Origin of the sequence: Halanaerobium saccharolyticum (genome assembly GCF_003053565.1) — a bacterium.
In the GTDB taxonomy this organism is placed as follows: Bacteria; Bacillota; Halanaerobiia; order Halanaerobiales; family Halanaerobiaceae; genus Halanaerobium; species Halanaerobium saccharolyticum_B.
The window spans coordinates 16369-110023 of the sequence record NZ_QAXS01000007.1 but is presented as its reverse complement, the minus strand read 5'-3'; the positions used below and the strand labels follow the sequence as shown (position 1 = coordinate 110023).

105 protein-coding genes, 1 tRNA gene and 1 other annotated feature are annotated in these 93655 nt (G+C 37.0%); of the genes, 3 read left to right on the top strand and 103 right to left on the bottom strand.

Annotated features, from left to right (window positions below):
• Positions 1 to 123: 123 nt before the first annotated feature.
• From recJ to C8C76_RS04710, 7 genes are all read right to left on the bottom strand, one after another.
• Positions 124 to 2427 carry a single-stranded-DNA-specific exonuclease RecJ gene (recJ, locus tag C8C76_RS04740; protein ID WP_108139125.1) on the bottom strand — a complete coding sequence of 768 codons (2304 nt, stop codon included), beginning with the start codon at positions 2425 to 2427 and terminating at the stop codon, positions 124 to 126.
• A gap of 11 nt (positions 2428 to 2438) precedes the next feature.
• Positions 2439 to 3017: a hypothetical protein gene (locus C8C76_RS04735; RefSeq protein WP_108139131.1), complete on the bottom strand. Its 579-nt coding sequence runs from the start codon at positions 3015 to 3017 to the stop codon at positions 2439 to 2441.
• A 92-nt stretch (positions 3018 to 3109) separates the two neighbouring features.
• The gene (locus C8C76_RS04730) at positions 3110 to 3907 is read right to left on the bottom strand and encodes a PD-(D/E)XK nuclease family protein (RefSeq protein ID WP_108139123.1); all 798 of its coding nucleotides are present in this window, start codon (positions 3905 to 3907) and stop codon (positions 3110 to 3112) included.
• Entirely contained in the window at positions 3908 to 6130 is a 2223-nt protein-coding gene (locus tag C8C76_RS04725) for an ATP-dependent helicase (protein ID WP_108139121.1), read from the bottom strand. It lies immediately after the preceding gene.
• 2 nt (positions 6131 to 6132) lie between these two features.
• Positions 6133 to 8112: a UvrD-helicase domain-containing protein gene (locus C8C76_RS04720; RefSeq protein WP_108139119.1), complete on the bottom strand. Its 1980-nt coding sequence runs from the start codon at positions 8110 to 8112 to the stop codon at positions 6133 to 6135.
• A 99-nt stretch (positions 8113 to 8211) separates the two neighbouring features.
• Positions 8212 to 8700 (bottom strand): DUF456 domain-containing protein, encoded by a 489-nt coding sequence (locus C8C76_RS04715; protein ID WP_258222419.1) that lies wholly within the window; start codon positions 8698 to 8700, stop codon positions 8212 to 8214.
• Between the two features lie 246 nt (positions 8701 to 8946).
• Positions 8947 to 9408 (bottom strand): redoxin domain-containing protein, encoded by a 462-nt coding sequence (locus C8C76_RS04710; protein WP_108139115.1) that lies wholly within the window; start codon positions 9406 to 9408, stop codon positions 8947 to 8949.
• A gap of 159 nt (positions 9409 to 9567) precedes the next feature.
• Here C8C76_RS04710 and C8C76_RS04705 point away from each other — a divergent pair.
• Positions 9568 to 9644: transfer RNA gene (locus C8C76_RS04705), tRNA-Pro, on the top strand.
• A 111-nt stretch (positions 9645 to 9755) separates the two neighbouring features.
• On the opposite strand, the gene C8C76_RS04700 is transcribed toward C8C76_RS04705, so the two are convergent.
• The 40 genes from C8C76_RS04700 to cdaA all read right to left on the bottom strand — a co-directional run bounded on the left by C8C76_RS04700 (position 9756) and on the right by cdaA (position 51815).
• Positions 9756 to 11159, bottom strand: a complete 1404-nt coding sequence (locus C8C76_RS04700) for an NAD(P)/FAD-dependent oxidoreductase (RefSeq protein WP_108139113.1) — start codon at positions 11157 to 11159, stop codon at positions 9756 to 9758.
• A 201-nt stretch (positions 11160 to 11360) separates the two neighbouring features.
• Positions 11361 to 11663 carry a YerC/YecD family TrpR-related protein gene (locus tag C8C76_RS04695; RefSeq protein WP_108139111.1) on the bottom strand — a complete coding sequence of 101 codons (303 nt, stop codon included), beginning with the start codon at positions 11661 to 11663 and terminating at the stop codon, positions 11361 to 11363.
• Positions 11664 to 11692: 29 nt separating this feature from the next.
• On the bottom strand, positions 11693 to 13231 hold the full coding sequence (gene guaA, locus C8C76_RS04690) for a glutamine-hydrolyzing GMP synthase (RefSeq protein ID WP_108139109.1): 1539 nt from the start codon (positions 13229 to 13231) through the stop codon (positions 11693 to 11695).
• Positions 13232 to 13422: 191 nt separating this feature from the next.
• Positions 13423 to 16047, bottom strand: a complete 2625-nt coding sequence (gene ppdK, locus C8C76_RS04685) for a pyruvate, phosphate dikinase (RefSeq protein ID WP_181248146.1) — start codon at positions 16045 to 16047, stop codon at positions 13423 to 13425.
• Positions 16048 to 16061: 14 nt separating this feature from the next.
• On the bottom strand, positions 16062 to 16871 hold the full coding sequence (locus tag C8C76_RS04680; protein ID WP_108139105.1) for a pyruvate, water dikinase regulatory protein: 810 nt from the start codon (positions 16869 to 16871) through the stop codon (positions 16062 to 16064).
• A 403-nt stretch (positions 16872 to 17274) separates the two neighbouring features.
• A complete protein-coding gene (gene groL, locus C8C76_RS04675) occupies positions 17275 to 18942 on the bottom strand; it encodes a chaperonin GroEL (RefSeq protein ID WP_108139103.1) in 1668 nt (555 codons plus the stop codon).
• Positions 18943 to 19060: 118 nt separating this feature from the next.
• The gene (locus C8C76_RS04670) at positions 19061 to 19354 is read right to left on the bottom strand and encodes a co-chaperone GroES (protein WP_108139101.1); all 294 of its coding nucleotides are present in this window, start codon (positions 19352 to 19354) and stop codon (positions 19061 to 19063) included.
• Positions 19355 to 19589: 235 nt separating this feature from the next.
• Complete coding sequence (locus tag C8C76_RS04665; RefSeq protein ID WP_108139099.1) at positions 19590 to 20936, bottom strand: DUF512 domain-containing protein; 1347 nt, start codon at positions 20934 to 20936, stop codon at positions 19590 to 19592.
• A gap of 8 nt (positions 20937 to 20944) precedes the next feature.
• Complete coding sequence (gene tsaD / locus C8C76_RS04660) at positions 20945 to 21982, bottom strand: tRNA (adenosine(37)-N6)-threonylcarbamoyltransferase complex transferase subunit TsaD (protein WP_258222418.1); 1038 nt, start codon at positions 21980 to 21982, stop codon at positions 20945 to 20947.
• Positions 21983 to 21998: 16 nt separating this feature from the next.
• Entirely contained in the window at positions 21999 to 22712 is a 714-nt protein-coding gene (gene tsaB, locus C8C76_RS04655) for a tRNA (adenosine(37)-N6)-threonylcarbamoyltransferase complex dimerization subunit type 1 TsaB (RefSeq protein ID WP_108139098.1), read from the bottom strand.
• On the bottom strand, positions 22706 to 23176 hold the full coding sequence (gene tsaE, locus C8C76_RS04650) for a tRNA (adenosine(37)-N6)-threonylcarbamoyltransferase complex ATPase subunit type 1 TsaE (RefSeq protein ID WP_108139096.1): 471 nt from the start codon (positions 23174 to 23176) through the stop codon (positions 22706 to 22708). Before tsaE ends, tsaB begins: the two co-directional genes overlap by 7 nt.
• Positions 23177 to 23980, bottom strand: coding sequence for a pyrroline-5-carboxylate reductase (gene proC / locus C8C76_RS04645; protein WP_108139094.1), 804 nt, complete (start codon positions 23978 to 23980; stop codon positions 23177 to 23179).
• A gap of 19 nt (positions 23981 to 23999) precedes the next feature.
• A complete protein-coding gene (locus tag C8C76_RS04640) occupies positions 24000 to 25256 on the bottom strand; it encodes a glutamate-5-semialdehyde dehydrogenase (protein ID WP_108139092.1) in 1257 nt (418 codons plus the stop codon).
• Positions 25246 to 26382, bottom strand: a complete 1137-nt coding sequence (gene proB / locus C8C76_RS04635) for a glutamate 5-kinase (RefSeq protein WP_108139090.1) — start codon at positions 26380 to 26382, stop codon at positions 25246 to 25248. The genes C8C76_RS04640 and proB overlap by 11 nt, the downstream gene beginning before the upstream one ends.
• 144 nt (positions 26383 to 26526) lie before the next feature.
• The gene (locus tag C8C76_RS04630) at positions 26527 to 27006 is read right to left on the bottom strand and encodes a PTS sugar transporter subunit IIA (protein WP_108139088.1); all 480 of its coding nucleotides are present in this window, start codon (positions 27004 to 27006) and stop codon (positions 26527 to 26529) included.
• Between the two features lie 76 nt (positions 27007 to 27082).
• Entirely contained in the window at positions 27083 to 28504 is a 1422-nt protein-coding gene (locus C8C76_RS04625; protein ID WP_108139086.1) for a PTS transporter subunit EIIC, read from the bottom strand.
• A gap of 213 nt (positions 28505 to 28717) precedes the next feature.
• The gene (gene glcT / locus C8C76_RS04620) at positions 28718 to 29575 is read right to left on the bottom strand and encodes a glucose PTS transporter transcription antiterminator GlcT (RefSeq protein ID WP_108139084.1); all 858 of its coding nucleotides are present in this window, start codon (positions 29573 to 29575) and stop codon (positions 28718 to 28720) included.
• A gap of 276 nt (positions 29576 to 29851) precedes the next feature.
• Positions 29852 to 30757 (bottom strand): DUF7916 family protein, encoded by a 906-nt coding sequence (locus C8C76_RS04615; protein WP_108139082.1) that lies wholly within the window; start codon positions 30755 to 30757, stop codon positions 29852 to 29854.
• Positions 30758 to 30841: 84 nt separating this feature from the next.
• Positions 30842 to 32236, bottom strand: coding sequence for an N-acetylglucosamine-specific PTS transporter subunit IIBC (gene nagE / locus C8C76_RS04610; RefSeq protein WP_375135250.1), 1395 nt, complete (start codon positions 32234 to 32236; stop codon positions 30842 to 30844).
• Positions 32237 to 32577: 341 nt separating this feature from the next.
• Complete coding sequence (locus C8C76_RS04605) at positions 32578 to 34299, bottom strand: NADH-dependent [FeFe] hydrogenase, group A6 (protein ID WP_108139078.1); 1722 nt, start codon at positions 34297 to 34299, stop codon at positions 32578 to 32580.
• Positions 34300 to 34323: 24 nt separating this feature from the next.
• Positions 34324 to 36126, bottom strand: coding sequence for an NADH-quinone oxidoreductase subunit NuoF (gene nuoF, locus C8C76_RS04600; protein WP_108139076.1), 1803 nt, complete (start codon positions 36124 to 36126; stop codon positions 34324 to 34326).
• Positions 36127 to 36149: 23 nt separating this feature from the next.
• On the bottom strand, positions 36150 to 36512 hold the full coding sequence (locus tag C8C76_RS04595; RefSeq protein ID WP_108139074.1) for a (2Fe-2S) ferredoxin domain-containing protein: 363 nt from the start codon (positions 36510 to 36512) through the stop codon (positions 36150 to 36152).
• The gene (locus C8C76_RS04590) at positions 36512 to 37069 is read right to left on the bottom strand and encodes an ATP-binding protein (RefSeq protein WP_108139072.1); all 558 of its coding nucleotides are present in this window, start codon (positions 37067 to 37069) and stop codon (positions 36512 to 36514) included. The genes C8C76_RS04595 and C8C76_RS04590 overlap by 1 nt, the downstream gene beginning before the upstream one ends.
• A gap of 1 nt (position 37070) precedes the next feature.
• Positions 37071 to 37553 carry an NADH-quinone oxidoreductase subunit NuoE gene (nuoE, locus tag C8C76_RS04585; RefSeq protein ID WP_108139070.1) on the bottom strand — a complete coding sequence of 161 codons (483 nt, stop codon included), beginning with the start codon at positions 37551 to 37553 and terminating at the stop codon, positions 37071 to 37073.
• A 22-nt stretch (positions 37554 to 37575) separates the two neighbouring features.
• Positions 37576 to 38310: a PHP domain-containing protein gene (locus tag C8C76_RS04580; protein ID WP_108139068.1), complete on the bottom strand. Its 735-nt coding sequence runs from the start codon at positions 38308 to 38310 to the stop codon at positions 37576 to 37578.
• Positions 38311 to 38640: a DRTGG domain-containing protein gene (locus tag C8C76_RS04575; RefSeq protein ID WP_108139066.1), complete on the bottom strand. Its 330-nt coding sequence runs from the start codon at positions 38638 to 38640 to the stop codon at positions 38311 to 38313. It lies immediately after the preceding gene.
• Positions 38630 to 39967 (bottom strand): [Fe-Fe] hydrogenase large subunit C-terminal domain-containing protein, encoded by a 1338-nt coding sequence (locus C8C76_RS04570; RefSeq protein WP_108139064.1) that lies wholly within the window; start codon positions 39965 to 39967, stop codon positions 38630 to 38632. The genes C8C76_RS04575 and C8C76_RS04570 overlap by 11 nt, the downstream gene beginning before the upstream one ends.
• A 29-nt stretch (positions 39968 to 39996) precedes the next feature.
• On the bottom strand, positions 39997 to 40425 hold the full coding sequence (locus tag C8C76_RS04565; protein WP_243733873.1) for an ATP-binding protein: 429 nt from the start codon (positions 40423 to 40425) through the stop codon (positions 39997 to 39999).
• A 22-nt stretch (positions 40426 to 40447) separates the two neighbouring features.
• A complete protein-coding gene (locus C8C76_RS04560) occupies positions 40448 to 40822 on the bottom strand; it encodes a hypothetical protein (RefSeq protein ID WP_108139060.1) in 375 nt (124 codons plus the stop codon).
• A 178-nt stretch (positions 40823 to 41000) separates the two neighbouring features.
• Entirely contained in the window at positions 41001 to 41351 is a 351-nt protein-coding gene (locus C8C76_RS04555; RefSeq protein ID WP_108139058.1) for a type II toxin-antitoxin system PemK/MazF family toxin, read from the bottom strand.
• Positions 41332 to 41637, bottom strand: coding sequence for a CopG family transcriptional regulator (locus tag C8C76_RS04550; RefSeq protein WP_243733887.1), 306 nt, complete (start codon positions 41635 to 41637; stop codon positions 41332 to 41334). The genes C8C76_RS04555 and C8C76_RS04550 overlap by 20 nt, the downstream gene beginning before the upstream one ends.
• A 96-nt stretch (positions 41638 to 41733) precedes the next feature.
• Positions 41734 to 41880: a hypothetical protein gene (locus tag C8C76_RS15080; RefSeq protein WP_166637079.1), complete on the bottom strand. Its 147-nt coding sequence runs from the start codon at positions 41878 to 41880 to the stop codon at positions 41734 to 41736.
• A 200-nt stretch (positions 41881 to 42080) separates the two neighbouring features.
• Positions 42081 to 44330: an IGHMBP2 family helicase gene (locus tag C8C76_RS04545; protein WP_108139054.1), complete on the bottom strand. Its 2250-nt coding sequence runs from the start codon at positions 44328 to 44330 to the stop codon at positions 42081 to 42083.
• Positions 44331 to 44346: 16 nt separating this feature from the next.
• Entirely contained in the window at positions 44347 to 44889 is a 543-nt protein-coding gene (gene dcd, locus C8C76_RS04540) for a dCTP deaminase (protein WP_108139052.1), read from the bottom strand.
• Between the two features lie 67 nt (positions 44890 to 44956).
• On the bottom strand, positions 44957 to 46519 hold the full coding sequence (locus tag C8C76_RS04535) for an NAD(P)H-hydrate dehydratase (RefSeq protein WP_108139050.1): 1563 nt from the start codon (positions 46517 to 46519) through the stop codon (positions 44957 to 44959).
• Positions 46520 to 46900 carry a holo-ACP synthase gene (gene acpS, locus C8C76_RS04530; protein ID WP_108139048.1) on the bottom strand — a complete coding sequence of 127 codons (381 nt, stop codon included), beginning with the start codon at positions 46898 to 46900 and terminating at the stop codon, positions 46520 to 46522.
• 154 nt (positions 46901 to 47054) lie between these two features.
• On the bottom strand, positions 47055 to 48887 hold the full coding sequence (glmS, locus tag C8C76_RS04525) for a glutamine--fructose-6-phosphate transaminase (isomerizing) (protein ID WP_108139046.1): 1833 nt from the start codon (positions 48885 to 48887) through the stop codon (positions 47055 to 47057).
• 323 nt (positions 48888 to 49210) lie between these two features.
• Positions 49211 to 50563: a phosphoglucosamine mutase gene (glmM, locus tag C8C76_RS04520; protein WP_108139044.1), complete on the bottom strand. Its 1353-nt coding sequence runs from the start codon at positions 50561 to 50563 to the stop codon at positions 49211 to 49213.
• A gap of 76 nt (positions 50564 to 50639) precedes the next feature.
• Complete coding sequence (locus C8C76_RS04515; RefSeq protein WP_108139042.1) at positions 50640 to 51029, bottom strand: hypothetical protein; 390 nt, start codon at positions 51027 to 51029, stop codon at positions 50640 to 50642.
• Positions 51030 to 51815, bottom strand: a complete 786-nt coding sequence (cdaA, locus tag C8C76_RS04510) for a diadenylate cyclase CdaA (protein ID WP_243733872.1) — start codon at positions 51813 to 51815, stop codon at positions 51030 to 51032.
• Positions 51816 to 51940: 125 nt separating this feature from the next.
• Here cdaA and C8C76_RS04505 point away from each other — a divergent pair, with 125 nt between their 5' ends.
• Positions 51941 to 52666 carry a hypothetical protein gene (locus tag C8C76_RS04505; RefSeq protein ID WP_108139038.1) on the top strand — a complete coding sequence of 242 codons (726 nt, stop codon included), beginning with the start codon at positions 51941 to 51943 and terminating at the stop codon, positions 52664 to 52666.
• A 66-nt stretch (positions 52667 to 52732) separates the two neighbouring features.
• Here C8C76_RS04505 and C8C76_RS15075 read toward each other — a convergent pair whose 3' ends face one another.
• From C8C76_RS15075 to amrB, 4 genes are all read right to left on the bottom strand, one after another.
• The gene (locus tag C8C76_RS15075) at positions 52733 to 52894 is read right to left on the bottom strand and encodes a hypothetical protein (protein ID WP_166637078.1); all 162 of its coding nucleotides are present in this window, start codon (positions 52892 to 52894) and stop codon (positions 52733 to 52735) included.
• Positions 52895 to 53093: 199 nt separating this feature from the next.
• Positions 53094 to 54083, bottom strand: coding sequence for an AmmeMemoRadiSam system radical SAM enzyme (amrS, locus tag C8C76_RS04500; protein WP_108139127.1), 990 nt, complete (start codon positions 54081 to 54083; stop codon positions 53094 to 53096).
• Positions 54076 to 54603 carry an AmmeMemoRadiSam system protein A gene (gene amrA, locus C8C76_RS04495; RefSeq protein ID WP_108139036.1) on the bottom strand — a complete coding sequence of 176 codons (528 nt, stop codon included), beginning with the start codon at positions 54601 to 54603 and terminating at the stop codon, positions 54076 to 54078. Before amrA ends, amrS begins: the two co-directional genes overlap by 8 nt.
• 34 nt (positions 54604 to 54637) lie before the next feature.
• Complete coding sequence (gene amrB / locus C8C76_RS04490) at positions 54638 to 55474, bottom strand: AmmeMemoRadiSam system protein B (protein WP_258222417.1); 837 nt, start codon at positions 55472 to 55474, stop codon at positions 54638 to 54640.
• 290 nt (positions 55475 to 55764) lie between these two features.
• Here amrB and C8C76_RS04485 point away from each other — a divergent pair, with 290 nt between their 5' ends.
• On the top strand, positions 55765 to 57000 hold the full coding sequence (locus C8C76_RS04485) for a transposase (protein WP_308812579.1): 1236 nt from the start codon (positions 55765 to 55767) through the stop codon (positions 56998 to 57000).
• A gap of 532 nt (positions 57001 to 57532) precedes the next feature.
• On the opposite strand, the gene rpsI is transcribed toward C8C76_RS04485, so the two are convergent.
• The 52 genes from rpsI to tuf (C8C76_RS04225) all read right to left on the bottom strand — a co-directional run bounded on the left by rpsI (position 57533) and on the right by tuf (C8C76_RS04225) (position 93652).
• Positions 57533 to 57928 (bottom strand): 30S ribosomal protein S9, encoded by a 396-nt coding sequence (gene rpsI / locus C8C76_RS04480; protein ID WP_073159789.1) that lies wholly within the window; start codon positions 57926 to 57928, stop codon positions 57533 to 57535.
• Between the two features lie 23 nt (positions 57929 to 57951).
• On the bottom strand, positions 57952 to 58380 hold the full coding sequence (gene rplM, locus C8C76_RS04475; RefSeq protein WP_108139030.1) for a 50S ribosomal protein L13: 429 nt from the start codon (positions 58378 to 58380) through the stop codon (positions 57952 to 57954).
• A 133-nt stretch (positions 58381 to 58513) separates the two neighbouring features.
• Positions 58514 to 59260: a tRNA pseudouridine(38-40) synthase TruA gene (truA, locus tag C8C76_RS04470; RefSeq protein ID WP_108139028.1), complete on the bottom strand. Its 747-nt coding sequence runs from the start codon at positions 59258 to 59260 to the stop codon at positions 58514 to 58516.
• A gap of 10 nt (positions 59261 to 59270) precedes the next feature.
• Positions 59271 to 60062: an energy-coupling factor transporter transmembrane component T family protein gene (locus C8C76_RS04465; protein WP_108139026.1), complete on the bottom strand. Its 792-nt coding sequence runs from the start codon at positions 60060 to 60062 to the stop codon at positions 59271 to 59273.
• Position 60063: 1 nt separating this feature from the next.
• The gene (locus C8C76_RS04460; protein WP_108139024.1) at positions 60064 to 60912 is read right to left on the bottom strand and encodes an energy-coupling factor transporter ATPase; all 849 of its coding nucleotides are present in this window, start codon (positions 60910 to 60912) and stop codon (positions 60064 to 60066) included.
• On the bottom strand, positions 60906 to 61727 hold the full coding sequence (locus tag C8C76_RS04455) for an energy-coupling factor transporter ATPase (protein WP_108139022.1): 822 nt from the start codon (positions 61725 to 61727) through the stop codon (positions 60906 to 60908). The genes C8C76_RS04460 and C8C76_RS04455 overlap by 7 nt, the downstream gene beginning before the upstream one ends.
• A gap of 20 nt (positions 61728 to 61747) precedes the next feature.
• Positions 61748 to 62089, bottom strand: a complete 342-nt coding sequence (rplQ, locus tag C8C76_RS04450; RefSeq protein WP_108139020.1) for a 50S ribosomal protein L17 — start codon at positions 62087 to 62089, stop codon at positions 61748 to 61750.
• Positions 62090 to 62102: 13 nt separating this feature from the next.
• Positions 62103 to 63050 (bottom strand): DNA-directed RNA polymerase subunit alpha, encoded by a 948-nt coding sequence (locus C8C76_RS04445; protein WP_108139018.1) that lies wholly within the window; start codon positions 63048 to 63050, stop codon positions 62103 to 62105.
• A 52-nt stretch (positions 63051 to 63102) separates the two neighbouring features.
• Positions 63103 to 63729, bottom strand: a complete 627-nt coding sequence (gene rpsD, locus C8C76_RS04440) for a 30S ribosomal protein S4 (protein ID WP_108139016.1) — start codon at positions 63727 to 63729, stop codon at positions 63103 to 63105.
• Positions 63730 to 63757: 28 nt separating this feature from the next.
• On the bottom strand, positions 63758 to 64156 hold the full coding sequence (gene rpsK, locus C8C76_RS04435) for a 30S ribosomal protein S11 (protein WP_108139014.1): 399 nt from the start codon (positions 64154 to 64156) through the stop codon (positions 63758 to 63760).
• Positions 64157 to 64172: 16 nt separating this feature from the next.
• Positions 64173 to 64553 (bottom strand): 30S ribosomal protein S13, encoded by a 381-nt coding sequence (gene rpsM / locus C8C76_RS04430; protein WP_108139012.1) that lies wholly within the window; start codon positions 64551 to 64553, stop codon positions 64173 to 64175.
• A gap of 20 nt (positions 64554 to 64573) precedes the next feature.
• Complete coding sequence (rpmJ, locus tag C8C76_RS04425; protein ID WP_005487032.1) at positions 64574 to 64687, bottom strand: 50S ribosomal protein L36; 114 nt, start codon at positions 64685 to 64687, stop codon at positions 64574 to 64576.
• A 23-nt stretch (positions 64688 to 64710) separates the two neighbouring features.
• Entirely contained in the window at positions 64711 to 64935 is a 225-nt protein-coding gene (gene infA / locus C8C76_RS04420) for a translation initiation factor IF-1 (RefSeq protein ID WP_005487029.1), read from the bottom strand.
• A 3-nt stretch (positions 64936 to 64938) separates the two neighbouring features.
• Complete coding sequence (locus C8C76_RS04415; RefSeq protein WP_108139010.1) at positions 64939 to 65229, bottom strand: KOW domain-containing RNA-binding protein; 291 nt, start codon at positions 65227 to 65229, stop codon at positions 64939 to 64941.
• An 82-nt stretch (positions 65230 to 65311) separates the two neighbouring features.
• A complete protein-coding gene (gene map, locus C8C76_RS04410; RefSeq protein WP_108139008.1) occupies positions 65312 to 66061 on the bottom strand; it encodes a type I methionyl aminopeptidase in 750 nt (249 codons plus the stop codon).
• Positions 66061 to 66711: an adenylate kinase gene (locus tag C8C76_RS04405; RefSeq protein WP_108139006.1), complete on the bottom strand. Its 651-nt coding sequence runs from the start codon at positions 66709 to 66711 to the stop codon at positions 66061 to 66063. The genes map and C8C76_RS04405 overlap by 1 nt, the downstream gene beginning before the upstream one ends.
• 15 nt (positions 66712 to 66726) lie before the next feature.
• The gene (gene secY / locus C8C76_RS04400; protein ID WP_108139004.1) at positions 66727 to 67995 is read right to left on the bottom strand and encodes a preprotein translocase subunit SecY; all 1269 of its coding nucleotides are present in this window, start codon (positions 67993 to 67995) and stop codon (positions 66727 to 66729) included.
• A 1-nt stretch (position 67996) separates the two neighbouring features.
• Entirely contained in the window at positions 67997 to 68440 is a 444-nt protein-coding gene (rplO, locus tag C8C76_RS04395; protein ID WP_108139002.1) for a 50S ribosomal protein L15, read from the bottom strand.
• Between the two features lie 19 nt (positions 68441 to 68459).
• Positions 68460 to 68960, bottom strand: coding sequence for a 30S ribosomal protein S5 (gene rpsE / locus C8C76_RS04390; RefSeq protein ID WP_108139001.1), 501 nt, complete (start codon positions 68958 to 68960; stop codon positions 68460 to 68462).
• 16 nt (positions 68961 to 68976) lie between these two features.
• Positions 68977 to 69333, bottom strand: coding sequence for a 50S ribosomal protein L18 (gene rplR / locus C8C76_RS04385; RefSeq protein WP_108138999.1), 357 nt, complete (start codon positions 69331 to 69333; stop codon positions 68977 to 68979).
• 18 nt (positions 69334 to 69351) lie between these two features.
• Positions 69352 to 69885, bottom strand: coding sequence for a 50S ribosomal protein L6 (gene rplF / locus C8C76_RS04380; RefSeq protein WP_108138997.1), 534 nt, complete (start codon positions 69883 to 69885; stop codon positions 69352 to 69354).
• A gap of 96 nt (positions 69886 to 69981) precedes the next feature.
• Complete coding sequence (gene rpsH / locus C8C76_RS04375; protein ID WP_108138995.1) at positions 69982 to 70380, bottom strand: 30S ribosomal protein S8; 399 nt, start codon at positions 70378 to 70380, stop codon at positions 69982 to 69984.
• A 20-nt stretch (positions 70381 to 70400) separates the two neighbouring features.
• Entirely contained in the window at positions 70401 to 70586 is a 186-nt protein-coding gene (locus tag C8C76_RS04370; protein ID WP_005487017.1) for a type Z 30S ribosomal protein S14, read from the bottom strand.
• Between the two features lie 28 nt (positions 70587 to 70614).
• Positions 70615 to 71154 carry a 50S ribosomal protein L5 gene (gene rplE, locus C8C76_RS04365; protein ID WP_108138994.1) on the bottom strand — a complete coding sequence of 180 codons (540 nt, stop codon included), beginning with the start codon at positions 71152 to 71154 and terminating at the stop codon, positions 70615 to 70617.
• Positions 71155 to 71176: 22 nt separating this feature from the next.
• Positions 71177 to 71491, bottom strand: coding sequence for a 50S ribosomal protein L24 (gene rplX, locus C8C76_RS04360; RefSeq protein ID WP_108138992.1), 315 nt, complete (start codon positions 71489 to 71491; stop codon positions 71177 to 71179).
• Between the two features lie 15 nt (positions 71492 to 71506).
• Entirely contained in the window at positions 71507 to 71875 is a 369-nt protein-coding gene (rplN, locus tag C8C76_RS04355; RefSeq protein ID WP_076544736.1) for a 50S ribosomal protein L14, read from the bottom strand.
• A gap of 29 nt (positions 71876 to 71904) precedes the next feature.
• Positions 71905 to 72159 (bottom strand): 30S ribosomal protein S17, encoded by a 255-nt coding sequence (gene rpsQ / locus C8C76_RS04350; RefSeq protein WP_108138990.1) that lies wholly within the window; start codon positions 72157 to 72159, stop codon positions 71905 to 71907.
• Between the two features lie 24 nt (positions 72160 to 72183).
• On the bottom strand, positions 72184 to 72387 hold the full coding sequence (gene rpmC, locus C8C76_RS04345; protein ID WP_108138988.1) for a 50S ribosomal protein L29: 204 nt from the start codon (positions 72385 to 72387) through the stop codon (positions 72184 to 72186).
• Complete coding sequence (gene rplP, locus C8C76_RS04340; RefSeq protein WP_005487011.1) at positions 72377 to 72811, bottom strand: 50S ribosomal protein L16; 435 nt, start codon at positions 72809 to 72811, stop codon at positions 72377 to 72379. The genes rpmC and rplP overlap by 11 nt, the downstream gene beginning before the upstream one ends.
• A gap of 29 nt (positions 72812 to 72840) precedes the next feature.
• Entirely contained in the window at positions 72841 to 73485 is a 645-nt protein-coding gene (gene rpsC / locus C8C76_RS04335) for a 30S ribosomal protein S3 (protein WP_108138986.1), read from the bottom strand.
• A 3-nt stretch (positions 73486 to 73488) separates the two neighbouring features.
• Positions 73489 to 73830 carry a 50S ribosomal protein L22 gene (gene rplV, locus C8C76_RS04330; protein WP_076544732.1) on the bottom strand — a complete coding sequence of 114 codons (342 nt, stop codon included), beginning with the start codon at positions 73828 to 73830 and terminating at the stop codon, positions 73489 to 73491.
• Positions 73831 to 73864: 34 nt separating this feature from the next.
• Positions 73865 to 74149 carry a 30S ribosomal protein S19 gene (gene rpsS, locus C8C76_RS04325; RefSeq protein WP_076544731.1) on the bottom strand — a complete coding sequence of 95 codons (285 nt, stop codon included), beginning with the start codon at positions 74147 to 74149 and terminating at the stop codon, positions 73865 to 73867.
• A gap of 18 nt (positions 74150 to 74167) precedes the next feature.
• Positions 74168 to 75004, bottom strand: a complete 837-nt coding sequence (rplB, locus tag C8C76_RS04320; RefSeq protein ID WP_108138984.1) for a 50S ribosomal protein L2 — start codon at positions 75002 to 75004, stop codon at positions 74168 to 74170.
• A 28-nt stretch (positions 75005 to 75032) separates the two neighbouring features.
• Entirely contained in the window at positions 75033 to 75323 is a 291-nt protein-coding gene (gene rplW, locus C8C76_RS04315; protein ID WP_108138982.1) for a 50S ribosomal protein L23, read from the bottom strand.
• Positions 75320 to 75949, bottom strand: coding sequence for a 50S ribosomal protein L4 (gene rplD, locus C8C76_RS04310; protein WP_108138980.1), 630 nt, complete (start codon positions 75947 to 75949; stop codon positions 75320 to 75322). Before rplD ends, rplW begins: the two co-directional genes overlap by 4 nt.
• 25 nt (positions 75950 to 75974) lie before the next feature.
• Positions 75975 to 76595 carry a 50S ribosomal protein L3 gene (gene rplC / locus C8C76_RS04305; RefSeq protein ID WP_108138978.1) on the bottom strand — a complete coding sequence of 207 codons (621 nt, stop codon included), beginning with the start codon at positions 76593 to 76595 and terminating at the stop codon, positions 75975 to 75977.
• 22 nt (positions 76596 to 76617) lie between these two features.
• A complete protein-coding gene (gene rpsJ / locus C8C76_RS04300; RefSeq protein WP_014553831.1) occupies positions 76618 to 76929 on the bottom strand; it encodes a 30S ribosomal protein S10 in 312 nt (103 codons plus the stop codon).
• Between the two features lie 85 nt (positions 76930 to 77014).
• The gene (gene tuf, locus C8C76_RS04295; protein WP_108138956.1) at positions 77015 to 78208 is read right to left on the bottom strand and encodes an elongation factor Tu; all 1194 of its coding nucleotides are present in this window, start codon (positions 78206 to 78208) and stop codon (positions 77015 to 77017) included.
• 25 nt (positions 78209 to 78233) lie between these two features.
• The gene (gene fusA, locus C8C76_RS04290; protein ID WP_108138976.1) at positions 78234 to 80300 is read right to left on the bottom strand and encodes an elongation factor G; all 2067 of its coding nucleotides are present in this window, start codon (positions 80298 to 80300) and stop codon (positions 78234 to 78236) included.
• Between the two features lie 48 nt (positions 80301 to 80348).
• Entirely contained in the window at positions 80349 to 80816 is a 468-nt protein-coding gene (gene rpsG / locus C8C76_RS04285) for a 30S ribosomal protein S7 (RefSeq protein ID WP_108138974.1), read from the bottom strand.
• A 14-nt stretch (positions 80817 to 80830) separates the two neighbouring features.
• Complete coding sequence (gene rpsL / locus C8C76_RS04280; RefSeq protein WP_005488205.1) at positions 80831 to 81202, bottom strand: 30S ribosomal protein S12; 372 nt, start codon at positions 81200 to 81202, stop codon at positions 80831 to 80833.
• Between the two features lie 20 nt (positions 81203 to 81222).
• Positions 81223 to 81465: a ribosomal L7Ae/L30e/S12e/Gadd45 family protein gene (locus C8C76_RS04275; protein ID WP_108138972.1), complete on the bottom strand. Its 243-nt coding sequence runs from the start codon at positions 81463 to 81465 to the stop codon at positions 81223 to 81225.
• A 222-nt stretch (positions 81466 to 81687) separates the two neighbouring features.
• Positions 81688 to 85167: a DNA-directed RNA polymerase subunit beta' gene (gene rpoC / locus C8C76_RS04270; protein WP_108138970.1), complete on the bottom strand. Its 3480-nt coding sequence runs from the start codon at positions 85165 to 85167 to the stop codon at positions 81688 to 81690.
• Positions 85168 to 85193: 26 nt separating this feature from the next.
• Positions 85194 to 88448 (bottom strand): DNA-directed RNA polymerase subunit beta, encoded by a 3255-nt coding sequence (gene rpoB / locus C8C76_RS04265; RefSeq protein WP_108138968.1) that lies wholly within the window; start codon positions 88446 to 88448, stop codon positions 85194 to 85196.
• Positions 88449 to 88811: 363 nt separating this feature from the next.
• Positions 88812 to 89183: a 50S ribosomal protein L7/L12 gene (gene rplL / locus C8C76_RS04260; protein WP_108138966.1), complete on the bottom strand. Its 372-nt coding sequence runs from the start codon at positions 89181 to 89183 to the stop codon at positions 88812 to 88814.
• A 24-nt stretch (positions 89184 to 89207) separates the two neighbouring features.
• Positions 89208 to 89723 carry a 50S ribosomal protein L10 gene (gene rplJ, locus C8C76_RS04255; protein WP_108138964.1) on the bottom strand — a complete coding sequence of 172 codons (516 nt, stop codon included), beginning with the start codon at positions 89721 to 89723 and terminating at the stop codon, positions 89208 to 89210.
• A 41-nt stretch (positions 89724 to 89764) separates the two neighbouring features.
• Positions 89765 to 89895, bottom strand: a sequence feature (ribosomal protein L10 leader region).
• Between the two features lie 42 nt (positions 89896 to 89937).
• Positions 89938 to 90642 (bottom strand): 50S ribosomal protein L1, encoded by a 705-nt coding sequence (rplA, locus tag C8C76_RS04250; RefSeq protein WP_108138962.1) that lies wholly within the window; start codon positions 90640 to 90642, stop codon positions 89938 to 89940.
• 108 nt (positions 90643 to 90750) lie between these two features.
• Positions 90751 to 91173, bottom strand: a complete 423-nt coding sequence (rplK, locus tag C8C76_RS04245; RefSeq protein WP_076546200.1) for a 50S ribosomal protein L11 — start codon at positions 91171 to 91173, stop codon at positions 90751 to 90753.
• A gap of 47 nt (positions 91174 to 91220) precedes the next feature.
• The gene (gene nusG / locus C8C76_RS04240; RefSeq protein ID WP_108138960.1) at positions 91221 to 91790 is read right to left on the bottom strand and encodes a transcription termination/antitermination protein NusG; all 570 of its coding nucleotides are present in this window, start codon (positions 91788 to 91790) and stop codon (positions 91221 to 91223) included.
• Between the two features lie 36 nt (positions 91791 to 91826).
• Positions 91827 to 92030 carry a preprotein translocase subunit SecE gene (gene secE / locus C8C76_RS04235; RefSeq protein WP_108138958.1) on the bottom strand — a complete coding sequence of 68 codons (204 nt, stop codon included), beginning with the start codon at positions 92028 to 92030 and terminating at the stop codon, positions 91827 to 91829.
• Between the two features lie 36 nt (positions 92031 to 92066).
• Positions 92067 to 92216, bottom strand: coding sequence for a 50S ribosomal protein L33 (rpmG, locus tag C8C76_RS04230; RefSeq protein ID WP_014553844.1), 150 nt, complete (start codon positions 92214 to 92216; stop codon positions 92067 to 92069).
• Between the two features lie 242 nt (positions 92217 to 92458).
• Positions 92459 to 93652 carry an elongation factor Tu gene (tuf, locus tag C8C76_RS04225; RefSeq protein WP_108138956.1) on the bottom strand — a complete coding sequence of 398 codons (1194 nt, stop codon included), beginning with the start codon at positions 93650 to 93652 and terminating at the stop codon, positions 92459 to 92461.
• Positions 93653 to 93655: the final 3 nt, after the last annotated feature.

Sequence of the window (93655 nt, the reverse complement as noted above, 5' to 3'; positions counted from 1 at the left end):
AAAGGATAAGGTAGTGACTGAATATTCTGTAGATAGTATATGTTCTCAATAACTTAAATTTGACAATGCTTAAATATTTTTATGCAATGCTAGTGATATCAAATACTTAACTTAGTTAGAATACTATTCATTTCGACTCAGTGCATTATTTAGCAGCCCTTCTATCTTATCTATATCTTTATTTTTAATAAATCTTCTAAAAGCAGAACTCTCTTTTAAAAGCTTTTTTAGACTGCTGCTGCTCAAATTCGACCTGCCTCGATCTTTAGTTCCACCTTTTGTGATCAAAAGCTCCTGATAAGATATATATTCATAACTGAGCATCGCCTCAGCCCGCAAAAACTCCAGAGCCCTCTTGACAGTTATTTCTTCAGCCCCCAGGGCCAGCGCTGCCTCTTCAAGCTTAAAAATACCATTTTCCTGCTGCAGACTGTATTTAATCAGCGATAATAATCTATTAATAAAAGTATTTACAGTTAGAGTCTGCTCTTCATTATTAATCAGAAACAATTTTTTAGCGGCTGTTAAAAGCAAAATTTCTTTTAAGTGAGCAAGAGAAGGTGGAATGCTCACTAAAACTAAATTTTCTGCCTCCCGATAATAGTTTCGATTAATAAGAGGATAAAGATTATATTCTTTTAAACCTTCGGCAAAATAGACAGTGTCTGCTGCCCCTGCTTCCAGCTCCGAAATATCTTTCTGCCGCCAGTCTATTACTTTAAGCTGTTTTTTAATATCCTGCTTACTTTTAACTTTTCTGCTTATTTCTTTCAGAGGAGCCAGAGCTTTTATTTCCAGCTGCAGGCTCCTGTTGCCCTGATAAATATTTTCTGTTAATCTGCAGGCACACTGCTGACGATAGTTATTTTCTATTTCTCCCGCCCACCACCAGAGAGCTGTTATTTTATTATTTTCTGAACCTAAAACCAGCCTTTTATGCCGGCCGGCAGAAATTTCACGGCTGCTTAAAATATCCCCTTCCAGATAAAAAAGTGGTTCCGGATTAGCCTCACCAAAGGGGGCAAAAAGGCGCAGCCCCTGGTAAAATTCTTCTGTAAGCTCAGCCAGTTCAAGGTTTAAATCTGCTTCAATTTCCAATTCTGAATCAATTTCTTCTAATTCCTGATCGATTAAGCGCTGCAGCCTCAATTTGAATTTTTCCAGCCTGTCTTTTTTGAGTGAAAACCCTGCCGCAGCTGCATGACCTCCGTGTTTTTCTAAAAGATCAGAGCACTCAGCAATTAAATTATTAATATTTATACCTTCAATTGAGCGGGCCGAACCTGTTATCAGCTCACTCTGCTGGTTAGAAGTCATCAAAACAGCGGGGACCTGATAGTTTTCTGTTATTCTGCCGGCAGCAATCCCGATAACACCCTGATGCCAGTTAGAATCATAACTTACTACAGCTTTTCGCTGCTCTGGCTCCATTTCTTTTTCTAGCTCTAAATAAATTCTCTGACTGATTTCCTTACGGTGCTGGTTAATCTGATTTAATTCGGCCGCCAGACCGGCTGCCTGACTTTTATCCTCTGCCAGTAATAATTTTAAACCTTTTTCTGCACTGTCAATTCTACCGGCAGAATTTAATAAAGGCCCAATTTGAAAGCCCAGTGTTTTTTCATTTATCTCCAGCGGGTTAATATCCAGTTCATTATAGAGTGCCTTCAGTCCAATTCTTTTAGTGTTTTGGAGTTCTTTTAAACCAGTTTTAAATAAATAACGGTTTTCTCCTTTAAGCGGCACAACATCAGCAATAATTGCCAGCAGTAATAAATCTAAAAATTCTCGTTCCTCTCCCTTTTTTCCTGCCTTACTGAATACTGCTTTAATCAAAAAATAGGCCATTCCGGCTCCCGGCAGCCAGTATCCCTGATGGTCTTGAGGCAGTAGACGGGGAGAGATCACATAATCAGCTGGTGGTAGCTGATCCGGCAGATCATGGTGGTCAGTAACTACAAAATCCATGCCGGCTTCTTTAGCAAATTTGACCTCATCATAATTGCTGATTCCACAGTCACAGCTAATCACCAGATCAATTTCTTCCTGATAGGATGCCAGCACCTCCTGATTAAGGCCGTAGCCCTCTTTAAAACGATCAGGGATGTGATAGCTAATCTGATCACTCAAACGGCTTAAGGCACCCACTAAGATAGAGGTAGAGCTTATTCCATCCACATCGTAGTCCCCATAGATTAAAATTCGGCTTCCTTTTTGAATATGTTCTAAAATAAAATCCACAATTTCCATTATCTGCGGAAAATCTTCTACTTCAAGTGGGGAATATGTCTCCGGCTCAATAAACTGAGTCAATTTTGCTTTAGAATCCAGCCCCCGCTTTTGAGCAAGCAGAGCAAGTTCTCTGCTGCCGATATAATCCACTAATTCTTTTTTGGGTTCAAACTCTGCTGCTTTTTTTATTCTCATAGCTGTCCCTCTTATTTTCTGTATTTAAAAACAATATCTGAATCAAGATAGCGATAATATCTTTTCTTTTTATCTTTTAGCTCCCGGCTGCCAAAAAAGAAAATTGAAAAGGCCTCCCAGAGAAAGACCCAGCCTCCAACAAATAAACCTTCCATTAATAAGGAAATTAAAAGCGATAGATCCTGACTTTCCGGAATTAAATAGGCGGTGATTAAAAATAAAATTCCCATTCCAATATAAGTAGCGGTTTTTTTATGATTATGCTTCAAATCCTGATCAATAAAAAATTGTCTCATTCTAAAATTATTCTTAATAGTAGCTCTGGAGTCTGCCTCCATTTTTTCATCTTTTTTGCTCTCCGGCAGATAAAAGCAGAGCTCCACCTTATCTTTTAAAGGCAGCTCATAGCTTGCCCTCTCTAAAAAATGACTTAACTCCGGATCAAGTTCTCTGCGGTCAAGGGCTGAGCCATCCCAGCTGTTAAATAAATCATCATATTGATCCAGATTAAGCTCAATCAAATAGGCATTATTATGCTGATTGGTGTGGTAAATATAGCGCAGCTGATAATCTTCCTTAGTTTCAAACATAGTTTGAGAATAAATTTTTAAATTTATTCTGCCAAAACTCACCTCATTTTATATATTAACTAATATTTTTAGCCCCAACTCCAGAAATATTATTAAAACTCAATTTCCTCTACTGCCTCCCAGTCAAGATTTAAATCTAAGTCTTCCTCTATTAATTCTTTACTCTCAGTTTTTTCTCCCCGACAGATTGGCCTGTACTCACAGAATCTGCACTTATTTAAATCAGCTGTCAGTGGAAATTCTACCTCAGCTAAAATTTCAGTGATCAACTCCTGAAAATATTTTTTATCGGCCTGAAAATCATCCTGATTATATTTTATCTGCAGACTCTGATCTGGATAACGGGGATTCCAGTAAATAAGTTCAGGCATTTGTTCAAGCTCATAATCAGCCGCAAAATAATCATAGCCTGCTTCAAATAAAAGGTATAAATAAAAGCGGCTCTGCATCGAGTTTTCAATATCTTTTTGATAAAGGCTCTTTTTATCTGTTTTCCAGTCATAGATTATAAATTTATTTTCTGAGCTGTCGTATTTTAAAAGATCATATTTGGCCAGTAATTTTAAGTTATCTTCTTTAAACCTCAGTTCCTGTTCTGCTGAAACCACATTTTCAGCTGCAGAAAATTTTTTTAATCTATTGAGCCAGGACTGAAGCAGAGGATTCGAGTTGAGCACTGTTTCTCCAAGAGTCTGGCTGTAATATCTTTCTGCCAGCAGGTGAAACTGCCGTCCCTGTTTTAAATCATTTTTTACTTCTTCGTTCATTCCCCATTCAGCCGGCCAGTAAAGACCATCCAGGTATCGGTAACGAAAACGACGCCGGCAGTTATTAAAGATAGCCAGGGCAGACTGAGAAAAATAAAGCTCTTTTAGATTATTAACTGCCATTTATTTAACCTCCTCAGTCTGAGCCTCAGTTTGAAATTTTTCTTTCTTTTCTGCAATGAATTTTTCTAAAGAAGTGAAAACAAAAGCTGGATCCTTATCCCATTTTCCTTTTTTCTGATGAGTGCTTAAAAATAAGTTTTTACGAGCTCTGGTAATGCCCACATAGAGGAGTCTAACTCTTTCGGCTATTAACTCCTGCCTGGCCTTATGATCGGCATTACGTTCTTTTTTTTCATTCAAAATATATTCTAATTCTGCTCTGGCTGAAGCTTTTGGATTTTTTATTTCTTCGTTTAAATAAAATTTCTCTCCCATGAAATAATCATCATTGTCATGCTGAAAATGACTTGAGGTTAAACTGCCGATGAAAACTGTATCCCATTCCATTCCCTTTGCTTTATGCAGAGTGGAAAGTGTTACCTGATCGGGTTTGGCCTCAAAACCTTCCATTTCAGTCAGGGTATCTGCAAACTGCTTGATTCTATCTCTAATCTCCGGCAGCTCTGCCGTTAATTGATCAAGCCTCCAGGCAGGATTTTCATTTAAAAGTCTGCCAAATTCTAGAGCCAGATTTTGGGCCAGAGCCAGCTTTTTACCGGTCAGCTCTATTCTCTCTGCCAGAAATAAAACAAGTTCATCTGGGGGCAGCTCCATTGAAGCTTCCAGCCAGCCCTGAACCTGAATTAAACTTTTAAAAAATTCATCAAAACTATCTTTTTTTCTAAATTCTAAGTCAAAATTATCTCTATTTAAACCCGAAAGTGGAAAAATTATTTCCTGGTTTTCTTTTTCGGTCAGAGTTTCTTCTAAAAGCTGATTTAATTCTTCATTTTCTCTGCCAAAAACTTCAGCAAAGAGAAGTTTTAAATTATCTGCCGCAGCCGGTGAGGTTAGAAATTTTAAGATAACCTCCAGCTCCGTTAAAAATGCATCACTGGAACTGCTGCCGGCAAGCTGAAATTCTCCACCCAGCCTGTTAATTTCAGCTGCAATTTCCTCAAGCTGCCAGCCGGTAGGCATCAGCACTGCTGCAGTCTCTTTGTTGTTTTCTCTCGCTTTGCGCAGAGCCTGACGGGCAATAAACTTCTTTTCTGTTTTCCAGTCATTAAAAGCTCTACTGCCAATTCTGTATCCTTCCGGTTCTGGATTTGGTGCCGGGTCATCAGCATTAGTTGGCTGGATATACTTCTTTTCTAAAGGCTCAACTTCTCTTTCGGAAAATTCTTCCTGGCTCCAGTCAACCAGATAATTTGCCAGATCAATAATATCCTGACTGCTGCGGCTGGAAACAGCCATTGTTTCTACCTCAACATCTTCCCGTTTACAGTAACTGCGGAAAATATCAGGATCTGAAAGAGTAAAGGTACCTGTAATTGCCTGGTTACTGTCTCCAACTCGAACCAGGTTATTATTTTCACCTGCCAGAAGGTAAAGCATTTCCTCCTGAGCCTGATTTGAATCCTGAGCCTCATCTTCAAATACATAGGCATACTGAGCAGATATTCTTTCGGTAAATTCTGGATCTTCTTTGAGCAGTTTTAAGCTCTGCTGAACCAGATCATCAAAATCCAGTAAGCCAGCCTGGGCCATCCGAAATTCATATTCCGCAAAAATTTCTGCGGCTGGAGTTAAAATATTAGCTGACTTTAAATTTGAATACTTAACCATATTTTTAAGCTCTTCCCCCTCCAGCAGCTTCAGCTTAAAATAAGAGATCATTGAAGCTGCATAGGCGGGAAAATCGTCTTCTTTCCATTTTTTTAAATATTTATCAAATTGATAGCTATTTTTCTCTAAATTAAAAAACTGCTGCAGGAGCTCTCCATTTTCCGCCGCCCATTTGCGGCTTAAATCTTTTATCCAGCGGTAGCGCCTGCCGGCTTCAATTAATTCAAAATCCTGATTAATTAGGCGGGCTTCTGGCTTTTCCTTAATAATTCCCAGGGCAAGTGAGTGCAGTGTTTTGACACTGTAACCGCGACTCCGGGGCAGCCCTTTTTCAGCTAAAAAATCTCCAATTCTTTTGCGAAAATTTGCTACTGCAGAATTCATATAGGTTACAATTAATATCTTTTGATCGTTATTTAACTCAGAGGCAATCAGCTCTGCCGCCAGATGAGCAAGAACTGTTGTCTTACCTGCTCCTGGAACTGCAGGAACTGCAAGCTGGCCCCCTCGATATTCTAAAACTTCTTTCTGTCCCGGTCTTGGTTTAAAATCCATCCTTACTCTCCTCTCACATCAAGCCAGCGGTAAAGTGGTCCTTCCTGTTCTTTACCACTGCTGTTTAGAAAACTATCTGCTATATAAATTCCTTTTTTAACTTTATAAATTAAACTGATTAAAAAATCACTGAGCTGATTCAAACGAATTTCTTGATCAAGACGGTCATCCCATTTATTTGTCTGCTGCCACTGCTCGGTATAAATATAGGGGTTTACTAATTCTTTGGCAATACTCTGCATCCAGTCACTGCTTGAAATATCAAGCAAAAACAAATAATCAACTCCGGCAAGCTCCGGTGAGAATAAAAATTTATAAGGTGAAGCTAAAATTACTCCTGCCTCTTTTTCCTGACCCTTAAATAGAGTTTCAGCAGCCAGAGTACCTTCATAAATCATGTTAATATAGCGCTCACTTAAATCATCTTTTTCTTGATGAAAATTTTCCACTGCCTGATGAAAACGAGCAACTGATTCGATCATCTGACGGCAGGCAAAAATATCTTCCTGTGAGGGATCTAAAGGAGCTAAAACTTCGCTGAAAACTAACTGAAAAAAGACTTCAATTTCCAGTTCTTCTTCCTTTTTATCCTGCAGCCAGTCTTTTAAATAATCATATTTTTCTGCAGCCTGAAAGTTTATTTTATCTCTTAACCCGGAATCATCAAGGTCAATTAATTTCATCCCGGAAGCTGCAATCTCTTCTGCCAGAATATATGAGCGCAGGGGATCAAGTTCTAAAAGTAGGGACAGTGCCTGCTGTAGAGAAGATACTCCAACAATATTGGTCCTCTCACAGTGAAATAAATATAAAATCAGCAGGGCTCGGGCAAATGGGATATCAATTAAACGTTTGGAGCGGTTAAAGTTACTCAATTGATAGCCATTTTTTTCTAAAATCTGCTGCAGGCTGAAGCTCAATACCTTATCAATTTTAGGAGAAATAACTGCTATTTGATCAGCTTTAACTCCCTTTTTTAACAGAGAAATAATTTTTTTACCGACTTTAATCAACATTTCCCCTCTTAACTCACTGTCAATTTCTTCTAATAAAAGTGGTGACTGAACTAAATTTGATTTTCTTTCCTGAACAACAGCCTTTATTTCCTGAGCCAGCTCACTGCTGGCTGCGGCTGCCGTATAATTTTTATTGATCTCAACTATTTCTGCCTCGGAATTAAAAAAACGCTTTTTGGCTGCAGCCGGGTTACCGCCAAAAAAGCGGTTAAATCCTCCACTTTCATTAAAAGTGAAAATTCCGTTAATCCCAGCTCCAGTCAGTGATTTTATTAATTCCTGTCCGGCAGGAACCATTTTCTCTAAATCATCTACCAAAAGATAATCATATTTTTCATTTAAATTAAAAAGATAATCCTGATCGGCCAGTAAATATCTATTAAACAGACTTACCGCTGCAGAATAGTCAAACAAGCGGTAATTAAGAGAGAAATCTCTAAAAGTCTTCATTATTTCTATTGACTGCTCTGCATATTCTCTGCGCTCTTCATCCTGCTGAGTCCAGCCCAGCAACCTCTGTTTGAGCTCTTTAAAATCAAGCATATTGAAGGCAGCTAGATTCAAATTATCAATCAACTGAACTGCAATCTGAACCGGCCTGGCCCTGATACTGCGAAAATAGGCTCTATTTTTCCTGTACTTTGCCACATAATTACTCATTAAAAAGTGAGATGTTTCAATATTCATAAATGTTGGCTCTATCAGCTGATTGCTGCCGCTGTATTTTCTTTCTACAGCAGGCCAGTTTTTATTTAACTGCTGATTAACAAAGCCAAAATAGGTATATATATTTAAATTCCCCATTAACTTTAAATCCAGTTCTTCTCTAAACTGACTGACAGAACGAGCTGAATTTAAAAATAGAAGTATTTTTTCGCTGCCCAGTTCAGCTGCCAGCTGCTGATACTCAGTTTTTAATTTTGAAGTTTTACCACTGCCCGTATTGCCGCTGTAAATTTTATACATCAGCCAGTCTCCTCAATTTAAAATTATTAAAAATTTAATATTATCTTCTTTAACAAACATAGAGCTGATTTTTAGACATTAAAAAAATAGAAATTCTTATTAGTAAATTTCAATAAAAAACCAGATCATCAAAAAAAGCTGCATCCCTAACCTGGAAGCTGTGCTGGCCACAAAAGCAAAGATACTGCTTAAAGCAAGTTTAAAGGAATTCTTTTTATTTCTGCTCTGCCAGTATTCAGCGATAAATATTAAAAGAAAAGGGCCAATTATAAATCCCAGAGGTCCCAAAAATATTGTACCAACTACCATTCCAATAACAGCTGCCGCAATCGTTCTATTGCTTCCACCCTGTTTTTTAATAAAATAAGCGTTGGCGAGATAATCTGCCAGAAAAATAATAACTGTAATTAAAACTGCTCCGGTCCAAAAATAAGGAGAATAGCTGACATCTGTCTTTATTATTCTGTATAAAATAACTGCAGCCCAGAAAAAAACAGAATCAGGCAGCACCGGCAAAAAGATTGCCGCAATTTCCAGGGCAAATAATATTAAAAGCATAATCAATAAAAAAATCTCCAATTTGATCACTCCCCATTCAGTAATATTGATTTATAAATAACACAGACAAAAATAATTTTAAAACTAATAAAATAAATCCTAGGCTAAATTTTATTATAACATAAATATCTTAAAGCAAGCAAAAAACCCTGTTATCTAAACAGGGTTTTAAACTCTTAATTTCTTTTTTAGAATAAATTAGTTGTGAACTTTTTACTCTATTTTGCTGAACAGCAGTTGATCTAAATCATTTTCTCAGTTATATTTCATTAATAACTAAGCGTTATCAGAAACAGCTTTTAAAACTTCATCAATATCAGGTAATTCTGGGATATCATATTCTTTAGCCCAGAGAATCTCTCCCTGATCATTAACTAAAATATTAACTCTACCTGAAATTCCTTTTTCCTCAATGAATATTCCAAGTTTGGAAGCAAAGTCACCATGAGGCCAGAAATCAGATACTAGTCTTAAATTTTCAAGTCCAATATTTTCTGCCCAGGCTCTTTTTGAAGGAACAGGGTCAACACTAATCCCCAGTGGAACAGTATTATTTTCCTCAAACTGATCATAATTTTCTTCTAAAGCCTGCATCTGGTTGCGGCAGACACTTGTCCAGGCAAGTGGATGAAAAGAAAGCAGTACATTTTTACCTTCAAATTTTTCTAAACTAACTTCTTCTTCCTGATGATCACTTAACTTAAATTCTGGAATTCTTTCGCCTTTTTTTAATTTCATTTCCAAATACCTCCTGTTAAAATATATTTAAACCCGAGTTATTAACTTGTGTTTATTGTAACTCTATTGAAAGTTAATATCAAGTGAAAATTTAACAATTTCCATAATTATTTGCTTTTGCATTTATAAAAATTATGGTATAATAATTTATAATCTTAACTGGCTGTGGCGCAGCTTGGTAGCGCGCTTCGTTCGGGACGAAGAGGTCCGGGGTTCAAATCCCCGCAGCCAGACCATTTTTTAGATAATTATTGATATATAAACTAAAAGGCAGTAAAACACATCCCAAACGAGTGTATTTACTGCCTTAATTTTTATTATTCGATCACTATAAAAGTTTTCGCTATTTAATTGTCTTTTTCTAACTTATTCATGATCGAGCGAGCTATTACAAGTCCAGAAACAGAAGCCTGCATCAATCCTCTTGTTATTCCTGCTCCATCTCCACCAAAGAATAAATTTTTAACCTTACTTTCCAGATTTTCGTTAACTTCCAGTCTGGAAGAATAAAATTTAACTTCTACTCCATAAAGCAGAGTATCACGTCCGTAAATCCCTGGAGTAATTTTATCAAGAGCTTTTAACATTTCAATAATACCTGTCAGGTGTCTGTGGGGCAGAACCAGAGACAAGTCCCCGGGAGTTGCATCTTTTAAAGTCGGTTCTGTCACAGAGCGCTTTAATCTTTCTTCAGTGGTTCTTCTACCTTCGAGCAGGTCACCCAGTCTCTGGACAAGAACACCACCAGCAAGCATATTAGCAAGTTTAGCAATACTCTTACCATATTTAATTGGCTCATGGAAGGGCTCTGTAAAAGTTTTGCTTACCAAAAGAGCAAAGTTAGTATTATGAGTTTTTATATCAGAATGACTGTGGCCGTTGACTGTGATTAAACCCTGGTTGTTCTCACTAACAACCTCACCATAGGGAGACATACAGAAAGTTCTCACCTTATCTTCAAAAGTTGGGGTATGATATATCAATTTAGATTCATATAGATTATCAGTCATATATTCAGTTACTGCAGCCGGACATTCAACTCGAACTCCAATATCAACCGGATTAATTGCTGTCCTAATATCAAGTTTTTTAGCCTCATTAGTTAACCACTCTGCATTTTCCCTGCCTGCAGCAGCCATTACAAAATCAGCTGTGATTTTTTCTCCTGCTTCAGTCTTTACAGCTTTAATCTGATCTGCTTCGACTATAAACTTCTTAACATTAACACCAAATCTGATTTCTACTCCCTTTTCTTCTAAATAGTCCTGCATATTCTGCAGAACAACCTGACTGTATCCTGTTCCTAAGTGGCGCAAACTGGCAGGAATAAAATTGAGCTCAGCTCGAACAGCCTTCTTTCTAATTTCATCCTGCTTGTCTTCAGCCACTCCAAAAATACGATCAGGTGCTCCAAATTCCATATAAATATCATCTGCATAAGCAATATTATCAATTAGTTCCTGTCTTCCTATGTAATTTTCTAAATTCCCACCAATGTCAGGAGATAGAGAAAGTTTACCATCACTATAGGCTCCGGCGCCTCCCCAGCCTGAAACTATAGCACAGCTCGGACAGTTAACACAGCCTATACCAGGATTTTCCTTCATGGGGCAGACCCTTTTTTCTAGATCAGTACCCTTTTCTAAAATTAGAATATCTAGTTCTGCTTCTTTTTTCACAAATTCCATCGCAGTAAATATTCCAGTCGGTCCAGCTCCAATGATGATTACATCATAATCTCTTTTACTCATTAATTATTAAACCTCCAGGTTTTTAAAATAAAGTCTAAATATTATTTTTTAGACAAACCAATACTATAGTTTCTAGACTGAAGCTCAGATTCCTGCATTTTATTTAAATTATTTTAAATCTTTTTTAGTAGCACAAAAAAAATCGACCCAATCATTCAGGTCGATTATTAAAAAATATTTTATTGAATATTTTTTAGAAAATTATTCTGCTTCTTCTTTTTCTTCCAGACGGGCTAGAATCAGATTATAGCCGTCCTCCCCATATTCCAGGGAGCGTTTAACTCGACTAATTGTTGCTGTGCTTACACCTGTCTCAGCCACTATATGATCATATGTATAACCTTCTTTAAGCATTCTGGCTACTTCCAACCTCTGACCTAAAGCCTTTATCTCTCCAATAGTAGCTATATCCTGAAAGAAATTATAGCATTCTTCTTTGCTTTCAAGCATCAAAATTGCTTCAAATAGCTGCTCAGTAAATTTATCCTTTATATTTCTGGACAAAGTTTACACCTCTCTTCTGAATATGGATCTTACTCCCATTCTATTGTACCAGGTGGTTTTGAAGTAATATCAAAAACTACTCTGTTAACTTCTTCCACCTGATTAACTATTCTATTCGAAATTGACTGCAGCACCTCATAGGGCAGACGAGCCCAGTCAGCTGTCATCGCATCATCACTATTTACTGCTCTTAAAATGATCGGATAACCATAAGTTCTCTCATCTCCCATGACTCCCACACTTCTTAAGTCAGGTAAAACTGCAAATGACTGCCAGATATCTCGATAAAGACCGGCTTCTTTGATTTCTTCCTGGACTATAGCATCAGCATTTCTTAAAATCTCCAGTTTATCCCAGTCGACATCACCAATTATTCTGATTGCAAGTCCCGGACCAGGAAAAGGCTGTCTCCAGACAATTTCTTCTGGTAAACCCAGCACCTCTCCAATTTTTCTAACTTCATCTTTAAAAAGGAAGTGTAGAGGCTCAACCAGATCAAGATTCATCTCCTCAGGCAGTCCCCCAACATTGTGATGACTTTTGATAGTAGCCGCTTTATCAGTGCCTCCACTTTCTATAACATCAGAGTAAATTGTACCCTGAACTAAGTAGCGGACATCTTCTAATTTTTCTGCTTCTTCGTCAAAAACCTGGATAAACTCATCACCGATAATTTTCCTTTTTCGCTCAGGATCTTTGACTCCTGCCAGTCTATCTAAAAATCTTTTTTTAGCATCGACATAAACCAGAGGGATATTAAACTCTTCCCCAAAGGTTCTTTTTACCTGCTCAGCTTCACCTTTACGGAGCAGCCCGTGATCAACGAAAATACAGGTCAACTGGTCTCCAATGGCTTTATGTACAATAGCAGAAGCAACTGCAGAATCAACCCCACCAGACAGACCACAGATCACCTTGCCCTTACCAACCTGTTTTCTAATTCTTTCTACTTCCTCATTAATATAATCTGCCATATTCCAGTTCGCTCTGACATCTACAATTCTAAATAAAAAATTATGAAGTATAGTTTTTCCCTGAATTGTATGATTAACTTCTGGATGAAACTGAACTCCATAAAAATTTCTCTCAAAGTCAGCCATTGCTGCTGTAGCTGTTAATTCAGTTCTAGCAATGATTTCGAAACCTGTCGGTACTTCTTTGACATGATCACCGTGACTCATCCAGACCTGAGAATGGTTTTCTAATTCTTTAAACAGTTTTTTATCAGTATAAATTTCTAAATCTGCCTTACCATATTCACCATGTTCAGCTTTTTCTACATGACCGCCTTCTAAAAGCTGTGCCATCAACTGCATTCCATAACAAATACCTAAAATTGGAATCCCGAGTTCAAATACACCCTGATCTACCCCTGGAGCACCAGGTGCTGTTACACTATCAGGTCCACCTGAAAAAATTATAGCTGCCGGATCAATTTTTTTGATTTCTTCCAGCTCAATATTATGCCCTCTAATTACAGAATATACATTAAATTCTCTTACTCTTCTTGCAATCAGCTGACTGTACTGGCCGCCAAAATCAAGAATCAATATCTTATCGTAATCCATCTAATTCCCCTTCCGCTTTTATTTACTAAAGTATACAGTGGATTTAAGGCCTTTGTCAAGGAATAAGTCGCTTAGATAAATATTTTTTAAATTCAAATATTAAAACTCCCTCCTGTTAAAGAAACTCAACAGAAGGGAGTATTTCTCATCTCATATCTTTCTTTAAAAATTATAAGATAAGATATTAGCTGTTAATCATTTTTTAATGCGGCCTGAGCTGCAGCCAGACGAGCAATTGGTACTCGATATGGTGAACAGGAAACATAATTGAGTCCAGTTCTATGGCAGAATTCGATAGAAGAAGGTTCTCCACCGTGCTCACCACAAATTCCTAATTTTAGATCTGGTTTTGCTTTGCGTCCAAGCTCTGCTGCAGTTTCAACTAACTGACCTACGCCCTCCTGGTCTAAGACCTGGAAGGGATCTTTAGCAAATATCTCCTGATCTAAATACTTAGTGATAAACTTACCAGCATCATCACGAGAGAAACCGTAAGTCATCTGAGTTAAATCATTGGTACCAAAGGAGAAGAAATCAGCATGAGCTGCAACTTTATCTGCAGTTAAAGCAGCTCTAGGAATCTCAATCATTGTACCAACACTATAATTTACTTTAACACTTGAATTTTCCAGAAGCTCTTCTGCAACTTCTACAGCATCCTCTCTTAGGATTTCTAACTCTTTTGCTGTACCAATAAGGGGAATCATAATATCAGCTTTGACATCATAACCCTCTTCTTCTTTAACTTCTATAGCTGCAGAAATAATTGCCTTAACCTGCATCTTATAAATTTCAGGATAGGTAATACCCAGACGGCAGCCTCGGTGTCCAAGCATTGGGTTCATTTCTTCTAATTCACTAATTATTCTTTTTAACTCATCAACTGGTATACTAAGCTGATCAGCAAGGTTTTTAATATCTCTGTCATTTTGAGGCAGGAATTCGTGTAAAGGTGGATCCAGAAGTCTTACTGTTACAGTTTTATCCTGCATAACTTTAAAGATTCCTTTAAAGTCATCTTTCTGATAGGGGAATAATTTATCTAAAGCTTTTTTACGTTTTTTCTTGCTGTCAGCTACAATCATTTCTCTAACAGAAATAATTCTTTCACTATCAAAGAACATATGCTCTGTACGACAGAGACCGATACCTTCTGCTCCAAAGTCAACTGCAACTTCAGCATCATGCGGTGTATCAGCGTTAGTATAAACTCCCATCTTACGATATTCATCTGACCATTCCATCAGCATTCTAAAGTTATCTGTTAAATTAGCATCTGTAGTTTCTACAACACCAGCGTAAACCTCACCAGTACTACCATTTAAAGAAATATAATCTCCTTCATTAAAGACGCGATCATCAACAAAAAACTGTCGGGAGCCTTCGTCAACCTGGATATCTCCAGCACCGGCAACACAGCATTTACCCATTCCACGGGCTACAACAGCAGCGTGTGAGGTCATACCACCACGGGAAGTTAAAATACCATTAGCCTTAACCATACCTTCAATATCTTCAGGTGAAGTTTCTTTACGAACTAAAATTACATCTTCACCATCAGCAGCAGCTTCAACTGCATCTTCTGAGTTGAAGTAAACTTTACCTGTAGCTGCTCCAGGAGAAGCTGCTAGACCCTTCGCCAGCAGATCAGCCTTTTCTAATTCTTCTTCTTTGAAGTTAGGGTGTAATAATTGACTGATATCTTCAGGATCGATTCGCATAACAGCAGTTTCTTTATCAATTAAGCCCTCTTCTTCCATATCAACAGCAATATTTACAGCTGCATCTGCAGTTCTTTTTCCAGTTCTGGTCTGCAGTAAGAAGAGATCTCCTTCCTGAATAGTAAACTCAATATCCTGCATATCATGATAGTGCTGCTCTAAGGTTTCAGTTACTTCTATAAACTCATCGTAAACCTCAGGCATTAAATTATTTAATTCACTGATATCTTTTGGAGTTCTAATACCAGCAACAACATCTTCACCCTGAGCATTGAGTAAGAACTCACCAAAAACCTTGTTTTCACCAGTAGCAGGATTGCGGGTAAAGGCAACACCTGTACCAGAATTTTCACCTATGTTACCAAAAACCATAGTCTGAACATTTACTGCAGTACCTAAGTCATGTGGAATATCATTGTGATTTCTGTAAGAAATAGCTCGATTATTATCCCAGGAACTAAATACAGCTTTTACAGCCATCAATAGTTGTTCTTCTGGTTTTTGTGGAAATTCTATGTCTTTTCTATTTTTAATCAAAGCTTTAAAATCTTTGATTATATCTTTAAGATCGTCAACAGTTAAATCAGTATCATTATCATAGTTTTTCTTCTCTTTTTTTCTTTCTAAATAATTATCAAATTCATAGCCTGGGATTCCAAGTACAACATTACCAAACATCTGAATTAGACGTCTATAGCTGTCATAGGCAAAACGCGGATTGGAAGTCTTTTTAGCAAGACCTTCAACACTTTTATCATTTAGACCAAGATTCAAAATAGTGTCCATCATACCAGGCATTGAAATTACAGCACCAGATCTAACAGATACTAAGAGAGGATCATCTACATCACCAAAATCTTTGCCTATTTTCTTTTCTAAATTCTCTAAATGTTTAAAAATACTTTCTTTTAAACTATCTTCTAGTTTTTCACCAATCTCAATATAGTGAATACAGGCTTCTGTAGTGATTGTAAATCCAGGGGGCACAGGTAATCCAATTTTGCTCATTTCAGCAAGATTGGCTCCCTTACCACCTAACAGTGACTTCATTTCTTTTTTTCCTTCTTCAAAGTCATATACATATTTCTTCAACAAAACCCCTCCTTTTGTTAGTTAAGATCATTTATGATATCAATGACTAAATTTGCCGCTTCTTCGACAGCTTTTTTAGTCATATCAATTACTGGACAGCCAACTTTTCTCATTATTCTTTCGGCATATTCCAGTTCCTCATATATCTTTTCTATTGATACATAATCAACACTATTATCAAGCCCTAAAACTCTGATTCTTTCCCTTCTTATTTCTATTAAATCTGAAGGGTCAATCATCAGGCCAATTATTTTTCTGCGTGGAACTTCAAATAATTCATCTGGTACTTTTGATCCTTTAACCAGTGGAATATTAACTACTTTGTAATTTTTATGAGCAAGATACATACTTAATGGAGTTTTCGAAGATCGTGAAACACCAATCAAGACAATATCTGCTTTCAAAATACCACGGGGATCCTTGCCGTCATCATATTTAACAGCAAACTCCACTGCTTCAACCCTTTTAAAGTAGTCTTCATCTAGTTTACGAATAACACCAGATTCCCTTACAGGCTCCTGTCCTAAAAAATCAGTAAATGTATCTAAACAGGGGGCCATAACATCAATATAAGGGACTCCTATTTCTTCGCATTTCTGGCGAAGGTATTCGGATATTTCCTTATTGACAATAGTATAGACAAAAATTGAATTTTCGGAATTTAAACCTTCTATAATATTATCAATTTTTGTTTTACTTTCTACATAGGGATATTTTTTTATTTCATAATCCGAGTCTTTATACTGTTCTGCAGAAGCCCGAGCAACCTGTTCTGCAGTATCTCCCACTGAATCAGATAATACATAGACTAAGAAATTTTTTATCATATTATCACCTTATCCTACAGAGCTTTTTTGTAAGTTATATTTATCTGTCTTTTTTTTATATATCACCACCTGTATTTTATTTCTATTTTTTGCAAAATAAACCTTTACTTTTCGCAAAAAATTATGAAAATTTAAAATAAAGTATTTTAACTGGATATTTTAACAGCAGTATTATTATGAATAGATATTATTTTATTACAGCAGATATTATTAAAATAAAACTTTAATTTAAACTTTCATAGCTAAATAGTTTTCTCTTATAATATTTATTCTCTATTAATTAAAAAAATCCTTTTTTATAAGAAGAAAATTTGATTAAAAATAAATTAAAAAAGATGCACCTCCCTGAGCAGAGAGATGCATCATTAAGATTAAAAACTATAGTGCTGAGTGGTTATCGGGCTTACATCATACCGCCCATTCCACCCATTCCGCCCATGCCGCCCATTCCTCCGGGCATGCCACCAGGCATTCCGCCACCATTTCCATCATCGTCATCGTCACTGTTATCAGCAACTAGACATTCAGTGGTTAAGAGCATGGAAGCAGCACTAGCTGCATTTTGTAGAGCAGAGCGGGTTACTTTAGCTGGATCAATGATACCAGCCTGAATCATATTAACATATTCGCCTTTCATAGCGTCAAAACCGATTCCTTCATCCTTTTCCTTAACTCTTTCTACAACTACAGATCCTTCGTGACCTGCATTATTAGCAATCTGCTTGATTGGAGCTTCTAGAGCTTTACGTACAATATCAACTCCAGTACCTTCGTCTCCTTCTAAGTTTAAGCTGTCAAGAGAAGCCATTACCTTGAGGTAGGTTGTACCTCCACCAGCAACTAAACCTTCTTCTACAGCTGCTCTGGTAGCAGATAATGCATCCTCAATTCTGTGCTGCTTTTCTTTTAGCTCGGTTTCTGTTGCTGCACCAACCTGAATTACTGCAACACCACCGGCTAATTTTGCTAATCTTTCCTGTAATTTTTCTCTATCAAAATCAGAAGTTGTTGTCTCAATCTGCTTTCTTAATTGAGAAATTCTGTCCTGAATTTTTTCTTTATCTCCATTACCTTCAACGATAGTTGTATCATCTTTAGTAATTGTTACTTTATGTGCCTGACCAAGATCATTAATGCTTGCATTTTCAAGCTTTAAGCCAAGATCTTCAGTAATTAGAGTACCACCTGTTAGAACGGCAATATCTTCTAACATTGCTTTGCGGCGGTCACCAAATCCAGGTGCTTTAACAGCTACACAGTTAAAGGTTCCCCGAATTTTATTTACTACTAGAGTAGCTAATGCTTCACCCTCAACTTCTTCAGAAATAATCATTAAGCTTTTACCTGACTGAGCAACCTGCTCTAATAAAGGTAAAATATCCTGAATACTTGAAATCTTTTTATCAGTAATTAAGATATATGGATCTTCTAAAGATGCTTCCATTGTATCAGTATCAGTTACCATGTATGGAGATAGATATCCGCGATCAAACTGCATACCTTCTACAACATCTAAGGAAGTTCCCATACTCTTGGATTCTTCAACAGAGATAACTCCGTCCTGACCTACTTTTTCCATTGCTTCTGCAATTAAGTTACCAATTTCGTCATCATTACCGGCAGAAATTGAAGCAATCTGTGATACAGCTTCTTTTCCTTCTACTGGTCTGGCAACTGAAGCAATTTCATCAGTTAATTTTTCTACTGCTTTTTGAATACCTCTTTTGATCAGCATTGGATTTGCACCAGCAGCTACATTTTTAAATCCTTCTTTTAACATAGCTTCTGCTAATACTGTTGCAGTTGTTGTACCATCACCGGCAACATCATTAGTTTTAGTTGCTACCTCTTTAACTGCCTGGGCGCCCATATTTTCGTAGCGATCTTTGAGTTCTATTTCCTTGGCAATACTAACACCATCATTAGTGATAGTAGGAGAGCCAAAGCTCTTTTCTAAAAGTACATTACGTCCTTTTGGTCCGAGTGTTACTTTGACTGCATTTGCTAAACGAGAAACTCCTGTTTCTAACTTGCGGCGTGCATCTTCGCCGAATTTTAACTGTTTTGGCATCTAAATCCCTCCTGTATAATTAAACTGAGTTATTTTTATTAAAAATAAGTAAGAACTGTAAAATAGAAGTTAACTTTTAAAAATCAAAGTAAATTAATTTATATTGATTCTATCTTATTTAGTCAATTACTGCTAAAACATCATCAATTGATAAAATAATAAGTTCTTCAGAATCAATTTCTACTTTGGTTCCAGCATATTTGTCAAAGACTACTGTATCTCCTACAGCTACTTCTGCTTCTCCGCCTTCTGGAGCAATATTTCTACCTACAGCAATAATTTCAGCCTGCTGTGGTTTTTCGTCTTTTTTTGCTGTATCAGGAAGAACAATTCCTCCCTTAGTTTTTTCTTCACCTTCATTTTTTTCTACATATTTTACTACAACTCTGTTATCTAGTGGTTTAATACTCATTAAAAAATAACCCCCTTCTAATATTATATTCCTTTATAATGATTAGCACTCATTTAAGACGAGTGCTAACAAGCACTGTAAATATAATATCTAAGACAGTTGGGAAAATCAAATTCTCCATTTTCTCATAATTGTAGTTTAGAGGTCCTTAGAGTCGATTAAATGAGGTTATAGTTCTTATTCTCTGATTAACAATAACTTTATAAGAATGTCTTAATATTTTATATTTTGCAGCTTAAATCAAAACAAGTTCTGCCCCGAATTTTTCTTCCAGTATAGTATAGTGCCCACCGGTTAAATCATTGCCATAGTAGTCATATATAATTTCTGGTAGAACGATTTTTGTGATTTTTCCATTTATAGTTTCAAGACTTCTTTCTAAATCATAATTAGTTAAAAGTCCTGCTGCAATAATTGAGCCTCCAAAAAATTTATTTTTTACTTTCAATAGTTTTAAGCGGTCACTGTTAACCAAATAATCTTTAAGCAAATCAGCTAAAAGATCATATCCTGCTTCTGAAGCCATAATTACTGTAATTTCATTTTTGTTTTTCAAACTTTCAGCAGCATGGGCTTCTAGAGTATTTTTTACATCTCGACTCAAATCATAGGACATTATTAGTCCGGAAACTTCATTTTTCTTCTTTTTAATAATTATTTTCTTATTTTCATCTGCTCGCTGAATTTCGACTGCTGGATTTCTGGCTTTTTTGATCTGATAAAAAGCATCAACTCTGCTTTTAACAGCTTTCTGATCTACTTTTGTTATAATATCACCAGCTCTTAAATCCGCTTTTGCCGCCGGTGAATTTTTTATAATTTCATTGATCTGAGCCTTAAAATTATTTAGCAGCTGAGGCTCAATAATAATTGGATATGAATAGTTATTTTTGATTTTTTTAATAAATTGATCCAGCTTCTGATATTCAGCTGCATCAGCAGTAATTTCTGAATCTGCATAATGACTGAAGCCAGCCATAAAAACACGCAGAGTCAGCGGAGGATACTCCTCCAGATAGTCAAATGTTCTTTTTAAATAATCAAAACCCAGTAGATGATGCATCGAAACAATGCTGGCAGAAAATTTCAGCTGCCTCTGCTTGAGTGCAGGTATAAACTTAAATACATTTTTCGGCTGCGAATCATTCATTAAAAAAACCCGTTCCTCAGGAGCGGGGGCATTTAAGGATATATTTAATTCCAGCGGCTCTAATTTTTTTAATAGATCAATTTTTTCAGGCTTGATAAATGAGGCACTGGTTGTTATTTTTATTTCAATACCGGGCCACCGCTGGCGCAGATACTCTAAAATCTGATAAATCTCAGGGTGAACAAAAGGTTCTCCCTCGATAATTTTGCTGGCTGACTCACCTATGAAAACCGGCAGCTCTGGATCTAAAAATTCAATCATAGTTTTAATTAAATCCAGTTCCAGATGGCCAAAGCTGTAAGTTTCAATCTCTGAAGGATTATTTTTATGACTGCAGAAGATGCAGTTCAATTTGCAGATTGAGGTTATCGGCAGAATATTATCTTCCTTTACAGTTTTAAATAAAATTTCTTCTCTAGATCTTCTTTTCATCTCATCACCTACAACTTTAAAGAGGGGTCAGCACTAATACTTAAAGGAGCAAAATCTCGCTCAAGATACTGATAATAAGCCACTGCTCCAATCATCGCTGCATTATCAGTACATAATTCCAGAGGAGGATAATAAAGCTTTAAATTATATTTTTCTAACTTTTCTTCCAGGTAGCTTCTTAATCTTTGATTGGCCGCAACTCCACCTGATAAAACAACACTTTCCACTTTATATTCCTCTACAGCCTGCAGTAAATTAGAAGCCAGGCTGTCTACAACTGCTTTCTGAAAACTGGCTGCCAGATCACTGGTATTTATTTCATTTCCCCGCTGTTTTTCATTATTAACATAATTCATCACAGAGGTTTTTAAACCACTAAAGCTAAAGTTGTAACTTTTACCTAAATCAGCTCTGGGAAAGTCTATAGCCTCTTCATTTCCAGTCTGAGCTGCCTTTTCTATTGCCGGACCACCAGGATAACCGAGGCCAAGAAAACGAGAGATTTTATCAAACGCCTCTCCGGCTGCATCATCTATGGTTCTACCTAAGATTTGATACCCCCTCAAATCTTCAAAATATAAAAGATCTGTGTGTCCACCAGAAATAGTGAGACAGAGAAGTGGTTTTTTAATCTCAGGATTAGCAATAAAGTTAGCATAAATATGACCGGCAATATGATTGACCCCGATTAATGGGATATTTAAAGCAAGCGAAATAGTCTTAGCAGCAGTCAGAGTAACTAAAAGACCGCCGACCAGTCCCGGACCGGATGTAGCAGCTACTGCATCTAAATCCTCAAACTTAATTCCAGCTTCTGCTAATGCCTGGTCAATTACAGGCAGCAGCAGTTCTAAGTGTTTGCGAGAAGCAATTTCCGGCACCACTCCCCCAAACTTTTTATGAATTTCAACCTGTGAAGAAACAACATTTGCCATAACCTCCAGTCCATTTTTATTGACTGCAGCCGCAGTTTCATCACAGGAGCTCTCTAAGGCAAGTATATAAATATCTTCATTTTTATTTTTTAACTTATCTTTATATTTCAATTTTTCCACTCCCATATTAATTACTTCCATATTTCTGCTGCCAGTTAATTTCAGCCTGGGGCTTTTTTAAATAAGCAGGTTTAAGCTGATAAATATCATCTTTTTGACCCCGTTTCAAATAATTTTCGCCCAGCCTTGCTAAAACTGCAGCTCGAGGCAGATCTGATTCCGGTTCACCATATTTTATCGAAAAATTACTTGCTTTTAATACTTTTCCTACTTCTAATTTTTTTTCCCCAATTATAGTTATTTGCTTCTGACTGTAGTCATTTAAAACTTCAGGCAGCTCAGCAATCCTAACAGCTGCCGGCGGATATATTTCTTTAATGAAATCATCAGAATCAGCTTCTGGCTGCTGATAAAAAGCATAATAGACTCTCTCTCTTCTGGCATCTAAAAGTGCTAATCTATAAGCACCTGCTGCTCCTGCTGCCATGATTTCAAGAGTAGGAATTCCTTTAACTGGAATAGCAAAAATTCTACCCAGCATTTTTGCTGTTGTAATCCCAATTCTGAGACCGGTAAAAGACCCGGGGCCTGTAGCTACAGCAGCTCCATCCAGGTCTTTAGCTTCAATCTCTAAAAGCTCAAAAATTTCTTCCATTAAGGGCAGTAATTTTTCGCTGTGCTGCCTTTTTAAACTTAAATTAAATTCTCCTCGAAGCTGACCTGATTCCATCAGAGCCAGACCAAGATTATCTGTTGAACTATCTATTGCCAGAGTTAACATTCTTTATTCAACCTTTCTATTAATAATCTGCTTTTTTCACCTTCACCGCGAACAGTTATTTTTCTCTTTTCAGCAGATATTTTTTCTAGATTAATAAAAATAAAATCAGCCGGAAGCAGCGGCAGAGCAAGTTCCGGCCATTCAATAAAAATAACAGCTTCTCTGTTTAAATAATCTTCAAAACCAATTTCTAAAAGTTCTTCTGTTCTATCCAGACGATAAAGATCCATATGAATAATCTCTTTTTCTCCAGAATATTCCTGGACCAGATTAAAAGTAGGGCTTGTCACTTCACCCTGATAACCAAAGACTGAAGCAGCGGCTTTAGTAATTAAAGTTTTACCGGTGCCCAGATCTCCTTTAAGCAGAATAAGTGATGGAATTTCAATTAATTGAGCCAGTTTCCGACCAAATTCTTCAGTCTCAGCTGAAGAATCAGTGATTATTGAATAACTTTTATCCATTTACTTTCCCAGCTCCTCTGAACGCTCGGCTGCCGCTTTAACAGCTTTAATTACAGAGGACCGAAATGCATTCTCTTCCAGCTCGGCTACCCCGGCAATTGTAGTTCCTGCCGGTGAACAAACCATATCTTTTAATTCAGCAGGATGTTTATCTGAACTTAATACCATTTCGGCTCCACCTTTAACCGTTTGAGCAGCCAGTTTAAGAGCGGTCTGACTATCAAGCCCTTTTAAAACTCCTGCATCTGACAGGGCCTCAATAAAAAGATACACAAAGGCCGGCCCACTGCCGCTGAGTCCAGTTACTGCATCCATTGCCTCTTCTTTGACCTCAACTGTTTTTCCCAGCGAATTAAAAATCCTATCAACAAAGGCTTTCTCATCTGCCTCAACAGCTGAAGTATAATAAAGAGCACTCATCCCTTCTGCAACTAAAGCCGGAGTATTGGGCATTACTCTAATTATCTTAGCTCTGGCACCAAAGTACTGGGCGAGTAATTCTGTTTTAACTCCGGCTGCAATTGAAATAATCACTTTTGAAGCTGCTTCTTTTTTTATATCTTCCAGTACTAAATTAATTATCTGAGGTTTAACTGCCAGAATAATATAATCGGCCTCAGCTGCAGCAGCTTTATTATCAGCAGTAATAGTTATCTGAGAAAATTCAGCTGGAAGCTCAAATTCCGCATCAGCAAATTTCTTATCTGCGGCTGTAATATTTTCGGGCTTAACTAAGCCCTGATTTAAAATACCACTTAAAATTGCCTCTCCCATATTTCCCAGACCAATAATCGCTAAGTTCATTTATAAATCCTCCTCCAGCTTACTCTCTAATCTGACCATTACCCATAATTATATATTTGGTAGTTGTTAATTCTTTTAATCCCATTGGTCCTCTGGCATGCAGTTTTTGAGTACTGATTCCTGTTTCAGCCCCCAGTCCAAACTGTCCTCCATCTGTAAAACGGGTTGAAGCATTTACATATACTGCTGCTGCATCAATATCATCTAAAAATGCTCTGGCAGTAGTATAATTTTCTGTTACTATAGCCTCCGAATGTTTGGTTCCATACTGATAAATATGCTCTACGGCTTCTTCATAATCTGCTACAACTTTAACAGACATAATATAATCTAAAAACTCAGTTGCATAGTCTTCCTCTGTAGCTGCTTTAACTTTAGGGATAATCTTTTGAGTCTGCTCACAGCCCCTTAATTCGACATCACATTCGGCAAAAATCCGGGCCATCTCTGGCAGAAACTCCTCTGCAACCTCCTGATCAACCAGTAAACTTTCGGCAGCATTGCAGACAGCAGGTCTGGAATATTTAGCATTGAAAACAATTTTTTTAGCTTTCGTCAGATCTGCATCTTTATTTACATAAACATGACAGTTACCAACACCCGTTTCGATTACAGGCACCTTTGATTCGTTGACAACTTTTTGAATCAAACCGGCTCCACCGCGCGGGATTAAAACATCTAAATAATCATTTAGAGTAAAGAGTATATCTACTGCCTTACGGTCAGTAGTAGAGATTAACTGAACAGCTTCTTTTGGCAGCCCGGCCTCCTGCAGACCATCCTGAATGATGTTTGTTAAAATTTGATTTGAGTTAAAAGCATTTGATCCTCCACGCAGAATCACTGTATTTCCTGATTTTAAACAGAGACCTGCTACATCAACTGTAACATTAGGCCTGGCTTCATAAATAATACCGATTACTCCAAGCGGAACTCTTATTTTGCCAATCTGAAGTCCATTTGGTCTTTTCCACATCTGAGGAACTTCTCCAATCGGATCTTCCTGAGCGGCAACTTCTCTTAAACCCTGAGCCATCCCCTCAATTCTTGCTTCAGTAAGCTTAAGTCGATCAAGTAAGGCTCTACTTAAATCATTGTCTCTGCCTTTCTGCATATCCTTTTCGTTAATCTCTAAGATCTCAGCCTGTCTTTCCAGCAGTTTATCAGCAATAGAATTTAAAGCCTTATTTTTTTCATTTGTACCTGCTTTGGCTAATTTTCTGGCTGCTTTTTTCGCTGCATCTGCCTGTGAAATTAATTCTTCTCTAATACTCATCTTTATCTCCTCCTATAACCATATTATCTCGATGGATAACTTCACTTTTATTAAAATAACCAAGAATTTGTTCAATCTCATTTGAATGAGCGCCTTTAATTTTTTCAATTTCGTCAGAATTATAGTTAACAATCCCCTTACCAATTGCCCGTTTTCCATCACTAATAGTTACCGGATCACCACTATTAAATTCTCCTTCAATCTTAATAATGCCACCAGGTAGTAAACTTTTACCTCTTCTGACTAAGGCCTCTGCTGCTCCCTGATCAACTACAATTTTACCAAGCGGCGGCAGATTGAAATTAAGCCACTGTTTTCTTTTAGACAACCTCTCCTCGGCTGTCAGGAAGGTAGTCCCCAGATCAAACTGACTATTTTCTGCCATCTCCACAATTTTTAGAAGTGAGTTTTTTTCTTTCCCTGATCCAATAATCATCTGCACCCCGGAATTTACTGCGATTTTAGCAGCTTCAATCTTTGTTTCCATACCACCTGTTCCAACTTCACTTCCCTTACCGCCAGCCATTTTTTCTATCTCAGCGGTAATATTCTCAACTTTAGAAATCAGACTAACATTATCTCTATTTCCATCTGGATTGCCATTATAAAGTCCATCAACATCAGAAAGATTGATCAATAAATCTGCCTCTACCAGTCCGGCAACTCTTGCTGCCAGAGTATCATTATCTCCTACTTTAATTTCATTTGTAACTACTGTATCATTTTCATTAATTACAGGAATTACATCATGTTCAATTAAAGTTTTTAAAGTATTAAAGGCATTTAAATAGCGGTTTCTATTTTCTAAATCACTTGAAGTTAATAAAATTTGAGCAGATTTTGCTCCATATTCCCTGAAAAATTTATTATAAATGCCAACTAAAAGTCCCTGTCCAACAGCTGCACAGGCCTGCTGTTCTGGAATAGAAGCCGGTTTTTTAGCATAGCCGAGCTCTCCCATACCTGCTGCCACAGCTCCGGAACTAACAAGAAGCATTTCTCTTCCCTGATTTTTAAGGTCAACAAGCTGCCTGCTTAAAGCATCAAGTTGAGTAAAATTCAATTTTCCATTTTTGTTGGTTAAACTGCTGCTCCCTACTTTAACTACAATTCTCTTAAATTTCATTATTAAATCATCCTGTCTTAAGCTAAATTTTAGTATTAAAGACACTTTTATTTATTATATCAAATTTAATTAAAGATAAAAAGGGGATAGCTGTTATCTAAACAGCTACCCCCAGCATTATAATATATTTCTGTAAAAATTAAGTTAAGCCAGTTCTATCTTTAAAACTTTGGTTCCGGCTTTAACTCTCTCTTTCTTTAAGATTTCCATATTTTTAACTTTTTCCATGTTGGTAATAATAACTGGAGTAGAAATCGAAGGAGCATTTTCTTTAATGAAATCTAAATCTACTTCAATTAAAGGAGTCCCAACTTCAACCTTATCCCCATTTTCTACAAGCTTTGTAAATCCTTCTCCATCTAATTTAACAGTATCTATTCCAATATGAACCAGAACTTCCAGCCCTTTTTTAGTTTTAATTCCGACTGCATGGCCTGTAGAAAAAATCTGAACAATCTCACCGGCACAGGGGGACTTAACTACATTTTCTTCAGGGGTGATAGCAAATCCATCTCCAAGCATTTTTTGGGCAAAAGCATCATCCGGTACATACTGCAGTTCACTAACTTCCCCTGCAAATGGTGCAGCTAAATATTCTTCTTTTTTCTTAAATATATTAAACATCAAATCTCCTCCTTTAATTTATTATAAAACATTTTTTTGATAATTTACAGAATTATTTTAAACAACTAGAATTAATTTACATTATGTTTTTAATTTTATCTTTTAAAGCATCAGACTCAGGCCCAAATACAACCTGCACGCTGCTGCCTGATTTCATAACTCCCGAAGCACCTAATTTTTTCAGCTCTTTTTCGTCAATTATTGAATTATCAACAACTTCCAGTCTTAACCTTGTGATACAGGCATCTACACTTTCTAGATTTTCACTTCCGCCTAAAGCAGCTAATACATCTGCAGCTCTTTGATCTTTATTAACTGGAGCTTCGTTTTCTGCTTCAACTGCATCACTGCCGCGGCCTGGAGTTTCAAAATTGAAAAGTGGAATTGTAAAGTAGAAGACTGTAAAATATAAGACAGCCATTATTGGGCCAACAACAAGCCAGAACATCATTGGATTACCCAGATTTGATAAACTCAAAACATAGTCAATAGCACTGGCAGAAAAAGTATAGCCTATTCTAATGTCAAAGAAATTAGTTAAAAGTCCAGAAATAAATCCACCCACTACATGAAATAAATAAAGTGGTGGAGCAACAAAGATAAATGAGAATTCAATTGGTTCTGTGATTCCTGTTAAAAAAGAAGTTATAGCAGCAGTTGTTAACATACCTGCAACCTTAACTTTATTTTTAGCTCTCAAATACATAGCCAGACAGGCAGATGGAAGAGCAAATAACATCAGTGGAAACTCAGCAGCCATAAAACGCCCGGCCGTAGGGTCTCCGGCAAAAAATCTCGCGGTTTCTCCTCTTAAAACCTGACCTGCTTCGGTTGTAAAGCGTCCAAATTCATAGAGAAAAGGTGGATAATAAACATGATGTAAACCAACAGGAATTAAGGCTCTCTTACCTGCTGCATAGAGTGCCGGTCCAATAGCAGAATTCATTGCAAAACGAGCAAATTGATTAATTTGAATCTGAATCGGAGGCCAGATAAAAGCCAGAGCAACACCAGCCAGCACAGAACCTGCTGCTGTAACAATTGGAACCAGCCTCTTACCAGCAAAAAAGCCTAAATATGGAGGTAGTTCAGTACTGTGAAACTTTTTGTACATCTGAGCAGCTATTATTCCCACAACAATACCTCCAAAAACTCCGGTATTGATTGCTTCAATACTTCCGCCTGTTCTTTCTGAAATATTAATTACTCCAGCCATTACATCAAGCACTTTTGCGTAGACTGTAAATCCTACACCGGCAGCAAGTGCTGCAACAGCATCACCAGCAAAACCAATAGCCACACCTAAAGCAAAAATTAGGGGCAGCTGCTCAAAAATTGCAATTCCACTGTTAAACATTACCTCACCAACATCAAAAACAAGACCACTCTGTTCCTGCAGCATTCTTCCCAGAGCAACTAAAATACCTGCTGCTGGCAAAACTGAAACAGGTGTCATTAACGCCTTACCAACTTTTTGTAACTTCTTAAAACCTTTCATTAAAAAATTTCCTCCCTTTTAAAATTATAATTATTATAGATGAAAAATATATATAAAAGCAAAAAAGCCGACTAGATAGACTGAGACCAATAATTTTAGTCCGCTATCTAATCGGCTTTTGCCTGATTGAACAGTAACACGCCGCTTAAATAAATTTATATTTTATTTTGATGAGCCAAAACAGCTCCTATTATACAAATAGTAAATTCTTAATTAAATATCTAAATCTCTTTTTAATCTGTGCAAATGCAGCGCTAAATAACCCTTTTCGCTTTCCGGCACCTGACAGTTAAATTTATCTTCTATTATTTTAGCAAGTTTTTCTGCTACTTTAAAGGAAAATTTAAAATTCTCTTTAATATCTTCTAAAAGTGGATTGGGATTTGAAGCCTCAGTTTCTATTCTCTCGAGAGCAAAGCGCAGATGATTGACTAATCTTGCATAATTAAGACTCTCATAACTTAACTCCTGCCCGAGTTCGCTCTCCACCTCTGTTACCAGCTCTTTAATCAGAGAAGTATTTTTTAAAGTTTTAGAAATTCCTCTTTCATTCCTGGCACCGTGAATATGAAGGGTTATAAATCCTACTTCACTTTCGGGTACAGCTAAATTAAATCTATCAGAAATCATCTCTACAGCTTTTTCTGCCAGACTATATTCTTTGTTATAAAGGGTTCTTGTTTCCGCTAAAAAGGGATTAGCCACCTCTATTCCATCTTTAATTCTTTTTAAAGAAAAAGCTATATGATCGGCAAGCCCGATCCTGATATGCTGATCCAGCTCCTCATTTAACTCAGAACTGGCCATTGCAATTATTTCTTCGGTTATTCCTATTACCTTACTATCTACTTCCTCTAATAATTGAATGTAGTTTTCTCTTTTTTCACCTTTAATCGGTGCAAATTCTTTATCAATTTTAAGTTCTGATTTCAAAAACTGATCACCAGTTTTTCTTGAGAAGCCAATTCCTCTGCCAATCAAAATCATTTCTCTTTTAGAAGAAATTTCTTCTGCCAGAATAACATTATTATTAAAGATCTTTTTTATTTTAAATTTCTCAGCTGCAGCCATAAATGCCCCCTCAAAAAATTGCAGATCACTGGCAAAAATCAGATTTAATATCTAATAGATTAAAAAAATCCAGAAAAAGATAAATTTTTCTCAACAAATTAAAAATATCCCTTCCTAGATTATGCCTGATTTAACAGTTACACTCTATAAATTATTCATTTCTTTAATAATAACAGTATTTGTGAACTTTTTCAAGTCTTTTTAAAAATAATAATAAATCGATTTAGTAAATCGGTTTAAAGCTAAAAATTATTGAGTAAAATAATTTAATAATTGTTAACGATTGATTGAAAGGGCCATTCTGCGGTAGCTGTGGCGCTTTCCTCTAATTGTTTTCGATAAGCTCAAAATGTTCTCCGGTATTGCTATCCCACCATAAGCCGCATCGCCAATATGCTGGATATCTGCACCAGCCATCTTACTCATCAGAGCGATTTCTCTAATTGTTTCTGGCTCAGAGCTTTCCTGAGAAGTTCCAATTGCTGTTAGGGCAAGTTTACCCCGATTATGAATTAGCCTTATTATTTCTTTTAAGGAATTTACATCTATTCCAGGCACAGTACCGGCTGCAGGAAGCAGAATAATATCTGTTCCGGCTGAAATTAAAGAATCGATATATTTAGCTGCCAGATATTCTTCATCTATTCCTGCCATATGCATCTTACCTGCAGTTATTATGATCTGATCTCCGAAATTCTGATCGGCCATTTTAACAGCCTCAATTATTGCCTGATTGCTGACTCCGACCGAAGGGTTACCGGTAAAAGTAATCATATTAAAACCTGCTTTAACAGCCTTTTCAATGTTATTTAAGGTGGCTTTACGTCCAGAGCTTAACTCTATAAAATTATCTGACTGAGCATTATCTCTACTGACAGGTTCCAGATTTATCCCCAGAGGTCGCCCGGTTAATTTTTTTATTGACTCGACTATTTCGGCAGCACTACCGGCTTTAATATTTTTGAAATTAGGCTGATTTAAATCAAATAAATTTAACAGTAAAATATCTGCGCCAAAGGCTGCTGCTACTTCTGCATTACTAACATCTCTAAATAAAGATTCTTCTCCAATCACTTCGGAGATAATAGTTCTTCCCTCTGACAGTTTTATTGACTGCAGCAGCTCTTCTTTGCTGTAACTTAATAGTTCAGAACTATTTGAACTCAAAAGTCTTTTAGCCATCTTTATCTCCCTTTCTAATATTTTAGTTTTTATGAAAATTAAAGCCGGAGATAAATCCCCGGCTACTTTGCTTAATTTATCTATTTATTCCTGCATTAATTTTAGTTCCTGTTTGATATCATCAGCAATCATTTCTGCTTTTGTACCAACTACAACCTGAGCATTATTTTTATTAGCTTTCAATACCCCAGTTGCACCCAGCTCCTGCAGGGTCTTTTCGTCAATTTTGCCGGTGTCTCTAAGCTCAAGGCGAAGTCTTGTAATACAGGCATCTACAGTTTTAATATTATCTTTACCACCCAGCGCCTCTATATAAGCTCTCGGTTTATTTTCACCTTTACCCCGAGTTTCAAATGAGTGCTGCTTCTGCTGCTGAGATTCGGGCATTACACTAACATCTGTACTTGCAGCTTCAGTATCCAGACGACCGGGAGTTGGTATATCAAATTTTTGGATAGCAAAGCGGAATAAGAAATAATAAACCGCAAAAAATACTAAACCAATTGGAATAATCATTATCGGCCTGGTTGCAAGTCCATAATTTAGAAAATAGTCAATAGCCCCGGCAGAAAAACCAAATCCATGCTGGATTCCCAGTACATAAGTAACAACAAGTGATAAACCTGTTAAGATAGCATGAATTAAATATAAAACTGGAGCCAGAAACATAAAGGCAAATTCAATCGGTTCTGTAATACCGGTCAAAAATGAAGTTAAACCTACACTTAAAAAGATACCGGAAACTGCTGCTTTATTTTCCGGTTTAGCAGCATGGTACATCGCTAATGCTGCAGCAGGCAGGCCAAACATCATCATTGGGAAAAATCCGGACATAAAGAATCCCGCTGAGGGGTCTCCCGCAAAAAATCTAGATAAATCTCCAGTAACTACTTCTCCAGCTGCAGTAGTAAATTCGCCAAATACAAACCAGATAAAGCTGTTAATTACATGGTGCAGCCCAAGTGGAATTAATAGTCGATTTAAAAATCCATAAACGAAAACTCCAACTGCTCCAGCATCAATTATCCACTGACCTGCAGCCTGAATTATATTCTGAATTGGAGGCCAGATAAAACCAAATATTCCTGCCAGAACAACAGCTGCTGCCCCGGTTACAATTGGAACAAAACGTCTGCCGCCAAAAAAGCCTAAGAAGTCAGGTAATTGAATATCATGATAGCGGTTATAAAGTGCACCAGCAGTTAAACCACCTATAATACCGGCTAAAACTCCCATATTGATATCAGGATTAATTGCCTGAGTACCATTAGTAATTACCAGATAACCAACTGCACCAGCCAGACCTGCTGAACCAGAACTGTCATGAGCAATACCAACTGCAACACCAATACCAAATAATAAGGCCAGATTATCAAAAATTGCAGAACCGGCAGCCATAACAAATGGAATATCAAAAACATCACCAGCACCCAGCCTGAGTAATAAAGCTGCTGCAGGTAAGACCGCGATTGGAAGCATCAGAGATTTACCAATACGCTGTAATTGAGAAAATAATTTTTTCAATTAAATCAACCTCCCTGTTATTTTAGTCAGATAAATTAAAACAATTTACTGTTAATTTCCCTCCCCCACTAAATATTCCCCTAATTAATAATTAATATAAATAATAGTAAACGGGGTTAAATTTTGTGAATATTAACTCTACTCTTAATTATACTCAACTGGAGTTTTGTTGTCAAGATAATCAATAATATACAGTAATTTCTATCAAAAACAAAAAAGCCGCTCTGATGAAATTTCACCAGAACGACTTTCATTAATACTAACATATTTAATTTTAGAATATCTAAGAACAGCTATTAATTTTTTGGTCTTGCCTTATATTTTGTGTGCAGTAAGTGGTGTGATTCTCCACCTAAAGGTTCACCTAAAAACTCTTCGTAGAGTTTAAGAATCTGAGGATTCTCATGTGATTTTCTGATCTTACTGCTGTCATCAATATTTGCCAGTCCCTGAGCACGTTTCTCTTTCTTCTCATTTGTTGCTGGACGCGGCTGCCCACCACCACCAACACAACCGTGAGGACAGGCCATAATCTCAATGAAGTCTAAATCACATTCACCCGCCCGAACTTTATCTAATAACTTTTCAGCATTACCAAGTCCATTAGCTATACCAACTTTAACCAGCCTATCTCCGATTCTCAGCTCAGCCTGGTTGATACCTCTAAAACCCAGGTTAAGTCTTTCTAGAGGCTCCCCAGTTAATTTTTCTTTAACGGTTCTTACCGCTGCTTCTGTAACTCCACCGGTCGTACCAAAAATAGTCCCGGCACCAGTTGACTCACCCATCAGCTCATCAAAATCTTCTTCTGGAAGCACATTGAAATTAATGCCCATTTCTTTGATCATCCGAGCAAATTCCCTGGTTGTTAATACTGCATCTGTATCTTTATAACCACTGGACTGCATCTCTTCTCTATCTTTTTCAAATTTCTTGGCTGTACAGGGCATTACTGCAACTGTATAAATCTTTTCGGGATCAATACCGGTCTGCTCTGGATAATATGTTTTACCTAAAGCAGAAAACATCTGCATTGGTGACTTAGCTGAAGATAAATGAGGTAATAGATCTGAATAATTATGCTCAGCATATTTAACCCAGCCAGGACAGCAGGAAGTAATATGAGGTAGCTCACCCTCACCATTTAACTTCTTTAAAAATTCACTTCCCTCTTCTAAGATAGTTAGATCAGCAGCAAAATCAGTTGAGAATACCTGGTCAAAACCAAGTCTTCTTAAGGCCGCAACCATTTTACCGGTCACTACTGTGCCAGTTTCCATTCCAAATTCTTCGCCAAGGGTCGCCTGAACAGAGGGGGCAGTTTGGACAATTACATGTTTATCTTCATCTTCTAAAGCTTTCCAGACCTTATCAATTTCACTCATCTCAGTAATTGCACCTACCGGACAAACAGTGGCACACTGACCACAGTTAGCACAATTAATTTCCGCCTGAGGCAGATCAAAAGCTGTAGTTACTATTGAATCAAAGCCCCGCTGAGTAAACTGTAGAGCAGAAACCCCCTGAACTTCTTCACAGATCCGGACACAACGGCCGCAGAGAATACATTTATTAGGATCTCTTTTTAGAGCAGGTCCAACTGTATCTAAATCATATTCACTTTTTTCTCCGGCATATTTTTCAACATCTTCTTTTTGAATACCTAATTCATAAGTAATATCCTGCAGTTCACAGTGCCCATTGCGATCACAGCCAAGACAGTCATTAGGATGATTGGCCAGTAATAATTCAACATTTTTTCTTCTAGCTTTTCTGGCCTTCATACTTCTGGTATTAATCTGCATTCCTTCAGTTACAGGTGTTGCACAGGAAGCAAGAAGTCTTCCACTTTCTTCATCTTCAACCACACAGACACGGCAGGCACCATGCAGACTTAAATCAGGATGATAACAGAGTACAGGAATCTCTACTCCGATTTCCTTTGCCGCATCTAAAATCGTACTATCTTCTTCTACTTCAACAGTTTGCTTATCTATAGTTAGTTTAACTTTGCTCATTAATTTCCCTCCTATTATCAGAGTTTATGCCTGTGAAATTGCATCTACAGGACATTCTGGCTCACAGGCCCCACAGGCAATACAAACATCTGGATCTATTATAAATGGACTCTTAATTTCTCCACTAATTGCATCTACCGGACATACCTTAGCACATTTTCCACAGCCTATACAGGCTTCTTCATCAATAACATAGGCACTTACTAAGTCAGAACAGACACCAGCTGGACAGTTGTGATCATGAATATGAGCTTCATACTCATCCCGGAAATATCTGATTGTACTTAAAACAGGGTTGGGAGCAGACTGGCCAAGACCACAGAGTGAAGTACTCTTTATATGCTCTCCCAGCTCAAGTAATAACTCAATATCTCCATCTTTACCTTCACCGTCAGTAATTCTATTTAAAATCTCTAACATTCTTTTTGTTCCCTCACGACAGGGAGTACATTTACCACAGGATTCACTCTGGGTAAAGTTTAAGAAGAACCTTGCTACATCAACCATGCAGGAATCTTCATCCATAACAACCATACCACCAGAACCCATCATTGTTCCGGCATCAAGCAGTGAATCATAATCAATCGGCAGGTCTAAATAATCTTCAGGTAAACAACCACCGGATGGACCACCAGTCTGTACAGCTTTGAATTTTTTGCCCTTACCAAGTCCACCACCGATCTCGAAAATAACTTCTTTTAGTGTTGTCCCCATTGGAACTTCAACTAAACCAGTGTTATTAATTTTTCCAGTTAAAGCAAAAACCTTGGTTCCTGAACTACCCTCAGTACCAATCGCAGAGAAGCTATCTGCTCCTTCATTTATTATATATGGAATATTTGCATAGGTTTCTACATTATTGATGTTAGTAGGTTTACCCCAGAGTCCTCTTACAGCTGGATATGGAGGCCTTGGTGTGGGCATACCTCTTTTACCTTCAATTGAGTTCATTAAGGCTGTTTCCTCACCACAAACAAAGGCTCCCGCACCTTTTTTGATATGAAGTTTAAAATTAAAGCCACTGCTGAAAATATTTTCACCTAAAAGACCATATTCTTCAGCATCCTCTATTGCTTTTTCCAGACGTTTAATTGCCAGTGGATATTCTGCTCTAACATAAACATAACCCTCATCTGCTCCAATAGCATAAGCTGCAACTAACATTCCTTCGATAATTCTGTGGGGGTCTCCTTCCAAAATACTGCGGTCCATAAAAGCACCCGGATCTCCCTCATCTGCATTACAGATAACGTACTTTTTATCTCCCTCAGAATTTTTGGCAAACTGCCATTTTAAACCGGTTGGAAATCCTCCACCACCACGACCGCGAAGACCAGCGTCTTTTACAGTATCAACTACTTCCTGGGGGTCCATTTCGGTTAAAACTTTTCCTGCTGCTTCATATCCACCCAGGGCAATATATTCATCAATATCTTCTGGATCTATTTGACCACAGTTAGCCAGCGCAATCCGCTGTTGTTTTTTATAAAAATCGATATCCTGATAGGATGGAATCTGCTCATCTGTCATTGGTTCTTTAAAGAGCAGTCTTTCTACTGTTCTACCTTTTAAAAGATGTTCTTCTACAATTTCTGCTACATCATCTGACTGCACCTCACAGTAAAATACACCTTCTGGATAAACGATCATTATTGGTCCTTTTTCACAAAATCCATGGCAGCCAGTTTCTACAATTTTTATTTCTCCACTTAAATCATTTGCAGCTAACTCTTCTTCAAGAGATTCTTTTAAAGTATTAGCTCCAGATGATACACATCCTGTTCCTGTACAGATTAATACATGGGAACGATAAATAGAATCCTTCATTTACAAGTGCCTCCTTATTATTCTTATTTGTGTCTGGCGATTACTAAATCACTAACTATATTGCCGTTAACTACATGCTCTGTAATAATTTTTTGTACGTCAGCTTCACTTAAATTTCCGTAAGTAATTTTTTCTTTGCCTGGCAGCTTAACATCGATCAGCGGCTCTTTTTCACACATACCTATACAGCCAGTCTGGGTTACTCGAACATCCAGATCACGTTTTTCAATCTCAGCCAGTACAGCCTTTAAAATATCTCTGGCACCTGCTGCAATACCACAGGTTCCCATTCCAACAATAATTTCAGCTCTTGTACCCTGATCACGCTTTTTCATTTCTTTCTGCACTTTATTTCTTAATTCTTTTAACTCAGCTAAAGATTTCATTAAAAAGCTTCACCTCCGCGAATTTCTGCTAAATTTTCTTCAATATATTCTCTAATCCAGGCAGTGACCTGCCGGGATTGAATTGAAAGGTCTTCCAATTCAGATTTAATTTCTCTAGTGTCAAATTTAAAACATTTTTCTTGATAATAATGCTGATAAACAAGATCTACCTGATCACCACTTGAAGCAACAAAGTTACTAATGGTTGTAGTTATATCTCCCAGGGGAGCTCGGTCAATATGATCATACTTAAAATCGGCAGTTACTCTGGTTCCCTGATTAATTTCAGAATCAATTTCAAAATCTCCTTCACAGCTTTCTGCAGCTGATTTAAATAAAGAAAGACCAAGTCCAACTTCTCTTGTTGTTCTTGAAGTAATAAAAGGATCAGTAATTTTTTCTAATTTATGCTGATCAATTCCACTACCATTGTCTTCAATAACAATCTTCAATAGATTGTCAGTTAGATTTTCTTCAATCTTTATTTTTATTAAATCTGCTTCTGCTTTCCGAGAATTTTCTATAATATCTAAAATGTGAAGAGATAATTCTCTCATTTTACTGATACTTTGCTATAATACCAGGAATTTTTTCCGGAGTTAAGCGGCCGTGAGTATCATCATTAATCATAATAACTGGAGCCAGACCACAGGCACCAATACAGGCTACAGATTCAAGAGTAAATTCTAAATCATCAGTTGTCTCTCCTGCATCAATCCCCAGTTCATCTTTAATTGCATTTAGGATACCTTCTCCACCTCGAACATGACAGGCTGTCCCCATACAGACCCTAATAATATTATTACCACGCGGCTGCTGGTGGAACTGACTGTAAAATGTCACCACTCCATATACCTGACTTAAAGATAAATTTAAGCCCAAAGCTATTTCTTTCATTACCTCTTCCGGTAAATATCCATATTCATCCTGAGCTTCCTGTAAAACTGGAATCAAATATCTTTCTTTTTTTTCATAACGGGATAGAATTTCTTGTACTGGTTCTAAATACTCAGCTAATTTTTCTTCTGTCATCTCTGCCATCAATAATTACCTCCTTGATAAATTAAATTAATTCGATTTTTCTTCCATCTTTTTTCTGCAGAGCCTTTTTAAATTCTGCAAAGGAAAATCCTTTTACTATCAACTGCTGATAGGCCTTAATTTCCCTGAGATAATGGCTGTCAGAATTCTGCATAAACTGCAGCTCCTTTAAAAAAGGAAACTTTTTTAATACACTTTCTTGATCAGTGTTTTTTGAAATCTCAGCTGTTTTAATATCAAGCCCGGTAGGGATAAAACCAAGCTGAGAAATAATACTGTGTTTTCGGTCCAGATGAGAGGGAACTGCTATACCTCCCAGTTCTTGAACCCTGTCAAGACATTCTTCTAAACTTAAGTCAGCTGCTGCAGCAAGCAGTCTTTTAACCTTACTCTGAAATTGATCATTATAGTCACATTTTATCTGTGGTCCAAAAAAGTCTTCATCATTTTCCTGATCCGGCAGCTTTTTATAAATATGCTGCTGCCATTTCAGCAGAGCCTTCAAATCTGGGAAATAGCAGAGGATGTGTATCTCCTCTTTTGTTTCAGCCTCCATTGCCGGAATGCATATCAAATTATGCTTTTCACAATGGTATTTAAAAACTTCCACATTTTCTGCACTATTGTGATCTGTTAAAGCTACAACTTCAATCCCCTGCATTTCTGCTTTTTTTACTATCTCCAGTGGGGTCATTAATAAATCACCACAGGGAGATAAAACAGAATGGAGATGCAGGTCAGCTCTTAGCTTCTGCATTTAAATATTACTTTCACAAAAGCTGCAGGCTAAGTCATAACTTTTTTTCTTAGTTTTTAGAAGATTGACTCCTTTTTGACAGGCTCTCTGAACAGCATTTTCTTCATAATCAAAGTTTTCTACCAGAATAACAGCAGAAAGCTCAACTAAGAGAGCCACCGCTACAACATTCTGATGCCCCTGAACAGTCAGCCAGAGATTATCTTTTTCTGCTCGTGCCATTACATTGCTCAAAAGATCACCAATATAGGCTCCGTCAATTTCTTTTTTTAAATCTGGACCAGCTACTACTTCTAAATCAAACTGATCGACAAGTTCTTTAACTGTCATCTGCTTCCTCCTTTTTAGATGCCATAACCGGCGGAAGTTCATTTGCCAGAATTGAAAGATCATCTGCCAGTCTACTGAGCTGTTTCCTCAGCATAAATATACAGTCAGTTCTGCTGGCTCGTTCATTGATCACATCTTCCGCAAAAGTTTTGCAGTCCGGTGCTCCACAGGCTGCACAGTCTAAACCTGGCAAAATATCTATTTCTTTCTGCAGCTGTTCAAGTTTCTGCATTGCTTTTTTAAAATTACTATCCAGTTTAGAAATATTATCTGCAGTAATCTTTTGGGAAAGAGCAAAATTATAAAATTCATCATCTTCTTTTTTTAATACCAAATTATGTTCTTGAGTTATCTGTCTAATTTTTTTGATTCTTTCTTCTAAGTTAAATTGAGCCTGAAATGGATTAATAACATTCAGCACTCCCCCAATACATCCATCCACACAGGAAGTGATTTCAAAATACCTGATTGCTTCCGGAATATTGTTTCTTTCGATTTCATTTAATAATTTTTTTGCTTTCTTAATCCCGGATACACTTAAAGTGTTTAGCTCCTGCCAGGAACGTAAAATACCTTCTTCTCCACCCTCACTACCCCAGATTGTAGCCAGACTAATCAGCTGATCCTCTTTCTCTTCCAGCTCAATATCAGCAAGTGATTCATAAATCTTTTGATAAATATTTTCTACCCCAATTGCCCCGGTTAAAAAACTTTTGTTCTGACCAATTGCTCTCTTAACTGTAGTTAATTTTGCCGGACAGGGAGTTAAAAAGAAAATATCTGGATCGATATTTTTTTCTTCTTTAAGTTTTCTTTCAACTCTTTCGGCAATCAATTCGACTGGGGATTTTAGAGGAATTAACATCTCAATTAAATCAGGATACTGAAGTTTAATTAATCTAACTATTACCGGACAGGATGTTGATATATAATTACCGGAATTATTATTTAAAAAATCAAGTGTTTTACGAGATAATGCAGCAGCTGCATCTGCTACATCAAAAACTGCCTCAAAACCTAAATTAATAATTGATTTTTTAATCTTCTGTGCAGGAATTCCCGCTGAAAATTGACTGTAAAAACTGGGTGGAATCAATAAAACAGGATATTCTGAGGACTCCATGATTTGATCAAGTTGATCTGTTTTAGTGTATTTAGCGTGATATTCACAGGCTCTGATACACTCTGCACAATCAATACATAAATCCTCTTTAATCCAGGCTTTACCCTGATGAACTCGAATTGCTTTAGTGGGACATCCCTTTACACAATTGGTGCATCCCTCACATTTTTCTTCTTTTAAGAGCACAGAATGCTTTTTGGTCATTATTAACCTCCTGCTGCGATTAGTTAAAGTTAATTTGCTAGATTAATTATTACTTTCACATGAGTTCCATCATCTTTTGATGATTTTACATCAATTTGATCTGCATAGCGCTTAACATTAACAAGGCCCATTCCAGCTCCAAAACCCATTTCTCTAATTTCATCACTGGCAGTTGAAAAACCTGCTGTAAAAGCCTTATCAAGATCTTCTATTCCCGGGCCACTGTCATCAACCCTTATTTCAAGTTCATCTTCTGAAATCAAAGCTGTAATTTCTCCCCCCAGAGAATGAATTACAACATTCATCTCAAGTTCATAGGTAATTATAGCTGTCTTACGAACTATTGCTGAAGGAACACCCAGTTTACGCAGAATATTCTTTAAATCACTTGAAGCCTCTCCCCCACTTTGAAAATCAAAGCTTTCAATTTCTTTATTTAATATCTGTTGTTTTTGCAAAGACAAAATCAACTCCCGACAATTATTTGGAGGTTTCTATAAAGTTCATCTCTTCCGGACCAATCCCATTTTTATACAAAAGACCACAGGCTTCAAATAAAGGCTTATCTGTGGAATATAAAAAGATATTTAACTGATTGGCCAGAGAAATTGTTTCTATCTGTGGATCCTTTCCCCTGACAAAAATAATAACCTGAATCCCAACCATCTCAGCGGTTCGAACAACCTGGGGATTTGTTAAACCTGTAAGCAAAAGTGTTTTTTCATTTGAAAAAGCAAGTACATCACTCATCAAATCTGCACCACAGGCATTTTTCACTTCCAGATCATCCTTTTCAGCAGAAGCTTCAAAAATAGTGTCTGTATTAAGAAGAGACTTGACAGTTTTTAGTTTCATTTTTAACCTCCATAGTTAAATAATATCTCATTTTTGTCATTTTTGCAATTTGTAAAATATTCCCACAAATAGTTTGTAGTGATAATTTTCACTTTAGTTAATAAAAAATTACTATCAAAAGTATATGATATTTTTTTCACACTGTCAAGAAGAAAAATTTAGCTCAATTAAGAAAAAATTATAATTCAATTAAGCCCAGACTTATTTCTATAGATTGATTAACATCTTCTATCACATCTTCACCTAAATGTGCAATGTGGCGCTGCAGTCTTTTTTTGTCTAAGGTTCTAATCTGCTCCAGTAAAATAACAGAATCTTTATCCAAATTAGTATAATCAGCTGGTATTTCAACATGAGTCGGTAGTTTAGCTTTATTAATCCGGGAAGTAATAGCAGCAACAATAACAGTGGGACTGTATTTATTACCAATATCATTTTGAATAACTAATACAGGTCTAACTCCTCCCTGTTCAGAGCCAACGACTGGATTTAAATTCGCGTAAAAAACATCACCCCTTTTTACTTTCAATTTTTTCACACTCCACCAGTCTCTGTTCATAACATAAATATGAGTAACACTCACTTGATAATCCTTCATCAGCTAACTGCTGATTAAGACCGGCCATTTTTTTATATCCATCTCTGAGATGATTACGAACTTCTTCTTTTTTCAATTCTTTTAGATAAAATTTAACTGCTTGATTTAAAAAGTTATTTCGCTGCTGATTATTATTTTTACAATAACGCTCAATTTCTTCCACCAGATAGACTGGCAGTTCTACATTAAGTTTTCTGCTTTCGGACAACTGACCCACCTCCACTGTTTTTAAGCTGTTTCTATTATATCATGCAGGGAATAATTATCAATTTTACAGCTTGATTTTTAAAAATAATTAAGAAAAAAGATGAGACTAATTAGCCCCATCCTTAAGTAGAGAAACATTTCGAACAAGATCTTCATTTACTGCAGCCATTTTTTCATAGCCTTTTACCATCTCTCTAGCGATTTCTTCTTTTTCAGTCTTACTAAAATTCTTTTTGCGGCGCAGCCTCTCCACTGATTAACCACCTCATTATAAAATGATTTTAGAACTCTTTTAGATAATGTAATTATATCTCAAATATTAAATGCTGTCAATCAAAATATCCAGCTTAATTACTGATATGACTGGAATGAGTTTAATATTTATAGCTCTGTAAAGCTATCCAAATAATTATAAATTATGGATATGACTTTTCTTCTCTTAAATTAACAGTTCTAAAGTTTATAATAGAGTCCGCTTTTTTTTATATATTTAAGCAGTTTTGCATAGGCATCATGCTCACAAATTGTGCTGCTGTCTCCAATGAAAATCATTTTCCTTTTGGCTCTGGTTAAAGCAACATTGAGTCGGCGCAGATCTCTTAAAAATCCAATATTATTTTCAGAATTGCTGCGGACAGCAGTAAAAACAATCATTTCTTTTTCTCTTCCCTGAAAAGCATCTACTGTATCTATTTCTACATTTTCGTAACTATTATGCTGATTAATCAAGTCAACCTGATCCTTATAGGCAGCAATTACTGCAATATCTGATTCTGAGAGAGATGATTTAAGAGCACGATCCAGGATATCAAGAACTATTTCTGATTCAACCGGATTGTCGTAAGAATTTGAACCTTCAAATGACCTCTCCTTTGCCTTCATCTCTTTTGTATCTAGAAATACCAGAGGATAATCTGAGTTAAGTGATTTTTCTGTAAAACAGTGCTCATCATTTATTTTCACTCCCAGATCACTCAACTTCTGGGCTGCTGCCGATTCAGCAGCTTTTAAACTATTGTTATAAAAGTAAATGCTGGAAAAGCCCATAATTTCTCTGTTCATTCTGTACTGAGTTTTGAGCAGTGAACTAAGCTCCCCCTGATAAATTTCCATCAATTTTTCAAAGAGAGATACTCTTAATCCGTTTTTGGCTGCTTCCTGATTAACTACTGTTGGCGGCAGCTGCTTGTGGTCACCAATTAAAATTGTCTTTTCAGCTTTCAGATAAGGAATTAAAGCCGCAGGCTGTGTTGCCTGAGTGGCTTCATCAATTACACTTAAATCAAATTTTCTATTTTCAAGTAATTCTGATCCGGCAGTGATATTGGTTGTACAGATTACATCAGCCTGATCCAAAAGTTCATCTACAGCTTTATTTTCAAGCCTCTCTATTTTCTTAAAATAATTATCTATTTTTTCCTGCAGTTCCAGCCAGCTGGCCATCTCATCTATTACTTCAGGACTTATTCCTCTTACATGATGTTCTAAATCTTTTTCAGCATAATTTTTAATTTCCTGGTCAGATAAACCTCTGCGGTATTTACCACCTGGATAGATATATGATTCCTGTTTATTTATTAAATCGGAAACTTCATCTCTTAATTTTTCAGCCTCCAGATAATCCGGATGCTCCATAACTACCTCATCAAGAGTATGCTGTCTCAGTTTTTTATTGACTCTAATTGGATGTCCAATTCTAATTACATTTAATTCTTTTTCGGCCAGCAGTTCCAGCAGATTATCAACTGCTGTGTTAGAATCTGCAGCTGCCAGAACTTTATCACCCTGTTCAACCGCCTCTGCAATCAGCTCGACTGCAGTTACAGTTTTTCCAGTTCCAGGTGGCCCCTGAATTAAATAGATATCTTCGGCAGCCATCGCTTTTTCTACAGCCTCTTTTTGTGATTGATTGAGACCACCGAGTTCTAAATCTGTTTTAACTGCAGCTTTAGGCTCTTTTCTTTCCAGCAGTATATCTCTTTTGTGCTCCTGCAGTTCATTTTTAGGGTGTTTGATTTTTTCAAGAGCAGTAAACATTCTCTGAAAAGTAGTATCGTTAACAAAGAGATCCAGTCTGACGCCTTTATTATAGATAAATTCAGGTGGATGACTCTCAAAAGCAACAGTAATTGAATAAGAAGTCTTTTCTACTACAGTTCCCGTAGGATTATCTGGATGTAATGGTTTATCTAAACTGATCATTACCAGATCTCCCGGTGTAATTTGAGTCTCTGCCAGCTTTTCTCCCTTATATTTTGAAGTAAATTTGACTAAAGGCCGATGACCAAAGGTATTGCCATTATCTTTTCCGTGCAGATCTAATAAAGCACGTCCTTTAGCCTGCCTCTCTCTGGCTGATAAATATTTAATTTCTAATTTATGTCTGTCTATCTCTTCCTGTCTCTCCAAATCAACTAAGTCATAAAATTTATTATAGTAATTTATAATTTCCTTATCAATTAAATCATCTGGATTCTTAGCACTTACCTGAACTTTAACTCCTCCGATCTGATTATTATCCATAGCTCTAATAATCTGAGGAGCTGATTCCCAGTTCACTTCTACTTCTGCCTTATTTTTACTCTTATCTATATTAATTTTACCAATATCATCACTTGCAGTCCCGGCTTCATTGATAAAAGCTCCTACAATATCCCCAGGACCAATTCTTTTATCTATTTCCGAAATTACCAAAGTTACCATAACTACACCTCCAGGTTTATCTTTTTTTGTTTTCTGGATCTTTAAAGACTCTGGTACCTACTGTATTTTTTTGTCCCTGATATTTGCCGCGATAAGGATTGTCAGCTTCATTATCCATTGAAGCAAATACCAGCTGACAGATTCTGCGGTCAGATTCTAATTTAATTGGCAGACGATTTGCATTATAAAGTTCCAGAGTAATCTGACCTTCAAAACCGGGATCAACCCAGCCCGCATTTTGAATAAAAAGACCCATTCTACCAATTGAACTTCTTCCTTCCACAAAAGCAGTTAAATTATCGGGTAATTTTATATATTCTTTTGTTGTTGCCAGTAAAAATGAATGAGGGGGAATAATAATTTCTGAACCCCTCACTTCTTCATAATTAACTTCATCATTTAAAGTCATTAAAGGCAGAGAGTTTTCATCTACTTTTAAAAAATCATCTCCCAGCCTCATATCAACCGAAGCTGGTTGAATCTGCATTTCATCAATCGGATCTATAATCAATTCCTGATTTGCTAGCATTTTTTTAATTGTTTTATCTGATAATATCATTTTTAACTCCTCAAAATTATTTTATAAATTAGCTTTTAAATAGTACTGTAGATCTTTGGTTACAAATTTATTCGAATTTCTGCCAGACCTTCGACAGATTATCAATTATATCTGATGCAATAAGAGCATAATTACTCTTTTCAGCTGCTGCAAATTCTCCCGCTTTACCGTGCAGATAAACAGCAAGGGCTGCAGCCTCAAAACTGCTCATCCCCTGTGCCAGAAGAGCAGCTACTGTGCCTGTTAAAACATCTCCACTACCTGCTGTAGCCATTCCATTACAGCCGCTGGTGTTGATATAAGCTCTACCATCAGAAGCAGCAGTTATAGTTGCAGCTCCTTTTAATATTAAATTGACTCCGTATTCAGCGGCAAAATCTCTGGCCACTTCAATTCGATTATTGTTAATTTCCTGAATACTCATCCCTGTCAGATTTGCCATTTCGCCGGGGTGAGGTGTTAAAATAAGTTCGCCTTTATAATTTTTTAATAATTTGAGATTCTTAATTGAATTTACTGCATCTGCATCCAGAATCAGCGGCAGTTCCAGATTCTTTAAAATTTTCTCCATCAAATCAGTTATTTCAGAACTTTTACCCAATCCCGGGCCAGCAGCAATGAGGTCCACTTTTTCCGAAAATTGCCTGATCTCATTAAAGGAATCCGCACTAATCATTCCCTCTTTTGAAGACAGTGGAACTCCCACTACCTCTTCCAGCTGAACTGAAGTCCGGGCTTCAATCTCTGCTGCAGTTAAAAGATAAACCAGACCAGCACCACTTCGCAAAGCTGCCTTTGTACTCAAAAGAGGTGCACCGGTCATTCCTTTAGAACCTGCAATTACAGCAACTTTGCCAAAACTGCCCTTATGCCCATTATTTTTTCGTTTTGGTATTAAATTGGCTGCAGCCTGCTCTCCAAAAGCCTTAAGTCGATCACCATTTTGAGTAATTGTCTCCGGCTGAATTCCAATATTAATTATTCTAATCTGACCGCTGTAGTCTCTACCTGGATATAAAAGCAGACCTCGCTTATAAGCCGCCATTGTGGCTGTATAATCTGCCTTTAGGGTTTCACCAGCTATCCTGCCATTTTCTCCGATAATCCCGGAAGGTATATCAACAGCAAGTGTTAAAGGTTTCTTTTTCAGTTTCTGGTTGATCTGAGTAATAATTTTTTTTACACTACCTCTCAGCTCACCCTTAATTCCAGTTCCCAGCAGTGCATCGATAATCAAATCACTATTTTTTATTAAATTCAAAAATTCATTTTCTTTTAAATCATTAAATTGATAAACTTTAACCCCGTTTAAAAGAGCCAGCTCATAATTTTTACTGTTAACTCCTTTTAAGTCTTTAGCAGCTGTACTTAAAATTATTTCTGGCTGATAACCCCAATTTTTTAGTATTCGAGCTGCAGCCAGGCCATCACCACCATTGTTTCCCTTACCAACTAAAATGCTTAGCTTAAGCTCAGCCTCAGCTTTTGATTCAAATTCTTTTTCTATAATTTCTACTGCCAGCCTGGCTGTACCATAAGCTGCTGCTTCCATCAGTAAAATTTCCGGACAGCCAGCCTCAATAGTTTCCTGATCACATTTTGCCATCATTGTCGGAGTTAAAACTTCCATTTATTCTGCTCCTTCCATAACAACCTGAGCAATACTGAAGTCTTTTTCGTGAGAAATAGAAATAAAAATTGAGCTTACTCCAAGTTCTTGCGCTCTAACTGCAGTGCTGCCAGATAATTTAACTTCTGGTTTACCTAGTTTGTCATTTAAAACCTCAATGTCCTGCCAGCTGTTATTTCTCATTCCTGTGCCCAGAGCTTTTAAAACGGCTTCCTTAGCGGCAAAACGCGCTGCAAAGGGGGGCGCTGAATTTATTTTCTGCTGACAGTATCTTATTTCAGCTTCAGTGTAAATTTTTTTTAAAAAGCGATCTTCATATTTTTCTATTAAGTCCTTAATTCGACTATTTTTAACTAAATCAATCCCGGTTCCTAAAATCATATATTTCCTTTCTCAAATCAAAGTTATACTCAATCATTCTACTTTATAATTATATTAAAATTATGCGCTAAATGCAAAAAACCGGACCCTGTTACAGGCCCGGTTTAATGTCTGTTTTTGTCATATTTTATCGTTTATTGTTGAAATTAATTTTTTATTCTACTGTTACACTTTTTGCCAGATTTCTGGGCTGGTCAATATCTTCTCCACAATTTAAAGCAGTATAATAGGCAAGTAACTGCAGAGGTATAATTGCCAGCAGTCCTGCAAAGTCCTGATTTAAAAGCGGCAGTTCGATTAAATGATCAACACTGTCTCTTTCGAACTTTTGATCTTCCTCAGTAATTAAGAGAGTTTCAGCTCCTCTGGCCTTAACCTCTTTTAGATTACTGAATAGTTTTGGAAATACATCCGCCCTACTGCCGAGAGCAACAACCGGCACATCTTCTTCTATCAGTGCCAGTGTTCCATGTTTCAGTTCACCGGCCGGGTAGGCCTCAGCATGGATATAGGAAATCTCCTTTAATTTTAGTGCTCCCTCAAGCGCAAGAGTATAATCTGTATTGCGTCCAATAAAAAAGATGTTCTCTTTTTTTGCATATTTATCAGCAATCAATTTGATTTGATCTTTTGACTGCTCACTCAGCTGTCTGATCATCTCAGGTAATTTTATTAAATCAGAAGTATATTTAGCTTCAACTTCTTCACTTATTTCCTGACGCTGCCTCATGCCATCGATCAGCAAAATATAAAAAGCAGCAACCATATTAGTATAAGCCTTAGTGGAAGCAACTGCAATTTCCGGGCCAGCTTTTAAATAAATAACCATATCAGATTCTCTGGCAATACTGCTGTCACGAGAATTTGTAAGGGCAAGTACACTTGCTCCTTTATTTTTGGCCAGTCTCAGTGCAGCCAGTGTATCTGCAGTCTCACCTGACTGGCTGACTACAATCATTAAAGTCCGCTCATCAATAATCGGGTTACGGTAGCGGTACTCACTGGCAACCTCTACCTCTACCGGTATTCTAAGTTTATCTTCCAGCAGATACTTAGCCAGAGCTCCAGAATGATAGGCAGTTCCACAGGCTACAACATGAATTTTATCATAATTAGCAAGCCAGTTTTTATCAAGACCACTTTCACTTAAATCAATTTTGCCATCTTTTAAATTATCCTCCAGCAGTCTCTTTAATGATTCTGGCTGTTCATGAATCTCTTTGAGCATAAAATGCTGATAACCCTGCTTCTCAGCCATCTCTGCATCCCAGTCGATCTTTGTCTTTTGCTTATCAGCAATTAACTCATCAGCAAAAGAATAGATTTTAACCTCGTCTTTTCTGATATCAGCGATTTCTCCATCTTCTAAAATATAGAAATCATCTGTATGTTCGAGATAAGCTGGGATATCGGAAGCCAAAAAGTTTTCATTTTCACCCAGGCCGACAATTAGAGGACTGTCCTTACGAACAGCAATAATTCTATCTTTTTCTGTATAAGACATCACAGCCAGAGCGAAAGAACCTTCCAGTCTTTTTACTGCCTTAATTACTGCTTCTTTTAAGTTGTTCTGCTGATAATAACTTGCAATTAAATGCGCTGCAACTTCTGTATCAGTTTCTGATTCAAATTGATGGCCTTTTTCGAGCAGTTCTTCTTTTAACTCTCTAAAGTTCTCAATAATTCCATTATGCACAATAACAATCTTAGCAAAAGAATCAGTGTGAGGATGTGAATTTATATCAGAGGGTTTACCATGAGTAGCCCACCTGGTATGTCCGATTCCAGTCTCCCCATTAAAGATTTCTTTTTCTGCACTGGACTTTAATTTGTCTAATTTACCTTCTTTTTTAACAATTTTAACAGCCTCTTCTTCTTGAACTGCAATTCCAGCTGAATCATAGCCTCTGTATTCCAGCTTTTTCAGACCTGAAAGCAGTATAGGGGCTGCCTTTTTCTCACCAATGTAACCAACAATTCCGCACATATATTATCTTTACCTCCGTTTTTATTATTAATATTCAACTGTCAACTGTTATTTATTCCCTTTGTCTCAGCAATTGCCCGCTGATTTTGAGAAATAAAATTGAGGCAGAACAGCCACTACCTGAAGGCATCCGCCGAATATTCGATAACCTTCTTCCTCGTCCACCTGATTAAAATCCCGTCCCAATCAGGTTCTGGCGCTTTTTCTCTTCAATTTTTTTAATCACCTCCTTTTTTGGCTTTAACTCTCTGATTTGACATTTTTAACTAAATATCAGTCAGAACAGATTTATTTTATTATAAATTACTGTAAATAGCAAATTTTTAGTTCAATTCTTCACTAATTAATTCTTTCAGCTTATTTTCCCATTTGTTTAGAAGTTCTTCTTCCTTACCCTCAAGCATTACTCTAATCAGTGGTTCAGTTCCAGATGCACGAACAAAAACCCGACCTGAACTACCTATTTCCTCTTCCGCAGCTTTAATTTCAGCAGCAATTTTAGAATTCTGCTCCCATTCTTCTTTCTGGCTGACCTTTACATTTGCCAGAAGCTGGGGCCAGTAGCTCATAACTTCTTTTAGCTCTGAAAGTGACTGCTCTTCTTTTTTGATGATAGAAGCAATTTTAACCGCAGTCAAAATTCCATCACCGGTTGTATTATATTCACTAAAAATAATGTGTCCTGATTTTTCTCCCCCAAGTTTATAACCATTTTTCAGCATTTCTGCCAGCACATAGCGGTCTCCATTTTTAGTTATTACCAGTTCAGCTCCAACTTCAGCCAGACTTTCTTTTAAGCCCAAATTGCTGTATTTAGTTGTTACCACAGTTTTCTTATTTAATTTATCCTCTTTAAGCAGATCTCTTGCCGCAACAGCCATAATGTTGTCACCTTCAACAACTTCACCTTTTTCATCAATTAAGATTACCCGATCTGCATCACCATCATGGGCAATTCCTAAATCAGCGCCGGTTTCCACTACTTTTTTGGCTGCCAGTTCAGGAGCTGTTGAACCACAGTTAACATTAATTTCTTCACCATTAGGATGATTATTGATTACCACTACTTCGGCTCCAAGTGCTTCAAAAACAGCAGGTGAAGCCTGATAAGCCGCTCCGTTGGCACAGTCAATTACAATTTTTAAATCATTTAATTTTTTATCTGCACTTGCAATTACAAAATCAATATATTCATCAATCCAGCTGTACTTTTCTTCAACCAGACCAATCTCTTTATCAATTGGATAGGGGAGCTCTTCTGAATGATCATTAAAAATTAACTCTTCAATCTCCAGTTCAGCCTGATCACTTAGTTTAATCCCATTCTGATCAAAAAACTTAATTCCATTATCAGCAGTTGGATTATGAGAAGCAGAAATCATTATTCCCCCAACTACCTCTTTAGTTCTGCTTAAATAACAGACTCCCGGGGTTGGAATAATTCCCAATCTATAAACATCAATACCAACTGAAGTTAAACCGGCCATCAGAGCTGCCTCCAGCATATCTCCAGAAAGCCTTGTATCCTTACCAATAATGACTACAGGCCGCTTTTGATCTGAATTTTTACTCAAATAATAACCACCAATTCTTCCCAGCTTAAAAGCAAGCTCTCCTTTTAATTCATGATTGGCAACTCCACGTACACCATCAGTTCCAAATAATTTCTTTTCCAAAATATCCACCTCAATTTTAAAATTCTAGAATAAACTATTCTAATCTAATAGATTAATATAATAGATTAATCATAATTTAATTTTCTTCTGCAGTTACTTTAACCAGTATATAGCCTGGATCTACTCCCAGCAGCCTGGCTGAACTCGGTAATTCAACCTCAATTATTTTCATATTATCACCTGGATCAACATTACGCAAATCAACATAAGCATTAAGATCTGATCTATTAATTTTAGAAAAATAAGAAACATAATCAATTCTGACTACTGCTCTTTCTACAGACATTGATTCCAGCTGATATTCCTCTGGTAAATTTCTAACTTCAATATCCAGTAAAAATGAAGCTGCCTGTTCTTCCCCATAATTTAAAACATTTGCTGTTTGATTACTGGCATAACCCCAGAGCAGAACAGCTATAAAAAAGGCAAGTATTAATTTTTTTTGGTTTTCAGTTAGAGAAAACATTTAGAGATGCCTCCTCATAAAAGATTTTTCTTTAGATTTTTCAAAACTGTGGGCAAGAGTTTCCCGCAGTTCAGCTGTATCAAGATGACGGCTCAGTTGTCCATTTTCGGCAACTGAAATGACTCCTGTTTCTTCAGAAACCACTATTGCCAGAGAATCAGACTCTTCTGTAATACCGATAGCTGCTCGGTGTCTGGTACCCAGCCGTGGATTGATATCAGAACGAGTAGAAAGGTTTAAAAAACAGCTGGCTGCCTGAACCGTACCATTTTCGATAATCAAAGCTCCATCGTGTAGAGGTGACTGATGTTGAAAAATGCTGAGCAGCAACTGTTTGCTGATTTTGGAATCAAGCTCAATTCCTGTCTCGATATAATTTTTTAAACCAACTCTGCGTGCAATAACAATTAATGCGCCAGTTTTTTTCTCAGACATTTCTGCTGTTGCCATAACAATTTCATTTATTTCTTTTGGTCCCCAGTTCTGCCAGAACTGTTCTTTGAGAAATCCTCCCCGCCCAATTTGTTCGAGAGCTCTCCTCAATTCTGGTTGAAAAACAATTGGCAGCGCTACCATAATAATGGTCAGAAAACTATCTAAAAACCAGTTAACTGTGTTCAGCTCTAAAAGTTGAGCAAATAAGGCAACCAAAAAAATCAGCCCCAGACCTTTAATTAGCTGAACAGCCCTTGTTCCTGAGATAATGTTGAGTAAATAGTAAATAATAAAAGCAATAATAAAGATATCTAATAAACTTGTTATAACTTTCCAGGACAATTTTATCACCTCTTAATTAAATATTCGGCAAAAGAGACTCTAAACCCTGCTTATTTTTCAAAACATCACAAAAAATTAAAATTTTAAAGGATTCCTCAAATTTTAATAGAAAATAATAGAGAGGAGGTGATATCTTGAAAAATAATATTTTTTCTGACCAGCGTCTCAATTATAAAGATTTTTTAATAGTTATTGCTGCCTGGTATTTTATCACTCTGAGCAGTTATTTTATAATTGAAAAAGATTTTACAGCCTTAATCTATATCAATGAAATTCTTGCTTTTTCTATAAATGTTCTCTCTCATATTATATTTTTATTTATAATCTACAGCTATTTTAATCTGCTCTATGACTTTAGTTTTGCGGACCTTGGATTTAAATTTAAAAAAGATAAAATCAACTTAAAGGCACTTTTTATAATTTTTCTTCTTTTAACAGCTGGAGTGATTTTAATCAATCTTAATTATAGGCCTGAAGTTAAAAGCAGCTTTTTTCCCCTGCAGTTAGGAGAAAATATTTTCAAAATCATTTACAGTGATTTACCCCTATTAATTATGGTTTTCTTAATTCTTTTATTTACAGCCAGTGTAGAACAATTTTTATTTAATAAGATTATTTTCTCACTGTTTAATCTTTATCTACCTACTTTTTTAGCGGTGATTTTCAGCGGTTTATTTGCTGCGGTTCTTTTTTTGGAGTTCACCCCTGCTTTTATCTTAATTATTTTTATTTCAGTAGTTATCAGTAATTATCTTTATATCTGCAGTGATCATAACTTATTTACTCCAATTATTTTTTACAGCTATTTTTTAACTCTTTACATAGTTTTTATTTATGGTTTCGATTTTGTAATTATCTAAATTAACTTCTAGAAAAACAAAAGGCCGGCCAGAGGCCGACCTTTTAAATTCTTATTCAAATTAGACTTACTCCCACAGCTTAAAGATTTTATTTACCTGATCAATCTTGGCTGCAATTTTTTCATCATTATGATTATGATATAAGTCACCACTACACTTCTCACAATAGAGTGCACCAGACCAGTTCTGACTTCCACATACATTACATTTTACATTTTTGTTTCTCATTATTAAGCCCTCCTTATTAGTCTTATAGTATTATATGAGCTTAATTAGAGTATAGCAGTACTAATAATTACTGTCAAGTTAATTTATAAAAAAACAAAATTTGAAATTATTTGATAATTGTTCGTTTCTTCACTATGCCTTTCCTGCCTGGAATGACAAAAGAGTCTTATTAAAACAAACCGCTATTTAAACAGATTAGCTAGAATTCACCGTATAATTCTGTACCACAGTCAGGACATCGATTCTGATCAAGCATATTCTCTACCTGGTAAGCTTTTCTTTTAATTAACTTTCTACCACAGCTGCTGCAGTAAGTATCAGCAGTATTTTCAATAATTGCATTACCTAAATAAACATGGTCCAGATGTTTTTTTGCTTTTTGATAGGCTTTTTTCATCTTTTCCAAATCTGTTGGTGGATTATTCAATTTATAGGCTGGATGATATCTGCTCAGATGAAGAGGAATCTGACTGTTAATCTGAGCCAGCCATTTAAAGAGCTCTTCTAATTCATTCAGGTCATCATTCAAATCAGTAACGACCAGTGTTGTTACTTCTAAATGAATTTCCCGGGCAAGAGTTTCAATTGTCCTTTTTACAGGCTCAAATCCTCCCCCACAATTATCTTGATAAAAGTTATTATTAAATGCTTTTAGATCAATATTTGCCGCATCTAAAAAGGGAAGAAGCTTTTTTAAAGGCTTTTGATTAATAAACCCATTACTTACTAGAATGTTTTTCAATCCCTTTTCAGCAGCTATTTCAGCTGTTTCAAGCATGTATTCATAAAAGACTACTGGTTCTGAATAAGTATAGGCAATTAAGTCGATCCCTTTTTTGAGAGCAGTTTCAACAATTTCTTCAGGTTTAAACTCCCTCAATTCAGGCTTCTGCTGACTAATCTGCCAGTTTTGACAGAATACACAGCTCATATTACAGCCCCAGCTGCCCACAGAAAGAACTTTTTTCTGTGGGTAAAAATGGTAAAGAGGTTTTTTCTCGACCGGATCAACCCCCAGTGAAGATATCTGTCCGTAATTTAATGAATACAATTTACCATCAATATTTTTTCTAACCTGACAAATTCCAACTTTATTGTTTGAAATTTTACAGTTATGGGGACAGAGTTCACACTCAACAATACCGTTATCTTTGATTTGATAATATTGAGCTGGATATAGATCAGTCATTTTCATCAAACCTGCTTACAGTAAAACGATAAATTTCTACTGCGGCATCTTCTCGCAAACCAGCCTTTCTCTTGGCTACACTAAGCTGCTTTTCAACTGTTTCAATACCTTCTAAATCAGGCAGCAGTAGTCCTGTCTGATGTCCTCCTTTAACAAGAATTCCGTATTTTTTAGGATCAAGTTCCGATTTGTCTCTAATTCTTTCAGGTTTGGATAATATATCTACCGAAATTGAAATCTCATTTAATTCCTCTTTTTCAACTTCAGGAAAGCGGGGATCATTCTCAGCAGCTGTCATTGCATTGCTGACAATTTCATAAGCTGCATTTTTCTGTACCGGTCTAAAAGTGCCCATACAGCCTCTTAACTTACCATTTTTCTTTATAGTTACAAATACTCCTGCTTCCTTTTTTAAAATATCTGGCAGTTCAGCTTCCTCAAATTCAGCTTCTTTCCCAGAAATAATGTATTCTTCAACTGCTCTTCTGGCTAAATCTGTTATAAATTTTTCTTCTTTCATCATAATCACTCCTCACTACTAATTATATAAACTCCTAAATTGATTTAGTCTTAATAAAAACTGTGCCATAACCGACTCCAAAGGGGCCTTCATAAGAGTTAACCTCAAGTTCTAGCTCCAGGCCATCAACTGCCCCCAGCATAGTCACAATCGGCCTTAAACCGCATTCTCCAGCTTTCTCGACCAGTTCCTGATCGAAATTTAATATAGAATCAAAATCTTTTTCTTTAAAATACTCAATCAATTTTTCATCAAAAAGATGTGCCTCAGAATTATAACCTGCCGGTGCTCCCTTTTTTAAGCGGTGAGAAAGGTCACCACTGGCAATAACTGCTATCTTATAGTCAAGCTCAGCTGCAGTTCTCGCAATCTCCTTACCAATTTTAAAAAGCTCCTGGTAGGAGATGAAGCCAATAGATATCGGAACTATTGGTAATTTAAGTCCGGCTTCTTCAAGATAATTTAAGGGAACCATAATTCCATGATCTAATTCCTGATCAATACCATAATTAATCAAGTCTTTTTTTCTTAGAGGCTGTAAGGCCAGATTTTTCTCACTGGTATTTTGAAGTAATTTTTCAGCAAAATTGATGTCAGATTTTTCTTTAAATTCTAGCTTTGAAAAACCAAAATCTCCAAAATTACCCTGCAGCTGATCCTTAATAATTAAAGAGGCTGTAGAACGAAATACAGGACCATGGGGAGTAATAAAAACTATTAAATCAAGTTCATCTTTAAATTCAGCAATTTCTGCAGCTGTCTTTTTAAAACCCTGAACTGTTTTTTCTGCTTTTTTTAATTCTCTTCCTCCAATTTCCTCAATCACAATTGGTGGATGAGGCAGCAGAGCAGCACATTTAACACCCATCATTGTCACCTCCGCTAAAGTTAAGCTCTAAATCAATGCAGATAAATTTAATTTAACTTCCAAAAGATTAAGAATTCATATCTAATTCCTTCATCACTTATATTATACAACAAATCAACTAATAAAAAAACACCTCTAAAGCTACTTTTCGCTGATACATTTTATTAATTAAGCGAATTTCATAAAAATAAGCCTTGATATAACAAAGATTTTAATGATATAAAAAGGGCTTCACCCCATTCTTGTCGAATTTAATAGTAACACCCAAAAAACTCGAAAGAAGGTGAAGCCCTATTAATAATATTCGACAAGAGTGTCTCTTTCCCTTTGAAGAATTACTTAATTTATCGGAAACTGACAAATTAATTTGTATTTTAGATCCTATTGATCTTAAACCTGTTGTTGAAAAGATAAAGCCTAAGTCTAATAAAGGACCAACTGGATATAATCCAGAAGCTATTTTAAGAGCTTTTCTGGTCCAGCAGATTGAAAAGATTCCTACCAGAGCAGACTTAGTAAGCAAAATTGATAGAAGTCCATATCTCAGATATGTCTGTGGTTTTTCTACCACTGGCAGGGTGCCCAGTGAAGCAACTTTCAGCCGATATTACAGCAAATTATCTGAGACTGATGAACTGGAAATACTGATGAATAATCTTTTGGATCAATGTATTGTTTTTAACTTATTGGACACTGAGACAATGGCTGTTGATGCTTCAAAACTGGAAGCTTATGAACGAGCTAAACCAAGGTCAAAGATAGATAAAGAAAATAATTCTACCCCTGATTGGGGTACTAAATTTGACTCTCATAAAAATCAGATAACCTGGTTTGGCTGGAAGATACATGCTGCAGTTGAAACTAACTCAGAATTACCGATTGCTTTAACTTTAACTCCAGCCAATCATGCAGATAAAACTCAGGCAATACCCCTAGTTGAAAAGGTTAATGACTTTTTAGCTGAAAGAGATTTAACTAAACCCAAATACTGGACTATGGATTCAGGCTATGATTACACTGATATCTATGAACATATTCTCTTTGAGCAGGAGTCTCAGGCTATTATTCCAATTAACAAGCGTAATGCTAAACAGCCACCAGCTGGATTCTATGATTTTAAAGGAACACCAGTCTGCAGTGGAGGCCACAAAATGTATTACTGGGGTCATTACAAAGGAGTCAACAAATTTAGATGCCCACATGTATGTGGTAAAGTTGATTGTATTCATGGAACTAAATGGTGTTCTGACAGCAACTACGGTCAGGTAACTAAAACTAGACCAAAAGAGAACCCCAGATATATATCAACACCACATAGAGACTCTAGAACCTGGAGAAGGATCTACAACAAGAGAACCAGTGTTGAGAGAACTTTTTCCAGACTAAAAGAGCATCTAAATTTAGAGAACTTAACTGTAATGGGAGCCAAAAAAGTCAAAACTCATTTGCTATTAAGTTCAATCAGTTTGATAGCTGCAAGAATCGCAGCCGAAAAGATCAAGCTTCAAAATCAGACTTTAGCTGCTTAAAAAGCATTTTAAAGCAAGATTTTAAGATACCCAAGCTAAGTGCGTCTAAATTTAGCAGTAAATCTATGGTAAATCATTAAAATCTACAAATTCAAGTTAAAAGGCTTATTTTTATGATTCGCAGACAATATTTTTTTGAATTAAACTAAATTAAGCGTATTATGAAATTCGCTTAATTATAACTTGATTAATCCCCAAAGGCCTGCTTTTTCTTTTTTCTAATCTATTGAATATTTTATTTTAAAGCTGAGCATCAAAATGAGTGACTAAAAAATTATTTTATTATAACTTGATGAATAAAAGAACTTAGGGCAGACGAAGAGCACGGACGCTCTGAGCTGAGCCAGAAACAGGAGGTTTCTTTGCTCAGGCAGCTGTACTAAGTTCTTTTATGAGTCTTAGTTATTGTAATAATTTTTTTCTGGATCGACATTTTGTTGCTCAGCTTTAAAATAATTAACTAAAACTAAGATTAGAAAAAAAGAAAAAAGCAGAGCCTGAGCTCTGCCTGTAATAAAATGAAAAATAAATATTATCTTTTTGAAAACTGTGGACTTTTTCTCGCTTTTTTGCGGCCGTACTTCTTTCTTTCAACCATACGGGAGTCTCTGGTTAAGTAACCAGCTTTCTTAAGTGGTCCACGGTAATCCTTATCAACTTCCAGCAGTGCTCTAGCAATTCCATGACGAACTGCTCCAGCTTGACCTGAAAGTCCTCCACCTCTAACATTTACTAATACATCAAATGTACCATCAGCGTTAACTAATTCTAAAGGTGACATAATATCTTTAATTAAAGATTTTCTATTAAAATAGTTATCAATTTCTTTGTCATTTACTAAAAACTTTCCATCTCCAGGCAGCAGGCGCACACGAGCTGTAGAAGTCTTTCTACGACCTGTACCTCTATATTGTACTTCAGAAGCCATCTATTAAATTCCTCCTTTCAGAATTAAAGTTCTAATTTTTCTGGCTGTTGAGCCTGATGTGGATGATTAGGTCCACTGTATACTTTTAATTTTTTAAACATTTTTCTACCAAGTTTATTGTGTGGTAACATACCCTTAACAGCTTTTTCAATGATAAATTCTGGATCTTTGTCACGAAGTTCTTTATAAGTAACTTCTTTAATACCACCTGGATGATTTGTGTGACTGTAATGTTTCTTATCATCCCACTTCTTACCTGATAATTTAACTTTTTCAGCGTTAACCACAATTACATAATCTCCCATATCTACATGAGGTGTAAAAGTTGGCTTGTGCTTTCCTCTTATATACTGAGCAATTTCAGATGCCAGTCTTCCTAAAGTTTTATCTGCAGCATCAACTACATACCAGTCGCGCTCTACAGTTTCATTTTTCGCCATATATGTTGACATAACTATACCTCCTTAGTTAAAATACTCTCTCTAATTACATGAAATTATTCTCAACGGGGCTTGTTGTTGGACAGAATAATTCATAGTAATTTTAATACAATCTTCTGCTTTTGTCAAGTTAAAAAAATATAAATTAATCATAAAATACTTCGATTAATGTTAAACCCTGAGCCGGAGCAGTAAAACCAGCATTATTTCGATCACAACTCTGCAGAATATATTCCATTTCCGACAGAGTTCTTTTTCCCAGACCGGTTTCAATAAGTGTACCGGCTAAAATCCTTATCATATTATATAAAAAACCATTTCCAATGACATCAATCCAAATTTCGCCATTATCTGCTGCATAAAGATCCAGAGAATAGATTTCTCTTACTGTTGATTCAGCTGAAGATCCGGCAGCACAAAAAGCAGCAAAATCATGTGAGCCTTCAAAGACTTTAGCGGCTCTCTGCATAATTTCTATATCAAGTTTTTTATAAACATTATAAACAAAATTGCGGACAAAAACTGAATTAAAATTACTGTTCAAAATTCTATATCTATATTTTTTGCCCCGTGCATCAAATCTAGAGTGGAACTCTTCATCCACTTTTTCTGCTTTTTTACAGATAATATCAGCAGGTAATTCGCTATTTAAAGCGATTGGAATTTTATGAGCTGGAATATCTACATCCAGAAAGAAATTCGCCGTCTGACCAGCCGCATGAACCCCGGCATCTGTCCTTCCTGCACCAGTAATCCTAACTCTTTTTTTATTAATTCTAGTCAGAGCATTTTCTAACTTCTGCTGTATTGTCTGACTGGTGTTTTTTTGAATCTGCCAGCCACTATAATTATTTCCATCATATTCGACTATAATTTTATAATTTTGTTTCATTTAATCTCACCTAATAAAATGATACAGCAACTGCCAGAATAATAATTATAATTAAAGCAATAAAATCATAATACTTAAACTCCAGCTCGTGCAGTCTTGTTCTGCCTTCTCCTCCCCGATAACACCTGGACTCCATAGCAAGTGCAAGATCATCTGCTCTTCTAAAAGCACTTATAAATAACGGAACCAGTAAGGGAATTAAACTTTTAGCTCTCTGAATTAAATTACCGGATTCGAAATCAGCACCCCTTGCCTGTTGAGCTTTCATAATTTTATCAGCCTCTTCCAGTAGAGTTGGAATAAACCTTAGAGCTATTGTCATCATCATTGACAGCTCACTGGCTGGAACTCCAAACCTCTTTAAAGGTGATAAAATATATTCAATTCCATCTGTTAACTGCAGGGGAGAAGTGGTTAATGTTAAAAGTGAGGTGAATAAGATTAAAATAAATATTCTACTCACCATAAAAAAACCGGTGTATACTCCTTCAGATTCTATAGAAATAAATTTCCAGGCCCAAAGAACTTCGCCACCTTTAGTTAAGAAAACATGAATTACAAGGGTAAATAATACCAAAATCAATATTGGCTTTAAACCTTTGAGAACTTTTTTTAATGAGATTTTGGATAATAAAATAACTACCAAAATAAAAGCAGAAAAAAAGCCAAAACCACTAAATGTATCAATAGTAAATAAAGCAATTATTAAAATCGTTGTAATAATTATCTTAATCCGGGCATCCAGAGCATGAACAATAGAATCGCGTGCTATATATTGACCAATTGTTATATCTTTTAGCATATTATTTGCTCCTCAATGCTTTAATTATTTCAGCTGATGCCTCAGATATAGAAAATAAATTTGTATTTACCTTCAATCCTTTTTCTTCCAGACGGTGTAGAATTTCTGTGATTTGAGGAAGATCAAGAGAAAGTTTATGCAGCTCCTGTTCCTGAGAAAAAACTTTCACTGGTGTATCATCAATAACAATTTCTCCCTGATGCATCACAATAACTCTACTTGCAAGTTCAGCTATCTCTTCCATCCGGTGTGAGATTAAGATGACTGTCATTTCAAGTTCCTGATAGAGATATTTCAGCAGTTCTGCAAGCTGTTTTCTACCCTGTGGATCAAGTCCAGCACTGGGTTCATCCAGAACTAAAACATCAGGCTTTAGAGCTAAAACTCCAGCGATTGCAACTTTCCGCTGCTGGCCTCCACTTAAATTAAATGGAGAACGGTCTTTAAATTCTTCGTAACCAAGACCGACTAAGTCCATAACCTCTTTAACTCTTTTCTCTATTTCACCTTTTTTTAAACCAAGGTTTTTAGGGCCAAAAGCTATGTCCTGAAAAACTGTTTCTTCAAACAATTGATGTTCAGGATACTGAAAAACTAAAGCAACATGACGTCTGGTTTCTTTTAAATTGCTTTTTTCATTAGTTATATTTTTCCCATTAACCTTAACGGTTCCAGAACTTGGTATGATCAGTCCGTTAAAAAGCTGAACTAAGGTAGATTTACCAGAACCAGTGTGTCCTACAATTCCAATAAATTCTCCCTTGCTGATCTCTAAATTAATATCTTTTAATGCTTTAACATTATTTTCATCCTGATAGATATGGCTAACATTATTTAATTCAATTAACATAATGCATCCACCAACTCATCTATGCTTAAAATATCAGGAATATTAATCTTTTCCTGACGCAGATATTCAGCAACCTCAACTGCAACAGGTATATCTAAGTTAACATCTTTTAACTGCTCAACTAATCTAAAAATGGATTTTGGACTCCCTTTATGCAAAATCTGACCCTGGTTCATAACAATAACCTTATCTGCATTTATCGCTTCCTCCATAAAGTGAGTTATATGGACAACAGTAATTCCTTTTTCTTTGTTTAAATATTGTACTGTTTCCATCACTTCTTTTCTACCCTGCGGATCAAGCATTGCAGTCGGTTCGTCAAGAACTATACAGTCAGGTTCCATGGCAATAACCCCGGCAATTGCGACTCTCTGTTTCTGCCCACCAGATAATTTATGAGGGGCAAATTTTTGAAATCCAGCCATTCCTACCATTTCAAGAGATTTATCCACTCTCTGACGAATCTCTTCGGTTGGAACCCCTAAATTTTCAGGTCCAAATGCTACATCATCTTCAACCATAGAAGCAACAAGTTGATTGTCCGGGTTTTGAAAAACCATTCCAACCTTCTGCCTAACCTTCCAGGTATTATCACGATTATTAGTATTTAAACCTGCAACAAAAATCTCTCCTTTGGAAGGAGTTAAGAGTACATTTAATAACTTTGCCAGGGTAGATTTGCCTGAACCATTTGAACCAATAATAACAGCAAAATCACCGGCTTCAATCTGCAGATCAATATTCTGCAGGGCCGGTCTATCACTGTCGTCATTTTCATAAAGAAAATCTACCCCATTTATTTCTATCAGGCTCATATTAACACCTACATTCAGTATTATTCTACTAGTTCAATAATCGCTTGCTTAGCTGCATCTCCACGACGGGGATACATTTTTAAAATTCTTGTATAACCACCAGGTCTTTCTGAATACTGAGGTGCAATCTCATCAAATAATTTTGTAACTACTTCTTTGTCTTTGATTTTGCTCATCACTTTACGCCTTGAAGCAAGATTGTTGGTCTTCGCAGCAGTAATAAGCTTCTCAGCATAAGATCTTAATTCTTTTGCCTTAGGTAGTGTAGTTTCGATTCTTCCCTCGCGAAATAATGATGTCGCCATGTTGCTTAACATAGCCTGACGATGGGAAGATCTTTTCTGTAATTTACGCTTAGCCACCTAAAATCCCTCCTTAAATTTCATTCTCTTTTAAATCTAAATCAAGTTCATCTAATTTATCTTTAATTTCCTGCAAGGATTTTTTACCAAGATTACGAACCTTCATCAGATCATCTTCAGTTTTATCAACTAATTCTTCAACTGTATTGATCCCGGCCCGTTTCAGACAATTAGAAGAACGAACTGAAAGCTCTAATTCTTCAATTGTTGTATCTAAGATTTTATCCTTTTCTTCTTCTTCTACTTCTACCATAATTTCTACATCTTCAATTTCATCAGTTAAATTGATAAATAGTTCAAGATGCTCAACCATGATTTTAGCAGCAAGACTGATAGCATCATCAGGATGAATACTACCATTTGTATCTACTTCCAGAACCAGACGATCAAAGTCAGTTACCTGACCAACTCTGGTATTTTCGATATTAAAATTGGCTCTATCAATAGGACTGTAAGAAGAATCTATTGGAATTAGACCAATTACATTATTATCAAATAAGTCTTTGTTTTCTTCAGCGGTATGATAACCTCTACCCTTATCTACAGTAGCCTCTAAAACAAGTCTGCCATCCTCCGCGAGAGTGGCAATATGGTGATCTTTATTGACAATCTGTACATCACCTGAAGAAATAAAATCTCCAGCAGTTACCTCTCCTTCTCCTTCTGCCTCTAAACGAATAGTTGTCTGTTCATCACCTGAATATTTAACAACTACTTCTTTTAGATTCAAAATTAAATCTGTCATATCTTCAACTACTCCTGGAATAGCTGAAAATTCATGCTTTACACCCTCTACTTTAACTGAAGTAAGTGCAGCTCCAGGTAGAGAAGAAAGCAAAATACGACGCAGAGAATTACCAAGAGTAGTTCCATATCCTCTTTCTAAAGGAGAAATTTCATAACGACCATAATTTTCATCACTTTCCAGTCTTTCCACACGTGGTTTTTCAATTTCTATCATATTATCAGCTTACCCTCCTTAAATTAACAATTTTATGACTGAGGGTATTCATTTACCGTGAATAATACTCGACAATCAGGTGCTCTTCTACCGGATAATCGATATCTTCCCTCTCTGGTAATGCAACAACTGTACCTTCTGCTTTTTCAAGATCAGAATTAAGCCATTCCTGTGTAGCAAAGTCAGCATTGTATTCAAAAATCTCTTTAAAACGCTTGGACTTGCGGCTGGAATCTTTTACACTAATAACATCATCTACATCTATTTCATATGAAGGAATGTCAACCTTACGTCCATTCACTTTAATATGACCGTGTAATACAAACTGTCTGGCTTCACTGCGGGAGCTGGCAAAACCCATTCTGTAAACAATATTATCCAGTCTTCTTTCTAATAACTGGAGGAAGTTTTCACCTGTAACTCCGTTTTCATTTTCAGCCTTTTCGAAGTAATTACGGAACTGCTTTTCCATAATTCCATAAATTCTTCTAACTTTCTGCTTTTCTCTTAACTGAGAACCATATTCTGATACTTTTTGACGTCCCTGACCATGCTCACCTGGAACATAAGGTCTGCGATCAAAAGAACATTTATCACTATAACAACGGGCGCCTTTTAAATATAATTTTTCACCTTCACGCCTGCATAATTTACAAACTGAACCTGTATATCTTGCCATTTTTACACCTCAACTTTCTATTATATAATTATATACGTCTTCTTTTTGGGGGTCTACATCCATTATGTGGAATAGGAGTAATATCTTTAATTAAAGTAATGTTTAAACCTGCAGACTGTAGAGTTCTAATTGCAGACTCTCTACCAGAACCAGGACCTTTAACATAAATTTCTACTTCCTTAAGACCCATTTCTTTTGCTTCATCAGCAGCATTTTCTGCAGCCAGCTGAGCAGCAAAAGGAGTACTTTTTCTGGAACCTTTATAACCAACTTTTCCAGCACTTGACCAGGCAATTACCTTACCTTCTTCATCAGTAATTGAAATAATTGTATTATTAAATGTAGATTTAATATGAGCCTGACCTTTTTCTATATTGCGTTTAACCTTTTTTCTTCTACGTGATTTTTTCTTCTTATTTTTAGCCATTAATTATATTCCCTCCTTACTTAGCTGGTTTTGATCTAGTTACACCAACAGTTTTCTTAGGACCTTTACGTGTACGAGCATTTGTTTTAGTTCTCTGTCCACGCACTGGTAAACCTCTGCGGTGACGAAGACCACGGTAACAACCAATATCTTTTAATCTTTTAATATCAGCTCTTCTTTCTCTTCTTAATTCACCCTCAACTATATAGTGCTCATCAATTTCACTTCTTAAATTTGAAATTTCAGCTTCAGTTAAATCTTTAATTCTTGTATCAGGATCAACGCCTGTGCTCTCAAGAATTTTTTGAGAAGTAGTTCTACCGATACCATAAATATATGTCAATCCAATCTCTACCCTCTTATTTCTGGGAAGATCAACACCTTCAATTCTAGCCATGATTTCACCTCCAGTATTTTTTATCCCTGACGCTGTTTATGCTTGGGATTTTCACAAATAACCATTACTTTACCATTGCGTCTAATAACCTTACATTTATCACAAATCGGCTTAACTGATGGTCTTACTTTCATTAACAATCACCCCTTGTGGTAATTTATTTCGCTTTATGTCGATAAGTTATCCGGCCACGACTCAAGTCATAGGGAGAAAGTTCTACTGTTACCTTATCACCAGGTAAAATTCGTATAAAATTCATCCTCATTTTTCCTGAAACATGTGCCAGAACTTTATGTCCGTTTTCCAATTCAACTCTAAACATTGCATTTGGCAGGGGTTCAACTACAGTACCCTGGACTTCAATAGGATCTTCTTTTGCCATAAATTATTTGACCTCCTCTTTACTGAGATAATCCTTTAAAATTAAGCGAACATCTTCACTGCGAACTCGTTTCTTATCTTTTAAATCTCTTAAAAACTCTGCTGCAATCTGACCTGTACTTTCTAAATGTCTGCTATTTTTATATTTTGGATTATTAAATTTCCTCTTTACACCATCGACAACTTTTATTTTTTGATCTGACTCATTATCTATATCTATTACTAAATAATAAGTATCTTTATCTCTGCCGGCAGTCGACCTGACAATTTCGCCAACTTTAAAAGCAGTATCCAAAAATATCACTCTTTCCTTCAAGCTCTCTTTTTAACACGCACTGTATATTATACCATAGATAAGACAGGCTCTGCAATAAAAGTTAAAGTTTACTTAATATTTCAACTCCATCTTTAGTTATTGCTATTGTATGCTCGAAATGAGCAGAAAGGCTTCTATCTTTTGTTACTACTGTCCAGTCATCTTCTAATGTCTCGACTTCATAACCGCCAATGTTTACCATTGGCTCAATAGCAAGGGTCATACCCTCTTTTAATTTAGGACCTTTTCCTGCCGGACCAAAATTAGGTATCTGTGGATCTTCATGCATATCACGACCGATTCCGTGACCAACATAATCCCGAACCACAGAAAACCCATTTTTTTCGACATATTCCTGTACAGCATGTGAAATATCAAATAATCTGTTGCCGATAACTGCTTTTTCAATTCCTTTAAGAAGAGATTCTTCAGTTACCTTCAATAATTTGCTGGCATTTTCCGAAATTGAACCAACTGCATGTGTTCTGGCAGCATCACCATTAAAGCCTTCATAAAAAGTTCCAATGTCAATACTTACTATATCACCAGCTTCTAAAAAACGATGATCAGCAGGAATACCATGTACAACTTCTTCATTAATTGAAATACAAATAGAGGCTGGAAAACCCTGATATCCTTTAAAAGAAGGTACAGCTCCCTTACTGCGAATAAATTCATCAGCAAGCTGATCAAGTTCTGCAGTAGATATACCAGGTTTAATATTTTCTGCCAGATAAGCATGTGTTTCTGCCACTATCTGATTTGCTTCACGCATTATATCAATTTCTCGCCTCGATTTCAAGATAATCATTATTTATTCGCCTCAATTAATTTCATTAGTCGCTGCTGCACCTTTTCAATTCCGCCGGTGCTTTTAACCTCATGCAGTATTCCTTTGTTTTGATAGTAATCTGCAAGCTTAGCAGTCTTTTCTTTATTTACTTCAATTCGTTTCTTAACTGTTTCTTCCTCATCATCACTGCGCTGAATTACTTCTCCTCCACACTTATCACATACACCTTCAACTTCAGGTGGATCATTTTTTACATGATAGGTGGCCCCACAATCAACACATACTCTGCGTCCAGCCAGTCTTTCAACTAAGATATCTATTTCAGCCTGCAGATAAATCGCAAGATCAAGCTCTCTATTCTGCTCTGCTAAAATCTCATCTAAAGCCTCTGCCTGTGCAATTGTACGGGGAAATCCATCCAGGATAAATCCCTCTTTACAGTCATCCTCTTTTAATCGTTCTTCAACAATTCCAATGGTTACTTCATCTGGTACTAATTCGCCGGCATCAATAAATGATTTAGCTTTTTTTCCCAGTGGGGTTTTATTTTTAATTGCCTTTCTAAAAATATCACCAGTAGCAATATGAGGAATTTCCAAACTTGCTTCTAATTTTTTAGCCTGAGTACCCTTACCAACACCGGGTAAACCCAGTAAAATCATATCCATTTTATTTCCTCCTCTTTATTTCATGAAACCTTCATAGTGTCTCATCAGGAGATGGGATTCGATCTGTTCCATAGTTTTTAAAGCAACACCAACCATAATGATTAAGGATGTTCCTCCAAAACTAATTGTTACACCAGTCAGCGGCTGCATTGCAAAAGGAAGTAATGCTACAATTGTTAAGAATATAGCTCCTGCTAATGTAACTCTCATTAAAACTCTATCTAAATAATTAATAGTTGGTCTTCCAGGACGAATTCCAGGAATAAACCCACCATACTTTTTCATATTGTCTGCTACCTCTTCTGGATTAAAGGTAATAGCAGTATAGAAATAAGTAAAGAATAAAATCATCAGACCATACAGTACCATATAAAGTGTAGATCCAGGACTAATTGCATTTGCCAGACCTGTTGCCCAGTCATAAGGTAAAACCTGTGCAATAATTCCAGGGAATAAGAGTACAGAAGAAGCGAAGATTACTGGGATAACACCAGCCTGATTGATCTTCATCGGAATATGAGTACTTCTACCTCCGTAAACTCTGCGGCCCACAATTCTCTTTGAATACTGAACCGGGATTCTTCTTTCTCCCTGCTGAACAAAAATAATACCGGCAATAATTATTATAGCCAGTACAGCAAAAATTAGCACATTTAAAATTGAGATTGTGCCTGCCTGTAATAACTCATATGTGTTATACATATCTGACGGGAAGCGAGAGATAATAGATGTAAAAATGATAATAGAAATACCATTTCCAATTCCTTTATCCGTAATCTGCTCACCCAGCCACATTAAGAAAGCTGTACCAGCAGTTAAACTTACAATAATTAGGGCAATATCAAACGCTGTTGCATTAGGAACAGCACCAAAACGCTGAATATAAAGTGTAATACCAATTGCCTGAATTACAGCAAGTACAATTGTTCCATATCTGGTATACTGAGCAATTTTTTTGCGGCCCTCATTACCCTGTTTAGAAAGCTCTTCTAATTTAGGTACAACTACAGTCAAGAGCTGTAAAATAATTGAAGCAGTAATGTAGGGAGTAATGCTCATCGCAAAAATAGTAAAGTTACTTAAAGCACCACCTGCAAATAGATCTAAAAAATCAAGTGCTCCACCAAAGTTTCCGCCAAAAAGTCTTTCCTGAAGCAATGCTACATCTACTCCAGGGACCGGAATATGTGCTCCCAGGCGGTAAACTGCCATCATAGCAAGCATGAATAAAACTTTATTTCTAAGTTCTTTTACTTTAAAAACATTACCGAGAGCCTTAATCAACTTAAATCACCTCTGACTTTCCGCCAGCAGCTTCTATTTTTTCTCTGGCAGAAGCAGTAAAAGCATTTGCTTTTACATTCAGGGCAACATTAACTTCACCTTTACCCAGTATTTTTACTCCATTTTTTGCAATACCATCAATAATTCCCTTTTCTAATAAAACTTCAGGTGTTACAGTTTCATCAGCAGAGAATCTATTTAACTGATATACATTAATTTCATTAAATTCTTTTTTAAATTTATTATTAAACCCTCTTTTGGGAAGACGTCTAAACAGAGGAGTCTGTCCACCTTCAAATGTTGGGCGTACTCTTCCACCTGCACGAGAGTTCTGTCCATTTGCACCTCTACCAGATGTATAACCGCGACCGGAGCCAGTACCACGACCAACTCTTTTGCGATCTTTTTTATATCCAGCAGCAGGTTTAAGATTATTTAATTTCATACTTACACCTCCTTGATAATTATCCAATTAATTCTTCTACAGATTTACCTCTTAATTTGGCAACTTGTTCTGCGCTCTTAAGTTCTTTAAGACCAGTAATTGTAGCATTGATCATATTAATCGGATTAGATGTTCCAAGAGATTTAGTTAAAATATCGCTAATTCCTGCAAGTTCGATTACCGCACGCACAGGACCTCCAGCAATAACACCAGTACCAGGAGCAGCAGGCTTTAGTAGAACTCTACCAGCACCAAAAACTCCAGTTTTCTCATGGGGAATTGTTGTTTCCACAATTGGAACCTCGATTAATTCTTTTTTAGCTGCATCAATACCTTTTCTGATGGCTTCAGGTACTTCGTTTGCTTTACCAATACCTGCACCAACATGGCCTTCTTTGTCCCCTACAACTACCAGGGCACTAAAGCTAAATCTACGGCCACCTTTTACAACCTTGGCAACACGGTTAATATTTACTACGCGCTCTTCAAGGTCGAGTTTATCAGCATTAATTTTACTCATTAATTTACCTCCTTATTTAAAACTTTAGCCCTTCCTCGCGGGCAGCATCAGCCAGAGCTTTAACTCGGCCGTGGTATTTATATCCACTTCTATCAAATACTACTGTCTCTACTCCTTTTTCCAGTGCTCTACTGGCAGCTAACTCTCCTACCATTTTAGCAGCATCTCTGTTACTTGCTACTTCAATTGAATCGCGAAGAGCTGGATCAAGAGTAGATGCAGAAGCAATAGTTTCTCCAGATAAATCATCTATAATCTGCACATACATGTGCTTTAAAGTACGGGTTACATTCATTCTTGGACGATTTGGTGTACCCACAACTTTATTTCTAATTCTCTGATGGCGCTTTTGTCTTGCTTCTCTTTTACCCATCACATTCACTCCTTTCTATTAACCAGTTTTACCGACCTTACGTCTAATATGTTCTCCAACATATTTAATTCCTTTTCCTTTGTAAGGTTCTGGTTTTCTTACTTCACGAATCTTAGCTGCTGTATCACCAACACGCTGTTTATCTATACCTTTAACTGTGATATTTGTATTCTTTTCAACCTCAAAAGAAATATCACCTTCAGCTTCTATAATTACCGGGTGTGAATATCCAACCTCAAGTTTGAGTTTATCACCCTGAACCTGAGCATTATATCCTACACCTACCATTTCTAATTTCTTCTCAAAGCCTTTGCTTACACCCTCAACCATACCTTCGATTAAACTTCTAACCAAACCGTGCATGGAGCGAGCTTCAATATCTTCGCCATTGCGTTCAACAACAACTTCATTATCTTCAACTTTGATATCAATACCAGCTTTAAAAGTTCTTTCTAGTTCACCTAATGGTCCTTTGACTTTAACAGTCTGACCATCAACAGTTACTTCAACTTTTTCTGGTATTTCAATAGGTAGATCACCAATACGTGACATAAATTTCACCTCCGTAGATTTTATCTGAAAAAATTCTCCCAAGCAGAAGCCGTCAGTCAGGAATCTGACATCCGACATCCTACTACTTACATCTTATTACCAGACGTAACAGAGAACCTCTCCACCGATACCTTTTTCTCTTGCTTCTTTATCGCTCATAACACCCTGGGAAGTTGAAATCACTGCGATTCCTAAACCTCCAAGTACCTGCGGCACTTCTTCCTTACCTACATATACTCTTAAACCAGGCTTACTGATTCTTTTAATTCCACTTATAACTTTTTCGTCATTATCTCCATATTTTAAATAAACCCGAATCATGTTCTGAGGTTTTCTTTCAACTAATTTTACATCATTAATGAAACCTTCATCTTTTAAAAGTTCACCAATGCTGGTTTTAACCTTAGAAGCGGGAATATCAACTCTGTCTTTCCCAACACTATTAGCATTGCGAATCCGGGTCAGCATATCTGCTATTGGATCTGTTAAATTCATTTACAAACCTCCTTCCAGTTTTACCAGCTTGCTTTTTTAACTCCAGGAATTTCGCCTTTGTGGGCTAATTCTCGGAAACAAATTCTGCATAAATCAAATTTTCTCATATATCCGCGTGAACGTCCACATCTGCTGCAGCGATTCACTTTTCGTGTTTCATATTTAGGCTCTTTATTGGCCTTTTCAATTAAAGCTTTACGTGCCAAACTAAACCCTCCTTCAATTTATAGGTCTTTACTTCTTATATGGCATTCCCATTAGTGATAATAATTCAAATGCTTCTTCATCTGTTTCGGCAGATGTAACAATGGTAATTTCCATACCATGAACATTATCAACATCATCAATATTGATTTCTGGGAAAACAGTGTGTTCGCTTATTCCTAAGCTGTAATTACCGCGACCGTCAAATGATTTAGGAGATACACCTCTAAAATCTCGGATACGTGGCATTGTAATATTAATTAACTTATATAAAAACTCAAACATCTGCTCACCGCGAAGAGTAACTTTTACTCCAACCGGCATGCCTTCTCTAATTTTAAAATTAGCAATAGATTTCTTTGCTCGAGTTACAGTAGGACTCTGTCCTGTTATTCTTGCGATCTCATCAACAACAGTATCCAGAAGTTTAGTATCTTCTTTAGCATCTCCTAACCCAACATTAACTACTATTTTTTCTAATTTAGGAGCTTCCATTACATTATTGTAATCAAATTTCTCCATTAGCTGGGGTAGAATTTCTTCCTTGTATTCATTAGCTAATACTGACATTTCTGGACCTCCTTCCGCTTATTTATTTATCAACAACTTCATCACATTTTTTGCATTTTCTAACTTTAGTACCGTCATCTAAACGCTCTGCGCCAACCCTTGTCTTTTCGTCACAACGGGGGCAGACGAGTTGAACATTTGAAGCATGTATTGGTGCTTCGTTTTCTATAATTCCACCCTGCGGCATATCCTGAGTAGGACTAACATGGCGGTGTACTATATTCACACCTTCAACGATTACGCGATCTTTTTTAGGAATTACTTTTAAAATCTCACCGCGCTTACCTTTATCCTTTCCGGATATTACTTCCACAGTGTCACCTTTTTTAATTCTCAATCCAATCCCCTCCTTCTATAATACCTCCGGTGCAAGGGAGATAATCTTCATATAATTCTTTTCCCTCAGTTCACGGGTCACAGGACCAAAAATACGTGTACCCTTAGGATTATTGTTGTCATCTATTATTACTGCTGCATTTTCATCAAATCTAATATAGGTGCCGTCTTTGCGCTTTAAGGACTTTTTGGTTCTAACAACTACAGCTTTAGCAACCTCACCTTTTTTCACCATTCCGTCAGGAATAGCTTCTTTAACGCTGACTACTATTGTGTCTCCAACTTTAGCATATTTCTTTTTGGAGCCTCCAAGTACCTTAATACATAAAAGTTCACGGGCACCTGAATTATCCGCTACCTTTAAACGGCTTTCAGATTGTATCATTTTCAGGCCCTCCTTTCTACTTCCAGGACTTATTTTGCTTTTTCAACAATTTCTACTAAACGCCATCTCTTTGTCTTGCTTAATGGACGTGTTTCCATAATTCTTACAATGTCACCTTCATTACAAACATTCTCTTCATCATGAGCTGTATATTTTTTTGTTTTCTTAACAACTCTTTTATATTTAGGATGCTGTGTTCTGCGCTCTACAGCTACAGTGATAGTCTTATCTCTCTTATCACTAACTACAACACCTTTACGCTCTTTACGACTATTTCTTTCCATAAGAAACCTCCTTTCAAAAAAGAATTAAGCCCTCTCGATACCTAGTTCCTTTTCCCGCAGAACAGTTTTAATTCGGGCAATAATTCTTTTAACCTCTTTAATCCTCATAGGATTATCCAACTGTGCTGTTGCATGTTGGAAGCGAAGGTTAAATAACTCTTCTTTAAATTCGCGGGCTTTCTGTTCTAACTCTGCTTCTGTTAAATTTCTTAATTCATCAGCTCTCATCGGCCTCACCATCCATTCCCTCTCTTGCTACAAATTTAGTTTTAATAGGTAGTTTGTGAGATGCAAGGCGCATCGCTTCTCTGGCAACCTCTTCCGGTACACCAGCCAGCTCAAACATAATTCTACCTGGTTTAACAACTGCCACCCATTTCTCAGGGGCACCTTTACCACTACCCATACGTGTTTCAGCAGGCTTTGCGGTTACTGGCTTATCTGGAAAAATCTTGATCCAAACTTTACCTCCACGCTTAATACTTCTGGTAAGGGCAACACGAGCAGCCTCTATCTGTCTATTGGTAATCCAAACGGGTTCTAAGGCCTGTAGGCCATATTCACCAAAGGTGATTTTATTTCCCCGGTGGGCTTTACCTTTCATTCTTCCTCTCATTTGCTTACGATGTTTTACTCTTTTAGGTACTAACATCAAAGAGCCTCCTTTCCTGCATAATCTATCTATTCATCATCTAATTCTGGAAGTATTTCTCCCTTATTGATCCAAACTTTAACTCCAATTGTTCCGTATGTTGTGTCAGCTTCTGCAAAACCATAATCAATATCTGCTCTAAGTGTATGCATTGGCACACTGCCTTCACTGTAGCCTTCGCGTCTTGCCATTTCAGCTCCACCAAGACGGCCACTGCTCTGAACTTTAAAACCTTCAGCTCCCATACGCATTGCACGGTTCATTGCCTGTTTCATTGCTCTCCGGAAAGAAATTCTTCTAACTAACTGAGAAGCAATATTTTCAGCAACTAACTGAGCGTTCATCTCTGGATCCGAAACCTCTACAACATTAATCTGTACAGTTTTACCAGTTAAAGCTTCAACTTCGTTTCTTAAAGCTTCAACTTCAGATCCACCACGACCAATTACCATTCCTGGTCTGGCAGTGTGTACATCTAATTTTAATCTATTAGCAGCTCTTTCAATCACAACTCTAGAAATTCCAGCTTCAAACATTTTCTCCTTAACATGATTTCTAATCTCTCGGTCTTCATTTAAAAGCTTGGCATAATCAGTTTTATCAGCATACCATTTTGCATCCCAATCTTTTATAACTCCAACTCGGAGACCATGTGGATTTATTTTATTACCCAAATTCTATCCCTCCTTTGTATCGCTTAAAACGATTGTGATATGGCTTGTTCTCTTATTAATAGGGCTAGCCGATCCCTGTGCACGAGCTTTCCATCTCTTCATTGTAGGACCCTCATCAACAAAAGCCTTCTTAACATAAAGGTCATCTACAAACATATCATGATTATTTTCAGCATTTGCTGTAGCTGAATTTAATACTTTTTCTACCATCTTAGCAGCTTTTTTCGGTGTGCTTTTTAAAATTGCAACTGCTGTATTAACGTCCTTACCCTTAATTAAGTCTGTTACCAGACGTGCTTTGCGGGCAGTAATACGCAGATGCTTTGCAACTGCTTTTGCTTCCATTTTAAAACCCCCTTACTCTATCTGCAATTATTTCTTATTTAAGTGCTGTTGAACGTTCTGTATGGCGGCTGTGACCTCTAAAGATTCTGGTTGGAGCAAATTCTCCAAGTTTATGTCCTACCATCTCTTCAGATATATATACTGGCACATGCTTACGACCATCATGGACAGCAATTGTATGTCCAACCATTTCAGGGAAAATGGTTGAGCTTCTAGACCAGGTTTTTACAACCTGCTTTTTTCCACTCTCATTCATTTCTCTGATTCTGGCAATTAGTTTCTCTGAGACAAAAGGTCCCTTTTTTATAGATCTAGCCATCAATAATCCTCCTTTCTACTATTTGCGCTTCTTAGCGTGACGTGAACGGATAATATACTTATCTGAGCGCTTTGGTTTACGTGTCTTTTTACCCATAGTAGGTTTACCCCACGGAGTTACAGGATGTCTACCAGCAGGTGATTTACCTTCTCCACCACCGTGTGGGTGGTCATGAGGATTCATAACTACACCGCGTACATGAGGTCTTTTACCTTTCCAGCGGCTGCGTCCGGCTTTACCGACTGTAATATTTTCGTGATCAATATTACCAACCTGTCCAACAGTAGCTTTACATACATTATGAATTAATCTAACTTCACCAGAAGGCATCTTTAAATGTACAAACTTACCTTCTTTTGCAAGAATCTGTGCCATAGTTCCAGCGGAACGGGCAATTTGACCACCTTTTCCTGCCTGCATTTCTACATTGTGTACAATTGTACCAACAGGAATATCTTTTAACTGAAGTGCGTTTCCGGCAGTAATATCTGCCTCAACACCAGTGTCTAAAGTGTCACCAACTTCTACTTTGTTTGGTGCAAGGATGTATCTTTTCTCTCCATCTGCATACTGCAGCAGAGCAATTCTTGCAGAACGATTTGGATCATATTCTATAGTCTTTACTTTTGCAGGAATTCCATCTTTATCCCGCTTAAAATCTATTATACGATAGCGGCGCTTATGTCCACCACCCTGATGACGGCTGGTAATTCTACCATTCGCATTACGGCCACCCTTTCTTTTGATTGGAGCCAGCAGGCTCTTTTCTGGCGTATCTGTTGTAATTTCATCAAAACTAGCAACAGTCATATAACGCCTTGAAGGTGTGGTTGGTTTAAAACTTTTAATCGCCATCTTATTTCCCTCCTTTATTAATTATTTTTTAGAGGCCTTCGTAAATTTCAATTTCATCGCCCTCAGCCAGCTTAACTAAAGCTTTTTTCCAGTCAGGTTTTTTACCAACATGGAAGCCGAGTCTTCTTTTCTTACCTCTAACATTCATTGTGTTCACATTTATAACATTTACAGAGAAGATTTCTTCTACTGCATTTCTAATTTCAACTTTATTTGCATTTTTGGCTACCTTAAATGTATAAGTATTAGCCTCCTGCATCTGATCCATAGTGTTTTCAGAAATAATAGGTGCTATGATGATATCTCTTGCATCTTTCATTCGCCCAGCACCTCCTCAACCATTTTAACCGCTTCTTCGATGAAAATAACCATTTCATTATCTAAAAGATCATAGGCATTAATTGAACCGGCCAGCAGAGTTTTCACATTCGGAATATTTCTTGCTGAAAGATATAAGTTTTTATCCTTTTCAGGCATTACTAAAACAACTTTTTTATCTTCTAAATTTAAATCAGCTAAAATGTTTACTACTGCTTTTGTTTTTGGTTGATCAAGCTCAATCTTATCAACTAAAATTAGCTCATCTCTCTGCACTTTATCAGTTAAAACAGATCTTAAAGCCAATCTTCTCATCTTTTTAGTTAACTTTTTATCATAACTGCGGGGAGAAGGTCCAAAAGTGATTCCTCCACCTACCCATAGAGGAGAACGAATACTTCCGTGACGAGCACGTCCGGTACCTTTCTGTCTCCAGGGCTTGCGGCCACCACCGCGAACTTTACCTCTAGTTTTTGTAGAAGCATTTCCGCCTCTTCTTGCAGCTAATTGAGCATTAACTACCTGATGTACAACATGTTTATTTATTTTATCATTAAAAACAGAATCGTTTAATTCTACTTTTTCGAGTTCTTTTCCACTCTGATTGAATTTTGCTACCTGCGGCATCAAAAATCCTCCTTTCTTAACTTATTTAGTTGTTAACAGATTTGATTTCAAGCACTGCTTTTTTGGCTCCTGGTGCTGGACCAGCAATCAATAAAACATTACGCTCTACGTCAACTTTTACGATTTCTAAGTTTCTTTCAGTCACTCTATTGTGACCCATTCTACCCGGCATTTTAAAGCCTTTAAATACTCTTCTTGCATCAACAGCACCAATTGAACCAGGTGCACGATGGAAGTGTGAACCGTGTGTTTTAGGTCCTGCATTGTGATTCCATCTTTTAATATTACCGGCAAATCCTTTACCTTTGGAAATACCACTAACATTAACTTTTTCTCCTACTTCGAAGAGATCAGCTTTAATTTCACTACCTTCACTCAGTTCCATATCCAGTCCTTTAAATTCTCTCAAATGTTTCTTAGGTTCAAGATCACGACTTTCAAATTGACCAAGTGCTGGTTTGTTAAGTCTGTGCTTTTTAACTTCTCCAAAACCGAGCTGTACTGCATCATATCCATCTTTTTCTGTAGTCTTAATCTGTGTTACAACACAGGGACCGGCCTCAACTACAGTTACAGGTACCAGCTCTCCATTATCTTTAAAATACTGAGTCATCCCCAGCTTTTTTCCTAGTATAGCTTTCGCCATGGCCTAATACACCTCCTGACATTTAAAGTTTAATTTCTATATTTACTCCTGCGGGCAAATCAAGCCTCATCAGAGAGTCTACAGTTTTTGATGTAGGATCGAGAATATCGATCAGTCTTTTGTGTGTTCTCATTTCAAATTGTTCTCTTGCATCTTTATGAACATGAGGTGAGCGAAGTACTGTAAATACCTCTTTTTCTGTTGGTAGAGGTACTGGACCAGATACATCTGCACCAGTTCTCTCAGCAGTAGCAACAATCTTTTCTGCTGATTGATCCAGGAGCTCATGTTCAAAAGCTTTAAGGCGAATCCTAATTTTTTCGTGTTTTGCCATTTGCTTACCTCCTTAATCTTTACGATTTAAGCTCAGTTAGGAGCATAGAAAAAGCGAGGAGGCTGCCTCCTCTGCTTTTTTATACCTACTCAATAATTTCAGTTACAACTCCAGCTCCTACTGTGTGACCACCTTCACGGATCGCAAAACGTAGTCCTTCTTCCATAGCTATTGGAGTAATTAACTCTCCTGTCATCTCAATGTTATCTCCAGGCATTACCATGTCTACTCCTTCTGGTAACTGAATTGTTCCTGTTACGTCTGTTGTACGGAAGTAGAACTGTGGTCTGTATCCATCAAAGAATGGTGTGTGTCTTCCACCCTCATCTTTACTTAATACATATACCTCAGCGTAAAACTTTGTATGTGGTGTAATACTTCCTGGCTTTGCCAGTACCTGACCTCTTTCGATATCTTCTCTTTTTACACCTCTTAATAATGCTCCAATGTTATCTCCTGCTACTGCTTCGTCTAACATCTTACGGAACATTTCTACTCCTGTTACTACTGTTGTTTCTGTATCTTTGATTCCTACAATCTCTACCTCATCTGATGGATGTAGAGTTCCTCTTTCGATTCTTCCTGTGGCTACTGTTCCACGTCCTGTGATTGAGAATACATCCTCAACAGGCATTAAGAATGGCTTTTCTGTATCTCTTTCTGGCTCTGGAATATAGCTATCTACTGCATCCATAAGCTCAATAATCTTCTTACCCCATTCTCCTTCAGGATCTCCATTTTCAGCAGCTTTTAAAGCTGATCCTACTATCACTGGAATATCGTCTCCTGGGAATTCATATTCGTTTAAGAGTTCTCTTACTTCCATTTCTACAAGTTCGATTAACTCTTCGTCGTCTACCATATCTGCTTTGTTTAAGAATACTACAATTGATGGCACACCAACCTGTCTTGCTAAGAGAATATGCTCTCTTGTCTGTGGCATTGGTCCATCTGCTGCAGATACTACTAAGATTGCTCCATCCATCTGCGCTGCACCTGTAATCATGTTCTTTACATAGTCAGCGTGTCCTGGACAGTCTACGTGAGCATAGTGTCTTGTTTCTGTTTCATACTCTACGTGAGATGTCGCAATTGTGATTCCTCTTTCTTTTTCTTCTGGAGCATTATCAATTGTATCAAATGCTCTTACTTCTGCTCCACCATAGTTTGCTAACACATTTGTGATAGCTGCTGTTAGTGTTGTTTTTCCATGGTCAACATGTCCTATTGTACCTATGTTAACATGTGGTTTTGTTCTTTCAAATTTTGCTTTTGCCATTTTTTATTCCTCCTTAAAAATTTATCTATTCTCCAATAATTTCTTCAGCAATACTCTTTGGTGCCTGCTCATAATGAGAGAACTGCATTGTATAAGTTGCTCTACCCTGAGTTTTAGAACGAAGATCTGTTGAATAACCGAACATCTCAGAAAGTGGTACATGAGCACTAACAACCTGAGCATTACCTCGAGGCTCCATACCTTCAACTTTTCCGCGGCGTCCATTAAGGTCACCCATTACATCTCCCATATATTCTTCAGGAGTAACAACTTCAACAGCCATTACAGGTTCTAAAATTGCAGGACCAGCTTTTTTAGCTCCCTGTCTGAAGCCCATTGAACCAGCGATTTTAAATGCCATTTCTGATGAGTCAACATCATGGTAACTACCATCATTCAGTGTTACTTTAACATCAACAACTGGATAACCGGCAATAATTCCATTTTCCATAGCTTCTCTGATTCCATCTTCTACAGAAGGGATATATTCGCGTGGAATTGCTCCACCTGTAATCTTATCTTCAAATTCAAATCCTTCGCCTGCATCCTGTGGCTCAATATCGATCACAACATGACCGTACTGTCCACGTCCACCAGACTGACGGATGAATTTGCCTTCAACACCAGTAACTTTTTTAGTGATTGTTTCACGGTAAGCTACCTTAGGTTTACCAATATTAGCATCAACTTTAAATTCTCTTAAGAGGCGGTCAACAATAACTTCAAGGTGTAATTCTCCCATACCCTCAATAATTGTTTGTCCTGTTTCCTCATCAGTGTGAACTCTGAATGTTGGATCCTCTTCTGCTAATCTCTGTAAAGCTTCACCCAGTTTATCCTGGTCTGCTTTACTCTTAGGCTCAATTGCAACACCAATAACTGGTTCAGGGAATTCCATTGCTTCTAAAATAATTGGATGATCCTGATCACAGATTGTGTCACCTGTACTTGTATTTTTAAGACCAACTAAAGCTCCAAGGTCACCAGCAAAAATTTCATCTCTTTCTTCACGGCGGTTAGCGTGCATCTGTAAGATACGGCCAACTCTTTCGCGAATATCTGCTGTTGCATTATATACATATGAACCCGCTTCTAAAGTTCCTGAATAAGATCTAAAGAATGCTAACTTTCCAACATAAGGGTCAGACATGATTTTGAATGCCAGACCAGAGAAAGGAGCGTCATCATCAGCTTCTCTTACTTCAGTTTCTTCAGTTTCCGGATTAAAACCTTCAATTGGTGGTACATCAGTTGGAGAAGGCAGGTAATCTAAAACAGCATCCAGCAGCATCTGTACACCTTTGTTTTTAAAAGCAGATCCACATAATACTGGGATTACATTAACATTAAGTACTGCCTGACGCAGTAAATCTTTAATGTCATCAGTGCTTACTTCACCTTCTAAATATTTCATCATAAATTCATCATCTTCTTCAGCCAGCACTTCCATTAAAATTTCTCTGTATTCTGCTGCCTGTTCTTTCATATCTTCAGGTATTTCAACTCTTTCAAAATTAACACCAAGTTCATCTTCATAAACAATAGCGTCCATTTCTACAAGGTCAACAACACCATCAAAGCTGTCTTCACTTCCAATTGGAAGTTGAATTGGTACTGCGTTAGCACCAAGTCTATCTTTCATCATGTCTACAGCTCTAAAAAAGTCAGCTCCCGTTCTATCCATTTTATTAACAAATGCAATTCTGGGAACTCCATATTTATCAGCCTGTCTCCATACAGTTTCGGACTGTGGTTCTACACCACCTACAGAACAGAATAAAGCAATCGCTCCATCTAAAACCCTCAAGGATCTTTCTACCTCAACTGTAAAGTCCACGTGTCCGGGCGTATCTATAATATTAATTCTATTCTCACGCCACTGACAAGTAGTAGCAGCAGAGGTAATTGTAATTCCTCTTTCCTGTTCCTGCTCCATCCAGTCCATAACAGATGCACCATCATGTGTTTCACCCATTTTATGAACTCGACCTGTATAGTAAAGAATTCTTTCTGTTGTAGTTGTCTTTCCTGCATCAATATGTGCCATAATACCAATGTTACGTGTTTTCTCTAGTGGAAATTGTCGGGCCACTATTCTCCCCCCTTATATAAAAATTATATACATCATCACGCAACTAAATTACCATCTGTAATGTGCAAAAGCTCTATTGGCTTCAGCCATACGATGGACTTCTTCTTTCTTTCTAACTGCGCCGCCTGTATTGTTGTATGCGTCTGTAATTTCTCCGGCAATTCTTTCTCTCATAGTTCTTTCACTACGACCTCTAGCTGCTGTTACTAACCAGCGTAATGCTAAAGTTCTTTTTCTATCTTCATCTACTTCTACTGGTACCTGATAGTTAGAACCACCAACACGTCTTGATTTAACTTCAAGAGCTGGTTTTATGTTCTCCAGTGCTTCATTTACAACTGTTAAGCCATCTTCACCAGTTTTTTCGGAGATGATATCAAGAGCACTGTAAAATGCTTTTTCTGCCAGTCCTTTTTTGCCATCCAGCATTAATTTGTTAATAATTCTGCTGACAACAACATTATCATATACTGGATCTGGTACTACATCTCTTTTTTCTGCTCTATTTTTGCGCACTAAAATCCCTCCTTTTACTTAGGTTTTTTTACACCATATTTGGAACGTCCCTGTTTTCTGTCTTCAACACCAGCTGTATCGAGTGCTCCTCTTACAATATGATATCTAACACCTGGTAAATCCTTTACTCTTCCACCTCTTACTAATACAACAGAGTGTTCCTGTAAGTTATGTCCAATTCCCGGAATATAAGCTGTTACCTCTTTTCCATTGGTTAAACGAACACGAGCTACCTTTCTTAAAGCTGAGTTAGGCTTTTTAGGTGTAGCAGTATATACTCTAGTACAGACACCCCTCTTCTGTGGAGAACCCTCCAAAGCAGGAGCGGAAGTCTTCTTTTTAGTCTTTTCTCGTCCTTTACGGATCAACTGACTAATTGTCGGCATGCAATCCCACCTCCTTCCAATTATTTCAATAGAGCTGCAGAAGCTGCAGAAACATCGATCCCACAAATTCTGCCTAATTCATTTTTGCTTTCTACAATCTCAAAAGGAATATTATTATTATTAACAGCCTCAAGTATTTCTTTTTTTAAAGGCTGGTCAATATCTTTAGCTAAAAATATTTTTTTTACCTGATTTCCTGCTATAGCTTTTAATGTCTGTTTGCTGCCAACCAGCAGCTCATCAGTACTTGTTTCGCTTAGCATTTTAAGCAAACCTCCAGATCAAACTTTGTTGAGCACACTTAAGTATTTTAACAGCTTTAGAGTTCCATGTCAAGCTAAAATTAAAAAGAGTTTCTCCTTTTATTGATATTGTAAATTAAGAACTAATAAACAGATTTTTTCCAGTCCAAATTCACCTGACAATAAAGGAGAAACTCTTCTAATTTATTTTAATGTTAATTTATACATTTAGATTTGGATTAACTATTCGACATCAGTTAAATCCTCAGTTAAATCTCCAAACATGGTTCCATCTTCCTTAACTACATCTATATCTCTGTAATACTTCATCCCAGTACCTGCTGGAATCAGTTGTCCAATTATTACATTCTCTTTAAGTCCTAATAATGGATCAACCTTTCCATCCAGAGAAGCCTCAGTCAAGACTCTGGTGGTTTCCTGGAAAGAAGCTGCAGATAAGAATGAATCTGTAGCAAGTGAAGCCTTAGTAATACCGAGCAGCTCTGGTTTAGCAACAGCAGGTTCTTTATTCTCAGCTGCAGCTTCCTCATTAGCTTTACGGTAATCATATCTGTTTACCAGACTTCCAGGCAGTAATTCAGTGTCACCAGGTTTTACAATCTTAAGTTTCTTCATCATCTGGCGAACTATTACCTCAATATGCTTATCATTAATTTCAACACCCTGTGAGCGGTAAACATTCTGAACTTCTTCTAGAAGATAATTCTGCACAGCTTTTTCGCCCTTAACTTTCAGCAGCACATTAGGATCAAGCGGACCTTCTGTCAGCTTATCACCAGCTGTTACATAATCATCATCTTTTACAATCATTTTAGAACCATAAGGGATTTTATATGTTTTCTTTTTCCCATCTTCATTTTCTACTACAACTCGCTTGGAGTTTTTCTTTTCAACAATGGTTACATAACCTTCTCTTTCGGTCATGATAGCCTGCCCTTTTGGAGTTCTACCTTCAAAAAGCTCTTCTACTCTAGGCAGACCCTGGGTGATATCATCACCAGCAACTCCTCCGGTGTGGAAGGTACGCATTGTTAACTGAGTACCAGGCTCACCAATTGACTGTGCAGCAATAATACCAATAGATTCTCCAATATCAACCTGCTTTCCTGTTGCCAGGTTGCGTCCGTAACATTTACGACAGACACCGTGCTGAGCTTCACAGGTTAAGTTGGTTCTAATTTTTACTTTATCAATACCTGCTGCTTCAATTTCATTCATTTTCTTTCTATCAATTAAGGTATTGTTTTCAACAATTACCTCTCCACTTTCTGGATCTGCAATCTCTTCTGCAGTATAACGACCAATACAGCGTTCCGATAAAGGCTCAACTGCATTTTTGCCCTTGGGACCAATTGCTTCAACATAAATACCTTCTTCAGTTCCACAGTCATCTTCTCTAACTATAACATCCTGTGAAACATCAACCAGCCTTCTGGTTAGATAACCAGAGTCAGCAGTTCTTAAGGCTGTATCAGCAAGTCCTTTACGAGCTCCGTGAGTAGATAGGAAATATTCTAATACATCCAGGCCTTCACGGAAACTGGATCGAATTGGAACATCAATAATCCGTCCTGATGGGTCAGCCATCAAACCGCGCATACCAGCAAGCTGGGAGATCTGAGATGTATTACCACGAGCACCGGAGATAGCCATAATGTAAATATTATTGCTTTCGTCAAGGTTCGCAAGCAGTGCGTCTGTAACATCATCTTTTGCCTGGTTCCAGATATCAACAACTTTATGATATCTCTCATCCTCAGTAATAGCTCCGCGGCGGTAGTGATTTTCAATCTGATGAACCTCGTCTTCCGCTTTAGAAACAATTTCAGGTTTGGATGGCGGGATCTCTGCATCACTAACAGCAATAGAAATACCGGAACGGGTAGCAAAATCATAACCCATAGCCTTAATATTATCTAAAGTCTCAGCAGTTTTATCATTACCAACTTCTTCGTAAAGATCGGTAATTAAGTCTCCCAGATCACTTTTGCCAATTCTCTCATTTACAAACTCAACTTCTTCAGGTAAAGCCTCGTTAAAGATTACTCTACCAATGGAAGTATCAATAATTTCTCCGTTAAGTCTTACTTTTACAGGCGCTTGCAGATGAACACGCTCTGTGTCATAAGCTTTAATAGCTTCATCAGCATTAGCAAATATCTTGCCCGCTCCCTTTCTGTCTTCTTTAATTGTTGTTAAATAGAAGACACCCAGCACCATATCCTGAGTAGGAATGGTAATTGGTCCACCATCAGATGGATTTAAGATATTAGTTGTAGCTAACATCAGCAGTCTTGATTCAGCCTGAGCTTCTACAGATAAAGGTAAGTGAACAGCCATCTGGTCACCATCAAAGTCCGCATTGTAAGCAGGACAGACGAGTGGGTGCAGCTTAATTGCTTTACCTTCAACCAGTACTGGCTCAAAAGCCTGAATCCCGAGTCTGTGCAGTGTAGGAGCACGGTTTAGAAGTACAGGATGATCTTTAATTGCTTCTTCTAAAATCCCCCAAACTGCCTCATCAACATCTTCTACCATTCTCTTAGCATTTTTAATGTTGTGGGCATGCCCCTCTTCAACTAAACCTCTCATTACAAAAGGTTTAAACAGCTCTAAAGCCATTTTTTTCGGCAGACCACACTGATGCATCTTAAGATCAGGTCCAACAACGATAACTGAACGACCTGAATAGTCAACACGCTTACCTAAGAGGTTCTGACGGAAACGTCCCTGTTTACCCTTAAGCATATCACTTAAAGACTTAAGTGGTCTATTTCCAGCACCTGTAACAGGTCTTCCGCGACGTCCGTTATCAATTAAAGCATCAACTGATTCCTGCAGCATTCTTTTCTCATTCCGAATAATGATTTCAGGTGCCCCAAGATCCAGCAGTCTTTTTAATCTATTGTTACGATTGATTACTCTTCTGTATAAGTCATTCAAGTCAGAAGTAGCAAAACGTCCACCATCCAGCTGAACCATTGGTCTTAAGTCTGGTGGAATAACTGGAATTGCATTAAGGACTAGATTAGCAGGATTTAAACCAGAATCTAAAAGCCCATCCATTACTTCCAGTCTGCGAACAGCTCTTTTACGGCGCTGCCCACTTGCTTCTTTTACTTCTTTTTTAAGTTCATTTACTTCAGCTTCAACATCAATTCTTCCCAGTAGTTCCTGAATAGCCTCTGCTCCCATAGCAGCTTTAAAAGTGTTGCCGTATTTAGACTTGGCTTCACGGTATTCACTTTCCGGCAGCAGCTGTTTTTCGCTTAATGGTGTGTCACCAGGATCAGTTACAATGTAATGAACAAAATAAATTACCTTTTCTAAAGCTCTTGGTGACATATCCATTATTAAACCCAGACGACTGGGGATACCTTTGAAATACCAAATGTGTGTGCATGGTGCAGCCAGTTCGATGTGCCCCATTCTTTCTCTTCTCACTTTGGATCTGGTTACCTCTACTCCACAGCGGTCACACACAACACCTTTATAACGGACCCGCTTATACTTACCACAGTGACATTCATAATCCTTGGTTGGCCCAAAGATTTTTTCACAGAATAAGCCATCTTTTTCAGGCTTTAAAGTTCTGTAATTAATTGTCTCTGGTTTTTTAACCTCTCCGCGGGACCATTCACGTATCTGCTCTGCAGAAGCAACTCCGATCCTCATTGAATCGAAATTATTCACATTTAACAAGGGTCTCTCCCCTTTCTATATTGGAATTATTCGTCTTCATCATCATTATCACGACTTAATTTTAAGTCTGTATCTAATCCAAGTTTTTGTGCAGTTTCCATCATTTCATCTTCATTTTCAGCAACCTGCAGTTCCTCTTCATCAGAAGTAAAGATTCGAGCATCAAGCCCAAGGCTCTGCATCTCTTTAATCAATACTTTAAATGATTCTGGAATGCCAGGATCAGGTACGTTTTCACCCTTAACAATGGCCTCATAAGCTTTAACTCTTCCTACTACATCATCAGATTTAACTGTCAGCATTTCCTGCAAGGTGTAAGCGGCACCATAAGCTTCAAGTGCCCAAACTTCCATCTCACCAAAACGCTGGCCACCAAATTGAGCTTTACCTCCCAGCGGCTGCTGTGTAACAAGAGAATAAGGTCCTGTTGAACGAGCATGTAATTTATCATCAACTAAGTGGTGGAGTTTAAGAATGTACATAACTCCAACTGTTACTCTTTCTTCAAATCTTTCTCCAGTTCTTCCATCATAAAGAACTGTTTTACCGTCTCTTGCAAGACCGGCTTCTTCGAGTATATCCTCAACTTCTTCCTCTAAGGCACCATTAAAGACTGGAGTTTCAGTATAAATCCCCAGCGCTCTGGCTGCCATACCAAGATGAGTTTCTAATACCTGTCCAATGTTCATTCGAGACGGTACACCAAGTGGGTTTAACACAACTTCTACCGGTTCACCATTTGGTAGGAACGGCATATCTTCTTCCGGTAAAATTCTCGAAATAACACCTTTGTTACCGTGACGACCAGCAAGTTTATCCCCTACTGAAATCTTTCTTTTAGTTGCAACATAAACTCTAACTAGACGATTAACTCCAGGTTTTAAGTCATCTCCCTGTTCTCGAGAAAAGACTTTGACATCCACAACTATACCTTCTTCACCATGCGGCACCTTTAAAGAAGTATCTCTAACTTCACGTGCTTTTTCACCAAAGATTGCTCTCAGAAGTCTTTCCTCTGCTGATAATTCAGTTTCTCCTTTAGGAGTCACCTTACCAACCAGAATATCTCCCTCTTCAACCTCGGCTCCAACTCTAATTATTCCTCGTTCATCTAAGTTTTTAAGAGCGTTTTCACCTACATTCGGAATATCACGAGTTATTTCTTCAGGACCAAGTTTTGTATCTCTGGCCTCTGCTTCATGTTCTTCTATATGAATAGTAGTAAATGCATCTTCTTTAACTAGATTTTCACTAATTAAAATAGCATCCTCATAGTTATATCCTTCCCAGGGCATAAAAGCAATTAATGAGTTGCGGCCAAGTGCCATCTCACCTTTTTCAGTTGACGCACCATCGGCAATAATATCTCCTGCCTCAATCTGATCACCTTTCGCAACTATTGGCTTCTGATTCATACAGCTTCCCTGATTGGATCTCTTATATTTCATTAATTTATAGCTGTCAATTAAACCTTCTTCATTTTTAATCATTATTTTATTAGAAGTTACACTAACAACCTCTCCACCTTTTTCAGCTACAATAACTGCCCCTGAATCCTTAGCAGCCTTATATTCCATACCTGTAGCAACCATAGGTGCATCAGTAATCATCAGTGGTACTGCCTGACGCTGCATATTTGCTCCCATTAGAGCACGGTTAGCATCATCATTTTCTAAGAAAGGAATCATCGCTGCAGACACACCAACCATCTGCTTGGTAGAAACATCCATATAATCTAAGTCTTCTGGATGAACCTCTAAAATATCTCCTCGCTTACGGGCAATAACAAATTCATTGGTGAAATTACCTTCTTCATCTATTTCTGCATTTGCCTGTGCAATTATATGTTTATCTTCCTCATCAGCAGTTAAGTAATCAATTTCGTCAGTAACCCGACTATCGACAACTCTGCGGTAAGGAGTCATAATAAATCCAAATTCATTTGTTTTAGCATAAGTTCCCATTGTACCAATCAGACCAATGTTTGGCCCCTCAGGTGTCTCAATCGGACAGATACGTCCATAGTGAGAGTGGTGAACATCACGCACATCAAATCCAGCTCTTTCTCTACTTAAACCACCAGGTCCAAGTGCAGATAATCTTCTCTTATGAGTTAACTCTGACATTGGATTAGTCTGGTCCATAAACTGAGAAAGCTGAGAACTACCAAAGAATTCCTGAATAGATGCTACTACAGGTCTGGTGTTAATCAGAGCCTGAGGAGTAACTACATCAACATCCTGGATAGTCATTCTCTCTCTAACTACTCTTTCCATTCTGGAAAGACCAATTCTAAATTGATTCTGAAGCAGTTCACCAACGGTTTTCAAGCGGCGGTTACCAAGATGGTCAATATCATCGATATATGCTTCTGGATCATTATAAATCAGTTTAATCATATATTTTACAGTTGCAGCAATATCATCAATATGCAGATATTTGCGATCTTTATCTACATCTAATTCTAACTTTTTATTTAATTTGTAACGTCCAACTGCTGCCATATCATATCTTTTATGGTCAAAAAACAGTGAGTCTAAAAGATTAGTAGCACTTTCTACTGTTGGCGGCTCTCCCGGACGTAAACGCTTATATAATTCAATCAAGGCTTCTTCTTTGGATTCAGTATTATCTCTTTCTAAAGTATCATGCAGCACTTCAGAATCTCCAAATTCATCAGTGATTTCTGCGTCTGTTCCAAAACCAAGTGCGCGCAGCAAAACAGTTGATGGAAGTTTCCTTGTTCTATCAACCCGTACAGAAATAATTCTCTTTTTATCATATTCAAATTCTATCCAGGCACCTCGATTAGGAATAATACTACCCGTAATTAAACGGCGCCCATCTTTTGTTCTTTCATCACTAAAATAAACACCAGATGATCTAACCAGCTGATTTACCACAACTCTTTCGGCACCATTAATAATAAATGTTGCCTTATCAGTCATTAGTGGAAAATCACCCATAAATACTTCCTGTTCTTTTACCTCACCGGTCTCCTTGTTAATTAAACGAACCTTAACCTGCAAAGAAGCCGAATAAGTATCGTCTCTATCCCGACATTCTTCTACTGTATATTCGGGATCTTCTAAATAATAATCTACAAATTCTAGTACCAGATTTTCAGAAAAGTCTTCAATTGGAGAGATTTCATTAAAAACCTCATGCAATCCCTCTTCTAAAAACCACTGATAAGAGTTTAATTGTGTATAAATCAGATCTGGCAAGTCCATCGCGTCATCAATTTTACTAAAACTTCGTCTTTCCCTTGCCGTTGACATCATTGCACCCCCAGGAAATTCTAATAATTAGCTGAAACTATCCCATAATAATCATTTTCTTATTACCTTATAGACATCTAATAATGATAGCACAGGAAAAATCTCTTGTCAAGAGATTTCTGTATGAAATTCTCCCATTTACAATCTTTTTTGAGCATTTATTATCTTCATAATAAATATAAAAACTTATTCTGTAATTTAAATAAATTTTAACCAATAGATACATAAATTATATAAATTATAAAAACAATAAATTTATGTATATAAAAGAGAGAATCTCATATTTATTCATGAAAAAATAGTCCCACTGTATATTAACTATACAGCAGGACTATTCTCATAATTGCTATATTAAGACTGGACTTACTTAAGTTCTACAGTTGCTCCAGCTTCTTCTAATTTTTCTTTCATTTCTTCTGCATCTTCTTTAGCTAAACCTTCTTTAACATTACCAGGAGCGTCGTCAACAACAGCCTTAGCTTCTTTTAGGCCTAATCCTGTTAATTCACGAACTGCTTTGATAACTTTAATTTTCTTACCGCCAACATCAGCTAAGAAAACATCAAACTCAGATTTTTCTTCTTCTGCTGCGCCACCGGCTGCACCAGCACCACCAGCTACTGCTACAGGAGCAGCTGCACTTACACCAAACTTTTCTTCTAATTCTTCAACCAGCTCAGATAATTCTAAAACACTCATTTCCTCAATTGCACTAATAATTTCTTCTTTATTCATTATAATAATCCTCCTTAAATTTTTTTAAGCTTTCTCTTCTTTAATTTGATTTAATACCTGTACTAAGCCGCGGATATTACCCTGCAGCACGTTGACCAATCCAGATAGGGGTGCTTTCATACTTGCAAAAGCCTTTGCGAGAAGTTCTTCTCTGGATGGAATTTCCGCCAGGGATTCCACTTTTTCTTTACTTATAATTTCACCATTTAAAAGACCAGCTTTAATCTCTAAAACTTCATGATCTTTAGCGAATTCAACCAAAACTTTAGCAGGAGACACAGCATCATCTTCACCAAAGGCTATCGCTGTAGGTCCTGAAAAGTATTCTGTCATTTCTTCCATTTCAACATCATTAGCAGCAATAGTAGCCAGAGTATTTTTTACAACTTTAAACTCTACTCCCGCTTCTCTTAATTTGCTTCTTAATTCAGTCATTTCGGCAACATTTAAACCCAGATAATCTGTAATTACAAGTGATTTTGCACTACTAAATTTATCAGTAAGTTCTTTAACAACCGCTTCTTTTTCTGGTCTTGCCACATTTTCACCCCCTCAAAATATGAGCTTAACAATAAATCTTATCTAAAATGAAAAAACCTCCTGTAGACAGTCAGGAGGTATAAATGCAAAAATTAAATTTGCAGAAAGTTGCCCTCGGCAGGAAATTTAAGCATTGCGCCCCTGCTGTCTTCGGTAAGGTTATTTTCTTGTCTAAATAAATATAACACAAAAATCTTAACAGGTCAAACTTTTTTTATCTTCCAATAAAGGACATTGTAGCTGCTGGATCAATCTTTACTCCAGGACCCATTGTTGGTGAGATAGCTAAAGTTCTAAAGAATTTACCTTTAGCTGCTGCTGGACGTTCTTTTGCAAGAGTGTCCATGATTTTGTGGTAGTTGTTTAAAAGTTCTTCTTCTGTAAAAGAAGCTTTACCAATCGGTAAGTGAACAATACCAGTTTTATCAACACGGTATTCAAGCTTACCTGCTTTAAATTCAGCTACTGCTTTTTCTAATTCAAAAGTAACAGTACCTGCTTTAGGATTAGGCATTAAACCTTTAGGTCCTAAAACTCTACCCAGGCGGCCAACAACACTCATCATATCAGGTGTAGCAATAGCTAAATCAAAATCTAACCAGCCACCTTCAATTTTTTCTGCCAGTTCTTCGCCACCAACAAAATCTGCGCCAGCTTCTTCAGCTTCTTTGGCTTTTTCACCTTTAGCAAACACAACTAATGTTACTTCCTGACCTGTACCTTCCGGTAAAACAACAGTCCCTCTAATATTCTGATCAGCGTGCTTGGGATCTACTCCCAGTCTTGCTGAAAGCTCAATTGTTTCGTCAAAGTTTGCAGTCGCAAGTTCTTTAACTAATTCAAAAGCTTCTTTTGGGGCAAATAATTTTTCGCGATCGTATTTTTCTAAAGTTTCTGCATATCTTCTGCTTTTTGCCATTATTATTCCTCCTTTGTGGTATTAGCGGAATCTTCCTCCCACTGAATTACGTCTATTAATCATCTCGATTTGATTTTCTCAGTTTTCTAATAAAGTTAATTAATAAATTTACTCTACCAGAATTCCCATACTTCTTGCTGTACCTTCAATCATGCTCATTGCAGCTTCTAAACTACCTGCATTTAAGTCCTGCATTTTAGTTTCTGCAATCTTCTGTACTGCATCTTTACTTACAGTAGCCACTTTATTTACATTTGGTTCTCCAGAAGCAGTATCAATTCCTGCAGCCTGCTTTAATAATACAGCAGCCGGTGGAGTTTTAGTGATAAAATCAAAAGAACGATCCTGATATACTGTAATTTCTACCGGAATTAATGTTCCCTGATTATCTTTAGTCTTAGCATTAAAAGATTTACAGAATTCCATAATATTAACACCATGCTGTCCTAGTGCAGGACCTACAGGTGGTGCAGGGTTAGCCTGTCCTCCAGGAATCTGCAATTTAATTACTGTCATTACCTGTTTAGCCATTTAAAACACCCCTTTCTTCAAAATAATTATCTATTTGAAAAGATAAACTAATGTTTCTCAAATTGATCAAACTCTAATTCAACTGGAGTTTCACGTCCAAACATCGAAACAAGGATTTTTGCCTTACCCTGTTCAGGATGAATTTCTTTAATAACTCCATCGAAATCTTCAAATGGACCATCTTTTACAGTTACCTGGTCGCCAACTTCAAAATCAACGGAAACTTTTTTAGCTTTTTCACCCATGCTGCTTAAGATAGCATCGACTTCTGCTTTTTCTACAGGAAGTGGTTTTGTTCCTCCACTGACAAAGCCAATTACTCCGGGTGTGTTTTTAACAACATACCAGGACTTATCATTCATATCCATCTGCAGTAATATATATCCAGGAAAAATTCTTTTCTTTACTACTTCATCTTTCCCTTTTTTCTTTTCAATCTTTTCTTCAGTTGGAACTAGAATTCTAAAAATACTGTCTTCCATACCTGTACTGGCTATTCTTTTTTCAAGATTTGCCTTAACTTTTCTTTCATGTCCCGAATATGTATGGACAACATACCAGGGAATATCTTCTCTTGCTTTTTCTAACTCTTCATTTAACTTACTTTCTTCACTCATATTTAAGGATTCTCTAAAGAATCCTCACCTCCTCAATTACGAAATTAATGGAGTAATTATATTAGCCAGTGCCAGATCTATTAAACCAATAAATGATATCAAAGCAATTACTGTAACAATTACAACTAGTGTATTTGAAGTAATTTCTTCTTTGTTTGGCCAGTTCACTTTTTTTAGTTCAGATTTAACTGACTTAAAAAACTTGGCTGTTTTACCAAAAAACCCGAGTTCTTTTGCCATCTTTAAATCACTTCCTCAGCTAAAGTATTAATGATTCTACTTTGTTTCACGATGGAGGGTATGCTCCTTGCAAAACTTACAATATTTTTTTAATTCCAGTCTATCACGAGTATTCTTTTTATTTTTTTTGGTAGAATAATTGCGGTTTTTGCATTCTGTACATTCAAGTGTAATAATTTCTCTCACCGTAAATCCACCTCCTCAATCAAACAGATACTGCTTGAAAAACTTATATTAAGAGGTTTTAATTGTTCTCCCTCTTGAGTTTGCCTAATTTTTTTCTGATTCTTAACCTTAATTAATTTACCATATTTAAAGACTAATGTCAATGTTTTTTTAGAAAAAAAGCATGTGCAGTTTAGTTCTGCACATGCCTATGGAATTAAATTTAAGTTTTAATAACTTAATGTAACAAGCATTTATTGTACTTACTCAATAATTTCAGTTACAACTCCAGCTCCTACTGTGTGACCACCTTCACGGATCGCAAAACGTAGTCCTTCTTCCATAGCTATTGGAGTAATTAACTCTCCTGTCATCTCAATGTTATCTCCAGGCATTACCATGTCTACTCCTTCTGGTAACTGAATTGTTCCTGTTACGTCTGTTGTACGGAAGTAGAACTGTGGTCTATATCCATCAAAGAATGGTGTGTGTCTTCCACCCTCATCTTTACTTAATACATATACCTCAGCGTAAAACTTTGTATGTGGTGTAATACTTCCTGGCTTTGCCAGTACCTGACCTCTTTCGATGTCTTCTCTTTTTACACCTCTTAATAAGGCTCCAATGTTATCTCCTGCTACTGCTTCGTCTAACATCTTACGGAACATTTCTACTCCTGTTACTACTGTTGTTTCTGTATCTTTGATTCCTACAATCTCTACCTCATCTGATGGATGTAGAGTTCCTCTTTCGATTCTTCCTGTGGCTACTGTTCCACGTCCTGTGATTGAGAATACATCCTCAACAGGCATTAAGAATGGCTTTTCTGTATCTCTTTCTGGCTCTGGAATATAGCTATCTACTGCATCCATAAGCTCAATAATCTTCTTACCCCATTCTCCTTCAGGATCTCCATTTTCAGCAGCTTTTAAAGCTGATCCTACTATCACTGGAATATCGTCTCCTGGGAATTCATATTCGTTTAAGAGTTCTCTTACTTCCATTTCTACAAGTTCGATTAACTCTTCGTCGTCTACCATATCTGCTTTGTTTAAGAATACTACAATTGATGGCACACCAACCTGTCTTGCTAAGAGAATATGCTCTCTTGTCTGTGGCATTGGTCCATCTGCTGCAGATACTACTAAGATTGCTCCATCCATCTGCGCTGCACCTGTAATCATGTTCTTTACATAGTCAGCGTGTCCTGGACAGTCTACGTGAGCATAGTGTCTTGTTTCTGTTTCATACTCTACGTGAGATGTCGCAATTGTGATTCCTCTTTCTTTTTCTTCTGGAGCATTATCAATTGTATCAAATGCTCTTACTTCTGCTCCACCATAGTTTGCTAACACATTTGTGATAGCTGCTGTTAGTGTTGTTTTTCCATGGTCAACATGTCCTATTGTACCTATGTTAACATGTGGTTTTGTTCTTTCAAATTTTGCTTTTGCCATTTT

Bases quoted from the DNA above. Each gene is read 5' to 3' on its own strand.
- recJ (WP_108139125.1), bottom strand. From the start codon at position 2,427: ATGAGAATAAAAAAAGCAGCAGAGTTTGAACCCAAAAAAGAATTAGTG.
- C8C76_RS04735 (WP_108139131.1), bottom strand. From the start codon at position 3,017: ATGTTTGAAACTAAGGAAGATTATCAGCTGCGCTATATTTACCACACC.
- C8C76_RS04730 (WP_108139123.1), bottom strand. From the start codon at position 3,907: ATGGCAGTTAATAATCTAAAAGAGCTTTATTTTTCTCAGTCTGCCCTG.
- C8C76_RS04725 (WP_108139121.1), bottom strand. From the start codon at position 6,130: ATGGATTTTAAACCAAGACCGGGACAGAAAGAAGTTTTAGAATATCGA.
- C8C76_RS04720 (WP_108139119.1), bottom strand. From the start codon at position 8,112: ATGTATAAAATTTACAGCGGCAATACGGGCAGTGGTAAAACTTCAAAA.
- C8C76_RS04710 (WP_108139115.1), bottom strand. From the start codon at position 9,408: ATGAAATTAAAAAAAGGCGAAAGAATTCCAGAATTTAAGTTAAGTGAT.
- C8C76_RS04700 (WP_108139113.1), bottom strand. From the start codon at position 11,159: ATGAGTAAAAGAGATTATGATGTAATCATCATTGGAGCTGGACCGACT.
- guaA (WP_108139109.1), bottom strand. From the start codon at position 13,231: ATGGATTACGATAAGATATTGATTCTTGATTTTGGCGGCCAGTACAGT.
- C8C76_RS04680 (WP_108139105.1), bottom strand. From the start codon at position 16,871: ATGATAAAAAATTTCTTAGTCTATGTATTATCTGATTCAGTGGGAGAT.
- groL (WP_108139103.1), bottom strand. From the start codon at position 18,942: ATGCCAAAACAGTTAAAATTCGGCGAAGATGCACGCCGCAAGTTAGAA.
- C8C76_RS04670 (WP_108139101.1), bottom strand. From the start codon at position 19,354: ATGAGTATTAAACCACTAGATAACAGAGTTGTAGTAAAATATGTAGAA.
- C8C76_RS04665 (WP_108139099.1), bottom strand. From the start codon at position 20,936: ATGAAAAGAAGATCTAGAGAAGAAATTTTATTTAAAACTGTAAAGGAA.
- tsaB (WP_108139098.1), bottom strand. From the start codon at position 22,712: ATGTTAACTCTGGCAATAGATAGTTCAACAGATAATCTTGGTCTGGCT.
- tsaE (WP_108139096.1), bottom strand. From the start codon at position 23,176: ATGGATAAAAGTTATTCAATAATCACTGATTCTTCAGCTGAGACTGAA.
- proC (WP_108139094.1), bottom strand. From the start codon at position 23,980: ATGAACTTAGCGATTATTGGTCTGGGAAATATGGGAGAGGCAATTTTA.
- C8C76_RS04640 (WP_108139092.1), bottom strand. From the start codon at position 25,256: ATGAGTATTAGAGAAGAATTAATTTCACAGGCAGATGCAGCGAAAAAA.
- proB (WP_108139090.1), bottom strand. From the start codon at position 26,382: ATGAAATTTAAGAGAATTGTAGTTAAAGTAGGGAGCAGCAGTTTAACC.
- C8C76_RS04630 (WP_108139088.1), bottom strand. From the start codon at position 27,006: ATGTTTAATATATTTAAGAAAAAAGAAGAATATTTAGCTGCACCATTT.
- C8C76_RS04625 (WP_108139086.1), bottom strand. From the start codon at position 28,504: ATGAAAGGTTTTAAGAAGTTACAAAAAGTTGGTAAGGCGTTAATGACA.
- glcT (WP_108139084.1), bottom strand. From the start codon at position 29,575: ATGGCTGCAGCTGAGAAATTTAAAATAAAAAAGATCTTTAATAATAAT.
- C8C76_RS04615 (WP_108139082.1), bottom strand. From the start codon at position 30,757: ATGGCTAAAAGACTTTTGAGTTCAAATAGTTCTGAACTATTAAGTTAC.
- nagE (WP_375135250.1), bottom strand. From the start codon at position 32,236: ATGCTTCCAATCGCGGTCTTACCTGCAGCAGCTTTATTACTCAGGCTG.
- C8C76_RS04605 (WP_108139078.1), bottom strand. From the start codon at position 34,299: ATGAGCAAAGTTAAACTAACTATAGATAAGCAAACTGTTGAAGTAGAA.
- nuoF (WP_108139076.1), bottom strand. From the start codon at position 36,126: ATGAAGGATTCTATTTATCGTTCCCATGTATTAATCTGTACAGGAACA.
- C8C76_RS04595 (WP_108139074.1), bottom strand. From the start codon at position 36,512: ATGAAATCTTTAGCTGAGTTAAAAGAATTAAGAAATAAAGTGCAGAAA.
- C8C76_RS04590 (WP_108139072.1), bottom strand. From the start codon at position 37,069: ATGAGAGAATTATCTCTTCACATTTTAGATATTATAGAAAATTCTCGG.
- nuoE (WP_108139070.1), bottom strand. From the start codon at position 37,553: ATGGCAGAGATGACAGAAGAAAAATTAGCTGAGTATTTAGAACCAGTA.
- C8C76_RS04580 (WP_108139068.1), bottom strand. From the start codon at position 38,310: ATGCAGAAGCTAAGAGCTGACCTGCATCTCCATTCTGTTTTATCTCCC.
- C8C76_RS04575 (WP_108139066.1), bottom strand. From the start codon at position 38,640: ATGACAGTTAAAGAACTTGTCGATCAGTTTGATTTAGAAGTAGTAGCT.
- C8C76_RS04570 (WP_108139064.1), bottom strand. From the start codon at position 39,967: ATGACCAAAAAGCATTCTGTGCTCTTAAAAGAAGAAAAATGTGAGGGA.
- C8C76_RS04560 (WP_108139060.1), bottom strand. From the start codon at position 40,822: ATGAAACTAAAAACTGTCAAGTCTCTTCTTAATACAGACACTATTTTT.
- C8C76_RS04545 (WP_108139054.1), bottom strand. From the start codon at position 44,330: ATGGTAACTTTGGTAATTTCGGAAATAGATAAAAGAATTGGTCCTGGG.
- dcd (WP_108139052.1), bottom strand. From the start codon at position 44,889: ATGATATTATCAGATAAAACAATTAAAAAAATGCTAGCAAATCAGGAA.
- C8C76_RS04535 (WP_108139050.1), bottom strand. From the start codon at position 46,519: ATGGAAGTTTTAACTCCGACAATGATGGCAAAATGTGATCAGGAAACT.
- acpS (WP_108139048.1), bottom strand. From the start codon at position 46,900: ATGATTTTAGGAACCGGGATTGATTTAGTTAAAAATAGTCGAATTAAG.
- glmS (WP_108139046.1), bottom strand. From the start codon at position 48,887: ATGTGCGGAATTGTTGGTTACATTGGTGAGAAAAAGGCAGCCCCTATA.
- C8C76_RS04515 (WP_108139042.1), bottom strand. From the start codon at position 51,029: ATGTTTTCTCTAACTGAAAACCAAAAAAAATTAATACTTGCCTTTTTT.
- C8C76_RS15075 (WP_166637078.1), bottom strand. From the start codon at position 52,894: ATGAGAAACAAAAATGTAAAATGTAATGTATGTGGAAGTCAGAACTGG.
- amrS (WP_108139127.1), bottom strand. From the start codon at position 54,083: ATGACTGATCTATATCCAGCTCAATATTATCAAATCAAAGATAACGGT.
- amrA (WP_108139036.1), bottom strand. From the start codon at position 54,603: ATGAAAGAAGAAAAATTTATAACAGATTTAGCCAGAAGAGCAGTTGAA.
- amrB (WP_258222417.1), bottom strand. From the start codon at position 55,474: ATGATGGGTGTTAAATGTGCTGCTCTGCTGCCTCATCCACCAATTGTG.
- rpsI (WP_073159789.1), bottom strand. From the start codon at position 57,928: ATGGCTTCTGAAGTACAATATAGAGGTACAGGTCGTAGAAAGACTTCT.
- rplM (WP_108139030.1), bottom strand. From the start codon at position 58,380: ATGTCAACATATATGGCGAAAAATGAAACTGTAGAGCGCGACTGGTAT.
- truA (WP_108139028.1), bottom strand. From the start codon at position 59,260: ATGAAACAAAATTATAAAATTATAGTCGAATATGATGGAAATAATTAT.
- C8C76_RS04465 (WP_108139026.1), bottom strand. From the start codon at position 60,062: ATGCTAAAAGATATAACAATTGGTCAATATATAGCACGCGATTCTATT.
- C8C76_RS04460 (WP_108139024.1), bottom strand. From the start codon at position 60,912: ATGTTAATTGAATTAAATAATGTTAGCCATATCTATCAGGATGAAAAT.
- C8C76_RS04455 (WP_108139022.1), bottom strand. From the start codon at position 61,727: ATGAGCCTGATAGAAATAAATGGGGTAGATTTTCTTTATGAAAATGAC.
- C8C76_RS04445 (WP_108139018.1), bottom strand. From the start codon at position 63,050: ATGATAGAAATTGAAAAACCACGTGTGGAAAGACTGGAAAGTGATGAA.
- rpsD (WP_108139016.1), bottom strand. From the start codon at position 63,729: ATGGCAAGATATACAGGTTCAGTTTGTAAATTATGCAGGCGTGAAGGT.
- rpsK (WP_108139014.1), bottom strand. From the start codon at position 64,156: ATGGCTAAAAATAAGAAGAAAAAATCACGTAGAAGAAAAAAGGTTAAA.
- rpsM (WP_108139012.1), bottom strand. From the start codon at position 64,553: ATGGCTAGAATTGAAGGTGTTGATCTTCCCAGAAATAAGAGGGTAGAG.
- rpmJ (WP_005487032.1), bottom strand. From the start codon at position 64,687: ATGAAAGTAAGACCATCAGTTAAGCCGATTTGTGATAAATGTAAGGTT.
- infA (WP_005487029.1), bottom strand. From the start codon at position 64,935: ATGGCAAAAGAAGATCCTATTGAAGTCCAGGGTACTGTAGTTGAACCC.
- map (WP_108139008.1), bottom strand. From the start codon at position 66,061: ATGATTATCTTGAAATCGAGGCGAGAAATTGATATAATGCGTGAAGCA.
- C8C76_RS04405 (WP_108139006.1), bottom strand. From the start codon at position 66,711: ATGGATATGATTTTACTGGGTTTACCCGGTGTTGGTAAGGGTACTCAG.
- rplO (WP_108139002.1), bottom strand. From the start codon at position 68,440: ATGAAATTAAATAATCTTAAACCTGCTGCTGGATATAAAAAAGATCGC.
- rpsE (WP_108139001.1), bottom strand. From the start codon at position 68,960: ATGAGTAAAATTAATGCTGATAAACTCGACCTTGAAGAGCGCGTAGTA.
- rplR (WP_108138999.1), bottom strand. From the start codon at position 69,333: ATGGGTAAAAGAGAAGCAAGACAAAAGCGCCATCAGAGAATTAGAAAT.
- rplF (WP_108138997.1), bottom strand. From the start codon at position 69,885: ATGTCACGTATTGGTGATCTACCTATTGAAATACCAGAAAAAGTTGAA.
- rpsH (WP_108138995.1), bottom strand. From the start codon at position 70,380: ATGAATTTAACAGATCCAATAGCAGATATGCTGACCCGGATTCGCAAT.
- rplE (WP_108138994.1), bottom strand. From the start codon at position 71,154: ATGTCAGTATTAGCTAATGAATACAAGGAAGAAATTCTACCCCAGCTA.
- rplN (WP_076544736.1), bottom strand. From the start codon at position 71,875: ATGATACAATCTGAAAGCCGTTTAAAGGTAGCGGATAATTCAGGTGCC.
- rpsQ (WP_108138990.1), bottom strand. From the start codon at position 72,159: ATGGAAAGAAATAGTCGTAAAGAGCGTAAAGGTGTTGTAGTTAGTGAT.
- rpmC (WP_108138988.1), bottom strand. From the start codon at position 72,387: ATGAGAGCTGATGAATTAAGAAATTTAACAGAAGCAGAGTTAGAACAG.
- rplP (WP_005487011.1), bottom strand. From the start codon at position 72,811: ATGTTAGTACCTAAAAGAGTAAAACATCGTAAGCAAATGAGAGGAAGA.
- rplV (WP_076544732.1), bottom strand. From the start codon at position 73,830: ATGGAAGCAAAAGCAGTTGCAAAGCATCTGCGTATTACTGCCCGCAAA.
- rpsS (WP_076544731.1), bottom strand. From the start codon at position 74,149: ATGGCTAGATCTATAAAAAAGGGACCTTTTGTCTCAGAGAAACTAATT.
- rplB (WP_108138984.1), bottom strand. From the start codon at position 75,004: ATGGCGATTAAAAGTTTTAAACCAACCACACCTTCAAGGCGTTATATG.
- rplW (WP_108138982.1), bottom strand. From the start codon at position 75,323: ATGAAAGATGCAAGAGATATCATCATAGCACCTATTATTTCTGAAAAC.
- rplD (WP_108138980.1), bottom strand. From the start codon at position 75,949: ATGCCGCAGGTAGCAAAATTCAATCAGAGTGGAAAAGAACTCGAAAAA.
- rplC (WP_108138978.1), bottom strand. From the start codon at position 76,595: ATGGCGAAAGCTATACTAGGAAAAAAGCTGGGGATGACTCAGTATTTT.
- rpsJ (WP_014553831.1), bottom strand. From the start codon at position 76,929: ATGGCAAAACACGAAAAAATTAGGATTCGCCTTAAAGCTTTTGAACAT.
- tuf (WP_108138956.1), bottom strand. From the start codon at position 78,208: ATGGCAAAAGCAAAATTTGAAAGAACAAAACCACATGTTAACATAGGT.
- rpsL (WP_005488205.1), bottom strand. From the start codon at position 81,202: ATGCCGACAATTAGTCAGTTGATCCGTAAAGGACGAGAAAAGACTAAA.
- C8C76_RS04275 (WP_108138972.1), bottom strand. From the start codon at position 81,465: ATGCTAAGCGAAACAAGTACTGATGAGCTGCTGGTTGGCAGCAAACAG.
- rpoB (WP_108138968.1), bottom strand. From the start codon at position 88,448: ATGTCAACGGCAAGGGAAAGACGAAGTTTTAGTAAAATTGATGACGCG.
- rplL (WP_108138966.1), bottom strand. From the start codon at position 89,183: ATGAATAAAGAAGAAATTATTAGTGCAATTGAGGAAATGAGTGTTTTA.
- rplA (WP_108138962.1), bottom strand. From the start codon at position 90,642: ATGGCAAAAAGCAGAAGATATGCAGAAACTTTAGAAAAATACGATCGC.
- rplK (WP_076546200.1), bottom strand. From the start codon at position 91,173: ATGGCTAAACAGGTAATGACAGTAATTAAATTGCAGATTCCTGGAGGA.
- nusG (WP_108138960.1), bottom strand. From the start codon at position 91,790: ATGAGTGAAGAAAGTAAGTTAAATGAAGAGTTAGAAAAAGCAAGAGAA.
- secE (WP_108138958.1), bottom strand. From the start codon at position 92,030: ATGGCAAAAGAACTCGGGTTTTTTGGTAAAACAGCCAAGTTTTTTAAG.
- tuf (WP_108138956.1), bottom strand. From the start codon at position 93,652: ATGGCAAAAGCAAAATTTGAAAGAACAAAACCACATGTTAACATAGGT.